Annotated in this window: 84 protein-coding genes (1 of these 84 cut by a window edge); 47 read left to right on the forward strand and 37 right to left on the reverse strand. The window is 71.3% G+C overall.

Annotation, left to right across the window (positions count from 1 at the left end; all coding sequences use genetic code 11):
- The 4 genes in view from ABKA17_RS36025 to ABKA17_RS36040 are tightly spaced (at most 40 nt apart) and all read left to right on the forward strand, a layout consistent with a single transcriptional unit that may run on beyond the window.
- A protein-coding gene (locus tag ABKA17_RS36025; RefSeq protein WP_353696556.1) for a TIGR03619 family F420-dependent LLM class oxidoreductase crosses the window boundary here: on the forward strand, positions 1-712 show its 3' portion. The gene continues 146 nt to the left of window position 1, outside the view; the window shows 712 of its 858 coding nt (coding positions 147-858); the start codon falls outside the window, past its left edge; its stop codon occupies positions 710-712.
- Positions 709-1,404 (forward strand): HAD-IA family hydrolase, encoded by a 696-nt coding sequence (locus tag ABKA17_RS36030; protein WP_353696557.1) that lies wholly within the window; start codon positions 709-711, stop codon positions 1,402-1,404. The genes ABKA17_RS36025 and ABKA17_RS36030 overlap by 4 nt, the downstream gene beginning before the upstream one ends.
- Positions 1,401-2,426, forward strand: a complete 1,026-nt coding sequence (locus ABKA17_RS36035) for an ROK family protein (protein ID WP_353696558.1) — start codon at positions 1,401-1,403, stop codon at positions 2,424-2,426. Before ABKA17_RS36030 ends, ABKA17_RS36035 begins: the two co-directional genes overlap by 4 nt.
- Before the next feature lie 40 nt (positions 2,427-2,466).
- The gene (locus ABKA17_RS36040) at positions 2,467-3,591 is read left to right on the forward strand and encodes an alcohol dehydrogenase catalytic domain-containing protein (RefSeq protein WP_353696559.1); all 1,125 of its coding nucleotides are present in this window, start codon (positions 2,467-2,469) and stop codon (positions 3,589-3,591) included.
- 236 nt (positions 3,592-3,827) lie between these two features.
- Here the strand turns inward: ABKA17_RS36040 and ABKA17_RS36045 are convergent, their stop codons facing one another.
- From ABKA17_RS36045 to ABKA17_RS36055, 3 genes are all read right to left on the reverse strand, one after another.
- On the reverse strand, positions 3,828-4,274 hold the full coding sequence (locus tag ABKA17_RS36045) for an HflX-like GTP-binding protein (protein ID WP_353696560.1): 447 nt from the start codon (positions 4,272-4,274) through the stop codon (positions 3,828-3,830).
- A 129-nt stretch (positions 4,275-4,403) separates the two neighbouring features.
- Positions 4,404-4,892: a hypothetical protein gene (locus tag ABKA17_RS36050; RefSeq protein WP_353696561.1), complete on the reverse strand. Its 489-nt coding sequence runs from the start codon at positions 4,890-4,892 to the stop codon at positions 4,404-4,406.
- 99 nt (positions 4,893-4,991) lie between these two features.
- Positions 4,992-5,198 carry a hypothetical protein gene (locus ABKA17_RS36055; protein WP_353696562.1) on the reverse strand — a complete coding sequence of 69 codons (207 nt, stop codon included), beginning with the start codon at positions 5,196-5,198 and terminating at the stop codon, positions 4,992-4,994.
- Positions 5,199-5,368: 170 nt separating this feature from the next.
- Here ABKA17_RS36055 and ABKA17_RS36060 point away from each other — a divergent pair, with 170 nt between their 5' ends.
- The 10 genes from ABKA17_RS36060 (at position 5,369) to ABKA17_RS36105 (ending at position 14,987) form a co-directional block, all read left to right on the forward strand.
- On the forward strand, positions 5,369-6,061 hold the full coding sequence (locus ABKA17_RS36060; protein WP_353696563.1) for a histidine phosphatase family protein: 693 nt from the start codon (positions 5,369-5,371) through the stop codon (positions 6,059-6,061).
- Positions 6,062-6,129: 68 nt separating this feature from the next.
- Positions 6,130-6,918, forward strand: a complete 789-nt coding sequence (locus ABKA17_RS36065; RefSeq protein ID WP_353696564.1) for a maleylpyruvate isomerase N-terminal domain-containing protein — start codon at positions 6,130-6,132, stop codon at positions 6,916-6,918.
- A 159-nt stretch (positions 6,919-7,077) separates the two neighbouring features.
- The gene (locus ABKA17_RS36070; protein ID WP_353696565.1) at positions 7,078-7,866 is read left to right on the forward strand and encodes a GntR family transcriptional regulator; all 789 of its coding nucleotides are present in this window, start codon (positions 7,078-7,080) and stop codon (positions 7,864-7,866) included.
- Between the two features lie 42 nt (positions 7,867-7,908).
- Positions 7,909-8,136: a 4Fe-4S dicluster domain-containing protein gene (locus ABKA17_RS36075; RefSeq protein WP_030790138.1), complete on the forward strand. Its 228-nt coding sequence runs from the start codon at positions 7,909-7,911 to the stop codon at positions 8,134-8,136.
- Between the two features lie 14 nt (positions 8,137-8,150).
- On the forward strand, positions 8,151-9,494 hold the full coding sequence (locus ABKA17_RS36080) for an ABC transporter substrate-binding protein (protein ID WP_353696566.1): 1,344 nt from the start codon (positions 8,151-8,153) through the stop codon (positions 9,492-9,494).
- Entirely contained in the window at positions 9,491-10,372 is an 882-nt protein-coding gene (locus ABKA17_RS36085) for an ABC transporter permease (protein WP_353696567.1), read from the forward strand. Before ABKA17_RS36080 ends, ABKA17_RS36085 begins: the two co-directional genes overlap by 4 nt.
- Positions 10,356-11,147 (forward strand): ABC transporter ATP-binding protein, encoded by a 792-nt coding sequence (locus ABKA17_RS36090; protein WP_353696568.1) that lies wholly within the window; start codon positions 10,356-10,358, stop codon positions 11,145-11,147. Before ABKA17_RS36085 ends, ABKA17_RS36090 begins: the two co-directional genes overlap by 17 nt.
- 10 nt (positions 11,148-11,157) lie before the next feature.
- The gene (locus ABKA17_RS36095) at positions 11,158-13,914 is read left to right on the forward strand and encodes a fumarate reductase/succinate dehydrogenase flavoprotein subunit (protein ID WP_502994483.1); all 2,757 of its coding nucleotides are present in this window, start codon (positions 11,158-11,160) and stop codon (positions 13,912-13,914) included.
- Positions 13,915-13,969: 55 nt separating this feature from the next.
- Complete coding sequence (locus tag ABKA17_RS36100; protein WP_353696570.1) at positions 13,970-14,518, forward strand: hypothetical protein; 549 nt, start codon at positions 13,970-13,972, stop codon at positions 14,516-14,518.
- Between the two features lie 97 nt (positions 14,519-14,615).
- Positions 14,616-14,987, forward strand: a complete 372-nt coding sequence (locus tag ABKA17_RS36105; protein ID WP_353696571.1) for an antibiotic biosynthesis monooxygenase family protein — start codon at positions 14,616-14,618, stop codon at positions 14,985-14,987.
- A 74-nt stretch (positions 14,988-15,061) separates the two neighbouring features.
- Here the strand turns inward: ABKA17_RS36105 and ABKA17_RS36110 are convergent, their stop codons facing one another.
- From ABKA17_RS36110 to ABKA17_RS36130, 5 genes are all read right to left on the reverse strand, one after another.
- Positions 15,062-18,124, reverse strand: coding sequence for a family 78 glycoside hydrolase catalytic domain (locus ABKA17_RS36110; protein ID WP_353696645.1), 3,063 nt, complete (start codon positions 18,122-18,124; stop codon positions 15,062-15,064).
- A gap of 98 nt (positions 18,125-18,222) precedes the next feature.
- The gene (locus ABKA17_RS36115) at positions 18,223-21,420 is read right to left on the reverse strand and encodes a family 78 glycoside hydrolase catalytic domain (protein WP_353696572.1); all 3,198 of its coding nucleotides are present in this window, start codon (positions 21,418-21,420) and stop codon (positions 18,223-18,225) included.
- A gap of 85 nt (positions 21,421-21,505) precedes the next feature.
- Complete coding sequence (locus ABKA17_RS36120; RefSeq protein ID WP_353696573.1) at positions 21,506-22,771, reverse strand: ABC transporter substrate-binding protein; 1,266 nt, start codon at positions 22,769-22,771, stop codon at positions 21,506-21,508.
- A gap of 31 nt (positions 22,772-22,802) precedes the next feature.
- A complete protein-coding gene (locus ABKA17_RS36125; RefSeq protein ID WP_353696574.1) occupies positions 22,803-23,624 on the reverse strand; it encodes a carbohydrate ABC transporter permease in 822 nt (273 codons plus the stop codon).
- Entirely contained in the window at positions 23,621-24,463 is an 843-nt protein-coding gene (locus ABKA17_RS36130; protein ID WP_353696575.1) for a carbohydrate ABC transporter permease, read from the reverse strand. The genes ABKA17_RS36125 and ABKA17_RS36130 overlap by 4 nt, the downstream gene beginning before the upstream one ends.
- A gap of 343 nt (positions 24,464-24,806) precedes the next feature.
- On the opposite strand from ABKA17_RS36130, the gene ABKA17_RS36135 reads away from it, so the two are divergent.
- Positions 24,807-25,847: a LacI family DNA-binding transcriptional regulator gene (locus ABKA17_RS36135; RefSeq protein ID WP_353696576.1), complete on the forward strand. Its 1,041-nt coding sequence runs from the start codon at positions 24,807-24,809 to the stop codon at positions 25,845-25,847.
- Positions 25,848-25,886: 39 nt separating this feature from the next.
- Here ABKA17_RS36135 and ABKA17_RS36140 read toward each other — a convergent pair whose 3' ends face one another.
- The 6 genes from ABKA17_RS36140 to ABKA17_RS36165 form a co-directional block, all read right to left on the reverse strand.
- Positions 25,887-26,858, reverse strand: a complete 972-nt coding sequence (locus tag ABKA17_RS36140) for an NAD-dependent epimerase/dehydratase family protein (RefSeq protein ID WP_353696577.1) — start codon at positions 26,856-26,858, stop codon at positions 25,887-25,889.
- Between the two features lie 35 nt (positions 26,859-26,893).
- Positions 26,894-27,100: a hypothetical protein gene (locus ABKA17_RS36145; protein ID WP_353696578.1), complete on the reverse strand. Its 207-nt coding sequence runs from the start codon at positions 27,098-27,100 to the stop codon at positions 26,894-26,896.
- A gap of 62 nt (positions 27,101-27,162) precedes the next feature.
- A complete protein-coding gene (locus ABKA17_RS36150) occupies positions 27,163-27,801 on the reverse strand; it encodes a dihydrofolate reductase family protein (protein WP_353696579.1) in 639 nt (212 codons plus the stop codon).
- Positions 27,802-27,909: 108 nt separating this feature from the next.
- The gene (locus ABKA17_RS36155) at positions 27,910-28,410 is read right to left on the reverse strand and encodes an NUDIX domain-containing protein (protein ID WP_353696580.1); all 501 of its coding nucleotides are present in this window, start codon (positions 28,408-28,410) and stop codon (positions 27,910-27,912) included.
- Between the two features lie 146 nt (positions 28,411-28,556).
- Complete coding sequence (locus ABKA17_RS36160) at positions 28,557-28,787, reverse strand: hypothetical protein (protein ID WP_353696581.1); 231 nt, start codon at positions 28,785-28,787, stop codon at positions 28,557-28,559.
- A 91-nt stretch (positions 28,788-28,878) separates the two neighbouring features.
- Positions 28,879-29,718, reverse strand: coding sequence for an IclR family transcriptional regulator (locus ABKA17_RS36165; protein WP_353696582.1), 840 nt, complete (start codon positions 29,716-29,718; stop codon positions 28,879-28,881).
- Positions 29,719-29,839: 121 nt separating this feature from the next.
- Here ABKA17_RS36165 and ABKA17_RS36170 point away from each other — a divergent pair, with 121 nt between their 5' ends.
- The 4 genes from ABKA17_RS36170 (at position 29,840) to ABKA17_RS36185 (ending at position 34,150) form a co-directional block, all read left to right on the forward strand.
- A complete protein-coding gene (locus ABKA17_RS36170) occupies positions 29,840-30,307 on the forward strand; it encodes a YqfO family protein (RefSeq protein WP_353696583.1) in 468 nt (155 codons plus the stop codon).
- 53 nt (positions 30,308-30,360) lie between these two features.
- Complete coding sequence (locus ABKA17_RS36175) at positions 30,361-31,134, forward strand: cyclase family protein (protein WP_353696584.1); 774 nt, start codon at positions 30,361-30,363, stop codon at positions 31,132-31,134.
- A 97-nt stretch (positions 31,135-31,231) separates the two neighbouring features.
- Positions 31,232-32,041, forward strand: a complete 810-nt coding sequence (locus tag ABKA17_RS36180) for an IclR family transcriptional regulator (protein WP_353696585.1) — start codon at positions 31,232-31,234, stop codon at positions 32,039-32,041.
- A 90-nt stretch (positions 32,042-32,131) separates the two neighbouring features.
- Positions 32,132-34,150: an SMI1/KNR4 family protein gene (locus ABKA17_RS36185; protein ID WP_353696586.1), complete on the forward strand. Its 2,019-nt coding sequence runs from the start codon at positions 32,132-32,134 to the stop codon at positions 34,148-34,150.
- Positions 34,151-34,217: 67 nt separating this feature from the next.
- On the opposite strand, the gene ABKA17_RS36190 is transcribed toward ABKA17_RS36185, so the two are convergent.
- Positions 34,218-34,856 carry a hypothetical protein gene (locus ABKA17_RS36190; protein ID WP_353696587.1) on the reverse strand — a complete coding sequence of 213 codons (639 nt, stop codon included), beginning with the start codon at positions 34,854-34,856 and terminating at the stop codon, positions 34,218-34,220.
- A 240-nt stretch (positions 34,857-35,096) separates the two neighbouring features.
- Between ABKA17_RS36190 and ABKA17_RS36195 the strand changes: the two genes are divergently transcribed.
- Positions 35,097-36,257, forward strand: coding sequence for a sensor histidine kinase (locus ABKA17_RS36195; RefSeq protein ID WP_353696588.1), 1,161 nt, complete (start codon positions 35,097-35,099; stop codon positions 36,255-36,257).
- A 1-nt stretch (position 36,258) separates the two neighbouring features.
- Positions 36,259-36,915: a response regulator gene (locus ABKA17_RS36200; RefSeq protein WP_353696589.1), complete on the forward strand. Its 657-nt coding sequence runs from the start codon at positions 36,259-36,261 to the stop codon at positions 36,913-36,915.
- A gap of 10 nt (positions 36,916-36,925) precedes the next feature.
- On the opposite strand, the gene ABKA17_RS36205 is transcribed toward ABKA17_RS36200, so the two are convergent.
- Positions 36,926-38,107, reverse strand: a complete 1,182-nt coding sequence (locus tag ABKA17_RS36205) for an acyltransferase family protein (RefSeq protein WP_353696590.1) — start codon at positions 38,105-38,107, stop codon at positions 36,926-36,928.
- A 354-nt stretch (positions 38,108-38,461) separates the two neighbouring features.
- On the opposite strand from ABKA17_RS36205, the gene ABKA17_RS36210 reads away from it, so the two are divergent.
- Positions 38,462-42,202, forward strand: a complete 3,741-nt coding sequence (locus ABKA17_RS36210) for an nSTAND1 domain-containing NTPase (protein ID WP_353696591.1) — start codon at positions 38,462-38,464, stop codon at positions 42,200-42,202.
- Here the strand turns inward: ABKA17_RS36210 and ABKA17_RS36215 are convergent.
- A complete protein-coding gene (locus tag ABKA17_RS36215) occupies positions 42,192-42,647 on the reverse strand; it encodes a nuclear transport factor 2 family protein (protein WP_353696592.1) in 456 nt (151 codons plus the stop codon). The two genes, ABKA17_RS36210 and ABKA17_RS36215, sit on opposite strands and share 11 nt — an antisense overlap.
- Before the next feature lie 212 nt (positions 42,648-42,859).
- Between ABKA17_RS36215 and sigJ the strand changes: the two genes are divergently transcribed.
- Positions 42,860-43,741 carry an RNA polymerase sigma factor SigJ gene (sigJ, locus tag ABKA17_RS36220; RefSeq protein ID WP_353696646.1) on the forward strand — a complete coding sequence of 294 codons (882 nt, stop codon included), beginning with the start codon at positions 42,860-42,862 and terminating at the stop codon, positions 43,739-43,741.
- Here the strand turns inward: sigJ and ABKA17_RS36225 are convergent.
- On the reverse strand, positions 43,704-45,179 hold the full coding sequence (locus ABKA17_RS36225) for a GH1 family beta-glucosidase (RefSeq protein WP_353696593.1): 1,476 nt from the start codon (positions 45,177-45,179) through the stop codon (positions 43,704-43,706). The two genes, sigJ and ABKA17_RS36225, sit on opposite strands and share 38 nt — an antisense overlap.
- A 120-nt stretch (positions 45,180-45,299) precedes the next feature.
- On the opposite strand from ABKA17_RS36225, the gene ABKA17_RS36230 reads away from it, so the two are divergent.
- Positions 45,300-46,841 carry a glycoside hydrolase family 43 protein gene (locus ABKA17_RS36230; protein ID WP_353696594.1) on the forward strand — a complete coding sequence of 514 codons (1,542 nt, stop codon included), beginning with the start codon at positions 45,300-45,302 and terminating at the stop codon, positions 46,839-46,841.
- Here ABKA17_RS36230 and ABKA17_RS36235 read toward each other — a convergent pair.
- The 3 genes from ABKA17_RS36235 to ABKA17_RS36245 all read right to left on the reverse strand — a co-directional run bounded on the left by ABKA17_RS36235 (position 46,832) and on the right by ABKA17_RS36245 (position 49,755).
- Positions 46,832-47,803, reverse strand: a complete 972-nt coding sequence (locus tag ABKA17_RS36235; RefSeq protein ID WP_353696595.1) for an aldo/keto reductase — start codon at positions 47,801-47,803, stop codon at positions 46,832-46,834. The two genes, ABKA17_RS36230 and ABKA17_RS36235, sit on opposite strands and share 10 nt — an antisense overlap.
- A 125-nt stretch (positions 47,804-47,928) precedes the next feature.
- A complete protein-coding gene (locus ABKA17_RS36240) occupies positions 47,929-48,924 on the reverse strand; it encodes a LacI family DNA-binding transcriptional regulator (RefSeq protein WP_353696647.1) in 996 nt (331 codons plus the stop codon).
- A 129-nt stretch (positions 48,925-49,053) separates the two neighbouring features.
- A complete protein-coding gene (locus tag ABKA17_RS36245) occupies positions 49,054-49,755 on the reverse strand; it encodes a restriction endonuclease (RefSeq protein ID WP_353696596.1) in 702 nt (233 codons plus the stop codon).
- A gap of 289 nt (positions 49,756-50,044) precedes the next feature.
- Here ABKA17_RS36245 and ABKA17_RS36250 point away from each other — a divergent pair, with 289 nt between their 5' ends.
- Positions 50,045-51,226 carry an FAD-dependent monooxygenase gene (locus tag ABKA17_RS36250; RefSeq protein ID WP_353696597.1) on the forward strand — a complete coding sequence of 394 codons (1,182 nt, stop codon included), beginning with the start codon at positions 50,045-50,047 and terminating at the stop codon, positions 51,224-51,226.
- The gene (locus ABKA17_RS36255) at positions 51,226-52,764 is read left to right on the forward strand and encodes a hypothetical protein (RefSeq protein WP_353696598.1); all 1,539 of its coding nucleotides are present in this window, start codon (positions 51,226-51,228) and stop codon (positions 52,762-52,764) included. The genes ABKA17_RS36250 and ABKA17_RS36255 overlap by 1 nt, the downstream gene beginning before the upstream one ends.
- 55 nt (positions 52,765-52,819) lie before the next feature.
- On the opposite strand, the gene ABKA17_RS36260 is transcribed toward ABKA17_RS36255, so the two are convergent.
- On the reverse strand, positions 52,820-53,569 hold the full coding sequence (locus ABKA17_RS36260) for a class I SAM-dependent methyltransferase (RefSeq protein ID WP_353696599.1): 750 nt from the start codon (positions 53,567-53,569) through the stop codon (positions 52,820-52,822).
- 163 nt (positions 53,570-53,732) lie between these two features.
- On the opposite strand from ABKA17_RS36260, the gene ABKA17_RS36265 reads away from it, so the two are divergent.
- Complete coding sequence (locus ABKA17_RS36265) at positions 53,733-55,784, forward strand: DUF4139 domain-containing protein (protein ID WP_353696600.1); 2,052 nt, start codon at positions 53,733-53,735, stop codon at positions 55,782-55,784.
- A 5-nt stretch (positions 55,785-55,789) separates the two neighbouring features.
- Positions 55,790-57,349 carry a mucoidy inhibitor MuiA family protein gene (locus tag ABKA17_RS36270; RefSeq protein WP_353696601.1) on the forward strand — a complete coding sequence of 520 codons (1,560 nt, stop codon included), beginning with the start codon at positions 55,790-55,792 and terminating at the stop codon, positions 57,347-57,349.
- Between the two features lie 448 nt (positions 57,350-57,797).
- Here the strand turns inward: ABKA17_RS36270 and ABKA17_RS36275 are convergent, their stop codons facing one another.
- Positions 57,798-58,421, reverse strand: coding sequence for a TetR/AcrR family transcriptional regulator (locus tag ABKA17_RS36275; protein WP_353696602.1), 624 nt, complete (start codon positions 58,419-58,421; stop codon positions 57,798-57,800).
- A gap of 168 nt (positions 58,422-58,589) precedes the next feature.
- Between ABKA17_RS36275 and ABKA17_RS36280 the strand changes: the two genes are divergently transcribed.
- From ABKA17_RS36280 to ABKA17_RS36310, 7 genes are all read left to right on the forward strand, one after another.
- Positions 58,590-59,405, forward strand: coding sequence for an oxidoreductase (locus ABKA17_RS36280; protein WP_353696603.1), 816 nt, complete (start codon positions 58,590-58,592; stop codon positions 59,403-59,405).
- A 34-nt stretch (positions 59,406-59,439) separates the two neighbouring features.
- Complete coding sequence (locus tag ABKA17_RS36285; protein WP_353696604.1) at positions 59,440-60,312, forward strand: alpha/beta fold hydrolase; 873 nt, start codon at positions 59,440-59,442, stop codon at positions 60,310-60,312.
- A 263-nt stretch (positions 60,313-60,575) separates the two neighbouring features.
- Complete coding sequence (locus ABKA17_RS36290) at positions 60,576-62,252, forward strand: NAD(P)/FAD-dependent oxidoreductase (protein WP_353696605.1); 1,677 nt, start codon at positions 60,576-60,578, stop codon at positions 62,250-62,252.
- An 11-nt stretch (positions 62,253-62,263) separates the two neighbouring features.
- Positions 62,264-63,712 carry an ATP-binding protein gene (locus ABKA17_RS36295; protein ID WP_502994491.1) on the forward strand — a complete coding sequence of 483 codons (1,449 nt, stop codon included), beginning with the start codon at positions 62,264-62,266 and terminating at the stop codon, positions 63,710-63,712.
- Between the two features lie 524 nt (positions 63,713-64,236).
- Entirely contained in the window at positions 64,237-65,232 is a 996-nt protein-coding gene (locus ABKA17_RS36300) for an NAD(P)/FAD-dependent oxidoreductase (RefSeq protein ID WP_353696648.1), read from the forward strand.
- A 61-nt stretch (positions 65,233-65,293) separates the two neighbouring features.
- Entirely contained in the window at positions 65,294-66,301 is a 1,008-nt protein-coding gene (locus ABKA17_RS36305; protein ID WP_353696607.1) for an NAD(P)H-binding protein, read from the forward strand.
- 83 nt (positions 66,302-66,384) lie between these two features.
- Entirely contained in the window at positions 66,385-68,016 is a 1,632-nt protein-coding gene (locus tag ABKA17_RS36310; protein ID WP_353696608.1) for an MFS transporter, read from the forward strand.
- A gap of 246 nt (positions 68,017-68,262) precedes the next feature.
- Here ABKA17_RS36310 and ABKA17_RS36315 read toward each other — a convergent pair whose 3' ends face one another.
- Positions 68,263-69,228, reverse strand: a complete 966-nt coding sequence (locus ABKA17_RS36315; protein WP_353696609.1) for a YihY/virulence factor BrkB family protein — start codon at positions 69,226-69,228, stop codon at positions 68,263-68,265.
- 125 nt (positions 69,229-69,353) lie between these two features.
- On the opposite strand from ABKA17_RS36315, the gene ABKA17_RS36320 reads away from it, so the two are divergent.
- Positions 69,354-69,734 (forward strand): hypothetical protein, encoded by a 381-nt coding sequence (locus ABKA17_RS36320; RefSeq protein WP_353696610.1) that lies wholly within the window; start codon positions 69,354-69,356, stop codon positions 69,732-69,734.
- 192 nt (positions 69,735-69,926) lie between these two features.
- A complete protein-coding gene (locus ABKA17_RS36325; RefSeq protein ID WP_502994492.1) occupies positions 69,927-70,574 on the forward strand; it encodes a hypothetical protein in 648 nt (215 codons plus the stop codon).
- A gap of 32 nt (positions 70,575-70,606) precedes the next feature.
- Here ABKA17_RS36325 and ABKA17_RS36330 read toward each other — a convergent pair whose 3' ends face one another.
- Together ABKA17_RS36330 and ABKA17_RS36335 are read right to left on the reverse strand one after the other, a co-directional pair.
- Complete coding sequence (locus ABKA17_RS36330; RefSeq protein ID WP_502994493.1) at positions 70,607-71,362, reverse strand: helix-turn-helix domain-containing protein; 756 nt, start codon at positions 71,360-71,362, stop codon at positions 70,607-70,609.
- Between the two features lie 107 nt (positions 71,363-71,469).
- Positions 71,470-72,279 carry an alpha/beta fold hydrolase gene (locus ABKA17_RS36335; protein WP_353696613.1) on the reverse strand — a complete coding sequence of 270 codons (810 nt, stop codon included), beginning with the start codon at positions 72,277-72,279 and terminating at the stop codon, positions 71,470-71,472.
- Positions 72,280-72,443: 164 nt separating this feature from the next.
- On the opposite strand from ABKA17_RS36335, the gene ABKA17_RS36340 reads away from it, so the two are divergent.
- The 4 genes from ABKA17_RS36340 to ABKA17_RS36355 all read left to right on the forward strand — a co-directional run bounded on the left by ABKA17_RS36340 (position 72,444) and on the right by ABKA17_RS36355 (position 78,161).
- Positions 72,444-75,455 carry a glycosyl hydrolase gene (locus tag ABKA17_RS36340; RefSeq protein ID WP_353696614.1) on the forward strand — a complete coding sequence of 1,004 codons (3,012 nt, stop codon included), beginning with the start codon at positions 72,444-72,446 and terminating at the stop codon, positions 75,453-75,455.
- A gap of 109 nt (positions 75,456-75,564) precedes the next feature.
- Positions 75,565-76,560 (forward strand): HEAT repeat domain-containing protein, encoded by a 996-nt coding sequence (locus ABKA17_RS36345; protein ID WP_353696615.1) that lies wholly within the window; start codon positions 75,565-75,567, stop codon positions 76,558-76,560.
- A gap of 59 nt (positions 76,561-76,619) precedes the next feature.
- On the forward strand, positions 76,620-77,384 hold the full coding sequence (locus ABKA17_RS36350) for a class I SAM-dependent methyltransferase (RefSeq protein ID WP_353696616.1): 765 nt from the start codon (positions 76,620-76,622) through the stop codon (positions 77,382-77,384).
- A 75-nt stretch (positions 77,385-77,459) separates the two neighbouring features.
- The gene (locus ABKA17_RS36355) at positions 77,460-78,161 is read left to right on the forward strand and encodes a 2-phosphosulfolactate phosphatase (RefSeq protein ID WP_353696617.1); all 702 of its coding nucleotides are present in this window, start codon (positions 77,460-77,462) and stop codon (positions 78,159-78,161) included.
- A gap of 80 nt (positions 78,162-78,241) precedes the next feature.
- Here ABKA17_RS36355 and ABKA17_RS36360 read toward each other — a convergent pair whose 3' ends face one another.
- Positions 78,242-79,741, reverse strand: coding sequence for a long-chain-fatty-acid--CoA ligase (locus tag ABKA17_RS36360; RefSeq protein WP_353696618.1), 1,500 nt, complete (start codon positions 79,739-79,741; stop codon positions 78,242-78,244).
- Positions 79,742-79,891: 150 nt separating this feature from the next.
- Between ABKA17_RS36360 and ABKA17_RS36365 the strand changes: the two genes are divergently transcribed.
- Together ABKA17_RS36365 and ABKA17_RS36370 are read left to right on the forward strand one after the other, a co-directional pair.
- On the forward strand, positions 79,892-81,097 hold the full coding sequence (locus tag ABKA17_RS36365; RefSeq protein ID WP_353696619.1) for a PucR family transcriptional regulator: 1,206 nt from the start codon (positions 79,892-79,894) through the stop codon (positions 81,095-81,097).
- A gap of 200 nt (positions 81,098-81,297) precedes the next feature.
- The gene (locus ABKA17_RS36370; protein ID WP_353696620.1) at positions 81,298-81,891 is read left to right on the forward strand and encodes a flavodoxin family protein; all 594 of its coding nucleotides are present in this window, start codon (positions 81,298-81,300) and stop codon (positions 81,889-81,891) included.
- Between the two features lie 39 nt (positions 81,892-81,930).
- Here the strand turns inward: ABKA17_RS36370 and ABKA17_RS36375 are convergent, their stop codons facing one another.
- From ABKA17_RS36375 to ABKA17_RS36395, 5 genes are all read right to left on the reverse strand, one after another.
- Entirely contained in the window at positions 81,931-82,671 is a 741-nt protein-coding gene (locus ABKA17_RS36375) for a VOC family protein (RefSeq protein WP_353696621.1), read from the reverse strand.
- A 107-nt stretch (positions 82,672-82,778) separates the two neighbouring features.
- Positions 82,779-83,888 carry a beta propeller repeat protein gene (locus tag ABKA17_RS36380; protein WP_353696622.1) on the reverse strand — a complete coding sequence of 370 codons (1,110 nt, stop codon included), beginning with the start codon at positions 83,886-83,888 and terminating at the stop codon, positions 82,779-82,781.
- A 3-nt stretch (positions 83,889-83,891) separates the two neighbouring features.
- Positions 83,892-84,944 carry a beta propeller repeat protein gene (locus ABKA17_RS36385; RefSeq protein WP_353696623.1) on the reverse strand — a complete coding sequence of 351 codons (1,053 nt, stop codon included), beginning with the start codon at positions 84,942-84,944 and terminating at the stop codon, positions 83,892-83,894.
- A 92-nt stretch (positions 84,945-85,036) separates the two neighbouring features.
- Entirely contained in the window at positions 85,037-86,026 is a 990-nt protein-coding gene (locus ABKA17_RS36390; RefSeq protein WP_502994494.1) for an endonuclease/exonuclease/phosphatase family protein, read from the reverse strand.
- A 131-nt stretch (positions 86,027-86,157) separates the two neighbouring features.
- On the reverse strand, positions 86,158-86,829 hold the full coding sequence (locus tag ABKA17_RS36395) for a M15 family metallopeptidase (protein ID WP_353696625.1): 672 nt from the start codon (positions 86,827-86,829) through the stop codon (positions 86,158-86,160).
- Positions 86,830-86,916: 87 nt separating this feature from the next.
- On the opposite strand from ABKA17_RS36395, the gene ABKA17_RS36400 reads away from it, so the two are divergent.
- Positions 86,917-87,612 carry a response regulator transcription factor gene (locus ABKA17_RS36400; RefSeq protein WP_353696626.1) on the forward strand — a complete coding sequence of 232 codons (696 nt, stop codon included), beginning with the start codon at positions 86,917-86,919 and terminating at the stop codon, positions 87,610-87,612.
- A complete protein-coding gene (locus ABKA17_RS36405; RefSeq protein ID WP_353696627.1) occupies positions 87,605-88,723 on the forward strand; it encodes a sensor histidine kinase in 1,119 nt (372 codons plus the stop codon). Before ABKA17_RS36400 ends, ABKA17_RS36405 begins: the two co-directional genes overlap by 8 nt.
- Positions 88,724-88,766: 43 nt before the next feature.
- On the opposite strand, the gene ABKA17_RS36410 is transcribed toward ABKA17_RS36405, so the two are convergent.
- The 3 genes from ABKA17_RS36410 to ABKA17_RS36420 all read right to left on the reverse strand — a co-directional run bounded on the left by ABKA17_RS36410 (position 88,767) and on the right by ABKA17_RS36420 (position 91,388).
- Positions 88,767-89,876 (reverse strand): NAD(P)/FAD-dependent oxidoreductase, encoded by a 1,110-nt coding sequence (locus ABKA17_RS36410; protein ID WP_353696628.1) that lies wholly within the window; start codon positions 89,874-89,876, stop codon positions 88,767-88,769.
- The gene (locus ABKA17_RS36415; RefSeq protein WP_353696629.1) at positions 89,873-91,033 is read right to left on the reverse strand and encodes a hypothetical protein; all 1,161 of its coding nucleotides are present in this window, start codon (positions 91,031-91,033) and stop codon (positions 89,873-89,875) included. The genes ABKA17_RS36410 and ABKA17_RS36415 overlap by 4 nt, the downstream gene beginning before the upstream one ends.
- Before the next feature lie 151 nt (positions 91,034-91,184).
- Positions 91,185-91,388: a cold-shock protein gene (locus ABKA17_RS36420; protein WP_037751662.1), complete on the reverse strand. Its 204-nt coding sequence runs from the start codon at positions 91,386-91,388 to the stop codon at positions 91,185-91,187.
- Positions 91,389-91,790: 402 nt separating this feature from the next.
- Here ABKA17_RS36420 and ABKA17_RS36425 point away from each other — a divergent pair, with 402 nt between their 5' ends.
- Together ABKA17_RS36425 and ABKA17_RS36430 are read left to right on the forward strand one after the other, a co-directional pair.
- A complete protein-coding gene (locus tag ABKA17_RS36425) occupies positions 91,791-93,215 on the forward strand; it encodes a DEAD/DEAH box helicase (RefSeq protein WP_353696630.1) in 1,425 nt (474 codons plus the stop codon).
- Positions 93,216-93,396: 181 nt separating this feature from the next.
- Entirely contained in the window at positions 93,397-95,022 is a 1,626-nt protein-coding gene (locus ABKA17_RS36430) for a phosphodiester glycosidase family protein (protein WP_353696631.1), read from the forward strand.
- Positions 95,023-95,064: 42 nt separating this feature from the next.
- Here the strand turns inward: ABKA17_RS36430 and ABKA17_RS36435 are convergent, their stop codons facing one another.
- Both ABKA17_RS36435 and ABKA17_RS36440 read right to left on the reverse strand, forming a co-directional pair.
- Positions 95,065-96,126, reverse strand: a complete 1,062-nt coding sequence (locus ABKA17_RS36435) for a PucR family transcriptional regulator (RefSeq protein WP_353696632.1) — start codon at positions 96,124-96,126, stop codon at positions 95,065-95,067.
- Positions 96,127-96,203: 77 nt separating this feature from the next.
- On the reverse strand, positions 96,204-96,794 hold the full coding sequence (locus ABKA17_RS36440) for a hypothetical protein (RefSeq protein WP_353696633.1): 591 nt from the start codon (positions 96,792-96,794) through the stop codon (positions 96,204-96,206).
- Positions 96,795-96,903 lie beyond the last annotated feature (109 nt).

Consider the following 96,903-nt stretch of genomic DNA (forward strand, 5'->3'; position numbering starts at 1 on the left):
CTCCCCCGCCCCCTTCCACGAGAGCCTCGCCACCCTCTCCTGGCTGGCCGGGCAGACCCGGACCGTCCGCCTCGGCGCGGGCGTCCTCATCGCCTCCCACCGCCATCCGATCGCACTCGCCCGGGCCACCGCCACCATCGACCGGCTCAGCGGCGGCCGCCTCGTCGTAGGCGTAGGCGTCGGCTGGGCCCCGCGCGCCTTCGACGTCCTGGGCGTGGACTTCCGCCGGCGCGGGGCCCTCACCGACCAGACCCTGGACGTCCTGGTCGAGGCATGGACGTCGGACACCGTCACCCACCGCGGCCACCGGGTGCACACGGCGCCGAGGCCCGTACAGGATCCGCACCCGCCGCTGTGGATCGGCGGCAACGGACCGCCCGCCCTGAAACGCGTCAACCGCGTCGGTACCGCCTGGCACCCGTTGCACCCCAGTCGGCAACTGTGCGCCCGGGCCGCCGGATTCCTCGCGGATGGCAAGCAGTTCGCCCCGAGGATCTTCTTCCTGCCCACCACCACCCCCGCCGACCCTGACTCCCGGCCCCTCGGCTACGGCACACCCGACCAGATCCGCGCCGACATCGCCTTCCTCCGCGACCTCGGCGCCGACCACGTGATCCTCGACACCGACCCCGGCGACCAGCGTCTGCGCAGGCACTGGAAGGAAGACCTCGACCTGATCCGGTTCGCCGCCGACACCCTGGAGATCGGATGACCTCGCCCCACGCCGTGACGGCCCGCGCGCTGCTCTTCGACATGGACGGCACCCTGGTCGACTCCGCCGTCTCCATCGACCGCGTCTGGCGGGACTTCGCCGCCCGCCACCGCCTCGACCCGGCGACCGTGCTCGCCGCGCTGCCCGGCCGCACCGCGCACGACATCGTCGCCGGGCTCCTGCCCACGGCCGACTCGGCAGGCGTCACCGCCGAAGTCGCCTGGATCCGGGAGCGCGAGGAGGCCACCGCCGACACGGTCACCGAGATCCCCGGCGCCCGCCGGCTGCTCAGCTCCCTGCCCGAGCGCACCTGGGCCGTCGTCACCTCCGCCTCCCGCACCATGACCGAACGCCGCCTGGCCGCCGCCGGACTGCCCCTGCCCGCCGTCGCCGTCTGCGCCGACGACGTCCGGGCCGGCAAACCCGACCCCGAGGGCTTCCGTGCCGCGGCCCGTCTCCTGGACGTGGACATCGCCGACTGCCTCCTCTTCGAGGACTCCGCTCCCGGTCTGCTCGCCGCCCGCCGCTCCGGCGGAACGCCCGTCGCCGTCGCCGCCCCCGCCGACGAACCGGCCTCGTACCGGGTCGACGACCTGACCGCCGTCACCGCCCACGTCCGGGACGGCCGTATCCGCCTGGACATCCGGCAGCCCCTGGCACCCGCCGAACCGGCAGAGGAGATACGGCTGTGAGCACACCGGCCGCCCCGACCGCCGCGGCACGGGACCGCGACGACCAGGTACGTACCGAGGTCGCCGTCGACCTCGGAGGAACCTGGCTGCGGATCAGGAACGGCTCCGGGGAAACCGTGCGGCTCCCCGCACCCAGCGTCCTCAACCAGCCCGGCGAAGATCCCGCGGCGCTCCTGGAGCAGCTGATCGAGACGCTGGCCGACGCGGCACCGGCGCACGCGCGCGTGGCGATGTCGTGCGGTGCCGCCATGGACGAGGAGCAGGGCGTGCTGCACGGCTCGGGCCCGCTCTGGGGCGGTGGCCCGGACCGGCCCGTCCCGCTCCGGGCCCTGCTCACCGCCCGGCGCCCGGACGTCCGTTGGCACCTGTTCAACGATGTCACGGCCGGACTCGCGAGCTTCGTCGAGCGGTTCGCCCTGCCTCACCATCGCCGGGTCGTGTACGTCACCGTGAGCAGCGGCATCGCCCTGCGCACCGCCGACCTCGACGAACGTTCCGTCCCGGTCGACGCCCACGGCATACAAGGCGAGGTCGGGCACCTCCGGGCCGTCTCCACCGCACCCGACGCCGTCCGCGCACTGGACTGCCCGTGCGGCGGCACCGGCCACGTCGCCGCCGTGTCCGCCGGACCCGCGCTGCCGCACGTCGCGGCGGCGCTCGGCATCGCACACCCCGAGCGCATCCGCGACGAACTCCCCGACCGGCTACGGTCCGGGGACCCGGCCGCCCACCGCCTGCTCAGCACCGTCGTCGAACCCGTCGCGGAGATCGTGCGCACCGTGCGCTGCCTCGATCCCCGTATCGACCTCATCGGCATCGGCGGCGGCTACGCCGAGGGCCTCGGCGACCCCTACCGCGCCGAACTGGTGCGCCAGGTCAGCGAGGTACGCAGCTACGCCGACCGCGACACCGGCCCCGACCGGGCCGCGCCGTGGCTTCGGCTGTGCCGCCCCGGCGAGGTGGACCCGATGGCGGGCGCCGTCGCGCTCTCCCACGGTCGACTGACCGTCACCAAACGCTGAGACCATTCCCGTTCGACCGTCACCATCCAGGAAGGCCCTCATGCCGGCCACGGCCACCCACCGCGCGATCGTCCGCCACGGCACCACCTGCCGTATCGAGGAGGTCCCCACCCCGAATCCCGGCGAGGGCGAACTCCTGCTCGCACCCGAGCATGTGAGCCTGTGCGGCACCGACATCCAGATCCTGCGCGGGGACCGCGACGACCCCTCACCCGTCGTGGGGCACGAGGGTGCCGCCCAGGTCGTCGCCGCCGGACCCGGCACCGACGGTTTCGCCCCCGGCGACCGGGTGATCGTCAACCCGACCCACCCCGGCGACCCGTCCTTCCTCCTCGGCCACAACGTGCCGGGCCTCTTCCAGCAACGCGTCCTCATCGGCGCCTCGGCGGTCCGCGGCGGCCTGGTCTCCCACCTCCCCGAAGACCTCCCCGCCGCCCGCGCCACCCTCGTCGAACCGTACGCCGTCGTCCGCTACGCCCTGTCCTGCCTGGCGGCCTCGGCCCCTGACACCCTCGTCGTCCACGGCGACGGGCTGACCGGCAATCTCGCCGCGCTTCTCGCGCCCCACTTCCTGTTCCCCACGGTCCGTGTCGTCGTGGTCCACCGCACCGAGGCCGGCCTCAAGTGGACCCAGGCCCATGTCCCGCACGCGGTGAGCGTCCTCGCCGACGACCCCCTCGACCGGCATGTCTCCGGCGCCGCCGCGCTCCTCGTCACCACCCATCGCGGCGGAACCGTCCCGGCCGTCGAAGCCGCCGTCACCGCCCTCGGCGAGCGCCTGGTGGCCGTCCACCCCCTCGGCGGCGTCCCGCCCCGCGCCACCACGCCCCTGCTGCCGGGCGTCGACCTCGACGGCGTCCGCCGTGCGGGCACCGGCGGGCCCTGGCCCCCGGCCACCACCACCTTCACCCGCCCCGGCCTGCGCCTCACCTTCAGCGGCAACCGAGGCGTCACCAACCCCCAACTCCTCGCCGCCGCCGAAGCCTTGCGCGCAGACAGCAGCGTCGATCCGCTCCTCACCCACGTCATGGACCTGGAGCCCGGCGTCCGCCACCTCAACCGGATCATCGGCGACCGCACCCGCACCGTCGACGGCGAACTCGTCGTCCGCCTGGTCATCGACCTCGGCAACGGCCCCTCGCCCCGGCCCACCCAACTGCCGTAGCCCCACGCCACGATGCGTGGAACACCGCCGCACGGGGCCCCGGCCGGAGGGACCGATTCACCTGGCCGGGGTGGGATGGTTCTGACACGAGCGGAACACAACAGGAACCCGCTGTCGTTCAGCCCGGGGGCTCACGACCTGTCGCAGCGAACGCTCTCGCCGAACGCTGGTACCAACTCGCCCAGGAGCGCAGCACCTTCGAAACCACGGTCGACTTCTGAACCGACTCCGTGCAGTCACTGCTCGGGGAACAGAGATCTGTCCGCTTCGGGCGCGCTGTGCGAGTGGTCAGCCAAGGGTGAGATCTCGGAGAGACTGACGGCAGGGCGGCCGAGCGTCTTCGTCAACACACGCTGTTGACGCTCCGTCAGGGCAGCGACGAAGACCACTACGTCAGCGGCGGCCCCTTCACAAGCCGCGGCCACTTCACGGACCTTCCCGTAGCTCAGCAGCGTCCGCGAAGAGTACGGCAAGGCCATCTTCTTGACCCCGCCGTCAGAGACACCGCGCCTCTGCACGATCCGCCCGACCACCCGAGCACCGTGCGATGTCAGTTCCGCGACCGCCGAGTCCATGAGCGCGACGAAGTTCTTCTCCTTCGCGGAGAAGTAGCCGACGACCATGACCTTCGCCCCCGCGACCCGCACAGGTGAAGTCCGGCGCTCGCCGGACTCCGTTCCCACGCGGCGAGCTGGGCGCCGGTCGCGCCTTCGGGGTTGATGCATGCCCCACAGGCTAGGCGCCCCGCCCCCTACGGCGACACGCGTTATCTCATCGGCCGAAACCAAAGAACAAGGGGAACGGGACCCCGGTCACGGGCCGGAGCTGGATACGGCACTCGGATTGGTCGTGTCGAAGCAGACCCAGTTCGTACCGGGGTCGACGTAGAACGCACCGGAGTACGTCCCGCCGGTTACCGCGCGGTCGAAGGACTCGCTCCGTACCCACCGGGCGCCCTTGGGCATGAACTGCACGAGTTCTTCCGGCAGTCCACTCGGCGTCGCGGGGAGGAACTCCCGCTGCGGCGCCCCCGTGAGGGCGGCGCCGCCACCCGCTCTCAGCTGGGCGAAGCCCACCACACGAACATCGGTGGGACCCGGAACGGACGCCCTGGAATCGGTACCCAGCGTGACGCCGACCCAATGCGCGTTGGAGAGCGGGCCAAGCACGGCGAACCGCCGTTCCAGCGGCTCCGAGTCCGTGCGGATCTTGTTTCCATCCGTGCTTTTCGCAGTCGACGTACACGCCGCGAGCACCGTCGCCGCGCCCAGCACGAGCACGCTGCGACGTCCCAGATCCACGAAACTGCGCATAAGACCCGTTCCCCCCCGCGGCCCCTTACCCAAGGCCCTGATCGTATCTACCGCCTCGAGACCTCCACCCCTTGCTTCAGAAGTGGATCACCTGCGAGCCCGACGTTCTGCGGCCGCGTGCCACCAACCCGGCGGAGAGGGGGCGGCGGCTTGGGCGGTCGGCTGGTCGGGGTGCAGTCCGTGGCGTCGCAGAGCGTCGGCGTGGACACGGACGTCGAACCAGCCGTGCCAGTGACCGTCGGAACCGACACCGCAGGCGAGGCCCCAACGGACCTCATCGTCATCGAAGGGCATCCAGTCGATGCCGCGATCACGCAGTCAAGCGCGAACGGCCGCCATGGGCGCGAGGCAGCCCGGCAGGTTCTCGTAGGCGGTGACAGTGAGCCAGTCGGCGCTCGGCGTGGTCATGTGTCCATCATGCCCGGCACCGATGCGGTGTTGCGAGCGGAGGCGACACTAAGACAATGAACAGCACCGGTCGAGCATCTGAGCCTGGCCGCACCAGCGTCGGCGTACGCGTTTGGTGTCTGCGCCATGGCGAGTCCCAGAACATCACCGCCCACGTCGCTGGGGCAGTGCCGGCGGCACCACTGACGCAGCACGGACGCGGCCAAGCCGTCGCGGCAGCCCAAGTCCTCGCGGGCGAGCCGATCGCCAGGATCTACACCAGCACGGCTTTGCGGACACGCCAGACCGCGGAGCTGCTCACCGCCACACCGGCTGCCGGCGTCTCAGTGTTGCCGGGCCTGGTCGAAATGGGCATCGGCCGACACGAGGGGTCAACCGACCCCGCCGTCCGGAAACAGACAGCCGAAGTGCTGCGCGCCTGGGTTGTCGAGCGGGATCTGGGCCGACGTGTCGCGGACGGCGAAACGGGATACGACGTCGTTGCCCGCACTACAGCGGCCCTCCAGCAGATCGTCGGCGCCCACCCCGGCGAGACCGTCGCGGTCGTCGGCCATGTCGCCGCCCTCACCGTCACCCTCAGCCGACTCTGCGCCCTCGGCGCCCGAGTCTGGGGGACACCCCTGCCGCACGCCCACCCCTTCCTCGTGGAATGGAACGGCCATGCCTGGCACTGCCCGGCATGGCCTGGCGCAGTAGATGGGCCCACAACCACGCCCGATGGGTGTTCGCTGTCAACACCCGCCCCCTGACCTCGACATCACTCCCCGAGCCATGAAATCGCTGTCCACCGACCGGGAGGCAGTGATAGACAACCGCGGTGGATAGCACCCTGGAGTTCGCCGACCTGCTGCTGACGATCGACGAACGCGCGACAGCCGTCCGTGCCGCGATCGCCACCGCGCCCAGCCTCGACATACAGGTTCCGACCTGCCCCGAATGGACACTCTTCGAGCTGGTGCAGCATCTGGGGCAGGGGCGCCGTTTCTGGGCCGCCACCGTCGCCGCGGGGCCGGCCGGCGCTCCCCCGGACAACGCCATCGCCGAGCGCGCCGCGGCGGCACCCGGCGAACGTGAGGCGCTGCTGGCCTGGTCGGCCGCCTCCACCCGGCAGCTCGTGGACGCGTTGCGGGAAGCCGGCCCGGATCGCGGCTGCTGGACCTGGTGGGGTGCCTCGCAGCCACCGCAGACCTGTGGCGCCGTGGCCCGCCACCAGCTCCAGGAGGTCGCGGTGCACACGTATGACGTCCAGAACACCCTCGGCGCACCGCAGCCACTGCCGATCGAGACGGCACTCGACGGGGTCGACGAATTCCTGTCCACCTGCGTCGCCACGACCAGCCCCTGGCCGCACCAGCCCGCCACCCTCGGCTTCCATGCCGCCGAAGGGCGCTCCTTGCGTCTCACCCTCGACAACGACGGCGCACGCTTCGCCCGCCTCCCCGCCACTGCCGTCGGAGAACACCTCGACGCATTCGGCGTCTCCATCCACGGCACGGCGAGTGACCTGGTGCTGTTCATCCACGACCGCATCCCGGCCGACTCCCTGCGCATCGTCGGAGACACAGAGCCCATCGACCTCCTCCGCGCCTGGGACCCGGAGGAGTAACACGTTCGGCCACCAACCCGCTTCCGGTGGCGGCGGACCGTGGCACATCTCTCCTCCCACCTACCAAAAGGCCAGGTCAGCGGGATATCTAATGGGGTGTCAGGTGGCGCAACACTTCTGCAACACCACTATCCCTACCGGATAAGTATGGTTCGGGCCATGCCGCCCACCGATCGCATCCGAGACCACGCCGGCCAGGGCGCGCCCACCGTCGCCGCCCAGCGCACGCGGCGTCGGTTGCGCGCGGACCGGGCACGTCAGCTCGCCGACCTCCTGCGCCACCAGCTTCTGACCGGGGGTTTCCCGGCGGGCACCCTGCCGCACGAGTCGAGCCTCGCCACGGACTACCGGGCTTCCCGGAATACCGTCCGCGAGGCCCTCGACCTCCTGCGCGCCGAGGGTCTGGTGGATCGCCTCCCCGGCGTCGGGACAGTGGTCGTCGCCCAGAAGTACCCCCACGGGCTCGACCGGCTGATGGGCCTCGCGGAGACCCTGCGTGAACACGGCCGCGTCACCAACGAGGTCCGCACCATGGGCCCCGCCCCCGCGCCCGCCCCCGTCGCCGAGCGCCTCCGTGTCCCACCCGGCGCCGACGTGCTCTACATCGAACGGCTCCGTCGCCTGGGCGGGCTGCCGCTCTCCCTGGACCTCACCTACATCCCCCTCGACATCGGTACCGCACTCCTCGGCGCCGACCTGGAGAACACCGACGTCTTCCGCCTCCTGGAAGCCATCACCGGCCAGGGACTCGGCCACGCCGAGATCACCCTGGAGGCGGTGAGCGCGGACGCCCACTCCGCCACCGTCCTGGAGGCCCCCCGCGGCGCGGCCGTCCTGATGCTGGAACGGCTCACCCACCTCGCCGACGGCCGCCCGGTCGACCTGGAGTTCATCCGCTTCCGCGGCGACCGCATCACGATGAGCGGCCTGCTGCACCGCTCCCTGTAGACGCCCCCCGCTTCACACAGCATCACCTTTCTGGAGACAGCCATGCCCTTGGTGCCCCAGCGGGCCGACGTGCCCGTGACCATCGACGAGTCGAAGTGCATCGACGGATGCACGCTCTGCGTGGACATGTGCCCGCTGGACTCGCTCGCCATCGACGAGTCCAACGGCAAGGCGTACATGCATGTCGACGAGTGCTGGTACTGCGGCCCGTGCGCGGCCCGCTGTCCCACCGGAGCCGTCACGGTCAACATGCCCTATCTGCTCCGCTGAGAGGCCCAACTCCCATGAAACGCACGGCAGTCGCACTCGCCGCGTCCGCTCTTCTGCTCCCCCTGTCCGCCTGCGGCGGCAGCGCCGAGGCGGGCAGCGGTTCGACGGTGACCGTCACCGTCGGATACCAGTCCAAGACCATCAACACGGTCACGGCCGGCACCCTGCTGCGCTCCCTCGGTTACTTCGAGAAGCAGCTCAACGCCCTCCACGACGGGAAGACGTACAAGGTCGACTGGCAGGACTACGCCACCGGCGCGCCCATCACCGCGCAGATGACCGCCGGGAAGATCGACATCGGTTCGATGGGCGACTTCCCGCTGCTCATCAACGCGGCCCGCGGCAAGCAGCTGGGCAAGCCCACCCACCTGGTCTCGGTCACCGGCTACAACCTCAAGGGCGGCCTCAACACGGTCGTGGTCCCTCCGGCGTCCAAGCTCGGATCCCTCAAGGACCTCAAGGGCAAGAAGGTCTCCACGAGCGTCGGCTCCGCCGCCGACGGCACGCTCGTACGGGCTCTTCAGCGGGCCGGCATCGACCCGGACAAGGGCATCGAGAAGCTGAACCAGCAGCCCGCGGTGGGCGCCTCGGCCCTCTCGGCAGGCAGCGCGGACGCCCTGTCGCAGTTCGTCGCCTGGCCGGGCCTGCTCGCCTACCAGGGCAAGGCGAAGGCGCTCTACGACGGTGCCGAGCTGAATCTGCCCACCTTCCACGGCGTCACCGCCCGCGAGGACTTCGCGACGCAGCGCCCGGCCGTACTGGAAGCCTTCCTGAAGGCCCAGGCGGAGGCGACCGACTACCTCAACGCCCAGCCGGTGGCGGCCGCCGAGAAGGTCGCGAAGGCCACCGGACTGCCCGCCGAGGTCGTCTACCTCTACAACGGCGCCCACGGCATCTCCACCTTCGACCCGGCCGTCAAGCCGCAGCTCGTCTCCGCGCTCAAGCAGGACGTGTCGGTCCTGAAGGCGGCCAAGCTGACCGGCGACATCGACGTGGACTCCTTCGTCGACGACAGCTACGTCAAGAAGGCCCTCGGCGCCGGCTACGCCAAGCAGCTCGCCGCCACCCCGCCGGCCGCCGCGAGCGAGGTCTGGCCCAAGGGCGAGACGAAGACGCGCAGCTTCACCTCCCCCGCCCTACTCCTCGCCTACGTCGCCCAGCACAAGGACGGCATCCGCGCCGCCTACGTCCCCGACGCCACCACCGGCACCCTCTGGTTCGCCGACAAGGCCGTGTGGGTGGCGGACGGCAAGGAGCTGCTGCCCTTCGTCGCCCCGGACACCGCGCGGGCCTACGTGGCCGGTCACGTCGGCGCCCGGGTGATCACGTACGCGGACGCGCTGGGACGGGCCTCGTGAGCCGGTACCCCGGGCGGATCGGCCGGCTCGTGCTGCGAGCCGGTTCGCTGGCCGCCGCTCTCGGCCTGTGGCAGCTGCTGACCACCTACGACGTGAACCTGTGGGTGCGTTTCGCGCAGTTCCCGACGGTCACCGACGTGGCCCGGACCTTCGCCGACCGGCTCGCCGGCGCCGACTACTGGACCGACCTCACCGACAGCCTGACCCGGATCGTGACCGGCTTCCTGCTCGCCGCCGTCCTGGGCGTCGCCACCGGCGTGCTCGTGGCACGCTCGCGGCTCGCCGAGGACCTGCTCGGCCCGGTCCTCGAGGTCGTACGGCCCATCCCGGCCATCGCCATGGTCCCCGTCGCGATCCTCCTGTTCCCCTCCAACGAACAGGGCATCGTCTTCATCACCTTCACCGCCGCGTTCTTCCCGGTGCTGGTCTCCACCCGGCACTCGGTGCGCGCGCTGACCCCGGTGTGGGAGGAGGCGGTGCGCACCATGGGCGGCGGCCGGTCGCGGATCCTCGGCTCGGTGGTCCTGCCGGGCGCGCTGCCGGGCATCTTCGGCGGCCTGTCGGTCGGCATCGGCGTGTCCTGGATCTGTGTGATCTCCGCCGAGATGATCTCCGGCCAGTACGGCGTCGGCTACCGCACCTGGCAGGACTACACGATCGTCAACTACCCGGGCGTCTTCGTCGGCATGGTCACCATCGGCCTGCTCGGCTGGCTGACGTCCACCGCCGTCGAGCTCGTCGGCCGCCGCCTGACCCGCTGGCTGCCCCGCACCTCGTACACCCCCGCCGCCCGGCCTCGACCCGCACGGAACCCGGCGACGACGTCCACCACCGAACCCGCCAAGGCCGCGGAGGCACGCGATGAGCACCTCGTCTGACACCCGGCCCGCCGAGGCGAGGACCACGCCGGCGACCTCGCGCGGCACCCGCCTCACCCTGCGCGGTGCCACCCTCGGACGGCCGGACGCCCCGGCCGTGGCCGACGTCGACCTGGACGTCCACGCCGGGGAGATCCTCACCGTCGTCGGCCCCTCCGGCTGCGGCAAGTCGACGCTGCTGCGCACCTTCGCCGGTCTGCTGCCCACGCTGGGCGGGGCGGTGGAACAGGACGGCCGACCGCTGACCGGACCGGGCGCGGACCGGGCGCTGGTCTTCCAGGAAGACGCCCTGCTGCCCTGGCGCACCCTGCGTGCCAACATCGAACTGCCCCTCGCCATCCAAGGCGTGCCGCGCGCCCGGCGCAGGGAGCAGGCCCAGGCCTGGCTGGAGCGGGTCGGACTCGCCGACCGGGCACGGCAGTTGCCGCACCGCGTCTCCGGCGGACAGCGCCAGCGCGCCCAGCTCGCCCGCGCCCTGGCCGGCCGACCACGCGCCGTGCTCATGGACGAACCCTTCGGCGCGCTCGACGCCCAGACCCGCGCCGGCATGCAGGACCTGCTGGTGGACGTGTTGCACGGCACCGGCGCGACCGTCGTCTTCGTCACCCACGACGTCGACGAAGCCCTGTTCCTCGGCGACCGCGTGGCCCTCCTCGGCTCCGGCCGGCTCATCGCCGTACGCCAGGTGCCGCGTCCGCGCGAGCGCTCGACGCACGACGACCCGGCCCATGTGGCGCTGCGGCGCGACATCCTCACTTCGCTCGGTACCACCTGAAAGGCCCTCGGTGACCACCTCCGTGAACACCCCGCTGGAGATCCCCGCCCTCACCGACGCCGAGGAACTCACCTGTGACGTCCTCGTCATCGGCGGTGGCACCGCCGGCACCATGGCGGCGCTGACCGCCGCCGAGCACGGCGCCGACGTCCTGCTGCTGGAGAAGGCACACGTCCGCCACTCCGGCGCACTCGCGATGGGCATGGACGGTGTCAACAACGCCGTCATCCCCGGCCGCGCCGAGCCCGACGACTACGTCGCCGAGATCACCCGCGCCAACGACGGCATCGTCGACCAGTCCACCGTCCGCCAGACCGCCACCCGCGGCTTCGCCATGGTGCAGCGCCTGGAGTCGTACGGCGTGAAGTTCGAGAAGGACGAGCACGGCGAGTACGCGGTCCGCCAGGTCCACCGCTCCGGCTCCTATGTGCTGCCGATGCCGGAGGGCAAGGACGTCAAGAAGGTGCTGTACCGGCAGCTTCGGCGCCGTGAGATGCGGGAGCGGATCCGCATCGAGAACCGCGTGATGCCGGTGCGGGTGCTCACCGCCGAGGGGCGGGCCGTGGGGGCGGTCGGCTTCAACACCCGTACGGGCGCGTTCGTCACGGTCCGCGCGGGCGCGGTGATCCTTGCGACCGGCGCCTGCGGCCGCCTCGGCCTGCCCGCCTCCGGCTACCTCTACGGCACGTACGAGAACCCGACCAACGCGGGCGACGGCTACGCGATGGCGTACCACGCGGGCGCCGAGCTGACCGGCATCGAGTGCTTCCAGATCAACCCGCTGATCAAGGACTACAACGGCCCCGCGTGCGCCTACGTCGCCAACCCCTTCGGCGGCTACCAGGTCAACCGGCACGGCGAGCGCTTCGTCGACTCCGACTACTGGTCGGGGCAGATGATGGCCGAGTTCGCGGCGGAGGTGGCCGGCGACCGGGGGCCGGTGTACCTGAAGCTAAGCCATCTCCCGGAGGAGTCGATCGACGCCCTGGAGTCGATCCTGCACACCACCGAGCGCCCCACCCGCGGCACCTTCCACGAGGGCCGCGGCCATGACTACCGCACCCACGACATCGAGATGCACATCTCCGAGATCGGCCTGTGCGGCGGCCATTCGGCCTCGGGGGTACGGGTGGACGACCACGCCCGTACGACCGTCCCCCGGCTGTACGCCGCCGGAGACCTGGCCTGCGTCCCCCACAACTACATGATCGGGGCGTTCGTCTTCGGTGACCTCGCGGGCGCGGACGCGGCCCAACACAAGCCCTACGAGGGCGAGTTGCCCCTCGATCAGATCGAGGACGCCCACGAGCTGATCTACCGCCCACTGCGCAACCCCGACGGCCCGCCGCAGCCCCAGGTCGAGTACAAGCTGCGCCGCTTCGTGAACGACTATGTGGCCCCGCCCAAGTCGGGCGCCCGGCTCTCCCTGGCCCTGGAGTCGTTCGAGCGGACGCGCGCCGACATCGCCGAGATGGGCGCCCAGACACCGCATGAGCTGATGCGCTGCGCCGAGGTCAGTTTCATCCGCGACTGCGCGGAGATGGCCGCGCGGTCCTCGCTGGCCCGCACCGAGTCCCGCTGGGGTCTCTACCACGAACGTCTCGACCACCCGCAACGCGACGACGCGTCCTGGTTCCACCATCTCGACCTGCGCAAGTCCCCTACGGGGGCCATGGAGTTCACGGCCCGTCCCGTGAGCCCCTACCTCGTTCCGGTCGAGGGTTTCGCGCCCGTCGGGGGCGCCTCCCGTCACCTGGGCGAGGTCCACGCGGAACAGGTGGCGACCGCGGGCGCCCGTGAAACGGCGCCGGTGGCGTTGCGCCAGGAGTCCACCGAGACCGGCACGGCCGTCCCGGTCGGCGCCAAGGTGGACACTCCGGCCACACCTCGGCTGCTGGAGCTCCTCTCCCTCACCGAGGAGGAGCTGCCCGAACTGGCCGTCCTCAGCCCGTACTTGGCCGACCCCGACCCCACCGTGCGCCGTACGGCCGTCACGGTCCTGACGGAGTCCGTGCCCTCAGGGACGGGACCGGCGCTGGCCACGGCGCTGGCCGACCCCGACGCCGGGGTCCGCACCGCCGCGGCCGCCTCGCTGCGGGAACTGGTCGAGACACTGCCGCCCGAACCGGCCCTGCGCGACGGCCTCGCCGCCGCCCTGTCGGAGGCGGACCCCGTGGTCCGCGCCGCCGCGCTGGACGTCCTGCGCGCCCTGCGCCTGGGTGACGTGGAGCTGTTCGCGGCGTCGCTCTCTGACCCGGACATCGCCGTCCGTATCGAGGCCGTACGGGCGCTCGTGTCGGTCGACGCCGCCGAGGAAGTGGCTCGTGCGGCCGCCGTCGATCCCTCCCGCGAGGTCCGGGTCACCATCGCCAAGGGCCTGGCCGCCGCGGGCCTGGACTCGGGCGTCGTCCTCTCGGCCCTCGCTGAGCTCGTGACCGACTCCGACGCGCTGGTCCGTGGGGCCGCCTTCGAGGCGCTGGGCACGGCGGGCTGCCCGCCCACCCTGGCCGCCCGCGCCGAGGCGGCCCTCGCCGACCCGGCCTGGCAGGTACGAGCCGGCGCCGCCACCGCCCTGTCCGCCGCGGATCCCGGCCTCGCCGTCCCCGCGCTCGCCAAGGCCGTCGCCGATCCCAACGCCGACGTCCGCAAGGCCGCCGTACGGGCCCTGACCCGCCATCGCACCCTCACCGAGGCCCAGGTGGCCCTGGCCGCCGCGACGACGGACTCGGACGCGGACGTCAGGGCCTACGCGGCACGGGCACTGTGACCACGCCTGTGCCTGGGTCCGGGGTGTGTCAGTGGCGCCGGTTATGTTGCCGGGTATGACTACTGGTTGGATCGACTGCGGCGTCATCACGTGGCTGGGGGCAGGACGGTACTGGGAGGACGAGACCGTCCTCGTCTACTTCAAGGGGACCGGCCTGGCCGCGATGATCGAAGGGCTCGCCGCGCAGAACCGGCCGCCGTTGGCCTACGGCGACGACCCGGCACCGGGCGACTGGGGTGTGATGGTGCACCACATGTTCAACCGCGACGACTACGACCTGATCGACTACCGCGAGCTGTGCCCCCAAGGCGCCGAGCTGGTGGTGTTCGTGCCCAACCCCTCTGTCGCCAAGGCCCACAGACCCAAGGCGTACCACTACAAGGACGGCCGGGCGGCGTCCTGCGTCGACTACGAGGATCCCGACTACGTCGGACAGTACTGGCCCAACAAGTTGGCCCCGCTGATCACGGCGGCCGAGCTGGACCACGAGAGCGAGACGTACGAGGAGCAGCTGACCCAGCTGATCTGTGAGCACCTGGGGCTGCCCGCACTGGATCGCGACGCGATGACGGTGGACCACGACCTGCTGGCCAATTACCTCTAGGAGTTCCTGACGCCTTTGGTCAAGACTCGGATCCCTTATGGATCCCGTTCGGGAAAGACACCGGATCGTCGGTCGCACGCTGTCCTACAGTGACGACATGAGCGATCAAGCCGATGCACCTGTCACTCCCGTCGAGGCCTTTGAACCCCCTTACTACGTAGCGGTCTTCACCTCGCTGCGCACCCAGGACCAGAACGGCTACAGCGAGACCGCCACCCGCATGGAAGAGCTGGTGAAGGAGGTCCCCGGGTACCTGGGGATGGACGAGGCACACACCCCTGGCGGACTGTCGATCACCGTCGGGTACTTCCGCGACGCCGACGCCCTCGCGCAGTGGCGGAGCAACGCCGAGCACCGTGTGGCGCAGAAGCGCGGCCAGGCCGACTGGTACGAGCGCTACTCGCTGCATGTGGCGAAGGTCGAGCGGAGTCAGGGGTTCGTGCGAGCGCGGAACCCGGCGGCGGGCTGACCGACGCAGGCGTCATGGCCGACTCCCCCGCCAACCACGCCGGCGCGTGTGCCGCCGGCGTGGTCGGCCCGAGGTCAGCGGAGTGTGCTGGTCAGGGTGTAACGGCCGGACGGCAGCAGGTAGGTGGCCACTGCGTCGGTGTGGCCGAGGAAGCGGACTCCTTCGCTGCGTGCGAGTGGAGTGCGCCCTTCACGAACGGTGTCCGCGGCGACGGCCGGCAGGCGAAGGGTCGCCTCGCTGTTGGCGGGGACGACGGCGTCGTACGTGAGGGTCCGGCCGCCGTCCTTGGTCCTCCACTCGCTGGTGATCTCGCCGTACGGTGACTCGTGTGTGCCTGCCACGTGTGTGATCCTGCCCGTGGGATCGATGTGCGGTTGCAGGACGAAGCGCTTGAAGCCGGGGCTGTCCGGGTCCCGGGCGATGCCCGCCATGTAGGCGTACATCCACTCCATGATCGCGCCGTAGGCGTAGTGGTTGAAGGAGTTCATGCTGACCGGGCCGAAGCCGTCGTCCTCGGAGTAGGAGTTCCAGCGTTCCCAGACGGTCGTGGCACCGTTCTTGACCGAGAACAGCCAGGAGGGCATGGCATCCTGGTGGAGCAGTTCGTACGCCAGGTCCGCGCGGCCCGCGTCGGTGAGGACGGGGGCGAGGACGTTGACGCCGAGGAAGCCGACGGACAGCGTGTTCTCGGCGTACCCGACCCGACTGCTGGTGGGGTGGGCCGCCTTGTAGGCCGCGTCGTTGCCGATGTTGTCCGCCAACAGGCCGACCAGGGCCCGGCGTTGGGCCTCGGTTTCGTGGAAGCCCAGTTTGAGGACCCACAGCAGGGCGGTCTGCGTGTTGTCCTCGGTCTTCTGGTTCGGGTCGGCGCCCGGTTCGATCGGGGACGCCGGGCCGAGACCGGACCTGAGGGTGAGCGTTCCGCCCTCCGTGCTCAGGTACTTGGTGACGAAGGCCCGCTTGATGCGGCCGAACAGCACGTCGTAGGACTTCTCCTCGGCGCCCCGGCCGACGGCGCGGGCCATCCGTGCCATCAGATGGGCGGCGTACGCGTAGTAGACGTCGCTCATGAGCTGAGCGCTGGTCTTCTGCGGGGCGAGCCAGTCGCCGGTGATGGAGCCCTGTCCGGCGTAGGTGTCGCCGGTCTGCTCGTGGATCCAGTCCAGGTAGCGGGTCATGGCGGGCCAGTTGTCCTCGATGACGGCACGGTCGCCGGTCATCTGCCAGAGGGTCCACGGGAGGATGACTCCGCAGTCGGCCCAACCGCTGCCGCCTGCGGGAAAGTTGTAGCGTCCGCCGGGTGCCAGGCCGGTGAACTGGGCTTTGTCCATGCCGTAGATGGCCTGCGAGTCGACGACCGTGTCCTGGAAGTGGCTCAGGAAGGGGCCCGCGTCCGTGTTGTAGAGGCCGGTGGCGGCGAAGACCTGGGTGTCGCCGGTCCAGCCCAGGCGTTCGTCGCGTTGCGGGCAGTCGGTGGGGACCCAGAGGTAGTTTCCGCGCTGGCCCCAGCGGATGTTGCTGATCAGCCGGTTGACGGAGGTGTCATTGGTGGTGAGGGTGCCGATGTCGTGGATCGCGGAGGTGGCGACCCTGCCGGTCAGGCCGCTGATCGTGACGGTGTCGGTCGCCGTGACGGACACATAGCGGAAGCCGTAGAAGGTCAGGGAGTCCTGGTGGGTCTCCCCGTGGCGGTCGCCCTTGAGGATGTAGGTGCTTGTCGCCTTGGCGGTGCGGAGGTTGGCCAGGTAGAGCGACCCTTCCGGGCCGTCGGCGCCGGTGCTGTCGTCGTTGAGTATCTCGCCGAACCTGAGCGCGACCTGCGCTCCGGCCGGTCCGCGCAGCCGGTATCGGGGCACGCCGACCATGTTCTGGCCCAGGTCGAAGAGGGCCGTCTCGCCCGCGGCGAGGGTGACCGACGCGGCGGCGGCCCGAGCGGGATCGGTGACGGTCCGGTCGGGGTCGATGACCACGCGGCCTCGGCCGTTGGGGCTGTTCTCCTGTCCCGTCACCCCTGTGATCACGGTGATCGACTGCGGACGACGGTCCCAGCGGGGCATCAGACGTGCGGTCTCGGCCGGATAGGCGAGCAGTTTCACGTCCGGGTGTCGGGCCTCGAAGGGAACGTGTGCCACGTCCGACCAGGTGGAGGCGTCGAAGCCGGCCGTCGTCCAGCCCGGCAGTTCCTTGCGGGCGTCGTAGGTCTGGCCGTCGTAGATGTCGTCGGCGCGGTACGGGCCGGTGTCGGTGGCCTTCCAGGCGGCGTCCGGCTCGGTGACGACGGACTGCGAGGTGCCGTCGGCGTACCGGATCAGCAGCTTGGCCTTGAGCGCCAGGGCGTTGCCGTCCTCGGAGTAGTAGGTGCTGCCCTCCGAGATACGGCCGTTGTACCAGCCGTTGCCCAGGACGCAGGCCACGGTGACGATGGGCTCCCGCTCGACCAGGTCCGTCACGTCGTAGGTCGTGTAGTTGACGCGGGCGTCGTAGTTCGTCCAGCCAGGGGGCAGCAGTTCGATCGTGGTGCCGCCGTCCTGCGGGACGCCGAGGTGATGCCCGTTGACGTAGGTGTCGTGCACGCCCAGGGCGGAGACGTACAGTCGCGCCTCACGGACCCGGCGCCCCCTGCTCAGCCGTGTTTCGGTCCGCAGCATGGGCGCGCCCGGGGAGTTGGGGGCCTTGCCCTTCATTCCGATCCACTGGGCGCCCTCCCACCCCGTGACCCCGTCGGTGCTCAGCAGGCCGGTCTCGAAGAAGGCCGGAGGCGCGGTACCGACCGTGCGGCCCTCGGCGTCCCAGACGGTGACGGTCCAGTGGTAGCGGGTGGAGGGCTTGAGTGCGGTGCCGTCGTAGCGGACGGACACCGAGTCGGAGGCGTCGATCCGGCCGCTGTTCCAGACGTCGGCGCGCCGGCCGGTCAGTCTGTCGGGCGCGGTCGCCACGAGGATGCGGTAGGCGCCTTGGCTCCGTCCGCGTGCGGCCGAGCGCATGCGCCAGCCGAAGCAGGGGCGCGGGGCGTCCACACCGAGGGGGTCGGTGCGGTGTTCCACGGTCAGTCCGTGGACCGCGCCACCGTCCGTGCGGGGCGACGGCGCCGCGTGCGCCACGGTGCCGTCGCCCAGGACGCCGGCCACTACCGGCACCGCGCCCGCGGTCGCCGCAAGGACGCTGCGCCGACGGACACGGGCCCGGCCGTCCGCCGCGTATGAGCTCGCTTCTGCTGTGTGGGGTACCTCATGGGTCACGCCGCCGTCCCTTCGACCACTGACGCGTCACGCGCGCTGAACTCGTACGTCCCCGGCGACACCCGGTACACGGCCCGGTCGCCCTCGAAGCCCTGGAACACCGCGCCGCCGAGGGACTTCGGCCGTGTGCGGTCGCCGGCCGGTACGCGCACCTCGGCCGTGGTGTTCGGCGGCACCTCGACCTCGAGGCGGAAGGTGCCGTCGCGGCGGGTCCACTTCGAGGTGACCTCGCCGTACGGGGTCCGGTAGCTGCCCTCGACGTGTGTGAGGTCGCCGACCGGGCGTGGGTCGATGACCAGTTCGCGGTAGCCGGCGGAACCGCGCGCCTGCCGGATGCCGGCCAGACCACCGTGGAACCACTCCTCGATCTGGAGCAGGATCATGTGGTTCTTGGAGGCGCGGACGTCCCAGTTCTCGGGGATGGTGGTGAGGCCCCCGGGGTTGGCCGTGGTGGGCGCCATGAAGAAGCCGTAGCTCGGCCGGGTGTCCTCCTGGAGTACGTCCCACAGCACGTCGTCGCGGCCACCGTCCATCAGCGCCCGTACGGTCGGGGCGAGTCCGATGGTGCCCGCGCTGAAGTGCGGCCCGCCGCCGAACGGCCGGTAGGCGTCGACCAGTTCCACCAGCGCGTCGAGCACCCTCGCGCGCTCGCCCTCGGGCACCAGTCCCTCGTCGAGCGCGAGCGCCTGCGCGGCCTGCGTCGCGCCGGCGGTGCCCTGTTCGCCGAGGCCGGTGTAGCGGCCGAGTGAGCTGTTGTAGAAGGCGTCGTTGAAGGCCTTCTTGATGTTGGAGGCGAGGTGGCGGTACTCGCTCGCGTCGCTGTCACGTCCGAGCAGTGCGGCCATCCGGGCCATGCGGTCGGCGGTCTGGTAGTAGCCCCAGGTGCCGGTGATACGGCCGGAGGTGTTCTCGGCGGCGATCCAGTCCGCCAGTGCCGCGTCGACCAGGTAGGCGTCCGTCCCCGTGCCCGCCTTGCGGGTCCTGATGTAGTTCAGGAACGCCTGCATCCGCGGATAGTGGCGGGCCATCGTCTGGGTGTCGCCGTACGTCTCGTACAGCAGCCATGGCGTCAGGACGATGCCGTCGCCCCAGTTGATCTCGTCGCCGAAGCGGCCGGTGTAACCCCAGTCGTACACCGGGGCCTTGAGCGCGACGTTGCCGATGTTGTCGCCCGCTCTGGACTGGCCCTCCGCCAGATGGCGCTGCATGGTGCGCAGGTAGGCGTCGTAGCCGAAGGTGCGGTGCAGCGAGCTGAAGGGCTGGAGGTAGTCGGCCGGGTAGGCCAGTTTCTCGCGGCCCGGGCAGTCCGTGAACGTGGACATCGTGTTGCTCATGATCGAGTAGCGGGCCATCCGGTGGATCCGGTTGATCCGCTCGTCGGAGGTGCGCACATCGCCCGCCGCCGGGACGTCCGCGTGCAGTTGAAGGCCGGTGAGGGTGTTCTCGGTGGGTGTGTAGTGCGACGGCAGGCCGGTCACCTGGACCCATTGCATGCCGAAGTAGTGGAACCGCGGTTGCCAGCTCTCGCCGTCCGCGTCCCCGTAGGTCGTGTAGGTGGCGAAGAGGTCGGTGCCGCGGGCCGCGCCGCCGCCCATGAGGGACGCCTGGTCGACGGTGCCGTCGGCGTTCAGGGACTCGGCCGGCTGGAGCTTGACCGTCGTGCCGGCGGGCAGGGTGCCGTCGAGCTCGAGCCGCGGCCAGCCGGCGAAGCTCTGACCGAAGTCGAAGACCCAGACGCCTGGTCGGGGCTGGGAGATCCGGGTCGGTCGCAGCTTGTCGACGATCTTCACCGGTTCGCCCACGCGCCAGACGAGGTCGGTGGTGAGGTTCGGGGGCGGGGCGATGCCGGCGCGGGTCCAGCCGACGGGCGTGCCGTCGCGGCGCTTGGCGCTGTCGCCGAGGTCCGCTCCGGGTGCGGTCCAGCCGGGCTGTTCGCGGCGCGCGTCGTAGTCGGAGCCGGAATACCAGTTGGCGAGGGTCGTCGGGCCGAGTGCGGCCTTCCACGAGCGGTCGCTGACGACGGTCTCGGTCGTGCCGTCCGCCCTGGTCAGCTCCAGCCGGGCGATCAGGCGAGGTGTCACGGCGGCGCCCGCGCTGGGGTCGGTGCTCGCCAGCGGGTTGCCCGAGCCGGTGACGGCCGCGCCGGCGGCGTGCCCGGCCTTGAGAGGCGGCTCGAAGGTGATGCCCGTGCCGTCCGCCCCGGCCGTACCGATGGCGGTGATGGTGCGGGACTCCAGCCGCTCGCCGCCGTCGCCGGTGTCGATGTCGATCGCGCCGCCGACGTGGTAGCCGGCCACACCGTTCACCTTGACGTTCGTGGCGCCCGCCAGGGCCGCGGCGACCAGGGCGCCGCTGCCCTTGAACTGGCTCTGCCACCAGCTGTACGGGGCGCTGCGGCCAGTCACCGGGTTGGTGACGGAACGCGTGACCAGGGCGGTGCCGTGGCCGAGTTCGACGCCGAGGGTGTTGGCGCCCGGGCGGATCAGGTGGGTGACGTCGTGGACGCGGTACTCCGTGGAGAGCTGGTAGTTGGAGTTGCCCGGTGCGAGTACCTCGTCGGTGACGGGTCGGCCGTTGAGCACGGCGTGGTGCAGGCCGACGCCGGACACGTAGAGCCGCGCCCTGCTGATGTGCGCGGGGGCCTTGAAGGAGCGGGCGAGGATCGGCAGGGGCTGGTCGAGGCTCCGGCCCGGGTACTCGATCCACCGGGCGTCGCCCCAGTCGGACCGCTTGAGCAGGCCCATCTCCCAGCTCGCCGGGCGGCTCCAGGGCGTCGCCCTGCCGTCGGTGCCCCAGACCCGCACCTGCCAGACGACCTCCTGCCGCGAGGTGAGCGTCGGACCGCCCCACGCGATGTCGTTCTGGGCATCCGAACGGACCTTGCCGGAATCCCACAGGTACCGGCCCGCACGCAGGTCCCGCGCACCGCGCGCGGCGCGGATCCGGTACGCGGCCTGCCGCCACCCGGCGCGCACTCCGGCCGCCCGGAAGCCGAGTCGGGGTGCGGGGTCGTCGACGCCGAGCAGGGTTCCCGTACGGCCGTCGACGGTCAGGTCGGTGATGTGCGGTTCGTGCGGGCCGGTGGCCTCGGCGGGCAGCGCGGGGACGATCGGCAGCGTCAATCCCACCCCGGTCGCCACCATGCCGCCGACGACCTGTCTGCGGCTCGGTACACCGTGCCGGTCCATGGACATGCGGAACTCCCTCGATTGATACGTTTCAAACAGAGGCTGTACTGATTGCCCGTCGGCCGGCGTGACACCGGCCGACGGGCGTCGGTCAGGATCCGGCCCGGTAGTCGGCGTCCATCGCCTTCAGCACCTTGTCCGGCGTGGACTGCCCGCTGAAGATCTCCTGGAGGCCGCTGAGCATGGTCTGCTGCACCTTGGCGTTGGGCCACAGCTGGTCCATGAACGGCACGGTCCGGTTCGAGGTGATGAACTGCGACAGTTCGGCGAGCGAGGCGTCGGGCCGGTAGCCGGTGTCGGGCAGGGAGGGCAGGCCGCCCTGCTTCTTGACGAACAGGTTCATGCCCTCGGGCGACATCACGAAGTTCACGAACTTCAGCGCCAGATCCTCGTTCTTCGCCTTGGCGTTGACGCCGTATCCGGCGCCCGCCGCGGCGGGGATGAGTGTCTCGGAGGGCGTGTCGGTGGCGGGCAGCGCCTTGAGCGTGAAGGTGCCCTGGGGGTTCTTGCCCTTGAGGAGGGCGATGACCCAGTTGCCCTGGATGATGCCCAGGGTCTTGCCGGTGGCGGCGAGTTGCTGGCTGGCCTCGTAGTTGGTGCCCAGGGGGTTCTTCTGGAAGCAGCCGGTCTTCTCCATCGTCAGGTACTTGTCGAGAGCGCTCTTCCACGCCGAATCGGCGAAGTCGGTCTGCCCGGCCTGCATCTTCTGGTCGAAGTCACGGTCCGGTCCGTAGACGGTGGTGGCGACCAGGGCGTACTGCACGAGCTGGGTCACCCAGTTGTCCTGGTTACCCAGCGCGAAGGCGGGCGTCCCCTTGGCCTTGGCGTCCCGGCAGAACGCCAGCAGCTTCGTCCAGGTGTCCGGTGGGGTGAGCCCCGCCTTGGCCATGGCCTGTTCGTTGTAGACGGCGCCGATGCCGTTCTGCCCGAAGATCGCGTTGTACGTCTTTCCCTCGTACTGCGCCACGCTCTTGATCGCGTCCGGCATCTTCGCCGCCCACGGCTGGTCGGACAGGTCGCGCAGATAGCCCGGCTTCGCCAGGACGTGAGTGGCGGCGGGGTTGCCGTTGCCGGGCCACACCGACATGACATCCGGTGCGGTGCCGGAGGACAGCTGGGTGCGGATCTGCTGCTGGTACTGGTCGGCGCCGCTGGTGGCGTAGCGGACCTTGACGCCCGGGTTGGCCTTCTCGAACGCCTTGACGACGTCCTCGACGGAGCCCTGGTCGACCGAGGCGAGCGTGAGGGTCTTCGAACCCCCGCCGCCGGAACCGGCCTTGGTACCGCCACTGCATGCGGCCAGCACACAGGTGGCTGTCGCCGCGGCGACCACGGCGGTGGTGATGCGTGTCTTCATGATGTCTCCCTTGAGGAGAAGGCGACGGAGGTCATCCCTTCAGCCCGCCCGCGAAGCCGTTGATGATGCTGCGCTGGAGCAGGAAATAGACGACGAGCACGGGCAGGATGCTGATCACCAGAGCGGCGAAGATGAGGTTCCAGTCCGTGACGTACTGGCCGACGAAGCCGGCGATCGCGACCGGCATGGTCTGCTGCGCGCTGCCGCTGAGGTACAGCAGCGGGGTGAAGAAGTCGTTCCAGACGGCGACCGCGTTGAGCACGAGCGCGGTCACGGTGATCGGTTTGAGCATGGGCAGGACGACGTACCGGAAGCTCTTCAGCGGGGTGCAGCCGTCGATCAGGGCGGCGTCCTCGAAGTCGCGGGGCAGGGCGCGCAGGAAGCCGACGTAGAGGAAGACCGTGAACGGCACCTGGAGGCCGGAGTAGAACAGGACCAGGGCCCAGGGGGTGCCGAGGAGGCCGAGGTCGCGCATGGTCTGGTACAGCGGCAGCGAGGCGAGCTGGAAGGGCAGTACCAGGCCGAGGAGGACGAGCAGGTACGTCGCCCTCGACCAGCGGGCCGTGATGCGGGCCAGCGGGTAGGCCGCGAGCGAGGAGACGGCCAGCACGACGGCGACGCTGCACACCGTCACCAGCACGCTGTTGACCAACGCCCCGCCGAGCGAGCCCTGTTGCCAGGCCTGTGTGAAGTTCTCCAAGGTCGGCGAGGACGTCGGGCGAAGCGGCGAGGAGGTGTCCGAGGCGGGTCGCACGGCCAGGTTGACCAGGACGTACACGGGGAAGCCGATGACCAGGGCGGCGGCGATCATCGCCAGTTCGAGGCCCAGGGTGCGGGGGCGGTAGCGGGTCACGACGCGGCCCTCTCGTTGCGGGACAGGGCCAGGTACTGGCCGGTCGAGGCGACGGCCACGATGATCGTGAGGACCACTGCGAGGGCGATGCTGTAGCCGAACTCGCCGAGGGTGAAGGCGTCCTTGTAGATGAGCGTGGAGATGGTGTCGGTCGCGTGACCGGGGCCGCCGCCGGTCAGCGCGTAGACCTGGTCGAAGAGTTTGATGCCGCCGATGATCGAGAGCATCAGGTTGATGGTGAACGCCGGGGCCAGCAGCGGCCGGGTCACCGACCAGAAGCGCCGCGCCGGGCCGGCCCCGTCGATCGACGCGGCCTCGTGGATCTCGCGGGGCACGGACTGGAGCCCGGCCAGGAAGATGACCATCGAGTAGCCCGCGTACTGCCACACGGTCACCCCGACCACGGCCCACAGGGCGAGATCGGGATCGCCGAGCCAGTCCTGCTCCGAGCCGCCCAGGCCCACCGCTCCGAAGAGGCTGTTGACCGCGCCGTCCGGTCCGAGCAGGTTGCGCCACAGGTAGGCGGTCACGATCGGAGTGATCACGGCCGGGGCGAAGAGGAGCACCCGCAGCAGGTTCCGGGACTTGATGGCCGTGTTGACGCCGAGGGCCAGCAGGAGTCCCAGGGCGTTCTGGACGACGGTGATCGACACGGCGATCAGCAGGGTGTGCCAGACGGCCTGCCGGGCGTCGGCGTCGCCGATCATGTCGGCGAAGTTCCCCAGTCCCACGAACGAGAAGTCGGGATCCAGGCCGTCCCAGTCGGTGAAGGCGTAGTACACACCGCGCACGCTCGGCACCAGGACGACGAAGGCGAAGAGCAGTAGCGCCGGTGCCATGAACCACCACGGTGGGGTGGTGCGCGCTGGGCGGGCGTGGACGACCTTCACGTGCGGACCTGCTTCCTTGAAGCGACTTTGAAACGATTCACTCACTCATCGATCGGGGAGCTGCCGGTTTCTGCTGTCTGGAGGGGTGGCCCGGGTGGGGCGGAGTCGTGGGTAACGTTTCCCAAAGGGTGGGCCAGACCTTAGAGAGCGTGATGCGTGACGTCAAGATGCCGCGCACGCTGCGAGATTGTTACGACGGTGCGCACCGGTCCGCGTGACCGGGCACGGACCGAACAGCGGCCGGACCCGTACACTCTGCGGCAACGTTTCCCATGACGCCGGAGGAAGCCGCATGGAGCCGCCCGCATCGCCCCGCCGCGTCACCATCGTCGACGTGGCCCGGCACGCCCAGGTGTCCACCACCGCCGTGTCCAAGGTGCTGCGCAACGCCTACGGGGCCAGTCCCGAGATGCGGGAGAAGGTCCGGCGCGCGATCGACGAGCTGGGCTACCGTCCTCTCGCCGCCGCCCGGGGGCTGCGCGGCCAGACGTACACCATCGGCGTGATGCTGCCCGACATCCGCAACCCGTTCTTCCCCGAGATCCTCGACGGTGTCACCGCCCGGCTCGCCGACACCGACTACCAGGTGCTGCTGGGACCGGGCTGCAACGGGGAGAAGGAGGAGGCCCGGGTCACCGAGGCGATGGTCGACCGCGGCATGGACGGCCTCGTCCTCGTCGCCCCCGTCTCACCGCACTCCCATCTGGAGCAGGTCGCCTCCGCCGTACCGACCGTGGTGGTGGGCAGGCACGGCAACTCACCGACGTACGACACCGTCACGGACGACGACATGGCCGGAGCGGCCCTGGTCGTCGGGCACCTCGCCGGGCTCGGACATCGCCGGATCGCCCACATCGAGCATCACGAGACCGACCCGACGCGCATCCAGGAGATGCCCAACGCCCAACGCGCCGAAGGGTATCGGCGCGCCATGCGGGAGCACGGCCTCGCCGAGGAGATCGACGTCGTCTCCACCAGCTACACCGCGGAGGGCGGCTACCGGGGCGCGCTGGAACTCCTCGGCCGTTCCAGCCGGCCCACCGCGGTCTTCGCGGGTGCGGACATCGTCGCGATGGGGGTGCTGGAGGCGGTCACCGAGGCCGGCCTCGCCGTTCCCGGCTCCCTCTCGGTCGCCGGGTACGACAACACGACCTTCGCCGCGCTCGGCCCGATCTCGCTCACCAGCGTCGACCAGGCGGGACGCGCGATGGGCGACAACGCAGCACGTCTGCTCCTGGAGCGCATCACAGACCGCCGGAAACCGTCCGTCCAGATCAAGCTCTCCCCCACCCTGGTGCCACGCCGGACCACGGCCGCACCGGCGGGCCGGTGAGCGGGCTTCACTGAGCCGGGGCCGCACCCTGGACTTCCCTCACACGACGAGCGGGCGGGCCACCTTCAGCCTGTCGTGTTCGATCAGCCAGCGGACGGATTCGAGCACGGCCTCCTCCGGCTCGTAGCGCGGGGCGTAGTCGATCAGGGCCCTGGCCTTCTCGATGGAGAGACAGTGGCTGCGGTACAGGTGCTCCCAGCTCTGCTCGGCATGCTCCGGCGTGGCGCCCTGGCGGAACGTCTCCCACGTCACCGACTCCAGCGACGCGGTCTGCCCGAACCAGCCGGCCGCGACACGGGCGAACCCGCGCACGTTCAGCGCGGTGGGGGCCACGACGTTGAAGTCCTCGCCCGCCGCCGCGTCCCGGTGCTCGATCGCCCGTTCAAACGCCTGCGCCACGTCGTCGGCGTGCACGTGGTGCATCAGCTCGACGCCGATGCCCGGGATCCGCACCGGCTGCCCGGCGGAGAGCGCGTACCAGACGGCGGGGTCGAGGTTGCCCAGCGGGTTGATCGGCTCCCAGCCGGGACCGACGATGTGCCCCGGGTGCAGGGACGTCGTGACCAGACCCCCGGAAGCGGTCTCCTCCTTGAGCATCCGCGCGATGCGGTCCTTCTGGATGCCGTACTCCCCCACCGGCGGGGTCCCCGTGGTCTCCGACATCGGCAGCTTGTCGCTGGGGCCGTAGCGCCACAGGGTGCCGCAGTGCAGCAGGTGCCCGGTCCCGCCCCGCAGCCGCGCGACCAGCGCCGCGGCCGACTCCAGGGTGAAACAGACCAGGTCGACGACGGCGTCCGGATTCAGACCGGCCACCCGATCGCCGAAGGTGCCCTCACCGTCCTCCCGCTCCCGGTCGGCGACGACCTGACGCACCTGCTGCCATTCGGGAGAATCGGCGTACGCGGTGCGGGTGCCGCGGCTGATGTTGATCACCTCGTGACCGGCCCGGACCAGCCGGGGCACCAGGAAGGTGCCGATGTGCCCGCTGCCGCCGATGACGACGATTCGCATACCTGTCCCATCACGTTCGGACGATGTGGTGACGCCTAGGCTCGACCGACCTCGCCGCCGCTGTCTGCGGAGCGAGCGCGTCTACGGCGGCGCAGTGGTGCCGTCACCCACATCACCAGGCCGATGAGGGTGAGGACCAGCGCCCCGCCGATCACGACGGGAACGGCCGCGACGGCAGCGAAGATCAGCAGTAGCTCCGGCCACGTCGGCTCCTCGCCCATCGTGCTCCCACCCTGCGCCATGAAGGTCATGACGTCCGCGGAGATCGATCAGTTCCGGGCCCGGGGCCGTCCGCTCCGGCGCTTCAGCGGCGGACCAGCTTCGCATGGGTGACGTTCGGTGAGCCGATCAGTTCGGTCACCCGGTAGCCGTCGATCCCGTCGCCCAGGTTGTCCAGCAGCCGCTCCCCGCGCCCGATGAGCAACGGCGCGATCACCAGGTGGAGTTCGTCGATCAGCCCGGCCCGCAGATACTGCTGGATGATCGCCGCGCCACCGCCGATCCGGACGTCCTTGCCCTTCGCGGCGTCGAACGCGCGCTGGAGGACCGTCTCCAGCGGTTCGTCGGTGAAGTGGAAGGTGGTGCCGCCGGACATCTCCAGCGCCGGGCGCAGGTGGTGGGTGTGCACGAAGACGTCGTGGTGGTAGGGCGGGTTGTCGCCCCACCAACCCTGCCAGGACTCGTCCTCCCACGGCCCGCGCTGCGGCCCGAACATGTTCCGCCCCATGATCGTGGCGCCGATGTTCTGGTCGCCGCGGACGAAGTGGTCGACATCGATTCCGGTCTTCCCCGCGGCCGCGTCCTCCGACGCGGAGATGAACCAGCTGTGCAGGTCGTCGCCCCAGCCGACGCCGTCACCGAACGGTGCGTCCAGTCGCTGGTTCGGGCCGGCCACAAAGCCGTCGAGGGAGATCGTCACATTGTGCACGCGGACCTTGGGCATGGTCTTCACCTCTTGTGTCGGTGTCGTTCTCTCACCTCTGCGTCGTTCCGACAGTGCCTGAATCGACATACCCGCGCACATTTTTCCGACGGCCCCTGAGGTCGACTCTCAGTCCCACCCTCCGAGGGACACCTGTGGCCCACCGAAGAGGTAGGACTTGAGAGCGCGAGCCGACGTCCTGACGAAGTTGTCGGGTACGGCGTCGGCGTCCACCCACCTGACCTGGGCGTGCTTGCGCGGTTCACGGTTCACGGGTTCGCCGGTCCATTCGCGGGCGGCGAAGACGACGGTGAGGAAGCCGCCCGGAGCTTCGACGCCCCGGGCGCCGTGGATGATGTGGGCGACCTCCAGTGCCTCGGGCGACACGGTCAGACCGGTCTCCTCGTACAGCTCGCGCACCGCGGTCGCGGTGATGGGCTCGCCGGGTTCGCTCTTGCCGACGGGCAGGTCCCACATGCCCTGACCGAACTTGGCGTGCCGGCCGCGTTGGAGGAGGACGACGCGGTGGGTGGCCTGGTCGTGGACGATGACGGCGGCGACCAGCACGGTCATGGACGCGACGGCGGGCGGCAGGACTTGGGGCTGGTCGTCGGTTGTCGGCTGAGCCACGGCGGGTGCCCTTCTTCGGCCGGAGGGAGCAAGGACACCGAGTATGGCGGCCGCACGCTCGGAACGCAGACGGGCGGACGGGCACCGACAGGATCCGGTGGCCGTCCGCCCGTGGTCGGGTCAGACGCCTGGCCTCGGCTGTGGCGTCACCAGTTGTAGACGATGTCGCCGTTGCTGTTGACCATCTTGAACGTTCCGTCGCCCTGGTCGATCACACACCCGAAACCACCGTCCCCGGTCTCTCCGCAGAAGGTGTCGGCGCTGGCCGGTCCCGCCGCGGCGATCCCGCCGCCCACGAGGAGGCCGGCGGCGGCGAGGGCGCAGGCGAGCCTACTGGCCCGCCGACGTCCGGATGTGCGTGTGATGTTCCGCTTCATCACTAACTCCCTGTTGCCGATGGAATGTCCGTCTCAGGGAGTTCGGAGCGGCCACCCGACCGGCTTGCCCTCGGAGTTGAGGGGCCGCCTGTCACGCCCCGCGCAAGGCCTCCTCCAGGCGACGGCCCCAGCGCAGCGCCACGGTCACGATCTCGCTCGTGGCGGGTTCCAGGCGGCGGCGCGGTCCGACGACTTGTACGGCGGCGACGACTTCGTCCGTGAAGTCGCGGACCGGTACGGCGACCGAGTACAGGCCGGGCTCGGCCTCCTCGTCGACGATCGAGTAACCGCGCTGCCGGGTCAGCGCCAGCCTGTCCAGGAAGTCGTCGAGGCCGGTGGGTGTGCGGGGACCGTGGCGGACGAAGTCGGTGCGGGAGAAGACCGCCGCCACCTCGTCGTCGTCGGCGTCCATCAGCAGGGCCTGGCCGCAGTCGCTGCAGTACGCCGGGTAGGGGCGGCCGATCCAGGAACCGAGCTGCCGGCTGCCGGGCGGCACCCGTTCGGCGATGGTCACGGTCGTGTCGCCGACCAGCACACCGAGGTAGCAGCTCTCACCGGTCTGCGCCGCCATGCCTTCCAGAGCCGTGAGCCCGTCGGTGCGCAGACGGTGCGCCGTGAGTTCCCGTGCTGTGGCGTAGAGCCGCCAGTGCGGTGCCACGGCGCCCGAGGCCTCGTCGCGTACGACGAAGTCCTCCGCGCCCATGGCGGTGAGTGCACGGGACAGCTGGCTGCGGTCGCGGCCCATCCGCCGGGCCAGCTCGGACACGGATGCGGCGGAACCCTGGCGCCCGCTCTCGGCCGCGCCCCGGGTGAGCGCCGACAGGACGTCCAGGCCCTTCGCCACGCTCGAGTCCACGTGCCCCTCGTACTCCTCCGTCGCCCCGGCGCGTCCGCGCACCGGGAGGTCACCGCTGTGCTCGTCCGTCCGCACTGTACCGGCGCCCTCCCCCAAGATCCCGAGCTGTGCATCATTCACATCTTGCCATGCATTTAATGCACGCCTAGCATGCCTGTGCAACAGCTGCCACCGAACGCCCGAGGGAAGTACACGCATGGCCACGACGACGCCGCCGCAAGCCGCCGAACGAGACCGGGAAGCCGCAGACCCGTCCGTACGGCGCCGCGCGGTGCGCAGGGTCAAGGCCTACTGGCCGGTCGCGGAGGCGACCCTGGCCGCCTGCGCGCAAGGCGATCTCGAAGCGCTGCGCTCCGACGAGTCCTTCGCCTCGCTACTGCGCGTACTGGAGGCCTCACCCGAGCTCGGGGACTTCGGCGTGTACGGCGACGTCTTCGAGGTGACCCTCGGCGCGGAGGGGTTCACCGTCCGCCCCGGAGCCCGCCCCACCCTCGGCGCGATCGGCGAGCGGTCCCTCTCCCCCACCGTCGCCGTGACCACGTACGTCCACGCGGTGACGGACGAGGATCTGGCGCGCGTGCTGGCCCGCCTCACCGCGGCCCACCCTTGGGAGATCCCCGTGATCGAGCTCTCCGCCCCGCTGGAACTCGTCTCCCGAGCCTGACCCGGCCCCCGCGAACCATTCCCGAGCACGCTCACCGAGAGGACCCGGCGCCCATGACACCGGACACCGCCACCAGCACCGAACCGCCCCTGTGGGCCCTGCACCGGGAGCTGACGACGAAGACGGTCCGCACGGACCTCACCCATGCCTTCCACCCCGGCCAGCCACACTTCCCGGCCTTCCCGGACGAGCGGCGCGAGATGCCCTTCGACATGTCCCGCGGCGACGGCTTCAACGTGCACCTGTACACGATCGTCGGCCAGTGGGGCACCCATGTCGACCCGCCCGTGCACTTCGTGGCCGGCGCCCGGGCCCTGGACGAGATACCCGTCGAGGAGATGATCCTGCCGCTGGTCGTGCTCGACATCAGCGACCGGGTCTCCGTCGACCCCGACGCCGTACCGACCCTGGACGACGTGGCGGCCTGGGAGGCGCGCCACGGCCGTGTCCCGGCGGGCTCCTTCGTGGCCCTGCGGACCGGCTGGAGCCACCGCTGGCCCGACCCGGCCGCCATGGCCAACAAGGACGAGGCGGGCGTGAGTCATTACCCGGGGTGGTCCGCCGACGTACTGCGCTATCTCTTCGAGGAGGCCGGCGTCACCGCGATCGGCCACGAGCAGACCGACACCGACCCCGGACTCGCCACCTCCGCCGGCGACTTCAGCCTGGAGCGCTACGTGCTGGCGCGCGACCGCTGGCAGATCGAGCTGATGGCCGACCTCCACCTCGTGCCCGAGGCCGGGGCCCTGATCGTCGCCACCTGGCCCAAGCCACAGGGCGGTTCGGGCTTCCCCGCCCGGGTGTTCGCCCTGCACCAGGCGGTCTGAGCGGGGTTCGAACCGCGTGACACGAAGAGCTCCGGACACGACGGCCGACCGCGGCGGCCGCCGGAGCTCTTGGGTGAGCGCTGGCTATAGTGCGCGGGTGACGACGAACGAGCCCGCGCCCAGACCGACGGCGAAGGCGACGGCCTCGTCGCTGCGCATGGCACTGCGGATCGTCAACACCGTGCTGGACCGTGAGACGTCGGGCCGGGCCGGATTCAACGTCAGCAGGCTCGCCGATGAGGTCGGCATCGAGCGCAGCAAGGCCTCCCGTACCACTCAGGACCTGTGCGACAGGGGCTTCCTCGAGCGCCGGGAGGACTCGACGCTACGCGCCGGCACCGCCTTCTTCGCCGTGGCGGGGTCCCTGCATCCCGGTCTGGTCCGCCGCAGCCGCCCGATCCTGCGCCGCCTCGCCGTCGAACACGGCGCGGGCGCGCGACTCTCCGTCCTCGACGGCGTCCAAGTCAGGCTCGTGCGCGCGGAGTCCGCCTCGGGCATGGCACCCGACCGGCTCGGTCCGGCGAGTCTGGCCACCCCGTGCTGGTGCACCGGCGCGGGCCGGGCCCTCCTGCTCGACCACACCCCCGAGGACATCTCCACCCTTCTCGACGACTACGAACTCATCGGGGTCGGCGGTCCCCACGCTGCCCGTTCCGTGGCGGAACTGGTCGCCGCCAACGAACGTGACCGCCAGGGCGGCGTCATCACGGCGCAGGGCGAGTTCGAACACGGCGTCGTCGAGTACGCCGTTCCTGTGCGTGACGCCGACGGACGTATCCGGGCCGCCGTGTCGGTCGTGGGCAGACAGCACGATCTGCTGCCGCAAGAACGGGCGATCAGAACAGACCTCAGGGCGGCGGCCGCCGCGTTGGCGGAGTCCATCGACGGTGGTGACGGGGCACCGTAGGGTCCGACCGCTCACGGCCGTACCGCACAAGGGAGTTGGGCCGCGGCAGGTGGCGGGGCATTGTCAGTGCTGGGTGGCAGCATCGAATGCATGACGGACACCACGGGATTCGACTGGCGGTCCTTCCTGCTCACGTGGAGTGGCGAGTGGGCGGATTCGCTGCGGGACGACGAGACGCGGGACCAGAGCGACGAGGCCGCCCGGCAGGCACGCTGGCTGGGGTTCGCGCCTGCCCCGGCGGAGCGGATCGCGGCCATGGAGGAGCGGCTCGGCCGCCGGATGCCTCCGTCGTACCGGGAGTTCCTCGCGGTCAGCGACGGATGGCGGCACGCGGGCGGGTTCGTGTGGCTGCTGGCGGGGTGCGAGGAGGTGCACTGGCACAACAACGAGTCGGAGCTCGCGGACCTCTTCGAGGAGTACCTGGACGAGGACTCCGACCCCGAGGAACGGCGGGAGGCCGACCTCTGGCGGCGCGGGCTTCAGCTCGAGGTCGAGTCGGATGCCACCCATGTGCTCCTGGACCCCGAGGATGTGGATGAGGAGGGTGAGTGGGCCGTCTACACATGGGCGAGCTGGCGGGCCGCGCCACCCGAGCGGCACGCGAACTTCCGCGAGTTCATGCGGGACATGTACCGGGAGTTCCACAGCCTCCGCGCCCACCGAAGCGGTACGCATCAGGTGTTCGCCAACGACACGACGCGACAGCTGGACGCCCTGATGGACAACGCCCGGCTGGAGACGCTGCGCGGCGACTGGAAACGGGCCGTGAAGGCACTGGACGAGGCCAGGTCGTACGGCAGGCCGCGAGCCGCCGGGCTGGGCGATCAGATTCGGCGCCTGCTCGGACAGACCTACATGGTGTACTTCGACGGCCTGGTGACGGACCCCCGGTACGCACCCGAGTTGCTGCCACCGCTGGTCGCCGAGCACGCGGCGCACTCGTACCGGGACGACTCCACGCTGAAGTTCCATCTGGTCGGCGCCGACGCGAACGTGATGGCACTGGCCTACGCGACGCTGGACCAGGTGCGCGACGGCACGTACCGGTACACGCCGACCGGACCGTTCGGGGACGCGGTCGAGCGGGCCCGGGAGCTGGCTCGGTGGGGGGACACCGACGGCGCGTGGCGGCAACTGATGGCCGCCCTGCCCCTGTGGGAGCCCCTCGGACCTGACCACCTCGCACCCCTGGGGTGGGTCGCCGACCCGGTGCTCGGGCCGCTGCTGACCATCGAGCGGGGACGCGAGATGCTGTCCGCCCCGAAGGGAGGACAGAGCGGGGACGCGCCGACGCCGACGGCCGAACTCGACCTGAGCGAGCTGGCGTGGCTCGCCGAGCCGGACCCGGGCAACAACCGCACGTCCTACCGCTTCGTCCTGGTGGAGGGCGTGGAGCCGGAGGAGTTGCCCGCACGCCTCACGGACCCGGACGGGACCGGGGACGGGCATGGGGATGGGCATGGGGATGGAGACGCGGGCGGCGACGGGAACGGGGACGCCGCCGTGCTGAACCCGCCCATGACCCTCTGGGAGGCGCACCGCAGAACGCGGGGCAACCAGCGGGAGTTCTCCTCCTACGACGACAGGGCTCTCATGGCGGTCGGCCGGGCCGGTCCCGGCTGGAGCTTCGCCTTCGACGGCGAACCCGCCCTGTTCGATCAGCGGCGGTTCATCTCGCCGGCCGAGGGTGCCAGTGCGGGCACGCGCGCGGTGGTCGTGTGGAGCGGCCTGCGGGCAGGGCACGGGAGGCGGTCCTTCCATCTGTCGGTGGCGCGAGACGGCGCCGAGCAGTACGCGTTCACCTACGCGGACGGAGAGGTCCGGCGGAGCGGGGAGATACCGCGAGCGCTGGACCCGAGCCGGTTCTTCGGCTCCCCCGAGGACATGGCCTCAGCGGAGCGGTCGCTGCTGGAGGCGGTGGCCGTGGAGTTCGGTGTGTCGCTGCCGCGTCATGCCCTGGTGAACGGGCGGCTGCACACCTTCACCACCCGCTCCTGGACGCGTCCGCCGAGGGACGGTGAGACGTACTCGGTGATCCGATTGGGGTGGGGGGACGCGCGCCCGGCGGACGGCCGGCAGTCGGGTGCGGACGAGCCTGGAAGCAGGTAGGGGCCCGCCGGGCGACGCAGGTTCCTCATGTTCCCCATGCGAGGGGGCGGTCGAGACCCACGAAGGCTCAGGCGGACACCCGGTTCGGGATCACGGTGTGATCGACGCTCCGGGCCAGCCGCCACAGCGCGACGGAGAGCCACAGCAGGATGACGCCGACCACGATGTGCAGGGCGCTGGTGAGCACGGAGTCGGGGAGACCGGTCAGGAACGCGAAGAGGGGCAGAACGACGGCGTAGCCCCACGACGGGGTCCTCGGGAACACCCGGGCGCGGATCAACGCGGCCCCGAACAGAGCGCATCCCACGGCGAAGACGGCCGCGGAGCCGAGGAAGACGGGGAGGGTGGGGCCGGTCAGGGTTTCCTCGACGACGTCGTCCGCGAAGTAGAACAGCACCAGGTTCGAGGCGAAGGCGGCACCGCCGAACAGGCCGAGTCCGATGAGGTTGACGGTGCGGGCGAGGTCTCCGAAGCGGCCGGTGGCCGTGCTCTGCCGCAGTTGCAGTCCGGTGAGCAGCGGCAGGGCGAAGGCGGGTGCGAGGGCGAGGGCGACGCTGGTCGCGGAGGTCTCGCCGGTGAACGTCTCGACCAGCGCTGGCAGGGCGATCAGCAGGCCGGCCAGCGCCCCGCACAGGGCGTCGGCGCGGAACGTCGATGAGGCGACAGATGGTGAGGTGATGCGTGATGAGCTGACGGGTGAGGACATCGGGCCACTCCGGTTTACTCGGGCTCGGACAGTCGGGTCAGGGCCGTCACCGTAGGGAGCGGCTGAGCGGCGGCGGGAGGTGCAGAACGGGGGTACCGGGGGCCGGAAGTCACCATCTGCCGTGCGCTGTACGGCCGTTCGGCATGTGCCGTTCGGCCTGGCCTCGGCCGGAGTTCCCCGCCGGTGTCCCCTCGGACGCGGTGTTCGGCCTAGCCTGACGGAGTGGGCGAGGGGGTGTGCATGGCGACGTATGTGCCCGTGCGGTGGGTGCCGCCTCTGTTGTACGGCGCCGTACTGGTCGGCGGCCTTTACTACACGGCTGCCGATCTGGACGGCGGTCCCGGGCCCGCGGTGTGGCGCACCGTCGGCTTTGTCGCCGCGATCGGAGCGCTGTTCGCCCTGGAAAGGGGCGCCGGCGCCCTCGGCACGCGCCGCCGGGCCGCGGGACGGATGCCGATTCTGCTGGCGCGCTGCGCGCTGATCGGCGTGGTGGTGCTCCTCGACGCCTCGGGGCTGTCCCCTGTGCTGGTCGTGCTGCTGCCGTTCACCGCCTACTTCGCCTTCGGCCGCACGACCGCGCTGGTGCTGGGCGCGCTCTGCCTGGCCGGGCCGCTCGCCGCGTACGTGCTGGCCGTGCCCGGCTGGTATCGCGACCCGGAGCACGTGTCCGACCTGCTGATGCTCTGCGTCGGACTGGTACTGGCGCTCGCCATGGCCGCCGTGGCCGTCGGGGAACAGCACGCGCGGCTCGCCCTGGAGGGGTACGCGGCGCGGGTCGCCGAGCTGTCCGCTGCCACCGAGCGGAATCGGCTGGCCCGGGACATCCACGACAGCCTCGGGCACCATCTCACGGCGATGTCCGTGCAGTTGGAGATGGCCTCGGAGTTCCGGGCCCTGGACCCCGACGCGGCCCAGCGGGCTCTGAACGAGGCGCGCCGGTCGGTGCGGCTCGCGCTGGGCGACGTACGGCAGTCGGTCCGTGCGCTGCGGAGTGAGACGCCGCCGCACCCCACGCTCGCTGCCGCGCTCGCCGACCTGGCGCACGGCGGTGCGGTGGCGCCGCGGGTGAGCGTCGAGGTGAGCGGGGATCAGGACGGCTACGGCACGGCCGAACTGACCACCTTGTACCGGGCCGCGCAGGAAGGTGTGACCAACGCGCGTCGGCATGCGCGGGCTACGCGGGTCTCGGTCGTGCTCCGGCTGGCCGAGGACGCCGCACGGCTCGTGGTCGCCGACGACGGCCGAGGCTTCACACCGGCCGAGGCCACCGCCGGGGTCGGGTTGCTCGGGATGAGGGAGCGCGTGCAACTCGTGGCGGGGAGTGTCGACATCGACAGCGATCCCGGTGCCGGTACGCGGCTGACCGTGACCGTTCCGCGCGGCACGGCAGGGGAGGCGTGACATGGACCTCCAGGAGCCCAGGCCGCCGCTGCGTGTGCTGGTGGTGGACGACCAGACGCTCATCCGGGACGGTATCGCCTCCCTGCTCTCCATCCGGCCGGGCATCACGGTGATCGGCACGGCCGTGGACGGCCGGGACGCCGTGGCGAAGACCGTGGAACTGGGCCCGGACGTGGTCCTCATGGACGTCCGGATGCCGCGGATGGACGGCGTCGAAGCGGTGGCCGTCCTGCGCGAGCGGGCCCCCGAGTGCCGGGTGGTGATGCTGACGACGTTCGACGACGAGGAGTACGTCGTGCGGGCGCTGCGGGCCGGCGCCCACGGTTACCTGCTCAAGGATCTCCCGGCCGAGGAGCTCGCCCACGCGGTCCGCCTGGCACACGCGGGCGTCACCCAGCTCGACTCGTCCGTCGCCCGCCACCTCACCACCTCCCTGCCCTCCCCCGGCACGGCTCAGCCGCCGGCTGTCCCCCTGAGCCCACGCGAGACGGACATCCTGCGGCTCGTGGCGCAGGGCCACACCAACCGGGAGATCGCCGCCCACCTCTATCTCAGCGAGGGCACGGTCAAGAACCACGTCTCCCGCATCCTCACCCGGCTCGCCCTGCGCGATCGCACCCAGGCGGCGCTGCGCGCCCGGGACCTCGGACTGTTGTGAGGGCCCTCCCTCAGCGAGCCCCGCTCCCCAGACGGCGGGCCAGTCCGCGACCGCAGGCCTGGCCCGGCACTTCGACGTAACGGTGGGTCAGCAGGCACAGGGGCAACAGCACGGCGAAGAAGGCCAGTTCGAGCACGAGACTGTCCTGCCGCCGCCTGCCGATCGTGCCGTCGATCACCGCCAGCAGTACGGGATGCACCAAGTAGACCGAGTAGCTGATCGTCCCCAACGCGGCCAGGAGCCGCGGTGTGCGCCGGTGGCGCGCGGCCAGTCCGGCGGCGAAGGTGAGCACGGCCAGCAGGAACGCGACGATCCAGCCGCGCCGTGCGAAGTGGTCGCCGTCGCCGTACCGGTACGCGCTCCCCACGGCACAGGCGATCACCACGACGGCGGCGCCGGCCGCATGCCGCCAGGTGACCCGACCGTTCTCGGCACGGTGGACAGCGGAGCCGAGGAACATCACGGCGAGGATCACCAGGCCCTCCCACATCGGGACCGTACCGTTGAACAGGACCAGGGCCAGCGCCGGCACCCCGCCCAACACGCCGCCGAACCAACGCAGTACGGGTGGCGTCGCGCTCGCACAGCAGATGGCAACCCCCATGGTGAACGCGGCGAACGCGATCAGCGGCCCGGTGCCGAACCGGCCGGACAGGGCAGAGGCCGGCAGCACCACCCCGGCCGTCACACTCGCGGCGGCGAGCAGGGCCAGGATGACCGCGATGGCCGCGGAACGCTGGTGAAGGCGGACCGTGAAGAGAGCGACGCACAGCAGATAGAAGGACATCTCGTAGCTGAGCGTCCACAGCACGAGGAGGAGATTGGGTGTCCCCAGTAGCTCCTGGAGCATCGTGACGTGAGCGACAGCCACGGAGACGGCGCTCCGCTCACCGAAGTCACGTAGGTGCGCGATGCCCAGCAGGTGGGCGGCGAGGAGCGCGGTGACGGCAGCCGCCCACAGGGGGTACACACGGAAGATCCGCCCGATCCAGAACGTCCGGACGCAGCCCCGCCGTTCCAGGGACGCGGGGATGATGTAGCCGCTCACCAGGAAGAACACCATGATGCCGTAGCGGCTGGTGTCGAACTGCGGCATCAGCTCCCGCCGGAAGTCCGCCATGAAGGTATAGGACGAGTGGTCGAACACCACGACGAGTGCGGCGATGCCGCGCAGCGCGTCCAGCCAACCCAAGCGCGACGGGCCTGCTTTCGCGACGGCGGCTCGTAATCGTGAGGGGCTGGGGAGTGGGTGGGCCGGCGAAGCGGGGGCCTGGGGTGGGGATTCCATGCGTGGACGGAGTCCTGTTCGGTGAGGTCGTCGCTGGGTCTGTCGTGACGCTTGCGGGCCCCGCCCGACGGCGGTCGCCCCACGGCCGCAGGGAGGCCCCGCACCGCTCTGATCACCGAGTTCAGCGGCTGGGGCATTGTTCGGCACCACTGCTTCGGCGGCCGAACAACGAACCGGGTCCGCGAGCCGTATAGGTGTCCGAGAGATGTATGGGTTGGCTGCCCGCTTCGTGGTGGGGCGGTCGGAGGGGGTGAAGGTGTGGCGGGGCGTCGTGAGGTGCCGGTGGATCCGGCGGCGGGTCCGGTGCAGCGGTTCGCGTTCGAGTTACGCGCGCTGCGGGCGGCGGCGGACGGGATCACCTACCGGGCGCTGGCCCAACGGGCGGGCTACTCGGTGACCACGCTGTCGCAGGCCGCGGCGGGCGAGCAGCTGCCGACGCTGCCGGTGGCCCTGGCCTACGCGGGGGCGTGCGGTGGAGACCTGGAGCAGTGGGAGGCCCGGTGGAAGGAGGCGGTGGAGGAATCCGCCGTTGACGGCTCCGGGGACGAGGACGGATCGCTCACGCCGTACCGGGGTCTGGCCCGGTTCGAGACGGGCGGCAGCGGTCTGTTCTTCGGCCGGGAACGGCTCACCGCCGACCTGGTCGACCTGCTGGGGCGTCGCCGGTTCGCCGCGGTCTTCGGCCCCTCCGGCAGCGGCAAGTCCTCGCTGCTCCGGGCCGGGTTGATACCCGCCCTCCGCAGCAGCCGGGAGCCGGGCCCGCGCCCGGCCGCGATCCGGATCCTGACTCCCGGCGAACACCCTGCCCGCGACCACGCGCCCCTCCTCACACCCGTGGCGTCCCCCGAGGACGGCGTCGGGGCGGACACGTTCGTGATCGTCGACCAGTTCGAGGAGGTGTTCACCCTCTGCCACGACACGGCCGAACGCGCCCGCTTCATCGATCTGTTGCTCACAGCCCAGCAGGCCGAGAGTCGCCTGCGGGTGCTGTTGGCGGTCCGCGGTGACTTCTACGGCCGCTGCGCCGAGCACCGCGACCTGGCCGACGCGCTGCGCGATGCCAACCTCCTGGTGGGAGCGATGAGCCGGGCGGAACTGCGCGACGCCGTCGTCAAGCCGGCCACGGCCGCCGGACTGACCGTCGAACGCGCCCTGACCGCGCGGCTGATCGAGGAAGTCGCTGAGGAGCCGGGCGGACTGCCGCTGCTGTCCCACGCCTTGCTGGAGACCTGGCGCCGCCGCCGCGGCAAGACACTGACCATGGCGGGGTACGAGGCCGTCGGCGGTCTGAACGGCGCCATCACCAAGACCGCCGAGGAGGTCTACGGCCGGTTCAGCGAGACCCAGGCGGCCGCCGCCCGCCGGGTGCTGCCGCGCCTGGTCGCCCCCGGCGACGGCACCCCCGACACCCGCCGCCCTCTCGAGCGCGCACGACTGCCCGGCTCCGGCCGGGACGACACCGCCCAGGTGGTGGAGGCACTCGCGCGAGCCCGGCTGCTCACCCTGGACGGCGACAAGGTCGAGTTGGCCCACGAGGCCCTGCTCACGGCCTGGCCCCGGCTGCGCGCATGGATCGAGGAGGACCGCGAACGCCTGCGCGTGCACCGCGACCTCTCCGAAGCGGCCCAGACCTGGCGGGAACTCGGCCGCGAGACGGGCGCCTTGTACCGGGGCAGCCGGCTCGCGGCCGCCCAGGAACACTTCGGCAGCGCGACCCACGAGGACCTGACCGACGTGGAGCGCGCCTTCCTCGACGCCGGCCGCGGCCATGAGCGGAGGGGCCGTCGCCGTTACCGGCTGGTGCTCACCGCGGTCACCGCTGCCCTGTGCCTCGCCCTCGTCGCCGCCGTTCTCGCCATGGGGCAGTGGCGCAGCGCGGTCACCGCCCAGCATCTGGCCCAGTCGCGGCAACTGGCCGCCCAGTCCGGTGCGTTGCTGGACTCCGAACCCGACCTCGCCGCACTGCTCGCCGTCCATGCCTACCGCACCAGTCCGACCCGCGAGGCCACCGCCGCCCTGTACGCCGCCGCGGCGCTACCGCGGCCCCAGCGACTGGTCGACGGCACCGACCCCGTGGATTCCCTCGCCGTCAGCCCGGACGGACACACCCTCGCCACCCACAGCTCGGACGGCGGGATTCGGATCTGGAGTCTGCCCTCGGGCCGGCTGCGACACACGTTCACCGGCCCCGGCGTCAGCGACATCGCGGCGTTCAGCCCCGACGGACGTACCCTCGCCGTCGCCACCGCCGCGGGCAGCGGCGCGACGGTGGGCCTGTGGGATCCGGTCACCGGCCGGAACCTGAGGACCTTCGCCGTCCCGGACGGTTCGGTGCGCGGGCTGGCCTTCAGCCCTGACGGTCGTGCGCTGGCCGCCGCCTCGCCGATGGCAGTGCGGGTGTGGGACGTGGGCACCGGCCGCACGCGACACCGCTTCACCGGCCATCCCGACCCGCAGGCGGTCGCCTTCGGCCCCGACGGACGTACCGTCGCCGCGGTGAGCCGCGACGGGCTGACGCGGGTGTGGGACGTGGCCACCGGCCGCGTCCGGACCACCCACGACAGCCACATCACGGCCTACGCGGTGCGGTTCAGCCCTGACGGCCGGACCTACGCGGCCGTCCGCACCGACGGTGTGGTGCAGCTGCGGGACGTGGCCACCGGCGCCCTCCGGCGCACCATCAGGGACGGCCCCGTCGGAGCGAACGAGGTGGCCTTCTCCCTCGACGGACGGACCCTCGCCGTACCGGGCCTCGGGGACTCCGTGCGGCTGTGGGACACCGCCTCCGGAACAGCACTGGCCACCGTGACCGCCGGTCACCGTGGCCAGGGGGCCGTGAAGGTGGCTCTCAGCGCGGACGGCCGCGCCCTGGTGACCAGCACCAACCGCGACCCCGCCGTCCACGTCCACCGGCTGTCCGCCGACCACCCGCAGAGCTCCCTGCGCGGGCCTGCCGGCACGTATGTGGCGCAGCTGGCCTTCAGTCCGGACGGACGCAGCATGGCCACGGTTCGCCAAGGGCCGCCCGGCCGTGGGTCGGTGCAGCTCTGGGACGCCGGGACCGGCGATCGGGAGGCCACCCAGGCGCTCGACACCGGCTCGCCGCCCCGGGGCGGGCAGCTTCCCGTCGCGGTGTCGCGCCTCGGGGCCGTGGGGTTCGGTCCGGACGGTCGCGCTCTGGCTGCCAGGGCCGTCGGGCACGGGGTGATCGAGGTCCGGGATGTCGCCACGGGCCGCCTGCGCGACAGCCGTGCCCTCGGCGCCGGCCACGAGGCGGTCTTCAGTCCCGACGGGACCCGGCTCGCTTTCGTCGGCGAGAGGGGATCGGTGCGGATCTGGCATCTCTCGACCGGCGCGGTGCGCACCGTCCACACCGGAGAGGGCCAGTCCGTCAGGGCGCTGGCGTTCACCCCCGACGGCCGCACACTTGCCGTCGTGGACATCGAGACCGACGGCGAGCAGGTCACGCTCCTCGACGTCGCGACCGGCCGCACGCTGCGCACCATCAAGCCCGGCGCCCGCAGCCCGCTGTCCCTCGCGTTCAGCCCGGACGGACACACCCTGGCCACCGCGAGCAGCGGTGGCGGAGTCGTCAAGACGTGGGACGCGCGCACCGGTCGCCTCCGGAGCAGCTTCGGAGCCGGTGGTGAGGTGGCGTCGCTGGCCTTCAGCCCCGACGGACGCACCCTGGCGGCGAGCAGCGTACGAGGCGTTCAGCTGTGGGACCTCGCCACCAGCCGGATCAGGACCACCCTGCCGACCCGTTCCCTCGCGACAGTGGCGTTCAGCCCGGACGGACGGACCCTGGCCGTCGCCACGGACGGTTCCGTCGGCCTGTGGAACGTCGACCTGCCCGACCCGGCCCGCGCGATCCGCCACATCTGCGAGTCCGTCGACGCCCGTCTCACCCCTGAGGAACGATCCCGCTACCTGCACGACCCATCCGCCGGGACCGGCTGCCCCTCGGCTACGGGACAGAACCGGGCCTTCAGCGAGTGACCTCGCCCTGCGGCAACGCGGAGCCCGTCAGGGGACTGTCGTCGAGGTACCGGATCTCGTAGACGCGTTCGGTGAACTTCCAGCCGTCGGGGGTGCGCTGGTAAAGGTCGTGGTAGATGGCGTAGTTCAGCGCACAGCGGCCGTCACGGCCGCGGCCGACCTCGGACATGTACGCGCGCCCGGACGCCGTGTCGCCGTCGAGCCGGATCATGCCCGGGTGGGTGTTCTGCACGAGGAACTCCACGAACTCCGGTACCCGTCGGCCCCAGGCACGGATCTGTTCCCGGCCGGACATCTCGGCGGGGATGTCGGGCATCCGCCACACGCCGTCCGGTGTGAACAGCGACGCGACCCGGTCGTAGTCACGCATCATCACCGCGTCGGTGAACTCACCGCGCAGCGCCTCGATCTCGATCCGGTCCGCGATCACCTGAAAGTCGCTCATCCTTGCCTCCCTGTCACCCCGCCGGGGGATGCTGTGCCGGTGTCAGCGGTACGACGACGCAGCTCCCACAAATGTCAGGCGAGCCGCCCGCCTCACATTCCGAGGCGCTGTCTCGTCGATCCGGTGAGTGCAGATCCGGACGCTGCAAGGCGGCACCGCAGGGCAAGGGGAGAACCGTGACCAACGAAGACGATCAGAGCCTGGACGCGATCATGAGCGAACGGCGTCGGCTGATCAATCTCGCCTACCGGCTGCTGGGTTCCCTGGCCGAGGCCGAGGACGCCGTGCAGGAGACCTACGTCCGCTGGTACGCCATGTCCCGCGAGCAGCAGGATGCCATCGAGTCCCCCGGTGCCTGGCTGACGAGGGTCGCGGGCCGTATCTGCCTGGACGTGCTCGGCTCGGCGCGGGCCCGGCGCGAGCGTTATGTGGGCGAGTGGGTTCCCGAGCCGCTGCCCGGAGCCACCCAGTGGCTGACCGGTCCGGCGGGCGGCGCGACGGCCGACCCCGCCGACCGGGTGACCCTCGACGAGTCGGTCGACATGGCCTTTCTCGTCGTACTCGAATCGATGACGCCGGCCGAACGCGTCTCGTTCATCCTGCACGACGTCTTCCGCTACTCGTTCGCCGAGGTCGCCGGGATCGTCGGCCGCACCCCCGCGGCCTGTCGTCAGCTGGCCTCCTCCGCTCGGCGCCGCATCAGCGCCTCCCGGACGCCCACGACCCCGGTGGCCCACCAGGCCGCCGTCGTCAGGGACTTCAAGCAGGCCTGGCAGGCGGGGGACATCGGCGCCCTGATGGGTCTTCTCGACCCCGATGCCACGGTCATCGCGGACGGCGGCGGCCTCACGCGGGCCTCACTGCACCCCATCGAGGGCGGGGAGCGGATCGCGCACTACCTCACCGACCTGTTCGCCAAGGCAGCCGGCACCCCGACCGTCCTGGAGTCCGTGGTCAACGGGCGGCCCGGTCTGGTCGCTCAGCGGGACGGCAGCACCGTGGCGGTGTACGCGTTCGACATCGCGGGCGATCGGATCACCCGGATCTGGGCCGTGCTCAACCCCGAGAAGCTCCGAGCTTGGGCGGGGCGCTGACGGGCGCCGTCGGCGGGAGGGTGCGGGTGAGCGCGAGTTCCCGGAACCACAGGGCACTGTCCTTCAAAGTCCGGCGCTGGGTCTCGTAGTCGACGTGCACGATGCCGAAGCGCTTGGAGTAGCCGTAGCCCCATTCGAAGTTGTCCATCAGCGACCACACGAAGTAGCCGCGCAGGTCGACGCCGGCGGTCAGGGCCCGGTGCGCGGCGGCGAGGTGGCGGTGGAGGTAGTCGACGCGCTCGGGGTCGTGGACGGCGTGGGTGTCGTCGGGGCGGGTGGTGAGGTGGTCGTCGAAGGCCGCGCCGTTCTCGGTGATGACCAACGGCTGCTCCGGGTAGCGGGTGTGCAGGTCCAGGAGGAGTTCCTCCAGGCCGTCCGGGTCGATGTTCCAGCCCATGGCGGTGTGCGGGCCCGGTTGCGGGAGGAACTCGACCTGGGGTGAGCCGGGCCAGGCGGAGCCGCCCATGTCCTTGTGCCCGTCGTTGTTCTGACGGGTGCTCGTGCCGTCCCACAGGCGGACGGCGGTGGTGGCGTAGTAGTTGACGCCGAGCAGGTCCAGGGGCTGGTAGATGTCGGTGAGGTCGCCGTCCTGGACGAACGCCCAGTCGGTGACGGACGCCGTGTCGTTGAGCAGGTCCTTCGGGTAGTGGCCCCGGAGCAGGGGTTCGGTGAAGGCGCGGTTGGCCAGCGCGTCGATGCGTCGTACGGCTTCGGCGGCGCCGTCGCCGTGTCCCCTCAGGACGTGGAAGTTGAGGGTGATCGAGTACTGCGGGGAGTTGGTGGTGACCGCCCTGAGCTGCTGAACGGCCAGGCCGTGCGCGAGGTTGAGGTGGTGGACCGCGGTCAGCGCCGCGGCTCCGTCGGTGCGGCCGGGGGCGTGGGCTCCGGAGCCGTAGCCAAGGTAGGCGGAGCACCACGGTTCGTTCAGGGTGGTCCAGATCGCGACACGGTCGCCGAGAGCCTCGCCGACGATGCGGGCGTAGTCGGCGAAGGCGAGTGCGGTGGCACGGTTCGTCCAGCCGCCCTGGTCTTCGAGTGCCTGGGGCAGGTCCCAGTGGTAGAGGGTCGCGACGGGGGTGATGCCGCGGGCCAGCAGGCCGTCGACGAGTCGGCTGTAGAAGTCCAGGCCCTTGGGGTTGGCAGGGCCACGGCCGGTGGGCTGGATGCGCGGCCAGGACAGGGAGAAGCGGTAGGCGCGCAGGCCGAGGGAGGCCATGAGGTCGAGGTCGTCGTCCAGGCGGTGGTAGTGGTCTGCGGCCACGTCACCGGTGTCGGCGTTCCAGGTCTTGCCCGGGGTGTGGGAGAAGGTGTCCCAGATGGAGGGACCTCGTCCGTCCTCGGTGGCGGCGCCTTCGATCTGGTAGGCGGCCGTCGCGGAACCGAGGAGGAAGTCGGCGGGGAACGACAGGGGCGTGTGGGCGTTTCCGGGGATCGGCATGAACACCGATGTTAACGTTAACACGCTGTCATGGCTTGCCCTGTGCCGAATTTTGTCGCCGCCCCACCCCACATGACGTCACCTCGCCTCGCCCGCCTCGTCCCCCCTCGGAGTGCACCCGTGCCGACCTTCGCCAATCCCGTCCTCGCCGGACACCACCCGGACCCGTCGATCTGCCGGGTCGGGGAGGACTACTACCTGGTCACCTCGTCGTTCGCGTACTACCCCGGGCTCCCGGTGCTCCACAGCCGCGATCTGGTGACCTGGCGGCCGGTGGGCCATGTGGTGCACCGCCCCTCCCAGGTGTCGTTGACCGGGCTTGACGTCTCTGACGGACTGTGGGCCGCCACCATCCGCCACCACGAGGGCACCTTCTACGTGGTCGTGACCCTGGCGAAGGGCCGCCAGGGCAGCGTCACGCTCCTCTGCACCGCCGACGACCCGGCCGGCCCGTGGTCGGACCCGGTCACGCTGGAGGCCGAGGGCATCGACCCGTCGCTGTTCTTCGACGACGACGGCCGCTGCTGGTTCACCGCCTGCCGGGACGCCGCCGAACCGGCCGTGACGGGCCCCGGCGAGCTGTGGATGCGTGAACTCGACCTCGGGACAATGGCGTTGACGGGCCCGACGCACATCCTCTGGTACGGCGCGATGCGCGGCGCCTGGGTGGAGGCACCGCACGTGTACAAGCGGGACGGCGTGTACCACCTGCTCGCCGCGGAGGGCGGCACCGAACACCATCACGCCGTGACCGCGGCCCGCGCCGAGACCGTCACCGGCCCCTACACCACCGACCCGAGGAGCCCGCTGCTCACCCACCGCCATCGCGGGGCGGCCGAACCCGTCCACAACGTCGGCCATGTCGACCTCGTCGACACCCCCGCCGGCGAGACCTGGGCCGTCGCCCTGGGCATACGACCGGTCGACGGCACCCACACCCTGGGCCGTGAGACGTTCCTGGTCCCCGTCGAATGGACACCGAGAGGGCCCGTCTTCGCTCCGGACACCGGTCGGGTGAGGCTGACGGAACGGGTACCGGCGGGAATCACGGGCCGGGGCCGGCACCAGGACGACACCGTCCGGGACGACTTCACCACGCCCCGACCGGCACCGGAATGGGCCGGCCTGCGCGGCCCGGTGGACGACCTGGTCGCACCTCACCCCGGGGGCGGCCTGACCATCCGCCTCTCCCCCGAGCCCCTCACCTCGACCGGCACCCCCGCGTTCATCGCCCGCCGCCAGCAGCACGTTCGGATGCGCGCGAGCACCCGGCTGCGCTTCAGAGCCACCGAGCCGACCCAGGAGGCGGGACTGACCGTCTTCCAGAACCAGCGGCAGCACGCCACCCTCGCGCTCACGGTCGACGCCGCCGGCACCCCGCAGGTCGTCCTCACCGCACGCGAGGCAGGCGCCGCGACTCGCCTCGCGGCGGTACCCATCACAGACGTCGACGTCGTCCTCGCGGTCGACAGCGACGAGTCCGCCTACACCTTCCACGTCCAGGACGGCGCCACCTGGACGACACTGGGCAGCATCGAGCGGCCCTTCTTCAGCACGGAACGCGCCGGCGGATTCGTCGGCGTCCACCTCGGCCTGTACGGCACGGGCAACGCCGGTGAGGCGCACGTGAGTTGGTTCGAGTACAGCCCGGCTCAGCCGTAGAAGTTCTTCTGCCAGCGGTGCCGGGCCAGCAGCGCCAGCTCCTCGGCGGTCAGCGGCCCGGCGTCGCCGACCGCCGCGTTGCGTTCCACGTTCGCCAGGGAGCGCATCCCGACGATGACCGTGGAGACCGCCTGCCCGGCGAGCGCGAACCGCAGTGCGGTGGAGGGAAGTTCGCCGGCGTCGATGTGCAGGTCGGCCAGGATCGCCTCCACCCGCTCCTCGACCTGCGCGGGCCGGTCGTCCCTGAAGTACCAGTTGCGCCAGTCGCCTTCGGGGAAGGTGACGCCCGCACGGATCGCGCCCGTCAAGGCGCCTTCGTCGAGGGCGACACGGACGATCACGCCGACGCCGTACTCCTCACAGGCGGGCAACAGGGCGTCGGTCGGGGCCTGTTCGAAGATGTTGTAGATGACCTGGACCGTGTCGATCACGCCGGTGCGCAGCACCTTCAGGACGTTGTCGGGTTGGTGGTCCTTCACCGAGATGCCGAAGGCCCTGATCCTGCCCTCTTGTTTGAGGGCGTCGATGGTCTCCAGCCAGTCACCGCGTCCGGTCCACTCGTCCTCCCAGGTGTGCAGCTGGAGCAGGTCGACGTGGTCGCGGCCCAGTTCACGCAGGCTGGTCTCCAGGCTCGCGCGAAGGTGGGAGCCGGGGAATGCCTCCATCGGGTCGACTCCGCTGGGCGCCAACGAGACCGGTACCTTCGGCCCGACCTTGGTCGCCACGTGCACGCCGTCGCCGCCGCCCGGGAGTTCCCTGAGCGCACGGCCCACGATGTGCTCGCTGCGGTCGTAGGCCCGCGCGGTGTCGATGAAGGTGACGCCGAGGTCGACGGCACGGTGCAGGGCACGTACGCCGGAGTCGTCGTCGGCGCCGACCCAGGCGCCCTGGCCCAGTCCCCAGGCGCCGTAGCCGATCTCGGAGACGGTCAGCCCGGTGCGGCCAAGTTCCCGATAGCGCATGTGCTGTTCAGACTCCCTGGATGAGGTGCCGGGTGCCGGCTGTCCGCGTCCCGACCTGCCCGTACGACGCTACCGACGGTGGGTGCACGGGCGACACCTGGCCAGGACAGCGAAACTTTCGATCTTCACAGGGCCGTACGGGGCTCCGCGGTGCTGCGTCGCACGACGAGCTCCGGCGTGAGCTTCTCCTGGGCCGCTCGCTCGCCGCCCAGCATCCGTACCAGCAGTTCGATGGCGCTCCTGCCGAGGTGGTCGAAGTCCTGCCGGACCGTGGTCAGGGCGGGTACGAGGTATCCGGCGCCCTTCATGTCGTCGAACCCGACGAGCGACACGTCCGCGGGCACCCGCACGCCCCGCTCCGCGAATGCCGCCAGAACTCCCATGGCCATCTGGTCGTTGCCCGCGAAGACCGCGGTCGGCAGGCCGGACTCGTCCGAGCAGAGCGCGTGGGCCAGCCGGAAGCCGCTCTCCGCGGTGAAGTCCCCTTCCAGCATGGCCCCTTCTCCTCCCCCGGCGGCGAGTTCGTCCCGCCAGCCCGCGACCCGGGCCTGTGCGTCGAAGGTGCGCAGGGCGCCGGTCAGATGGGCGATACGCCGGTGTCCCAGGTCGAGCAGGTGCCGTACGGCCAGCCGGGAGCCACGTTCCTGGTCGACCTCGACGCAGCCCAGATCGAGGTTGGGTACCCCGCCCGACATCACCACGGCCACCGGCACGTCCAGGACGAGGCTGGTCAGCGCGTCGACGGCGACCGGCCGGTCGGCGACGACCGCGATGGCCTCCACGGACTGGTCGGTGAGCCGCCGCAGCGTCTCCACCAGGTCGCCGGTGCCGCTCTCACCCTGCCTGCTGGCCAGGCTCACCCAGTAGCCGGCCTGTTTGGCGGCCGCCTCCACGCCGCTGAGGATGCGCGGCAGCTCGAACAGCTCCGACCCGGCGATCACCACACCGATCGTCGACGAGCGGCGGCTCTTGAGGGCCCTGGCCACGCTGTTGCGGCGGTAGCCCAGCTTCTGGATGGCGGCCTCGACGCGGGTGCGGGTCTCCGGTCGTACCGACGGATGGTCGTTGATGACCCGGGAGACGGTGATGTGCGAGACGCCGGCCTCGCGTGCCACGTCCATCATCCCTGGTGGCCGGTTCATGTCCCTCGCCCTCTGCCCTCGACGCCGGCGCGCGGCCTTGCGCTCACCGCCGATACTGTCACGCGCGATCCGGTCGACCACGCGCTCGAGGCCTCCCGCCGAGCTACGTCACTTCCCGTACGCCTGTTTCCAGCGGGCTCGGTGACGGGCGTCGCCCTGGCCTCGGCCGTTGACCTCGATCAGGGACAGCAGGGAGGCCCCGTTGTTCCACAGTCCGAGGTGATCGCGGTGCACGGCGAGGATGTGATGGTGCAGCGCGAACTCCTCGGAGGGGCGGCTGAACCGTGTGGTCGTGACGAACACGGCCAGATCGGCGCCGAAATGCACCCTCGCGCCCAGCAGATCACGCAGTTCACGGCTCGCGATCGCGCTGGTCGGCGCGTAGCGCTTGCACTGGATCACCACGCTGCGGCCGTCCGGGAGACGGCCGACGACATCGGCTCCGTTGTCGTTGGCGCCACCCACGCGCCGCACCTCGGTGCATCCGTCGCGTCGGCACAGCCCTGCCACCAGCTCCTCGAACTCGGTGCCGGTCATCGCGTCCACCTCGGCGAGTGTCCGGTGGCCGGCCTTCACCGCTTCCTCCTGCCGCCACTGGCGATCCCGCCCGCGCACCAGCCGGTCCGTACGCCACCACCACCGTCCCGCCGCCGCGAGGCCGCCGAGCACCACAGCCGCTGTCACATACGGCCACACCACCGACCAGAAGACGACGAGCAGCAGCAGGAGCAGACCCCCACCGATCGCCACCGACTTCAGCCGCGCCGCCCGCCGCCTGCGCGCGGCGGCGCCCCGTCCACGCCCCGTCACGTCGAAGCCCTCCCCCACCGGTCCGTGTACCCGCAGTGTGAGCCGCACCCGGGGGGACGAAAAGGGCGGGAGTCGGTCATGGCCGGATCGGATGGCCGGGGCGTCGACGATCGCGAATGGCCAGGACGTCGCTCCCATATGGTCTGATCCCACACATTGACAGGCGCGTGTCGACATGCTGTGATCAGGCGCTGCTCAGCCGGACCTGCGCCCCGTCGCATACCGCTCGGGCACCGGACCGCCCGCCACGAGGCCGGGGGCGGCGCACCCGAACCCAGAGTGAGGACCCATGCCGCAGCGCGCTGCGACCATCGTCGGCGGCGGCATCGGCGGGCTCGCGGCCGCCATCGCCCTGCATCGTCGGGGCTGGCGCGTCGAAGTACTGGAGCGGGCCCAGGAGTTCACCGAGATCGGGGCGGGCATCTCCCTGTGGCCCAACGCGCTGCACGCGCTCGAATCCCTTGGCCTGTCCGACACGATACGGGCACTCGGTGCCGTGGAGGCCGCCGGCGGCGTACGCGACGGCCGGGGCCGTTGGCTGTCCCGGACCGACAACGCGGAGCTGGCACGCCGCTTCGGTCACCCCTTGCTGGTCCTGCACCGCGCGGACCTGTTGCGGGCGCTCACCGAGGCGCTGCCCGCCGACAGTCTGCGGCCGGGCAGCGAGGTGTCCGCGGTCCACGACGACGGCCACCGTGTGGTCGTCGAGCACCGTGGCGGCGAGTCCCGGGCCGACCTCGTGGTCGGCGCCGACGGGCTGCGCAGTGCGGTCCGCCGGGCCCTGTGGCCCGACGCGGCGGGCCCCCGCTATGCCGGATACACGGCGTGGCGCATGGTCACCGAGCCCCTCGCCGAGCCGCCCGCCGAGGGCGCGGCGACCTGGGGTCGTGGGGAGAGGTTCGGCTACACGGCGCTGCCGGGCGGCCGCATGTACTGCTTCGCGACCGCGTCGCTGCCGGCCGGAACGGCCTTCGACTCGGCCGAGTACACCGAACTGCTGCGCCGCTTCGGCTCCTGGCCGGACCCCGTCCCCGCCCTGCTGGCCGCCGTCCCCGCGGACGCGGTGCTCCGCCACGACCTGTACGACCTGCCGCCGCTGCCCACCTTCGTCCGTGGACGGGTCACGCTGCTGGGCGACGCGGCGCACGCCATGACCCCCAATCTGGGCCAGGGCGCGTGCCAGGCGCTGGAGGACGCGGTCACCCTCGCCCACTGTCTCGACAGCACCCCGGACGTCACCGCCGCGCTCCGCTCGTACGACCTGCTGCGCCGCCCGCGGACCCAGGCCGTCACACGCCGCTCCGCCCGGCTCGGCGCGGTCGGCCAGCTGGCGTGGCCGCCGGCGGTGTGGCTGCGCGACACCGCCGCCCGCCTGACGCCTACGCGGGCGACGCTGCGTTCCATGACGCCGGTGCTCGGCTGGACCGCCCCCGGCGCCGGACCGACCGTGACGCGAAGCGGGACCCGCTGATGCCGGACTGGACCTATCACCCACTTCGCCAGGCGGCCGCCGCCGTCCTCGGCCGCCGCCGTTCGCAGCGAACCGCGCTGGGGCTGCTGGCCCGGATCGGCTCCCGACCCGCCGGCGCGCGCCTGATCGCCCGGGGGTTCGGCCACCGCCATCCGCCCCAGCGGCTCGCCGGTGACATCGCCGGCGTACCCGTGACGGTCCGCCTCGGCATCTCCGTCCCGCCCTCGCTGGCCCGCGAGACCGTACGCGCCATGCCCCCGCTCGGGGCCGGTGTGGTCGAGGTGGCGCCCGTGTCGGCGGCCGACGTCCAGGCCGTACGGGAGGCCGCGGCCGGCCGCTCGATCCCGTTGGTCGTCCGGACCCGCGACCACGAGGTCATGGCCGCCCTCACACTCCATGTCGACGGGTTCACCGACGGCGCCGACAAGCACCTGGTCCGCGTGTCCGAACCGTCGGTCACCGCCGCGGCCGCCGCGCTCGAGGAGCCCGGCACCGTCGTGCTCGCCCGGCCCGGGGTACTCGTCGAGGCCGGACCGGGCTGGTTCGCCCGGGTCACCGAGGCGGCCACCCCGACCGTGCCCGCGCCAGGGCTACGGGATGTCGGCCGCGATCCCCGCCGCTGGCCCGCCTGGTGGTGGGCGCTGCTCGTCGGACTCGGGATGACGGGAGCGGGACTCGGCGCCGCCGCGATCACGCTCGGGCCGGTACTGCTCTGGTACGACCGTGACTACCTCGGCATGACGCTGCACGACCTGCACCACGCCAACCACCACCTCGTGCACTTCCTCCAGCACGACCGGATCACCATGGCCGGCACGATGGTGGCGATCGGCGCCCTCTACACCGGCCTCGCCGTGGGCGGGATCAGGCGCGGCTGGGCCTGGGCCCGCGAGGTGTATCTGCTCTCTGGGGCGATCGGCTTCCCCACCCTGTTCTACTTCCTGGCCACCGGTTTCGTGGAACCCCTGCACACGGCGACGGCCCTGGTGCTCTTCCCGATGTTCCTGGCCGGGGTCCGCCGGACTCCGCACGCACCGCGGTGGCGTCTGGCGCCCGAGGGGCCCGAGCGAGAACGCCGTCGGGCGCTGGTGGGCCAACTGCTGCTGATCGTCACGGGAGCCGGCCTGTTCGTCGGCGGAGCGGTGATCTCGGTGGTCGGCCTGACCGGGGTCTTCGTGCCGAGCGACCTGACCTTCCTGGGCACCAGCGCCCAGGCACTGGAAGCCGTCAACCCCCGGCTCGTACCGTTCATCGCCCACGACAGGGCGGGGTTCGGCGGCGCCCTGATGTCCGCGGCGGTGGCGATCGTGCTGCTCAGCGCGTGGGGCTGGCGGCGGGGCGAGGCCTGGGTGTTCTGGACCCTGGGCGCGGCGGCGTCCGCCGGATTCCTGCCGGCCGTCGTGGTCCACGGACTCATCCACTACACGGACTTCACCCATCTCGCACCGGTCTACATCGGCATCGCCCTGACCGGCACCGGCCTGCTGCTGGCGCGACCGTACCTCTGTGCCAAGGCGCCCGCGCGGCCGGAGGACTGACCGGCGGCGTCCCGATAGTCGGGCCGCGTGCAAGGCTTCGGACGGGCCAGTGCGGTCAGGCGGCTCGGAGCCGGAAGTGCAGCAGACCGGTGCCGTCGGCGGGGGCCGGCCCGCCGTCCGCATCGGTGACCGCGCTCACGGCCAGACCGGCACTCGCGGCCAGCTTCTCGAACCGCTCCCGGGTGTACCAGTGCAGGACCCACGGGCGGTCCTCGACGGTGCTGTCGGAGCCGTGGTGCCGCTCATAGCGCAGGAGCGTCGTCTGGGTCCGGGCGGTCTCGTCGCGTTCCTCGGCGACGACGGACACCCTCAGCTCGGCGCCATCGGATGCCGTGGCCGTACGCACCCGGCCGATCTGGTCGGCCGGGGTCGGTTCAGGGGTGAACAGGGGCACCAGGGCGGTGCCGCCGTCGACCAGATGGGCGCGGATGCCGTTCAGGGCGGCGAGGGCGACGTTGTCCTCGGGGAGCAGATTGAAGGTGGGCCCGGCGAGGAAGATCGCCCGGTAGCGGCGGGGCAGGCGCAAAGCCTCCATCCGCTGGTGGAACACGGTGACTTCGAGGCCCTCTTCCGCTGCCTGGCGCCGGAGCCTGTTGAGCATGTCGGCGGAGGAGTCGACACCGTCGACGTCCAGGCCGCGCCTGCGCAGTTCGAGCAGCGGCTCACCATCGCCGCACCCCAACTCCAGTGCGGGCAAGCCGACTTGCTCAAGAAAGGCCGCGTAGGGCTCGGGGTCCTGGGAGTAGGACTTCAGCGGTCCGTACAGTTCCGCGACGATGCCCGTGTAAAAGTCAGCTGCGTCCACGCGCGTCACCCTACGCAGCTTGATCCGCGCGCTCACTCGAATATCGAGCGCGTGCCACAGCGGCGGAATCCACGCATGCCCTCATTGCATCACCAGGGCCCGAACGACCCCACGCCACGGGCGTTAGGCTTCGCCGGGCACGGACATGACGGGGGCTGAGCATATGAAGTCCGAAGAGACACCGCGATGGGCGACGACCCTTGACGGGGTCGTGGTGTACGCACAGGGTGCGCTGTGCACGCGGGTGGCGCGGGGCACGGTGCCGCCGGACGGGCGGGTGCTGTTGACGGGGTTGCCCCGCTCTGTGGACCGCGGCTCCGTGCGGGCCCGCGTCGTGGGCGACTCAGGTGCGCGTGTCACCGAGGTGCGGGTCGACATGGGTGCCGAACCGTCCGGCACGGGGCCCACGGGCGACCTGCGGCAGGAAGTGGAGCGGCTGGGCGAGGCGTGTGGAGCGGCCCGTGGGCGGCGCGACCGGATCCTCGACCGGATCAGGGAGATCACCGATCTGCACCCCGTCCCCCCGGCCCGCAAGCGTGAGGACCCGCACCGCCGCACTCCCGCCGAGGCCTGGCTGACGCTCGCGGACTTCGTCGACGAACGGCTGACGGCCCTGCACGACCGCCTCACCGCCCAGGAGGAGGAGCTGCGCCGCCTCGATCACGACCACGCCGTCGCCACGGACCGCTGGCGCCGCGCCTCCACCGACGCGCCCTCAGGACAGGTGCACACCACGGTGGGTGCGGCCGTCACCCTCGACGGCAGCGGTGAGGTACGGCTGGAGCTCGAGTACGCGGTCCCCGGCGCCGTATGGGTCCCCGCCTACCGTCTGACCTACCGTCAGGGCGACGGCAGCGGCACCCTCGTGCTGCGCGCCTCGGTCGCCCAGCGCAGCGGCGAGGACTGGGCCGGCGTGCGTATCGCGCTGGCCACCGCCGACCTCAAGCGGCAGACGGAGTCGCCGCGGCTGCGCTCGCTGCGGATCGGACGGCGTCAGCCCGCCCCCGAACCGGCCGGCTGGCGGGAGCCCCCGGCCGGCCTCGCCGACCTCTTCACCGCCTACGACTCGACGGGCCCGCGCCCGGACGTACCCGCCGCGCATGAGGCCGTGGCCGTCGGCGCTCCGCCCAGGCCCGCCGCCGACGCGGGCCCGGTTCCCCCGCCCGCTCCGCTGCCTCCGGCGCCGCCGGTCTACGGCGCTGCGCCGACGGCACCCGCACCCCCCGGCAGCCTCCAGGCGATGCCCCCGCAGGCGAACCGGATGCGGTCCAGCCCGCCCGCGTTCGCCGGCGCGCCCCCGGTGGCGCCCGCCGCGATGCCGTCGGCACCCTCGGGGGCGTTCCCCCCGCCGTCGGCCCCGCCCGCGCAGCTGACCGGTCCTCCGCAGCCCAGCGGCGCCGAACTCGACTACGCCGCTCTCGTCCTGAGCGGTCCCGACCAGCCCGCCGGCCGCCGGGGCCGGCTGTTCCCCGCCACCTCCTACGACCCGGTCGCGGTCGAACACCGGCGCCGGGCCGAAGCGGTGGCCGCACTGCCGTTGCCCGGCCACGCCGTGCGCCCTCGTGAGTCGGCGGGCTCCTTCGACCACCGCTACGACGCCGTCGCCCGCGCCGACATCCCCTCGGACGGCACCTGGCACACCGTCACCGTCACAACGATCCCGGTCGGACTGCAGACCGAGTACGTGTGCGTGCCGTCGGTGGAGCAGCGGGTGTACCAGACTCTGATCCTGTCCAACGCCACCGACCAGGCCCTGCTCGCCGGGCCTGTGGAGGTCGGCGTCGACGACGACTTCGTACTGACCGCCGCCCTGCCGACCCTCGCCCCGGGCGGGGTCCGCCGGATGGGACTCGGGCCGGCGGAGGACATCGAGGTCGTCCGGCGCACGAGCCTCCAGGAGTCGACGGCGGGGCTGCGCAACAACGTCACCGTGCTCGACCACGGTGTCCATGTGGAGCTGGCCAACCGGCTCGCCAGGCCCGTCACGGTCGAGGTGCGCGAACAGGTGCCGGTGACCGCCGAAGCCGACGTCCGCATCGAGGAACGGGCCGACTGGACGGCTCCCCAGGAGGGCGAAGGGCCCGATCAGCTCGCCCCGGGCACGCGCGTGTGGCGTGTCGACCTGCCCGCCGGCGCCACCGCCGTCCGTGACGGCGGCTATGAGATCCGTATCCCGGCCGCGAAGGCCCTCGTCGGCGGAAACCGCAGGAGCTGACCACCATGCCCACGGACCTCGAGCCGATCCCGCTGCCCGTCACCGCCGTCACCTGCCTCGAAGACCGCGCCCAGATCGAACGCTCCGCCACGCTCGACCTGCGGGCCGGCGTTCAGCGCCTGCGCCTGGGCCCGATCAGCGCCCTGGCGGTCGACCGCACCCTCCACGCCGAACTGACCACCGACCATCCGGCGACCGTCCTCGACGCCCGGATCGTCCGCACCTGGACTCCGCGCGGACCGCTGCCCGACGCCGACGACTCGGCGCTGCGCCTGCGCGTGCACGCGATCGAAGAGGAACGGTCCGCGCTGGAACAGCGACGTGACCGACTGCGCGCCCGGCTGGACCTGCTCGGCCGCCTCGCCACCGACCTGCTACGCGAGATCGGCGAAGGCACCGGACACGGAGAGACCGACACCGCACGGTGGAGTGCCGAACTGGACCGGGTGGACGAGGAACGCGACACCCACGCCGAGCAACTACGCGCCGCGGACGCCCAGTTGAAGGCGCTCACCACCGAACTCCAGGAAGCCGAACGCGCCATCGAGCTCGCCGAGCGGCGCCCCACCGAGTTGGTCGCTCACGTCGAACTGACCGTCGAGGCCGACGTGGCCGGCCCGGTCCGCCTGCGGCTCGGTCACGTCACCGCCTGTGCGCTGTGGCGCCCCGCGTACCGCGCCGTGCTCGACGGGGACTCGCTCACCCTGGAGACCGACGCGATGGTCTGGCAACTCACCGGCGAGGACTGGTCGGACGTACGCCTGACGCTGTCGACGGCCCGCTCGGCGTCGTCGAGCGAACCGCCGCGGCTCGGGGAGGACCGGCTGACGCTCACGGACCGCTCCCCCGCGGAGCGACGCACGGTCGCCGTCGAACTGCGCGAGGAGGAGATCGCGGAGCTCGGCCCGGCATCCGTGCTCGGCCTGCCGGGCGTGGACGACGGCGGCCGTACGCGGGTCCTGCACTCCCCCGCGCCCGTCTCCGTCCCCTCGGACGGCCACGCCCACCGGGTGCCGCTCTCCGTGGCCACCACGACCGCGCGCAGCGAGTACACCTGCTCCCCGGAGCTGTCCCCGCTCGTCACCCACCTGGTGCGCTGCGACAACCCGACCGGTCACGCACTCCTGGCGGGCCCGGTGGACCTCGTCGGCGCCGGCGGGTTCGGCGGCCGCGGCACCCTCGACTTCACCGCTCCCGGCGCGCCGCTCCGGCTCGCCTTCGGCAGTCACGACGACTACCGGGTGCTGCGCGAGGTCGAGGAGCACCGCGACACCACGACGATGACCCAGCGCACCACCGTCACCCGCACCGTGCGCCTGCACCTGTCCCGCTTCTCCGCACCCGGGGAACAGGACGAGCAGGTGGTGGCACTTCGGGAACGGATCCCGGTCTCCGAGGTCTCGGCAGTGGAGGTGAAGCTGCGCAAGGAGGCCTGCTCCCCCGCCCCCACCGCGGTCGACGCCGAGGGCATCGCCCGCTGGGACATCCCCCTGCCCCCGAACGGCCGCCGCACGGTCACCCTCGTCTACGAACTCTCGGCGAGCGGCAAGGTCAGCGGACTGTGAGTCCTTGGAGGACGCACGAGCGGACTGTGGCCGGTCGCGCAGCACGGTGACTGTCTCTTGCAGATGGACCGGTAATGCAAACTTCACGGGTTTCGGAGGTACGTGTCCGCCTGGTGCTCAGCATGATCGGCCATGGCCTTCGACGGGGAGCCCGTCAATGTGAGGCCGGTGCTCCTGCTCACCGGCATCGTCGGATGCGTGGCCGGCTTGAAGCTGGCGCACTGATGGGGCTCCCGGATCGCCGGATCCGCACCCGCCCGAGTCGGCGGAGCGGCGGCCGAAGCACCCCCGTCTGTCAGTGCAGCAACTCGACTGGATGCGGGCGCAGTTCTTCGCCAACCGCCCAGACGACCTCCCGGCGGCGCGAAACCTACCGGCCGCGCTTTCACGGCGCCTCAGTGGGCCGGCCGCATCACATTCCTGTGCGACGAGGCCGGCCGTGTCCTTCTCAGTGGTTGCGCGGGCGAGGCAGCAAGGCGAACGCGCTCTCCGCGATCGAGGTCAGGCGGTCGGGGCTGTGGCCGTACGCGCCCACGACATCGCTCCCGCGGATGACGGTCAGCAGAAGGAACGCGAGGTCGTCGGGATCCGCGTCGGGGTCGATGTCGCCGTTGCGCTGCGCCGCTCGCACACAGTCGGCCACCGCCGTCGCGACAACGGAGAAGCACTCCTTGGCCAGGCGTTTCACCTCGGGATCGGAGGCGCCGATCTCCAGGGCCATCTTGGCGGCGAAGCAGGCCGCCTCCGTCCGGTCGGAGGCGGGGGGTACGTCGGGGGCGAGTGGCACTCCGTGGACGGCGCGGAGCAGGTAGGCGTGCAGTCGTTCCATGGCACCCTCGTCCGGTCCGGCGAGCATCTTCGGCGGGCCCTGCCCCAGCCGGGCGAAGTAGCCCGTCATCGCCTCCAGCAGCACGCCGTGCTTGCCGTCGAACGCGGCATAGAGGCTGCCGCGACCCAGGCCGGTGGCGGCGCTGATGTCGTCGACGCTCGTGCCGTTGTAGCCCGAGGAGCGGAACTGCCGCTCGGCAGCATGGAGGACGTGGTCGCGGTCAAAGCTTCGTGGTCTCGCCATACAAAGACGGTAAAGCCGACCCACCCTTCTTGACAAGTCAGTACAGAACTGCCTAGGTTTTCGACTGTTCAGTACACAACCCTCCTGAGCTCACGGGACCGGCTTGGTCCGGGCTTGCAGGACCGCCGGCGGACCGTGTCGGTCATGGCCACGACTGAAGGAACCACCATGCAGACAGCTTCCCCAGTGGCCCTCGTGACGGGCGCCTCCTCCGGGATCGGGCGGGCGGCAGCGCTCGCCCTCGTGGGTGCCGGATTCGCGGTGGTCGGCACGAGCCGCAACGCGGCGAACACCGAGCCGCTCGCCGGGGTGACGTTCCTCGATCTCGACGTGGCCGACGACGACTCGGTCCACTCCCTGGTCGGGGAGGTGATCGAGCGGTTCGGCCGGATCGACGTCCTGGTCAACAACGCAGGCGTCGGCTTGGTCGGCGCCGGCGAGGAGAGCTCGATCAACCAGGCCACGGAGGTCTTCGACATCAACGTCTTCGGTCTGATGCGGATGACAAACGCGGTGCTGCCCCACATGCGCGCCCAGGGCAGCGGCCGCGTGGTCAACGTCGCCTCGATGCAAGGCCGGGTCCCAGGACCCTTCATGGCCGTCTACGCCGCCACCAAGCATGCGGTCGAGGGCTACTCCGAGTCCGTCGACCACGAGCTTCGCGAGCACGGCGTGCGGATGCTGCTGGTCGAGCCGGCCTACACAAGTACGAGTTTCGAGGCGAGCAGCATGGCACCCGACTCGCCCCTGTCGGTCTACGCCGCACAGCGGAAGATCGCCCGAGAGGTGCTGGCCACGGCCCTGCGCACCGCCGACCACCCGGACGTCGTCGCGAAGGTGATCGTCGCGGCCGCCACCGATTCCAAGCCCAAGCTCCGGTACCCCGCGGGCCCGATGGCCAGACGCGTCAGCCTCCTGCGCCGGATCGTGCCCTCGCGCGCCTTCGACGGACAGATCCGCAAGCTCAACCGACTGGCCGCCTGACCCCGCAGTACACCCGGCGCCCGAGGAGACGCACATGTCCAGAGCCAGAGACACCGAAGCCGGCATGAAGTTCGAGCACGTCACGTTCGACCTGCCACACGGCACCTTTCACGCGCTGCAAGGTGGTGATCCCGATGGTCGGCCGACGCTCGTCCTGCACGGCTTCCCGGACCATCCACCGACCGCGAAGCCCTTCCTCGCCGAGCTCGGCCGCCGCGGACGTCACGTCGTCGCACCCTGGCTTCGAGGTTACGCGCCGTCCCCGACCGCGGGGCCGTTCGACTTCGCGTCCCTCACCGGCGACGTACTCGCGCTGATCGACCGCTGGTCTCCGGGGCGGGCCGTGGAGTTGGTCGGCCACGACTGGGGCGCCCTGCTCACCTACGATGCCGCCGTCACCGCGCCCGAGCGGATCGAACGCGCGGTCACGCTCGCAGTCCCCCACCCCCTCACGTTGCTGAGTCGGCCGCGTCTCGCTCAGCTACGCCGGATCTGGTACATGGGGCTCTTCCAACTGCCGGGAAGCGGCTGGATAGCCTCCGCCCGCGATCTCGCCTTCATCGACCGCCTCTGGCGTCAGTGGTCGCCCGACCTCTCGCTCGATCCAGCTCTCCAGGCGGAGCTGCACGAGGACCTGCGGGCGAGCATGCCCGCGCCCATCAAGTACTACCGGGAGATGCTGCGACCCGGCATGCTCAGGGCGTCGCGCCGCCTGTCTCAGCCGATCACGGTGCCCCTGTTGCAGCTCTTCGGTGCCGACGACGGCTGCTTCCTCCCCCCGCAGGTCGACGACCGACATCGGTTCGCCGCCCCGCACGCGATGGAGGTCGTCCCCGACGTCGGTCACTTCCTGCACATCGAGGCCCCCGAGGCGATCGCGGAACGGATCGCGGCATGGGCCGAGTAGCGGATCACTCGAGCCTCGCGGCGAGACCACCGGGACGGTCGGCGCGGGGCGGACCGGCAGGCCGAGATCGACCGGCTGACGACCTTCGGGGCGCGGCAGTCCTGGACCACACGGGTGGACCCGAAGGGCAACGCACTCCGCGTGCTCGGCTCGCGGCGGAGCTGTCCGGAGCGAAGCAGAGCGACGAACCTACGACGCCTCAAAGGCGGCACGGCACCGAGCCGGCGCCGACCGGTCATCCAATCACTCAGGGTGGGAGACGTATGGCACAGGCCGCCGAAACAGCGCGGACCGTCATCATGACCGTGGACGACGATCCCGGGGTGTCCCGTGCCGTCGCCCGTGACCTGCGGCGGCGCTACGGCGAGTCGTACCGGATCGTGCGCGCCGAGTCCGGCGAGTCCGCGCTGGAGGCGCTGCGGGAGCTGAAGCTGCGCGGCGACCTCGTGGCGGTGATCCTGGCCGACTACCGCATGCCGCAGATGAACGGCATCGAGTTCCTCGAACAGGCCCTGGACATCTACCCGGGCGCCCGCCGCGTGCTCCTGACCGCGTACGCGGACACCAACGCGGCGATCGACGCGATCAACGTCGTCGACCTCGACCACTACCTCCTCAAGCCCTGGGACCCACCGGAGGAGAAGCTCTACCCGGTCCTCGACGACCTGCTGGAGGCCTGGCGGTGCAGTGACTTCCGGCCGGTGCCGAGCACCAAAGTCGTCGGTCACCGCTGGTCGGCCCGCTCGTCGGACGTACGGGAGTTCCTGGCCCGCAACCAGGTGCCCTACCGCTGGTACTCCACCGAGGAACCCGAGGGGCGGCGGCTGCTGACCGCCGCGGGACAGGACGGGCAGCGGCTGCCGGTGGTGATCACGGCTGACGGTACGGCGCTCGTCGAGCCGGAGGTACCCGAACTGGCCGCCCATGTGGGTCTCGCCACAACCCCGACTGCCGACTTCTACGACCTCGTCGTGATCGGCGGCGGCCCGGCCGGACTCGGTGCCGCGGTGTACGGGGCCTCGGAGGGCCTGCGTACGGTGCTGGTGGAGCGGTCGGCGACCGGCGGGCAGGCCGGGCAGAGTTCGCGGATCGAGAACTACCTGGGCTTCCCGGACGGGGTGTCCGGCGGCCAGCTCACCGACCGGGCGCGACGGCAGGCCACCAAGTTCGGCGCCGAGATCCTTACCGCGCGGGAGGTGACCGGTCTGGAGAGCAGCGGGGCGGCGCGGCTCGTACGGTTCGCGGACGGGTCACAGATCGCGGCGCACAGCGTGATCCTGGCGACCGGTGTGTCCTACCGGCAGCTGGAGACGCCGGGTGCCGACGAGTTGTCGGGCCGCGGTGTGTTCTACGGGTCCGCGCTCACCGAGGCCGCCGGCTGCCAGGGCCACGACGTGTACATCGTCGGCGGCGCCAACTCGGCCGGGCAGGCGGCGATGTACCTGGCCAGGGGCGCCAAGTCGGTCACGCTGCTGGTGCGTGGAGCGGACCTCACCGCGTCGATGTCTCACTACCTGATCCAGCAGATCGCCGACTCGCCGAACATCTCGGTGCGGGCCCGCACGGTCGTCGAGGCCGCGCACGGCGACAACCAGCTGGAACAGCTGACGTTGCGTGACACGACGAGCGGGCAGACCGAACGGGTCGACGCGAAGTGGCTGTTCGTGTTCATCGGCGCGGCCCCGCTGACCGACTGGCTGGAGGGGACGGTGCTGCGGGACGAGCGAGGGTTCATCCTCGCCGGGCCCGATCTGACCGCCGACGGGCGGCCACCGGCCGACTGGGGGCTGGACCGGCCTCCGTACCACCTGGAGACCAACATCCCCGGCGTGTTCGTCGCCGGGGACGCGCGCGCGGAGTCCGCCAAACGCGTCGCGTCCGCCGTCGGAGAGGGAGCCATGGCCGTGATGCTCGTCCACCGGTATCTGGAGCAGTCGTGAGCGGGCGGTTGATGCCGTGCAGCGCGGCGGAGATCAGCTCGCTGTTCCTCTTCGAGAAGCTGAACTCCGATCAGCTCGGCAGGCTGTGCAGCGAGGGACGGGTCGAACTGTTCGACCCCGGGCCTGTTTTCGCCGAAGGTGACCCGGCGACCGACCTCTACGTGATGATCGAGGGCACGCTCGTCATGTCGCGCCGGGTGGGCAGCGACGACATCGAGGTGAGCCGCACGTCCCAGCCAGGGGTGTACGCGGGGGCCGTGATGGCGTACCTCTGGGACGGGAAACCGCAGCGGTACATGAACTCGCTGCGGGTGTCGGAGCCGACGCGGTTCTTCGTCCTGCCCGCCGAATCGTTCGCGAACGTCATCCACGAGTGGTTCCCGATGGCGGTCCATCTCCTGGAGGGGCTCACCCTCGGTTCACAGACCTTTCAGCGGGCCGTCGGGCAGCGCGAACGGCTGCTGGCGCTGGGGTCGCTGTCCGCGGGTCTCACCCATGAGCTCAACAACCCGGCCACGGCCGCCGTACGGGCTACCTCCTCGCTCAGGGACCGGGTCGCGCACATGCGCTACAAACTCGGCGCCATCGCCTCGGGCGACTATCACCACGACGTCCTGAAGGCCCTGGTCGACCTCCAGGAGCGTACGGCCGAGCGGGTCTCCAACGCGCCGGCGCTGAGCCCGCTCGAAGCGTCCGACCGGGAGGACGAACTCGCCGACTGGCTCGACGACCACGGCATCCAGGACGGCTGGCAGATCGCGCCGACCTTCGTGCAGGGCGGTCTCGACGTCGACTGGCTGGAGCAGATCGCGGCGGCATGCGACCAGGAGGAGATCCTGCAGAGTGCCATCGGGTGGCTCACCTACACGGTCGAGACCGAGCTGTTGATGTCCGAGATCGAGGACTCCACCACCCGTATCTCGCACCTGGTCGACGCCGCCAAGCAGTACTCGCAGCTGGACCGCGCGCCCTACCAGGTCGCCGATGTCCACGAACTCCTCGACAGCACGCTGCTGATGCTGTCGGGCAAGATCGGTCCACAGGTCAAGGTCGTGAAGGAGTACGACCGTTCGGTGCCGAGGATTCCGGCCTACCCGGCCGAACTGAACCAGGTGTGGACCAACCTGATCGACAACGCGGTCTCCGCCATCAACAGCGCAGGCGGCGAAGGGACGTTGACCGTACGCACCGCTCTGGTGCACGACCGGCTGCTGGTGGAGTTCCGCGACACGGGCCCGGGAGTGCCGGCCGAGATCCGCGGCCGGATCTTCGACCCGTTCTTCACCACCAAGCCGGTGGGCGAGGGCACCGGGCTGGGGCTCGACATCTCCTGGCGGATCGTCGTCAACAAGCACCACGGTGACCTGAAAGTCGAGTCCGTACCCGGCGACACCCGCTTCCAGGTACTGCTCCCCCTCACCGCCACCGACCCCGTCACCGTCCCCGACCCGGCCCAGTAGCCCTCCTGACCAAGGACGCCGGAGTCGACCCCGGCGTCCCGCCCAGCGGGGCCGGCTACACGCCACCGGCGACTGCCGGGACACCGGCCATCCGGTAATCCGCAGGTACGAGCCCGGCGAGGCCTGGCTCTGGAACTTCGAGACGTCCGAGCTGTACGACTCCGGCCCGGCGATTCATCCGTGCCGCTGACGGCTGTGTCCTGCCCGCAGTCGGTCACTTCCTGCACATCGAGACCCCCGAGGCGATCTCGGAACGGATCGCGAGCGAGGGACAACCTGCCGTTCTTGACACCTCAGTACAGAACCGTCTAGGTTTCTTACTGTTCAGTCCATAACGGTTCTGAGCTCACCGAACAGGCTGCGTGCACGCCCGCCCATCCCAAGGAAACCGGGGCCGGGCTCTCCACAACAGCCCAAGACGGTCGCCGACCACAGCCTCGGCTTTCTGAACAGCTGACCCCCTCCAACCACCCAGAACTCGAAGGAATGACCGAACCATGACTGACAAGGAAAAGCAGGAAGCCATGGAGGCCACGGCTGCGACGACTCCTCCGTACGAGAGCGACGCACTGGCCGAGGAGACCGTCGACGCGGTGGTGATCGGCGGGGGCGCCGCCGGGCTGAACGGTGCACTGATCCTCGCCCGCTCCCGCCGCTCGGTCGTCGTGATCGACAGCGGCTCCCCGCGCAACGCACCCGCCGAGGCCGTGCACGGCCTCCTCGCCCTGGACGGCACCCCGCCCTCCGAGATCCTTCGACGGGGCCGGGAGCAGGTGCGCCAGTACGGCGGACGCGTCACCCACGGTCAGGTGGTCTCGGCCGAGCCCGCCGCCCCGTCGACGGACGGGGACCTGCGGTTCACCGTCACCCTGGCCGACGGCCGTCACATCAACGCCCGCCGCATCCTGGTGGCCACCGGCCTGAAGGATGTGCTGCCGGAGGTGCCCGGGCTCGCCGAGCACTGGGGACACAGCGTGGTGCACTGCCCGTACTGCCACGGCTACGAGGTGCGCGACGAGCCCATCGGCATCCTCGCCACCGGCCCCGCCTCCATCGGCCACGCGTATCTGTTCCGCCAGCTGACCGAGGACCTGACCTACTTCACCCACGGCACCGACCTGGACGAGGACAGCCGCGCCCGTTTCGCCGCCCGCGGCATCCGCGTCATCGACACCCCGGTCGCCGAGGTCGTCGACGACGAGGACGGTGCCCTCGCCGGGGTGCGCCTGGCCGACGGCCAGGTCGTGGCCCGCCGCGTCCTCGCGGTCGCCGCGCCGATGCAGGCCCGCACCCAGGGCCTGGAAGGCCTGGGCCTGCCGGTGCAGGACCTGCCGAACATGGGCCGCGGTTTCGCCTCCGGCAAGTCCGGCGTCACCGAGGTGCCGGGCGTGTGGGTGGCCGGCAACGTCACCGACCTGGTCGCCCAGGTCGGGGCCTCCGCAGCAGCCGGCGCACTCGCCGGCGCCGACATCAACAGGATGCTGGCCATCGCGGACACCGACGCGGCCCTCCAGGCCTGAGATCTCAGCCCGTCACCCACTCGCCTCACCTTCATCGGTGAGGAAACCGAAGGACACAACAATGTCGGAGCGCAATCCCATTCTGATCACCGGCGCCGGCGGCCAAGTCGGTGGTGTGAGCAGGGTGATGATCGACATGCTGCTCGAACAGGGCCACCCGGTGCGTGCGTTCGTGCGGCGGGACGACGAACGCGCGCAGTCGCTGCGCGAGGCCGGGGCAGAGGTCTTCGTCGGCGACCTGCTCAAACTCGCGGACGTGGCCGCCGCGTTGAAGGGTGTCCGGCGCATCTACTTCAGCATGACCCCGCAGCCGTACTACGCCGATGCCCTCACCGTGATGGCCGCGGCGGCGCGAGCCCAGGGCGACATCGAGGCCTTCGTGCACCTGTCCAACTATGAGCAGTCGTACATGACGCTCGAGAAGATGACCACGCCCGATGAGGAGCGGCGTTCCTGGCTCGGCGGACTGGTCACGGACTGGTCACCGCAGCAGCGGGCGCACTGGGTCTGCGAGCAGGTGCTGGACTGGTCCGGCCTCCCGACCGTCAACGTGCGCGCGACCCTGTTCGCCGAGAACCCCCATCTGACCTGGATGCAACTGGGCCCGCTGAGCAACGGTGAACTGCGCCTGCCCTTCGGCGACCAGCGGCTCGCGCCCATCGCCGTGCACGACCTGGCAGAGGTGTGCGTGAAGATCCTGGTCGACCCCGCACCGCACATCTCGAAGTCCTACGAGCTCACCGGCCCGGAGCTGAAGGACATGCACGGGTTCGCTGAGGACTACGCGGCCGCGCTGGAACGCCAGGTCGTCTACATCCCCGAGGAAGTGGAGGCCTGGAACGAGGCCTTCCTTGACGAGACCCTCCTCCAGGAGTCCCTGGGCGACCCGGCTGTGGCCCGGCATGTGGCGGCGCACCTCAGGATCCAGACCAGGCTGATCGCCGGCGGACGGTACGACGTCCTCTCCGACCAACTGGAAACCCTGCTCGGACGCCCGCCGCGGACCATGCGGTGGTCGCTGCATAACAACGCCCGCCTGCGCGAACTGGCGATTGCCCCGAGCCACTGAGCGCTACGGAGCAAAACCTGCCCCCCGACCGATGGGCGACCAAGAAATTCCGCTCGTCCGCCCCGTCCCTTCAGGAGCTACTGATGCCCTTCCTTGCAAATACCCCGGTGGAAAAGATGCCCGGGCCGTACGCGCGGCGCTGGTGGGCGCTGCTCGTCCTGTGTCTGAGCCTGCTGATCACGGTGATGGCGAACACGTCGCTGATCGTCGCCGCCCCCGACATGACCACCGACCTGGGCCTGAGCAGCAGTGATCTGCAGTGGGTCGTCGACAGCTACACCGTTCCGTACGCGGCGCTGATGCTGGTGCTGGGCGCGATCGGCGACAAGTACAGCCGGCGCGGCGCGCTGGTCACCGGTCTGCTGATCTTCGCCGCCGGTTCGGTGATGGGGAGCATGGTCGACGAGACCTCGCTGGTCATCGTGGCCCGCGCGATCATGGGTATCGGTGCCGCGGTCGTGATGCCGGCCACGCTGTCCCTCGTGGTCGCGACCTTCCCCCGGAGCGAGCGGGCCAAGGCCATCACCGCCTGGGCCGCGACCTCCGGGGTGGCGGTGGCCGTCGGCCCGCTCGTCTCCGGCTGGCTGCTCGAGGACCACGCCTGGGGCTCGACCTTCCTGATCAACGTGCCGATCGCCCTCCTCGCCGTGTTCGGCGCGCTCGCCCTGGTACCGCCGTCCAAGGCGGAGGGCATGGGCCGGATCGACTACGTCGGTGGCCTGCTGTCGATCGTCACCGTCGGCTCCCTGATCTACGCCGCCATCGAGGGCCCGCACTCCGGCTGGGGCGTCGGCCCCGTCACCGCCGCCGTGGTCGCCGGTGTCGGTCTGGTCGCCTTCGTCGCCTGGGAGCTGCGGCACCCGCACCCGATGCTGGACGTCAGGAAGTTCGCGCTGCGGCCCTTCAGCGGTTCGATGCTCGCGGTGATGTTCTTCTTCTTCGGTATGTTCGCCGTGCTCTACTACTCGACGCAGTTCCTGCAGTTCGTCCTCGGATACGACGCCCTGGACACGGGCCTACGGCTGCTGCCGCTGGGCGGTGCGGTGTTCCTCGGGTCCGCGGTGACCGGGATACTCACCCCGAAGCTGGGGGTGAAGCCGATGGTCGTGACCGGCCTGGTCATCGGCACGGCGGGCATGTTCCTGCTCACTCAGATCGACAAGGGATCGACGTACGGGGACTTCCTGACGCCGCTGATGATGCTGGGCCTCGCTCTCGGACTGGCCATCTCCCCGGCGACCGACACGATCATGGGCTCCTTCCCCGAGTCCGAGCTGGGCGTCGGCGGAGGTGTCAACGACACCGCGCTGGAGCTGGGCGGGGCGCTGGGCATCGCGGTGCTGGGCTCGCTGCTGGGCACGGCCTACCGGGACGAGCTGACCGACCTGGTGGGCAACCGGCTCCCGGGCGAGGCGATGGAGATCGCCAAGGACTCGGTCGGCGCCGGCCTGGCCGTCGCGGAGCGGGTCGCGCAGGATCCCTCCGCCGGGCCCCAGCACGCCCAGGCCGCCGTGGACGCCGTCCACCAGGCCTTCGCCCACGGAGTCGCCCAGACCAGCCTCATCGGCGGGATCATCATGGCCGCCGGAACACTGATCGTCTTCGCCATCCTGCCGAGCCGACGCAGGTTCGCGAAGCAGAGCGCCGAGCCGGGGGCCGGGACGACGGCGAGCGAGGCGGCGACTGCGCGGGAGCACACCGGAGCCACCCGCTAGATCGCCGGCCCCAGCCACGCGGATCCTCTCTTCTGCCGGCACACCTCACCGTCCTCGGCCTCCGGGCCGCCCCGAAGGAGAGCCCCGGGGCGGCCCGGAGGCCAAGGGCCGTGAGGTGACAGCGGCTGTGGGTGCCCCTTCCGGGGGAGGTCCAAGCGTAGAAGTCGTCGAGCAGCGCGTCAGTTTCCGGCCTCGCGAAGACGGGCGCAGGGACGGATCCTCGGGCAGGGGTCCCATCGGACGGTGTCACGGCCCCGGTCCGGGATCCGGGTGGACGGCCGATTCGATGCCGGCGCGGGCCGCTTCCAGTTGGGCGGCGAAGGCGATGCCCAGGAAGAGCGCGACGGCGGTGAGGTTGGCCCACAGCAGCAGGGCGATGAACGCGGTGAGCGGCCCGTACACCCCTCCGAAGGCACCGCTTCCCTCGACGTACAGGGCGAGCAGCCAGGTGGCCGACACCCACAGCAGGAGGTGTACGGCCGAGCCGAACGCCAGCCAGGTGTAACCGGGTTGGCGACGGCGCGGGGACCAGCGGAAAATCACGGCAGAGGCCATCCAGGCCAGCAGGAACCCCACGGGAATGTCGAGCACGCCCCACCACCGCGCCGTGCCCCCTGCCCAGCCGGCCGTCTCCGCCACCGCGTCACCGACCGCCCGCCCGGCGACCAGCACGACGAATCCCAGTACCAGAGGCAGTCCGGCGGCGAACGCGAGTGCCATGGCCCGCGCGTACTTGCGCGGGAAGGGCCGGTCCCGCTCGATGCCGTAGATACGGTTCGCGCCGCGCTCGATCTGGCCCATCGCCGAGGCGAGGTTCAACAGGGCGAAGCCGGTACCGAGCCACAGGGCGAGGGTGCTCCACACATCACCGTCCGCGGTGCGGCGCGCCCCGTCGAAGGCGTCCTCGACGATCTCGGCGCTGGCACCGGGCACGATACGGCCGAGCGTGAGCTCGATGACCCGGCCCAGGCTCTCCGTGTGCACGGACGTGGCCAGCCCGACGAGCGCCACGGTGCACGGAAGCAGGCCCAGGACCACCTGGAAGGCGAGCGCCCGCGCGTTGCTGAAGCCGTCGGCGTACCGGAACCGGGCGAAGGAGTCGGCAAGCAGCCGCAGCCCGCCGTAGTGGCGCAACGCGGTGAACGCCTCGTCTCCGGAGAGCTCCTCCCCGATCATGTCCCGGGTCTGTGGGACATGGACAGCGCTACCCATGGCGTGAACGCTCCTTGTCGTACGGCTGTTGCTTCCTGTCCGGTTGCCCCGCAATCCCCCGGTCCCACCTCCTATGGGGTGGAGCACGACGGCTGCCGGCGAAAGCGAGATGCGATCCTGCACGCATGAACCCTCTCGGCGACGCGAAGCTGCGCAGTTGGACGCTGCGATTCATGACCCTCCTCGCGGCCGACGCCCAGGATCAGCTCGCCTGGCTGGGCGAGCGTGAGCTGGATGCGGAGTCCGTCGTCGAAGAGGCGGAGCTTGTCTGCCGCGTCTGCGAAGGTCTCGCGGAGCGCGGTGTCTTCGAGTCGGGTGAGCTGCCCGATCTGCGGGCCATCGGCCGTCGCCTCGGCGAGATCGACGCCGCCGGCCGCACCGGTCTCTGGGCCGACGCCCTGGGCACGGACCCCGCGTGGGACGAGATACGAGCACTCGCCCGTCAGTTCCTCCTCACGACTCTGGGCGACTGGCGTCAGCCGCTCCCCCGCCCAGTGGCTCCGTAGCCGGGCGACGCGCGACGGGCGGCGGACGGCGGGCGACCACTGAGCGCGTCCAGGTACGCGATCGTTCGCAGCGGCCGACGGAAATCCGGTCGACGGACAGGTCCGGAGTCGTCATGATCCACACTCGTGACGACTTCCCAGCAGCTCCTGGTCCTGGCCGCAGCCCGCAACAACGCGCAGTGGTGCGCGGCCATGAGCCGATCGCACGGCCTGGCGGGCGAGTTCGGGGCCCAGGCCTGGACCGTCTCGTCTCGCACGCCTCCCTACTACCCGGACGCGGTGACGCTCGTGCCGGACGCCGATCCGGCTGCGCTGGCGGTCACGATCGACACCGATGCCCCCGGCGCCTCCGTCAAGGACAGCTTCGCCGACCTCGACCTGACGGAGGCCGGCTTCCACGTGCTGTTCGAGGCACAGTGGATCCACCGCCCGGCGACCACGCCGGCCCCCGCGTCGGATCTCGCCTGGGACGTGGTGGGCGACCCGGACACCCTGCGTGCCTGGGCGCTCGCCTGGGACGACGGGAACGGCGACGCCGACCTCTTCCGGCCCGAACTGCTCGACGACCCGGCCACGTTCGTCCTCGCCGGACGCTCCGCCGACGGCCGGATCGTCGCCGGGGCGGTCGCGAACCGCAGCGACCACGTGGTCGGCATCTCCAATGTCTTCGCACCGCACGGCGGACCTGACGCGGCCTGGCCCGTCGTACTGGACGCGCTGCACGGACTGTTCCCCGACCTGCCGGTGGTCGGCTACGAGCAGGGTGACGACCTGGCGGCAGCCGTCCGCCACGGATTCGAGCCTCTCGGTCCGCTGCGGATCTGGCTGCACGGCCGGTAACCCGAAGCGCGCCCCAAGGGCACCAGCCCTGCCTACGACGTCGGCCACGCCACGTCGTCGATCGCGAGCCAGGGTGCGGCGGCCACGGCGACGGGCGTCACCCCCGTGAACGCCCTGACCTCGCGGTGCAGATGGGACTGGTCGACGTAACCGCTCGCCACAGCCACCGCGGCGGCGCCGCCGCCCGCGGCCAGAAGGTGGGCGGCGTGGTCGAAGCGCACCAGCCGGGCGGCGTATTTGGGGGTGAGGCCGACCTGGGCCCGGAAGCGGGACCACAGGCGCTTACGGCTCCAACTCAGCTGGTCGGCCAGGTCGTCGACCCGCACCCGCCCCCGGTCGGCGCGTATCCGCGACCAGGCCACGGCCACTTCCGGATCGAGCGACGGGGCGGCGCTCAGCCATCGTTCCAGGGCATCCCGTGCGATCGTGAACCGTTCGTCCCAAGAGGCGGCCGCGCGCAGCCGGTCCTCGATCCTTCCGGCCGCGCGGCCCAGGACGTCGTCCAAGGCGACCACCGCGCCGCTGAGTTCGGTCGGCGCGCGGAGCACCGCGGCCGCCACGAGCGGTGACAGCCGGATCTGGAGACACGCGATTCCCCCGGCCGCCCGACCGCTGACACGGAGAGCGCCCGGGGCCAGTCCCACGACGACGCTGCCGTACGCGCGCCGGTCGGGGCCGTCGTAGGCGAGGCGGTCCCCTACGCTCAGGTCCACGATCAGCGTGACCGCGGGGTGCGCGACCATGGTGATGTCCGCGGCCGCCGGGGCATGTTGCCGGAATCCGGCCATGCTGATGCCCGGCAGTCGGCAGGGCTGCCGCGGCACTGCGATCTCCACCGCCGACCAGTCGGGCGGTGACTCGTTCGGCCACACGAGACCAGGCTAGGCGATCGGCGTCAGCGGACCGTGACCGCGAAGCGAAGGAGCAACTCGCCTGTCGTCTCCGGTGCTTCGAGCATGGGGAGGTGCCCGACCTCCGCCAGCTGCTCGACCCGCGCGCCCCGCACCTTGCCGTAGTCGTGCGCCGACGAGGGATCCCAGCGTGGGTCGGCGGCCCCGAAGATCACCAGGAGCGGGAGGCCGAGTGCGGTGAGGCGGTCGGGCAGGCTCCGGTCGGCGATGTACGCGGTGTTCGCGCGCAGCACCGCTCTCAGCGTGCGGTAGCCGATGCCCCGGACGTCGGCGATCAGTTCGTCGGGGAGGCTCACCGGGCGGTGGCAGGTGGCCGCCATCCCTTGGCGGAGCATCGCGTCCGAGCGGATCGGCCACAGGAGCGGGCCGAGCGGTGGGGCGGTCAGGACCCGGAGGAGGGCGGGTTGCGGGAGGAGCGCATCGAGGCTCGGGCCGCTGCTGATCAGGGCCAGCGACGTCACCAGGTCGGGGCGCTGTGCGGCGAGGGCGGTGGCGATGTAGCCGCCGCTGGAGTGTCCGGCCACGGTGACCTGGCGCAGGCCGAGTTCATCGAGCGCGGCGGCCAGGCGGGCCGCCTGCTCGGGTACGTCGTACGACGTGGCGGGAGGGGACTGGCCGTGGCCCGGGAGGTCGACCCGGATGACGCGGTGCCGGTGGGCGAGGGAGGGCACCACCGGACTCCAGAAGCGGTTCGAGGCCCCCGACCCATGGATGAGCAACAACGGCGGCGCCTGCTGCGGGCCGTCGTGGACCACGTGCATCCCGTGCCCCTGGTTGACGTTGTGCGTAGTCATGTACGGCACGGTGGCCGAGCTGTCGGCCGTGCGTCTTGTACGAATGTCGCGCTGCGGCAGTCGCGGAAAACTTCGTGCGCCGATCTTGACCCTCCAGGCGGTCCAGGCTTAACGTTCCGGCGTTTACAGGTGATTGAAACGTTTCACTTCTCGAGGGGCGAACCATGCAGAAGCACAACCCGCAGCGTGCCGGGATATCCCGGCGCGCGGTGCTGGCCGCCTCCCTGGCAGCAGGCACTGCCACCGTGCTGACCGCGACCACCGCGACGAGCGCCGCCGCCGCGCCCCTGACCGGTGGTCAGCCGCTGCCGGGCGGCTGGTTCGCCGCTCCCCCGCGCTCCGTGCGCCCCAAGTTCCGCTGGTGGTGGCCCGACGGACTCGTCGACCCGACGGAGATCGCCCGCGAGATCGACCAGATCGCCGACGCCGGGTTCGGCGGGGCCGAGATCGCCGCCGTTCATCACAGCATCAAGGACAAGTCCGTCCTCGACACCGCGCACTTCGGCTGGGGCAGCACCCCCTGGCGGGAGGGCGTCGAGGCCGCCCTGCGCCAGGCCGCCCGCCGCGGTCTGACCGTCGACCTCACCCTCGGCCCCAGCTGGCCCGTCGCCGTCCCCGGCGTCACCCCCGACGACGAGGCGGCCGCCCAGGAACTCGCCTACGGACGCGCCTCCGTCGCCGCGGGCACCACCTATCAGGGCCCCGTACCCGAGCCCGTACGCCCGGCCGCCGACGCGGTCACCCGGCGCACTCTGCTCGCCGTCCAGGCGGCCCGTGTCGAACCCGCCAACGCCACCCGCAAGGAGACCGGTCTCGACCTCGCGAGCGTCCAGGACCTGACCGCCACCGTCGAGGACGGCCGGCTCACCTGGACGGCTCCCGCCGAGGGCGACTGGCTGCTGATCTCCTACTGGCAGCGCGGCACCGCCCAGCAGCCCGAGTCGGGCCCGCACTCCGCCCCGGCCGCCTACGTCGTCGACCACTTCAGCCCGGCCGGCACCGCGGCCGTCACCGGCTTCTGGGACCGCTCCGTCCTGACCGGCACCGTGCGCCGACTTCTCAAGGCCGCGGGCGGCGCCTTCTTCGAGGACTCCGTCGAGTTGGAGACCGACGCTCTCGTGTGGACCTCGGCCCTGCCCGACGCCTTCGAGAAACGCACCGGCCGCCCGCTGCTGCCGTATCTGCCGGCGCTCGTCCTGGACAAGAGCAACCAGGTCTTCGCCTTCGAGGCACAGATCACCCGGCAGATCCGGCACGACTTCTGGGAGACCGTCTCCCACCTGTTCAACACCCACCACATCACCGCCCTGCGGGACTGGGCGCACTCCCTCGGCATGGAACTGCGGTCCCAGCCCTACGGCCTTCAGACCGACGCCATCGCCTCGGCGGCCATCCTCGACATCCCCGAGGGAGAGTCGCTCGGGTTCAAGAACCTGGACGACTACCGCTGTCTGGCGGGCGGCCGGGACATGGCCGGGCACACCGTGCTGTCCTGCGAGTCGGGCGCCTACAACGGCTCGGCGTACAGCACCACCTGGGACCGGTTCCTGCGCACCATGGGCGGCGCCTACGCCGCCGGCGTCAACCAGACGGTGGTGCACGGGTTCTCGTACGCGACCGCCCCGGGCGTCGGCTGGCCCGGCTTCGCCGCCTTCAGCCCGTACAACGGCGCACCCGGCTACGGCGAGTCGTGGGGCCCCAGACAGCCCACCTGGCGGCACCTGCCGGACATCGCCGGCTACCTCGGCCGCGTCCACCAGGTACTCCAGACCGGCACGGCGCGAGCCGACGTCGCCGTCTTCCGGCAGACCGGCTACACCGCCACCGGAATCGGCGCCTCCTGGTTCACCGCGACCGGCGTCCCGCTCGGCTGGACCCACCAGTTCCTCAGCGGCCCCCTGCTCGACCTGCCCAGCGCCCGCGTCAAGGACGGCCGCCTGGCGCCCGACGGCCCCGCCTACAAGGCCCTGTTCGTCGAAGGCGACTTCTTCTACGGCTCCACCCCGACCCTGGCCCTCGCCGACGTCCGCAAGCTGTTGAACCTGGCCCGGGCAGGACTGCCCATGGTCCTGTTCGGCGCCTTCGACCAAGCCCTGACCCCCGGCGTGCCCGGCCAGGACGAGACGGGCCGACTGCGCGAGGTTCTCGCGAGCCTGCTCGCCCTGCCGCAGGTCAAGGCCGTCACCGACAAGACTGCCGTCGGCGACGCCCTCGCCGCCCTCGGGATCACCCCCGACACCCGCTACGCGGCCCCCTCCACCCTCCTCAACGCCCACCGCGTCATCGGCGACACCGACCTGTACTACCTGTGCAACGGCAAGCACGCCGAGACGGTCAAACCTCCGGTCGCGACCATCGACCACGACATCACCCTGCGCCACACCCGGCGCGGCACCACCGTCCCCTACCTGCTCGACCCCTGGACGGGAGAGGCGACCCGGGTCGGCCGCTACACCGAGGACGGCGACGGCATCACCCTGCACGTCACCCTCGAACCCGGACAGGCCACCGTCGTCGCCCTGGGCAGGCCGGGCCTCTTCGCCGACCGCAACGGTCATCGTCGGCACGCCGTGGACAGCGACGCCGACCGTGTGGTGTTCACCGACCGCGGCCTGGCCGTACGCGCCGCGCGGGCCGGCACCTACACCACCCGCCTCTCCCGGGGCCGCACCGCCACCACCGCCCTGCCCGCGGTGCCCGGCCCGATGGCCCTGGACCGCTGGCAGCTCGACGTCGAGGACTGGTACCCCGGCACGGAGGCGACCGACACCGACATCGTCCGGCGCACCCTCACGCTCGACGCCCTGCTGCCCTGGTCCCAGATCCCCGAACTGGCCGACTCCGCGGGCATCGGCCGCTACCGCACCACCGTGCCCCTGCCCGCCGACTGGACCTCCTCCCACGGCGCCTACCTCGAACTGGGCACGGTCAGCGACACGTTCCGGGTCTCGGTCAACGGCACCCGGCTGCCCCCGGCCGACCGCCTCCGCCCGGTCGTCGACCTCGGCGAACATCTGCGCCCCGGCACCAACGTGATCGAGGTGGAGGTGGCGACCCCGCTCATCAACCGCCTCCGCGTCAGCCGGCCCGCGGTCTTCGGCACGGCCTCCCGCCAGGCATACGGCCTCTCCGGCCCCGTCCGCCTGGTGCCCTACGCCCAGGCTCTGGTGAGGTGACGACAACTCCGCACACGCGGCCCCGAACGAACGGCCCCCTGGCGGTGTCAGTGCGAGGTGATAGGCAGGGGGCGGGCGTCGAGCCGGTGACACCGCAGGGGGAAGTGGGATGACAGAGGAACTCGTACTCGATCACGAACGGGTACGCGCGCACGGATTCGAGCCGTACGAAGGCACAGGGCTCGACGTGCGCGCGGTCCTTGCGCGGATGCCGCGGGCCGTCAAGGACGGGTTCCGTTTCGGCGAGGTTCCGTGGCGCCGTTTCGGGCATGCCTACGGCACCGGTGACGATGTGCCCGAGCTGCTGTCCGTGCTGCGCTCGGACGACGCCGAGGCGGCCGGAGACGCGCTCAGGCGCCTGTTCGGCAGCATCGTCCACCAGGGCACGGTCGGCTCCGTCGCCCCGCTGACCGTGCCGTTCCTCCTGCGCATGGCCGCTGACCCGACCTCGCACCACCGCGCCGGTATGTGCCACCTGGTCGCGGCGGCGGCTCGCAACGAACACTGGGGCTTCGGCACCCGCGAGACGTTCCTGCGCGTGGCCGCGCCGGGCTGGCTCTACGACTGCGGCGGCTTCGCGATGAACTGGTCCGTCGAGGCGTCCCGCACGGCCGTCGCCGCCGACGCCGACCTGCTCCTCGCGCTCCTGCACGACCCGGACCCCGAGGTCCGCTCCGCGGCCTGCTACGCCCTGTCCACGTCCTCCGGCGGCGCGGACCGCATCACCGACGCCCTGCGCGCCCGCCTGGCCGTCGAGCAGGCCGCCCAGGTCCGCGCCGCCCTCGTCCTGGCCGCCGCCGAACTCGCCCACCAGCACGCCGACCATCGGGCCGCCGCGTGGGCCCATGACCTGTGGTCCGACGCCGCGCAGCCCGCGGACGTCCGCGTGCCCGCCGCGCTCGCCTGGCTCTGCCTCGTCGACACCCCCGTCCCGGACGAGCTGCGCACCACGCTCGACGCCCTCGTCACCGCCGACCTCACCGACGTCCTCAGCGAAGTCCCGTGGATCGCGCACGTCGACGACGACAGAGGTCTCGCCCGCACCCCCGAACAGATGCTGGACAACGCACCACCGGGCGTAGCCGACGTAGATCCCTGGGTCTGATTTGGCAGCCCGCTCGTAATTCCGTTGCCGCGACGCCAGCGCCTTCGGTCGAATGCCCCATGACTCATGACGGCCCGACAGACCATGTGGAGCGGAACCGGCGCTTCTGGGACGACGAGGCGGCCGCGTGGCACGGGCCGCTCGCCCGTGATCACTGGGCGCGGGAGGAACCGTCCTGGGGGCTGTGGAGCACCCCCGAATCGCAGGTCCGCGTCCTTCCCGACGGCATCGACGGAATGCGCGTCATCGAGCTGGGCTGCGGTACCGGCTACGTCTCCGCCTGGCTGGCCAGAGCAGGTGCCCACCCGGTGGGGATCGACCTCTCGGAGAAGCAACTCGCCACCGCACGCGCGATGCAGACGGAGTTCGGCCTCGACTTCCCCCTTGTCCTGGGCAACGCCGAGAAGGTGCCCTACGAGGACGCGACGTTCGACTTAGCGATCAGCGAGTACGGCGCCTCGCTGTGGTGCGACCCCCACCAGTGGATTCCGGAGGCGGCCCGGCTTCTCCTGCCCGGCGGCCGGCTGGTGTTCATGCGCTACTCACCGCTGTTCGCGCTGTGCGCACCGCCCGAGGGACCGGCGTCCACCACCCTGTCCCGCCCTCAGTTCGGCCTGACGCAACTGCACTCGGGCAACAACGTGCAGTTCGTGCTGCCGCACGGTGAGATGCTCCGTCTGCTGCGGTCCTGCGGCTTCGTCGTCGAGGACCTGATCGAGATCCAGGCTCCCCCGACCGGGCCACGGGACTACCCGGAAGTCGCCGCCGACTGGGCGCGGCAATGGCCCAGCGAGGAGATCTGGAAAGCTCGGTTGGCCGGCTGACGGCAGCGCACCGGTCTGCGTGATGCGCATCACTCTCCGTCTGTCCGGGCTCCGGCGTACGCGATCATCAGCGGAATGGACGCTCGATTTCTTGGTATCCCCGATCTGGCCGAAGTCCCGTCCGTGGCGGTCGTGGTGGACGTCATGCGCGCTTACACCGTGGCGGCCTGGGCCTTCGCCCAGGGGGCGGAGAAGATCGTTCTTGCCGAGTCGCTGGACGACGCCCTGGCGCTCAAGGCCCGCCATCCGGATTGGGTGACGCTCAAGGACGGTCCGCCCGAGCCCGGGTTCGACGCCGTCAACTCCCCGGGCCTGCTGCGGTCCGTCGACCTCGGCGGCCGGACGGTGGTGCAGAAGACGACGGCCGGTACCGTCGGGGCCCTTGCCGTGAAGGACGCGTCGTTGGTGCTGTGCGCCGGCTTCGTGGTGGCGGAGGCGACGGCTCGGCTGCTGCGGACCCGCGGGAGGGACGGCGTCACGTTCGTCGTCACCGGCGAGGACGGGCGGGCCGACGAGGACCTGGCGTGCGCTCAGTACATCGCCCGGCGAACGGTCGAGGCAGAGGCGGACGCCGGGGAGTTCCTCCGCCGGGCCGCCGCCTCACGCGCCGCCACCGAGCTGGCGACGGGGGTGCGTGAGGGCGTCCATCCCGATGACGTCGCGCTCTGCCTGGAACTCGACCGGTTCCCCTTCGCCATGGTGGCGACCTCGGAGGGCTCCCTCATGGTCCTGCGTCCGTACGCCGTGCCCGACCTCGCCGACGACGCCGTGATCTGATCGTCGGCGAGTTCCGATTCCAGGCGGGTTGACGGCGGTTCGGAGAGGACCCCGTACAGAAGTCGGCCTGCCGGCAGCCGTCAGGCCCTCGGTTGAGCCGTCGGTGCGCTGATCTCCCGCTTGAGGATCTTGCCGCTCGGTCCCGTCGGCAGCGAGTCCATCAGCCACACGGCCCGCGGGTACTTGTACGCGGCCACCCGCTCCTTGACGTGCTGCTGGAGCTCCTCCGGCGTGGCCTGGGCCCCCGGGCGCAGTACCACCGCGGCCGCGATCTCCTCGCCGAGTTCCTGGTGCGGCACGCCCACGACCGCGGCGAGGCCGACGGCCGGGTGCTCGTGGAGGACCTCCTCGATCTCGCGCGGGTACACGTTGTAGCCACCGCGGATGATCATGTCCTTCTTCCGGTCCACGATGTAGAGGTAGCCGTCCTCGTCCCGCCGGCCCAGGTCACCGGTGCGCAGCCAGCCGTCGGGGATGGCGATCGCCGTCTCCTCGGGGCGGTTCCAGTAGCCCTTCATGACGTTGGGACCGCGCACGGCCAGCTCGCCGATCTCACCGTCGCCCACGTCCTGGCCCTTGTCGTCCAGCAGCCGGACCTCCACGTCCTGGATCGGCGTACCGATGGAACCGGCCTTGCGGGGGCGGTCGACGTGGTTGAACGTCACCACCGGACTGGTCTCGGACATGCCGAAGCCCTCCAGCACCGCGCAGCCGAAGCGCTTCTCGAAGGCGTGCAGGACCTCCACCGGCAGGGACGCACCGCCGGAGATGCACATGCGCAGCGTCGAGACGTCCGCGTCGGTCGGGTGCTGGAGCAGGGCCGCGTACATGGTCGGTACGCCCTCGAACACTGTCGCCCGGTCTCGGGCGATGGCGTCCAGGACGGCCCGCGGCTCGAAGCGCGGGACGAGGGTGAGGGAGGCGCCGCTGCGGACGGCCACGCTCATCGTGCAGATCTGGCCGAAGATGTGGAACAGCGGCAGACACCCCACGACCACGTCGTCCGACGTCATCCGCGCGACCCGGGTCTCCATGACCTCGGTGTTGTGCCGCAGTCCGGCGTGGGTGAGGGCCGCGCCCTTGGGCTTGCCGGTGGTGCCGGAGGTGTACAGCAGGACCGCGACGTCGTCAGGGGCCGTGGGCGCCACCTCGGTCAGCGGCTCGTGCCCGGCCAGCCGCGCGGCGAAGGACGACGTCTCGACCGCGATGTGCCGCACTCCGGCGGTGGCCGCTCCCTGCCCGCCCTCGCCCGGGGCCTGGTGCCATTCGAAGAGCAGCACGGCTCCGGAGTCGGTGAGGTGGTACGCGGTCTCCCGCTCCTTCAGCAGCGGGTTCAGCGGCACCACGATCGCTCCGGCGCGCAGTGCGCCGTAGTAGAGAACGACGAACTCGGGGACGTTGGGCAGCATCAGCGCCACGCGGTCACCGGGCGCCACGCCTTCGGCCCGCAGCAACGCGGCCGCCTGGGCGCTGCGTTCGTCCAGTTCCGCGTAGGACACGCTGACCGGCCCCAGCCGCAGCGCGGGACGCTGCGGCTGCCGGGCCGCCGTCTCCGTCAGGAACGTCGCCAAATTCGCCATGGGGCCGCCTCCACGAACTCACCGTTGAAATCCGTTGTTCACGTTGGCGACATCGTGCGTCGATCCGCGGCCACGTCCTATGGGCGATCCGACACCATCACACGCCCCCAACTGTTCCCACGAACAAAACACCCCCGTTAAGCTGCGGCAATGGACCTCTCAGATGTGATCGCGGTGATCCACGGCCGGTTCCCCGAGGTGGGTGAGCGGATCGCGGAACGCATTCGTGCCGAGGTCCCCGTGTACGCGGACGAGTCGCTCATCCCGTTCGACTCCCTGCGCACGTCCTGCACGGCCAACGTGGATCTGCTGCTGAGACATCTGCTCGGTCACATCGGCCCGGATCCCGACCCCGCCCGGCAGACCGGCCGGACCCGCGCCGAGCAGGGCATGCCGCTGCCGGACATCCTGCACGCGTACCGGGTCGGCTTCGAGTCCGTGTGGTCCGAGATCCTCACCGAGGCCCGCGCGCATCCGGCCGTGCCCGACATCCAACTGGTGGACCGTTCGGCGGACCTCTGGCACCTGTTCGGTCTGTACGCGGAGGCCGTGGCGCTCGCGCACCGGGAAACCACCGCCGAGCTGGCCGTGCAGCTCGGCGCCCGCCGCTCGGCACTGGTCGAGGCGCTGTTCTCCGGCGTGATCGCCGACCGCATCACCCTGTGGGAGGCGGCTCGGGAACTGGGCCTGCCGGAACGCGGGCCCTACGCCGTCGTGGCGGCGGCCGCGGACTCTCCCGGCGTGGAGCCGCTGCCCGGTGCGGAGACCTCGCTGCGGCAGGCCCATCTGGCCTCCGCCTGGCGGCTGTTGCCGGATCAGCAGATCGGGGTCATCGCTCTCGCCGCACCGAAGGCGGAGGCCACCGCCCTGCGCGTCCTGCGCCGGGCCGGTGCCAGGGTGGGCGTCAGCCCGTCCTTCGTCTCCCTGCGCGACACGCCCCAGGCCCTGCGCTTCGCCCGCCTGGCGCTCGCGGGTCTGCCGGGCGACGCCCCGGGCGTGGCCCGCTTCGACGACAATCCGCTGGCCATGCTCGTCGCCGCGGCCCCCGCGGAGGCCGCGCACCTGATGAACGTGGTCCTCAAACCCGTGCTGGACCTCCCGGGACTGGAACGCACCCGCCTTCTGGACACGCTGGAGAACTGGTTCGCCGCCGGCGGCTCCGCGACGACCGCGGCGGAGCGGCTCTACGTCCATCCCAACACCGTCCGCTACCGGCTGCGCCGCGTCGAGGAGTTGACCGGCCGCTCGCTCTCGGACCCCCATACCGTGGCAGATCTCGGAGCCGCGCTGCTGGCCGCCCGAAGCGCCACGGCGGCGCGCACCCCCGACACCCATCTGGCGACGCCGACCGACTGACCTCGCACAGCGGACACCGCGCGTCTCGTCGTAGATCCGACGCGCCCCGAGCACGTCGTCCATTCTCGCTCACGCCGTCGACGCGGCGGCGCTATCGACAGGGTTGCGCTAACCAAAAGTTAGTGCTTTCATCGGGTTACCTTCGGTGAGCTGCTCTTTTCTGCTGCTCTCTGCTCTCGCCATCCCAGAGGAGTGCCTGCATGACCAGCCCTGTCGTCTCCATCGCCTACCACTCGGGCTACGGCCACACCACGGTCCTCGCCGAGGCCGTCCGCGCCGGGGCCGCCGAAGCCGGGGCCGAGGTGCATCTGATCAACGTCGCCGACATCACCGACGAGCAGTGGGCGACCCTCGACGCCTCGGACGCGATCGTGTTCGGCTCCCCCACCTACATGGGCACCGCGTCCGGCGCCTTCCACGTCTTCGCCGAGGCGACCTCGCAGCGGTGGGCCACCCGGGACTGGCAGGACAAGCTGGCCGCAGGCTTCACCAACTCCGCCTCCAAGAGCGGCGACAAGCTCCACACCCTCCAGTTCTTCCAGCTCTTCGCCGCCCAGCACGGCATGCACTGGGTCAACCTCGGCCTGCTCCCCGGCTGGAACAGCAGCACCGCCTCCGAGAACGACCTCAACCGCCTCGGCTTCTTCGCCGGCGCCGCGGCCCAGACCGATGTCGACGCCGCCGCGGACGGCGTCCACAAGGCCGATGTGGCCACCGCCGAGCACCTGGGGCGCCGGGTGACCGAGACGGCGACGCGGTTCGCCCGGGGGCGTACGGCCGCGACTGCCGCGTAGCCGCCTTCAGGGCCGGGGAACCGGCAGCGCCGCGCCGTCTCAGGCCGTCGCCAGGACGCAGAACTCGTGGCCCTCCGGATCGGTGAGGCACGTCCACGCCACGTCGCCCTGGCCCACGTCCAGGTCGGCGGCGCCGAGCCTCCGCAGCCGGGCCACCTCCGCCGCCTTGTCGTCACCGGGGTACGGCAGCAGGTCGAGATGGATCCGGTCCGGCACGGTCTTCGGGTCGGGCGTGCGGAGGAACTCGAGATAGGGACCCACGCCCTTCGCGGAGCGCAACGTCGCGTGGTCGTCGGCCACTTCGTGCAGGGTCCAGTCCATCGCCGCGTCCCAGAACCGGGCCATGGCACGCGGATCCACGCAGTCGACGACCACCGCGGCGACGGGCCCGGTGTCGCGGTAGACCTCCCGGGGTTCCAGCACACAGAACTCGTTGCCCTCGGGGTCGGCGAGGACCGTCCACGGCACGTCACCCTGGCCGACGTCGACCGGCGTCGCGCCGAGCCCCTTCAGCCGCTCGACCAACTCCCGCTGGTGGGCCGCGGAGGTGGTGGCGAGGTCGAGGTGCGTACGGTTCTTCGTCGCCGTCTTGGGTTCCGGAACGGGCACGACGTCGATGCCCACGACCACCGGATCCGGCCAGACGAGACCGCCGGCCGGTCCGACGTAGGTGGTCACGCCGGGGCTGTAGGCGCTCCAGCCGAGCGCCTCCGCCCAGAACCGGCCGACCGCCGCGGCGTCCAGAGCCTTCATGATCACGTGAGCTGGTCGCAGAGCCATGCCGGGGATCCTATGCATCCGCTCCGCGACGACACCCCCTTCCCGGACATCCCCTTCTTGAAGGTCCCCTTCTTGAAGGTCCCGTTCTTGGAGATCTCTTCCTCGTCTCAGCCGAAGCGCAGGATCCGCGGGGCGAAGGTGTTCTCGGGGCCGGTGGCACGGCCGACCGACCACACCGTCTCCGTGCCCGGCACCGGCGCCAGCCGCAGGGTGCGGGAGTCTCCCTCCCCGGCCACCGCCGGTTCGCTGTACTCGGCGAACGACTGCCCGTTCCAGGCGAGGAAGTCCGGGCCGGGGACGAGCGGCGGGGAACTGCCCGGCGGGCCCCACTTCTGCGAGTTGGCCACCGACACCCAGCCCAGCTCGCCGGAGGAGTCCGGCGCCAGTGAGGTGATGCCGCCGAAGTCGGCGGGAACGGTCACCCGGTTCCACGTCTGCCCGTCCCAGCGGACCAGCAGGGGCGGGATCGGCCGGCCGGGCGGACCGCCGACGAAGCCGGCCGTGCCACCCGCCCACACCTCGGTCGGGGACACCGCGAGCACGCTGCCCACGGCCGACCGCGGGAACCCGTCCACGATCGTCTGCTGCCACGCCTGGCCGTCCCAATGGGACACGGCCGCACCGGAGTTGGTCTCGCCCGCGGCCCAGACGTCGTCGGCCCCGAGGAGGTGCAGCCCGTACACGCCTCCCGGCGGCGCCGGCACCTCCTGCCAGCCTCGCCCGTCGCGGCGCAACAGTATCTGCGCGCCGTCCCGCGAACCGATCAGCCAGGTCTCGCCGCCGCCGGTGACGACCCGGGTCAGCAGGACTCCGCGTGGTGGCCGACTCTCGGACCAGGTCAGCCCGTCGAAGCGGAGCAGGCGGGCGCCTCCCGCCGCGTCGCGGCCGACCGCCCAGACCGAGGCCGGTGAACTCGCCGCCACGGACAGCAGTTCCCCCTGCCAGGCGATCCCGGGCAGACTCTGCCGCTGCCACGCGGTTCCGTCCCAGCGCAGCACCAGCGGGAAGCCGGGCGCCTCACGACCGACGGCGTCGGCACCCACCGCCCAGGCCCGGTCCGGCCCTGTCGCCGCCCCCTCGTTCAGCGTGGCCTGGGGGCGTACCTGTGCCGGAACCGGGACGTGCCGCCAGGACAGGGTGTCGGCCGCGGCCGAGCCCAGGGCGGCCACGACCGCCAGGGCGACGGCGAGGACCGCGACGAGAAGTCTGCGTGCCATGGGTCAGCCTCCCAGCCGCTCGCTCATCAGGTTCGGTCTCGAGCCGTAGATCTCGACGGTCCCGAACGACAGCAACGAGGATCCGGCCCTCGCCAGTGCGCGCGGCTTGACGTCGATCGCGTTCGTGCGCTCCGGGCCGTACGAGAAGGTCGTACGGACGCCGGACACGCGCGCGTACTTCGACTGGAACGCGCGGTCGCTGCGCACCGGCAGCCACAGCGCGCCGTCCGGGCCGCGCACCATGGCCTCGGTGTAGGTGTCGCCGAGCGGTGGGTAAGTGGTGCGCCAGGCACGGCCGTTGAAGGCCATCAGGTAGGTGCGGGACACGCCGTCGGCGTACTGGCTGCCGCCGATCGTGACCCGGCCGGACGGTTCGAGCAGGACCGTGTGCACGTTGCTGTTCTCCGGCAGGGGCACATTCGCGTCCCGCCAGGCCGTGCCGTCCCAGCGCAGGACGGTGGTTCCGGTGTCGGTGTCCGCCCAGGCCCACGCGTCGGTGGCGGTGCGCGCGGTGATCCCCATCAGATACCGCACACCGTCCGGGGTGGACTGCGCGGTCCAGGTGGCACCGTCGTAGTGCAGCACCTTCAGCCCGGTGTCGTCCTCTCCGACCACCCACGCGGCACCGGGTACGGCGGTGAAGTCCTGGTAGGTCCACAGGGTCTGCGGCAGCGGGACGGCAGTCCACCCTCCCGGGGACCGACGCAGGATCTCCCCGACGCCCACCCGGTTCTGGAAGATCCACACCTCTTCGCCGACGAACTGCACCTTGCCGAGCCACCCCAGCTCACCGGCGCCGGGGAAGCTCGTGTCCCGGCTCCACGCCGTACCGTCCCACCGGTACAGCATCGGCCGCAGACCGTCGGCGGCGTGTTCGTACCCGGTGGCCCACGCCTCGCCCGGTCCGCGGGCCGCGAGATCGGTCACGGTCACCGGCGAGGCCGCCGCCGGGGGCACCGCCAGCGCGGACCAGCCCGGCGTCACAGCCGCCGCCGGCGACACCACCGCGGCACACGCGATCACAAGGCAGACGACGAGCGCACGGAACCCCTTCACGGGACCTCCCCTGAACGCGAAGGCCGCTCACCATAAGGGCGTTCGCCTCAACTGTGAACACACGGCACACCGCCGTTGCGCCGTCCCGCCGTTCACCAGCTGATCCCGGCCGCCACCGGGAGATGGTCGCTGCCGGTGGCCGGCAGCACCCACGAGCTGTCCGGCTCCACGCCGCGGACCAGGATCTGGTCGATCCGGGCCACCGGGAACTTCGCCGGCCAGGTGAAGCCGAAGCCGTCCCCTGCGATGTCCTGGGCCGAGCGCAGCTGCGAGGTGAGGGAGGCGAACGCGCGGTCGCCCGTGGTGCCGTTCAGATCGCCGAGCAGCACCACCCGCTCGTTCCGCTCGGCGGCGAGGGCCTTGGCGAGCTCCTGTGCACCGCCGTCCCGCTGTGCCGTCCAGAAGCCGTTCCTGGGCATCACCCGCACGGATCCGAGGTGCGCCACGTACACCGCGAGCGGCCCCTGGTCCGTGGCCACCGTGGTGCGCAGGCCCCGGGGTGTGGCTGCCCGCTCCTCGGGCGACAGGTGCTCGGCCAGCCGCCCGACCATGCCCCGCATCGCGACATCGACGGTCCGGGTGTCCGACAGCGGCAGCTTGCTCCACAGCCCGACCGTGCCGCGCACCACGTGGTGCGGGTACGTTTTCGCCAGCGCCTTCTCGTACTCGCCCAGCGCCTGCGGGGTGATCTCCTCCAGCGCCAGCACATCCGCCCCGGAGGCGGTCAGCTCGCGGGCGGTGCCGGTCGGGTCGGGATTGTCGGCGCCGACGTTGTGACTGCCGACCGTGAGATCGCCGCCGGCCTGGGACTTGTCGTCGAGCAGCCCGCCGAAGAGGTTCAGCCACACCGTGACCGGCAGCAGCAGCGCCACCACCGCCGAGGCGGAACGGCGCCACAACGCGCCGACCAGCAGCACCGGGACGAACAGGCCGAACCACGGCAGGAAGGTCTCCACCAGGCTGCCGAGGCCCCCGGTGTTCGTGATCTTCGCGTGGAGCAGCATGAGCAGGCCGAGGAACAGCGCCAGCGCGACGAGCACCGGTCCGCGTTTCCAGGGCTCAGGCCGGGAGGCGAGGCGGATCGCTCGGTGGAGGACCGTGCGCCAGGTCGCGGAGTCGCTGACGCGGAGGGTGGGGCTGCCTTCCGCTGTCTCCGGCTGTCCGGTCCTCGCCGTCTCCACCTGCGTCAACGTCTGTCCTCGCTCGCTACCGGTCACTGTCGCATCCTGGGGTCCTGGGTGGGGTCGTCGTACATCCGCGGGCAGTCGTCGCGGATCGCCTCGGGGCGCAGTTCGTAGTGCCAGGGTTCGTTGCCGTAGATCTGGCACAGTCCGTACGTGGCGCCGTGGTCGGAAAGCCATGCCGTCGCGTCGGACGGCCCGATGTCGACCGCGTCCCCCGACACATGGGGAGACGTCGCCGCGGTGGCCACCCAGCGGGCGGCCTCCTCTTCGGATCCGTACTTGTCGACCGCGTCGCGCAGCAGCTGATTCTGGTAGTCCGGGGAGCGCCAGCCGCTGTTGACGGAGAACTCGACTCCGTCGTCCGCGGCGTCCGTCGCAGCCCGGCGGAGAGCCTTCAGCAGCTCCGGATCCAGCTTGGCGACAGCCGGAATCCGGTCGTCGAAGACCGTCACGTCATCGGGCACGACCCCGTCCGCCTCGCCCACCACACCGCCGCGCTCACCGTGCAGCGAATGCGAGGGCGCCCGGTCCGGGAAGGAGGAGACGGCCGAGAACGACGGGGCGGACGAGGAGCCCGAAGGCTTCAGTAACTGATAGCCGAGGGCCGCCGTGATCGCCGCGAGAAAGCCTAAGAGTACGACGATCGCGGGCCGGTGGATCCGACGGACCGGTGCACGTGGTGACGGTGGAGTTCGCATCATGCCGCCAGTCAAGGCAGCACGGTGTTGCGGGCACGTATGCGGATTTCGATACGTCGGCGATATGTGCCGACTCGTAGCATCGATGACATGCGCGTGCTGATCGTCGAGGACGAACCCTTCATGGCGGAAGCCATTCGCGACGGCCTACGTCTGGAAGCGATCGCGTCCGACATCGCGGGCGACGGCGACACCGCTCTGGAACTGCTCAGCGTCAACACCTACGACATCGCCGTCCTCGACCGCGACGTCCCAGGACCCTCCGGTGACGCGATCGCGCAACGCATCGTCGCCTCCGGGAGCGGTATGCCGATCCTCATGCTCACCGCCGCCGACCGTCTCGACGACAAGGCCTCCGGGTTCGCGCTCGGCGCCGACGACTACCTGACGAAGCCCTTCGAACTCCGCGAACTCGCCCTCAGGCTCAGGGCGCTCAACCGCAGGCGCGCCCACAGCAGGCCTCCCGTGCGGGAGATCGCGGGGCTGCGGCTCGACCCGTTCCGCAGAGAGGTCTACCGCGACGAGCACTACATCGCGCTGACCCGGAAGCAGTTCGCGGTCCTCGAAGTCCTCGTCGCCGCCGAAGGCGGTGTCGTCAGCGCCGAGGAGCTCCTGGAGCGCGCGTGGGACGAGAACGCCGATCCGTTCACCAACGCGGTGCGGATCACGGTCTCGGCGCTGCGCAAGCGTCTCGGCGAGCCTTGGATCATCGCCACCGTGCCGGGCGTCGGCTACCGCATCGACGCCCAGCCGGAGGCCGGGAGCGCGGGAGGCGGGCGTGGCTAGGGCGCCCGGACTGAGCGTCCGCGTCAAGCTCACCCTCAGCTACGCCGGGTTCCTCATGCTGGCCGGGGCCCTGCTGCTGGCGGCGGTGTGGTTGTTCCTGCTGCGGTACGTCCCCGACCGCGCGATGCTCTACAACCCCGATGACCGGCCTTCGGGCGGTGTCTTCCCCATCCGGTCCGTCCTGCTGAGCACGTTCGCGCCCAGGGCGGCGGCGGTCCTGGCGTTCCTGCTGGTGTTCGGTCTCGTGGGCGGCTGGATCCTCGCCGGCCGGATGCTCGCCCCGCTGACCCGCATCACGGACGCCACCCGCATGGCGACGAACGGCTCGCTCTCCCACCGGGTTCGACTACCGGGCCGCAACGACGAGTTCGGCGAACTCGCCGACGCCTTCGACGCGATGCTCGCCCGGCTCGAGGCACACGTCGCCGAGCAGCGGAGATTCGCGGCCAACGCCTCTCATGAGCTGCGCACCCCGCTGGCGATCTCGAAGACGCTTCTCGACGTGGCCCGCGGCGATCCGAACCGCGTCACCGGCGAACTCGTCGACCGCCTCCACGCCGTCAACACCCGGGCGATCGACCTCACCGAGGCGCTGCTGCTGCTCAGCCGCGCCGACCAGCGGTCCTTCACCCCGGAGCCCGTGGATCTGTCGCTCCTGGCGGAAGAAGCCACCGAGACGCTCCTGCCCCTCGCGGAGAAGCACGGCGTCACGATCGAGACCTGCGGCGACGTCAGTCCCACGACCGGATCGCCGGCACTCCTGCTCCAGCTGACCACGAACCTCGTGCACAACGCGATCGTCCACAACCTGTCCGACCGGGGCACCGTGTGGGTCAGTACGGGGGTACGTCCCGGAAGCGTGCTGCTCACCGTCGAGAACACCGGTGAGATGCTCACGCCCCAGCTGGCCTCGAAACTCACCGAGCCGTTCCAGCGGGGCACCGAGCGCATCCACACCGACCACGACGGCGTCGGTCTCGGCCTCGCCATCGTCAAATCCATCACCCACGCCCACGACGGAACGCTCACCCTGACCCCGCGCCCCGCCGGCGGGATGCGCATCACCGTGGAACTGCCGGCGATCGATGCGCCGCCGCCACAGCAGACGTAGAGAGGGACGGGCGCGATTCTGTGACGCACGACCGCGGGGCCAGTCACACAGGGAACCGCTCCGGACGGAAGTCCGCCAGCAGCTCGTCCCTCTTCCCGCCGAGGATCTCCGCGGCGAGCAGTCGGCCGATGACCGGCCCGAGCGTGATGCCGCTGTGGGTGACGGCCTCGTAGTAGCCCGGGACGGACGGCACCGCACCCACGGAGGGGAATCCGTCGGCCGGGATGGGCCGGTGGGCCACCCGTGTCCCCGCGATGCGGGCGTCGCCGAGCTCGGGAACCACGAGTCGCGCCGACCGGTGGAGCGACCGCGCGAGTTCCGCCGGCTCTGCGCCCGTGTCGATGAGCGCGTCGACCTCGCGGCTGTGGAGGACCACCGAAGCGTCTCCGTCGGGGCGGATCTCGATGTGGGGCGCGTGCATGGCCCGCCGAACCGGTACCTGCTCGCAGTCGAGCCGCGTGACGACGCCGGGCTCCTCGCGCATCGGCAGGCGCCGTTCGACGAGCCCGGCGACGTGCGCGGCATCGGGGCCCGCCGCGTTCACGACGGCGTCCACGTCGAGACGGCTCCCGTCGGACAGAGCAACCGTCCGCACGCTCCCGTCGGCGTCCGTGCCGATCTCGCGGACCGTCGTGCCGGACCGGAGCTCGGCGCCGGCTGCGACAGCCTGGCCGACCAGACGGCCGACGAGATGACGTCCGTGCACCCAGGCCTCGTCGGGGTAGAACACGACGGGAGCCTCGTCGGGGACGGCGAGAGCGGGTTCGAGTCGGCGGCGTACCTCGGCACCCGTGGACACCTTGACCCGATAGTCCCAGCCGGCCAGCAGTTCGGCGGTCCTGAGGAGCTGCGCCTCCACCGCGGGTTCGTCCGCCCAGCGCAGATGACCGCTGGGGTACCACCACGAGTCCGGCCCGATGGCCCCGGCCAGCTCGCGGTGAGCCGCCATGCCCGCGACGTTCAGCTCGAAGTAGGACTCGCGCACCGTCTTGTTGCTGGCGTTGACCCACGAGAACGACCAGTTGGTGACCCCCTCACCCGGCCGACCCGCGTCGATCAGGACCACCTCGGCCCCCTGCCGCGCCAGGTTCCAGCCCACACTGGCTCCGAGGATGCCCACACCGATGACGGCAACACGTCCAGACCGCTTCACCGGCCCCCTCCTCCGCGCGGCTGGTAGCGCCGCCACTCGCGTCCGCCGTCGTCGGAGATCCACAGCCCTTCGCCCTTGACCAGTTCGTACGTCGATGTCGTCGCGTCCGCGATGCCGTAGAGCGTGGTGCCGTCGGCGGTGAACGACGTGAAGGGGACGGGTGTCTTCAGCTTGCGGAAGGTGGTGTTGCCCTTGTCGGCGGCGAGCCAGTGGGGGCCGCCTTCCTCACCCACGAGGAGGCGTCCGTCCGCGAGCAGCTCCAGGTTCAGCAGGTACGAGCCGCTCTCGAGGTCCTTCCAGGGGATGCCGCCCGCGAGCATCGTCCGCCAGTGGGCGCCGGAGTCGGTCGTCACCCAGAGGCCTCGTAGGGTCTCCCCTCGGATGAGCGACAGTGCCGCGGTGTCGCCGCGCGCGGTGAGGACGCCTCCGACGTATGGCTTCGGGACGGCCACGGAGCCGAGGGTGCGGCCGTCGCGTTGGCGTACGACGCGGTTGGGCTCCTCCGACAGGGGCTGGTCGAGGCTCCACACCGTGCCGCGCTCGTCGACGGCGAGGCCGGCCGCGTTGTCCGGCACTCCGGCCGGGGGCGCCACGGTGCGGGTGGCGGGGCGGTACACGAGGGTCGGCTCCGACTCGGCGAGCAGGACGTCTCCGGGGCGGGTGCGCAACGGGGTGTCGGTGACGACGAGCTTGTGGCGCTCGCCGTGCAGATCGAGGCCGTAGGCTCCCTCGGCCCCCTCCCCCGACGGGACCCGTACGAAGCCCCCTCGTACCCCCTTGAACGCGACCCGCGGCGCCTCCGCGTCCGCGTGTTCCGCGTGCTCGGCGACCGTACGGCCCTGGGGATCGATGATGCGCCAGGCGGTCGCGGCCGGCCCTTCGTCGTCCTCGACGTTGCCGGCCTCGTAGGTCAGGAGCAGCGAGCCGTCGGAGGCGCGGACCACACCGATCGGTGCGCCGGCCGCCTCGATGACGTCGGCGGGGCGGGGATGAGGATCCTCGATGACGCGTCTGTACTTCGTCTCGCGGTCCTCGGCGCCCTTGGCGCCCTTGGCGTCAACACCGCCCGGGGCACAGCCGGTCAGTGCCACCACCGCACCCGTCACGGCCACGATGGCGACCGTCCTGCGCCTCACACCTTCACTCAGCCACGCCATTGCCACATCCTCACACGCGGCGACCCTCCGGACGGGAACACGCGGCGCACGTTCACCGACGCGAAAAAGGCCCGCCGGTCACCACGGCGTACTCGACGCTGCGGTGACCGACAGGCCTTCACTCCTGCCTCAGGGGCTGAGGAGGCCGCGATCAGGCGGGGGTGATGTTCTCCGCCTGGGGGCCCTTCTGGCCCTGCGTGATGTCGAAGGTGACAGCCTGGCCTTCCTGGAGCTCACGGAAGCCGGAGGCGTTGATGTTGGAGTAGTGGGCGAAGACGTCGGGGCCGCCGCCGTCCTGGGCGATGAAGCCGAAGCCCTTTTCGGCGTTGAACCACTTGACGGTTCCGCTGGCCATGCTGGTACCTCTCAGTCGATGTCAGGCACCGCACCGCGCGGTCCTGGAGGTGATCGCCCTGGTCCGGCACTTGCACAGCAAAGCGCCCGCGCCAAAGCGCGGGCAGGTACTACGAACCACGACAGCTGGAAGTGACGCTACACGGGGAAACGGCCCACCACCAGAGAGCAACAACAGTGATCCACACCGGACTCCGAGAGGACTGACGCCGTTCGGGTGCCCAGTCGCGGGCAAAACATGCCCAAAGCATCGGAGAGCGTCCGCAGGGGGTCGATCGCGGGACCAGCGGGCCTCCGGACACCCACTGGTAAAATGAGGTCACGCTTCGACCTCGCCGGGGCCCGTGCCAAGGGGTACGGGCCCTGAACCGTTCCGGGGCGACAGATCAGGAAGGTTCCCCCCATGAACGCGAAGCCGTCGGCCTCCGGACATCCCCGTGCCGGTGCACCCCAGCGGGCGACAGGACCACAGGGCGAACTCTCGACGCCGCAGACCGGCTCCCCTGGCCTTCCGCCCGCCGCGTCCTTCGACGCGCTCGGGCTGCCGCCGGAGCTGACGAAGACCATGGTCGGTCTCGGGGTGACGGAGCCCTTCCCGATCCAGGCGGCCACCTTGCCCAACGCGCTGGCCGGCCGTGACGTCCTCGGCCGCGCGCGGACCGGCTCCGGCAAGACGCTGGCCTTCGGACTGGCGCTTCTCGTCCGGATCGCGGGCGTGCGAGCGGAGTCGAAGCGGCCGCTCGCGCTGGTCCTGGTGCCGACCCGGGAACTCGCGCAGCAGGTGAACGACGCGCTGGCGCCGTACGCGCAGACCTTGAAGGTCCGACTGGCGACCGTGGTCGGCGGGCTGTCCATCAACCGGCAGCAGGCGGCCCTGCGGACCGGCGTGGACGTCCTCATCGCGACGCCGGGGCGGCTGGCCGACCTGGTGTCACGGCGGGACTGCCTTCTGAACCAGGTGCGGATCACGGTGCTGGACGAGGCGGACCAGATGTGTGATCTGGGGTTCCTGCCGCAGGTCACGGAAATCCTGGACCAGGTGCCCTCCGACGGGCAGCGGCTGCTGTTCTCGGCCACGCTCGACCGCAACGTCGACCAGCTGGTGCGGGACTACCTGCACGACCCGGTCCTCGCGTCGCTCGACCCGGCGGCGGGCTCGGTCACCACGATGGACCACCATGTGCTGAACATCCACGCCGCCGACAAGTACGCGACCGCGACCGAGATCGCCGCGCGGGACGGCCGGGTCCTGATGTTCCTGGACACCAAGGCCGGCGTGGACCAGTTCACCCGTCATCTGCGGGCCAGCGGTGTCCGGGCCGCCGCCCTGCACAGCGGGAAGTCGCAGCCTCAGCGCACGCACACGCTCGGCCAGTTCAAGGACGGTGAGATCACCGTGCTGGTGGCCACCAACGTCGCCGCGCGGGGCATTCACATCGACACCCTCGATCTCGTCGTCAACGTCGACCCGCCGGCCGACGCCAAGGACTACCTCCACCGTGGTGGGCGCACGGCACGCGCCGGGGAGTCCGGGACCGTGGTCACCCTGGTCACCCCGAACCAGCGCCGCGACGTGAACCGGATGATGTCCGAAGCCGGGATCCGGCCGACGGTCACGCAAGTACGCTCCGGCGAGGCCCAGTTGACCGCCATCACCGGCGCGAAGCGCCCGCCGACCCCGACCGGGACGAAGGCGAACAGCGGCAACGCCCCCTTCCGCGGCCTCGGTTCCCGTGCGGGCCGCCCCGCGAAGGAGTCCCGCAAAGCCGCCGAGGCACGCAAGGCCGCGGAAGCCCGCGCGGCGGCCCGGGTACGCCGAGGCCGCTGACGCGCACAACACCCCCTGATAGACCGGGCGTTCGGCGCCCAAGAAGACTCGAAACGCTCCCCGGGCGACCTTCTCGGTCCTCCGGATATCAGCGAGGCTTTCCCTTCCGATGCCCGCTTCTTCACGCAACCGCCTTCGCGAGGAGGTGCGATGGCGGTCGTAGGTCAGGGGAGGTAAGTCTGTGATTGCCGAGACGCCCGCACGCACAGGACACGGGGGACGGCTCAGGGCCGCGCGGAGCTTCGCACTGGGGGCGGCGCTCGCCCTGATCGCGTTCGCACCGTCGGCGGCCGCGAGCGAGCGGGACGGCACCGGGGGCGGTGATCCGATCTCCTGGACCACCCAACACGTCGCCGCCGGCGTCGAGGTCCGCACCGGGGTACTGAAGGTCCCGGACGCCGACGGCACCTGGACGGTGACGGTCCAGGCGCCCGCGGTCAACCGCCTCACCGGAGCGGCCACTTGGGCCCTGCTCGGCGACCGGTCCTGGGCCGACGGCACCGCCGAGAAGCTGCGAGCGGCCGGGTTCGCACCGCGGTTGGAGCGGGTGACCTGGGATCCGTACGCGGACACGCCGCGCGGCACGATGGGGTGGCAGGTCAGGGTCGGACGGTACGGCACCCAGGCCGAGGCGCGCGCCCTCAACTCGGCGGTGTCCGGGGCGGGTTTCCGTACGTCCGTGGAGTGGACGGGCTACGACGGGCGGGAGCGGGCCGACGCGGAGCGCATCCATGTGGCCGTCGTCGATCCCGACCGGCTGAGGGGCACCATCGAGGTCAATGACGGCGACAATGTCGCCGATCGCGAGAAGACCTCCACGGTGGCCGCCCGGCTGGGGTCCCTGGTGGGTGTCAACGGCGGGTTCTTCGTCACGGCCGACGCGGACGGCGTACAGGGCACGAAGGCCGGTCTGTCGGTGGTGGACGGCGAGTTGCAGTCCATGGCGGTCGGCTCGCGCGCCGCGCTCGTCCTGGAAAACGGCGGGCGGCGCGTTCGGGTCGCGGATCTGTCCAGCCGCGTCACCGTTCGCGTCGGATCCGCCGTCCACGCGGTGGAGGGCATCAACCGGGTGCCGGGCAAGGTACGCAACTGCGGCCGTCCCGGGGCCGTGCCCACCGCGCTGCCCCGCCAGGACGTCACGTGTTCCCTCACCGACGATCTGGTGAAGTTCACCGACTCGTTCGGGGCGTCGCTGCCGACCGGCGCCGGTAGCCAGGTCGTCCTGGACAAGGCCGGTGTCGTCGTCTCCCGGGGTGAGCGGGGCGGCGCGGTGCCGTCCGACGGTCAGGTTCTGCAGGGCACCGGGGCAGCGGCCACCTGGCTGGCCGAGCACGCCGAGGTGGGCCGGCGACTGCACGTGAGCGAGGTCGTGCGGGACGCGTCCGGACGGCGGCTGGCACTGGGCCCCGGCGACAGCGTCGTCAGCGCGGCGCCCACCCTGGTCGAGAACGGCCGTATCCACATCGACGCCACCACCGAGGGCACCCTCGACCCGCTCGACCTGTCCTTCGGGTTCGCGTGGTCCAACGTCCGCCAGCCCCGCACCCTGGCCGGCATCGACCGGCACGGCAGGCTCCTGCTGGTGACCGTCGACGGCCGGCAGCCCGGCGTCAGCGAGGGCTTCACACTCGCCGAAGCCGCGCGGTTCATGCGGTCCCTGGGCGCCGTCCAGGCCCTCAACCTCGACGGTGGCGGCTCGACCGCGATGGCCGTCGACGGGACTCTGGTCAACGTGCCGTCGGACGCGGCCGGTGAGCGGGCCGTCGGCGACACCGTCCAGGTCATCCCCGCCGCGGGGCACAATTGACGCCGAACGACCACCGTGGCGCGTCGGCGAGGGCAGCGGCCGTCAGAAGGGCTTCGCCGGCCAGTCCAGCAGACGCGCCCCGATCACCGCGGTCTGGAGCGTGTAGCGGTGGACCGGGTCCGAGGGGTCGGCGCCGGTGAGCTTGTGGATGCGTTCCAGGCGGTACGTGAAGGCGCGGACGCTCAGCGCGAGTCTGCGTGCCGCCTCCGCGGCCACACAGCCGGAGTCGAAGTACGCGGTGAGGGTGTCGAGGAGCGGTTCGGCACCACCGCGGGCCTGGTGCAGCGGGCCGAGGACGCTGACCACCAGGTCGGCCATGGCCTGCCGGTCCCGGGTGAGGACGGGGTACACGAGAAGGTCGGCCGCGCGCAGCACCGGCTCCTCGAGTTCCAGCCGGTCGGCCAAGTCCAGGGTGTTGAGGGCCTCTTCGTACGACTGGGCGACGCCGGCCGCACCGGGCTGCGGGCGTCCGATCGCCACCCGGCCGCCCTCGGTCGCCACGAACGCCTGCTTGGCGAAGTAGGCGAGCAGGTCGTCCTGGTTGCCGGGCGCGACGCAGACGAGTCGGCCGTCCTTGGTGGTGAGCAGGATGCTCCGGTCGCCGAACCGGCCTATCAGGGCACGCTCCACCTCCCGCGGCACCGGGTCGCCCTCGTCGTAGGCGGCCTTGCCGCGTGCCACGGCGACGGCGTGCTCGTACGACAGCCGCAGTCCGTAGCGTTCGGCGCGCTGCGCCAACCGGCCCAGGTCGCTGCGGCCGTAGAGCAGGTCGTCGATGAACTCCCGGCGCGCGGCCTCCTCTTGGCGTACGGCGTGGCGCTGGGCGCGTTCGTAGCCCTCGACGAAGGCGTCCAGGGCCTGGGCGGCGGCGGCCAGGACGTCGTCGGCGGAGGCGCTGTTGCCGGTCGGCCAGTGCGCGCGGGTGGCGGCGAGATGGGCGCCGACCAGCGAACGCAGACCGAAGCCGGCCTCCGCGGCCTTCTCCCCCAGAGCCCGGCGCGAGTCGAGTTCGTCCCGGGTCAGGCGGCGGCCGGTGCCGGAGGCGTCCGCAAGGATGCGGGCGTACCCGTCGAGGTACTCCTCGGACACGTCCCGCCCTGCCATGTACGCCCCCGTACTCGCTCCGCCGTTGACGCCTTTCTAGCGCATGGGCCAGAAGACGGGCCGTGGCGGGGTCCGGGTCACGGCCGGGCTGCGACGAGCACCACGATCACATAGCCGATCATGCCGAGTACCTGGGCGAGGAACGGGGTCGCGGTGGGGAGGGCCGGCTTCGGGCCCCGGTCGTGGGCGAGGCAGGTCCGGGCCGCCCGGCTCACCCGCGGCCCGCCGCGTCCGTCGCGGGGCGTCTGCCGTTCCAGTGCCGCGCGCAGCTTGCGCCGACTCGCGGCGGTGGTGATACCGAGGCGTACGCCGTGCTGGTCGCGGACGAGGAGGACGCGCTGCTGTACACCGTTGTACCCGAACGCCGTCCAGAGCCGGACGGAGGCGATCCGATCCAGGTCGAGGGGGCGCGGCCCGGTGAGTGTGGAGGCCGTCAGCCGGGTCCTCGAGTACCGCGCCGGCTGACGTTCCAGGCAGAGCTCCGACAGGACCACCAGGGCGACGACGGCCACCACCATCGCCAGTGCCGCGGCAGTTTGCCCGAAGGTGACGCCGAGCACGAGGGGAAGTGCCAACAGCGCGCCCAACGCCGCCGTGGCCGCCCGGGCGCGACGGCGGACGACGGCAGCGGCGGGTGCGTCGACGGCGTCGTACGAGCTGGTGGTCATGGGGGCCCTCTCTCGGAGGTCCGACAAAGTGTTCCGTAGCTGCCGTCCCCTGCGCGGCAGCTGCGGCCCCAGGAAGTTCAGGGTCTCGGTGCCGGACACCTGCCGGTGT

Source organism: Streptomyces sp. RG80, from assembly GCF_040446465.1.
In the GTDB taxonomy this organism is placed as follows: Bacteria; Actinomycetota; Actinomycetes; order Streptomycetales; family Streptomycetaceae; genus Streptomyces.

Bases quoted from the DNA above. Each gene is read 5' to 3' on its own strand.
- ABKA17_RS36080 (WP_353696566.1), top strand. From the start codon at position 8,151: ATGAAACGCACGGCAGTCGCACTCGCCGCGTCCGCTCTTCTGCTCCCC.
- ABKA17_RS36235 (WP_353696595.1), bottom strand. From the start codon at position 47,803: ATGCGCTATCGGGAACTTGGCCGCACCGGGCTGACCGTCTCCGAGATC.
- ABKA17_RS36145 (WP_353696578.1), bottom strand. From the start codon at position 27,100: ATGGCGCAGGGTGGGAGCACGATGGGCGAGGAGCCGACGTGGCCGGAG.
- ABKA17_RS36370 (WP_353696620.1), top strand. From the start codon at position 81,298: ATGACCAGCCCTGTCGTCTCCATCGCCTACCACTCGGGCTACGGCCAC.
- ABKA17_RS36100 (WP_353696570.1), top strand. From the start codon at position 13,970: ATGACTACTGGTTGGATCGACTGCGGCGTCATCACGTGGCTGGGGGCA.
- ABKA17_RS36120 (WP_353696573.1), bottom strand. From the start codon at position 22,771: ATGAAGACACGCATCACCACCGCCGTGGTCGCCGCGGCGACAGCCACC.
- ABKA17_RS36270 (WP_353696601.1), top strand. From the start codon at position 55,790: ATGCCCACGGACCTCGAGCCGATCCCGCTGCCCGTCACCGCCGTCACC.
- ABKA17_RS36040 (WP_353696559.1), top strand. From the start codon at position 2,467: ATGCCGGCCACGGCCACCCACCGCGCGATCGTCCGCCACGGCACCACC.
- ABKA17_RS36200 (WP_353696589.1), top strand. From the start codon at position 36,259: ATGGACCTCCAGGAGCCCAGGCCGCCGCTGCGTGTGCTGGTGGTGGAC.
- ABKA17_RS36335 (WP_353696613.1), bottom strand. From the start codon at position 72,279: ATGACTACGCACAACGTCAACCAGGGGCACGGGATGCACGTGGTCCAC.
- ABKA17_RS36340 (WP_353696614.1), top strand. From the start codon at position 72,444: ATGCAGAAGCACAACCCGCAGCGTGCCGGGATATCCCGGCGCGCGGTG.
- ABKA17_RS36365 (WP_353696619.1), top strand. From the start codon at position 79,892: ATGGACCTCTCAGATGTGATCGCGGTGATCCACGGCCGGTTCCCCGAG.
- ABKA17_RS36300 (WP_353696648.1), top strand. From the start codon at position 64,237: ATGGAGGCCACGGCTGCGACGACTCCTCCGTACGAGAGCGACGCACTG.
- ABKA17_RS36105 (WP_353696571.1), top strand. From the start codon at position 14,616: ATGAGCGATCAAGCCGATGCACCTGTCACTCCCGTCGAGGCCTTTGAA.
- ABKA17_RS36320 (WP_353696610.1), top strand. From the start codon at position 69,354: ATGAACCCTCTCGGCGACGCGAAGCTGCGCAGTTGGACGCTGCGATTC.
- ABKA17_RS36375 (WP_353696621.1), bottom strand. From the start codon at position 82,671: ATGGCTCTGCGACCAGCTCACGTGATCATGAAGGCTCTGGACGCCGCG.
- ABKA17_RS36170 (WP_353696583.1), top strand. From the start codon at position 29,840: ATGGCCACGACGACGCCGCCGCAAGCCGCCGAACGAGACCGGGAAGCC.
- ABKA17_RS36275 (WP_353696602.1), bottom strand. From the start codon at position 58,421: ATGGCGAGACCACGAAGCTTTGACCGCGACCACGTCCTCCATGCTGCC.
- ABKA17_RS36130 (WP_353696575.1), bottom strand. From the start codon at position 24,463: ATGGCACCGGCGCTACTGCTCTTCGCCTTCGTCGTCCTGGTGCCGAGC.
- ABKA17_RS36350 (WP_353696616.1), top strand. From the start codon at position 76,620: ATGACTCATGACGGCCCGACAGACCATGTGGAGCGGAACCGGCGCTTC.
- ABKA17_RS36355 (WP_353696617.1), top strand. From the start codon at position 77,460: ATGGACGCTCGATTTCTTGGTATCCCCGATCTGGCCGAAGTCCCGTCC.
- ABKA17_RS36315 (WP_353696609.1), bottom strand. From the start codon at position 69,228: ATGGGTAGCGCTGTCCATGTCCCACAGACCCGGGACATGATCGGGGAG.
- ABKA17_RS36360 (WP_353696618.1), bottom strand. From the start codon at position 79,741: ATGGCGAATTTGGCGACGTTCCTGACGGAGACGGCGGCCCGGCAGCCG.
- ABKA17_RS36115 (WP_353696572.1), bottom strand. From the start codon at position 21,420: ATGTCCATGGACCGGCACGGTGTACCGAGCCGCAGACAGGTCGTCGGC.
- ABKA17_RS36290 (WP_353696605.1), top strand. From the start codon at position 60,576: ATGGCACAGGCCGCCGAAACAGCGCGGACCGTCATCATGACCGTGGAC.
- ABKA17_RS36310 (WP_353696608.1), top strand. From the start codon at position 66,385: ATGCCCTTCCTTGCAAATACCCCGGTGGAAAAGATGCCCGGGCCGTAC.
- ABKA17_RS36090 (WP_353696568.1), top strand. From the start codon at position 10,356: ATGAGCACCTCGTCTGACACCCGGCCCGCCGAGGCGAGGACCACGCCG.
- ABKA17_RS36225 (WP_353696593.1), bottom strand. From the start codon at position 45,179: ATGCCGATCCCCGGAAACGCCCACACGCCCCTGTCGTTCCCCGCCGAC.
- ABKA17_RS36185 (WP_353696586.1), top strand. From the start codon at position 32,132: ATGACGGACACCACGGGATTCGACTGGCGGTCCTTCCTGCTCACGTGG.
- ABKA17_RS36160 (WP_353696581.1), bottom strand. From the start codon at position 28,787: ATGAAGCGGAACATCACACGCACATCCGGACGTCGGCGGGCCAGTAGG.
- ABKA17_RS36295 (WP_502994491.1), top strand. From the start codon at position 62,264: ATGCCGTGCAGCGCGGCGGAGATCAGCTCGCTGTTCCTCTTCGAGAAG.
- ABKA17_RS36345 (WP_353696615.1), top strand. From the start codon at position 75,565: ATGACAGAGGAACTCGTACTCGATCACGAACGGGTACGCGCGCACGGA.
- ABKA17_RS36425 (WP_353696630.1), top strand. From the start codon at position 91,791: ATGAACGCGAAGCCGTCGGCCTCCGGACATCCCCGTGCCGGTGCACCC.
- ABKA17_RS36150 (WP_353696579.1), bottom strand. From the start codon at position 27,801: ATGCCCAAGGTCCGCGTGCACAATGTGACGATCTCCCTCGACGGCTTT.
- ABKA17_RS36435 (WP_353696632.1), bottom strand. From the start codon at position 96,126: ATGGCAGGGCGGGACGTGTCCGAGGAGTACCTCGACGGGTACGCCCGC.
- ABKA17_RS36395 (WP_353696625.1), bottom strand. From the start codon at position 86,829: ATGATGCGAACTCCACCGTCACCACGTGCACCGGTCCGTCGGATCCAC.
- ABKA17_RS36055 (WP_353696562.1), bottom strand. From the start codon at position 5,198: ATGCCCTTCGATGACGATGAGGTCCGTTGGGGCCTCGCCTGCGGTGTC.
- ABKA17_RS36140 (WP_353696577.1), bottom strand. From the start codon at position 26,858: ATGCGAATCGTCGTCATCGGCGGCAGCGGGCACATCGGCACCTTCCTG.
- ABKA17_RS36240 (WP_353696647.1), bottom strand. From the start codon at position 48,924: ATGGACGTGGCACGCGAGGCCGGCGTCTCGCACATCACCGTCTCCCGG.
- ABKA17_RS36255 (WP_353696598.1), top strand. From the start codon at position 51,226: ATGCCGGACTGGACCTATCACCCACTTCGCCAGGCGGCCGCCGCCGTC.
- ABKA17_RS36400 (WP_353696626.1), top strand. From the start codon at position 86,917: ATGCGCGTGCTGATCGTCGAGGACGAACCCTTCATGGCGGAAGCCATT.
- ABKA17_RS36030 (WP_353696557.1), top strand. From the start codon at position 709: ATGACCTCGCCCCACGCCGTGACGGCCCGCGCGCTGCTCTTCGACATG.
- ABKA17_RS36325 (WP_502994492.1), top strand. From the start codon at position 69,927: ATGAGCCGATCGCACGGCCTGGCGGGCGAGTTCGGGGCCCAGGCCTGG.
- ABKA17_RS36415 (WP_353696629.1), bottom strand. From the start codon at position 91,033: ATGGCGTGGCTGAGTGAAGGTGTGAGGCGCAGGACGGTCGCCATCGTG.
- ABKA17_RS36070 (WP_353696565.1), top strand. From the start codon at position 7,078: ATGCCGCCCACCGATCGCATCCGAGACCACGCCGGCCAGGGCGCGCCC.
- ABKA17_RS36215 (WP_353696592.1), bottom strand. From the start codon at position 42,647: ATGAGCGACTTTCAGGTGATCGCGGACCGGATCGAGATCGAGGCGCTG.
- ABKA17_RS36440 (WP_353696633.1), bottom strand. From the start codon at position 96,794: ATGACCACCAGCTCGTACGACGCCGTCGACGCACCCGCCGCTGCCGTC.
- ABKA17_RS36060 (WP_353696563.1), top strand. From the start codon at position 5,369: ATGAACAGCACCGGTCGAGCATCTGAGCCTGGCCGCACCAGCGTCGGC.
- ABKA17_RS36280 (WP_353696603.1), top strand. From the start codon at position 58,590: ATGCAGACAGCTTCCCCAGTGGCCCTCGTGACGGGCGCCTCCTCCGGG.
- ABKA17_RS36175 (WP_353696584.1), top strand. From the start codon at position 30,361: ATGACACCGGACACCGCCACCAGCACCGAACCGCCCCTGTGGGCCCTG.
- ABKA17_RS36330 (WP_502994493.1), bottom strand. From the start codon at position 71,362: ATGGCCGGATTCCGGCAACATGCCCCGGCGGCCGCGGACATCACCATG.
- ABKA17_RS36195 (WP_353696588.1), top strand. From the start codon at position 35,097: ATGGCGACGTATGTGCCCGTGCGGTGGGTGCCGCCTCTGTTGTACGGC.
- ABKA17_RS36250 (WP_353696597.1), top strand. From the start codon at position 50,045: ATGCCGCAGCGCGCTGCGACCATCGTCGGCGGCGGCATCGGCGGGCTC.
- ABKA17_RS36190 (WP_353696587.1), bottom strand. From the start codon at position 34,856: ATGTCCTCACCCGTCAGCTCATCACGCATCACCTCACCATCTGTCGCC.
- ABKA17_RS36380 (WP_353696622.1), bottom strand. From the start codon at position 83,888: ATGGCACGCAGACTTCTCGTCGCGGTCCTCGCCGTCGCCCTGGCGGTC.
- ABKA17_RS36305 (WP_353696607.1), top strand. From the start codon at position 65,294: ATGTCGGAGCGCAATCCCATTCTGATCACCGGCGCCGGCGGCCAAGTC.
- ABKA17_RS36285 (WP_353696604.1), top strand. From the start codon at position 59,440: ATGTCCAGAGCCAGAGACACCGAAGCCGGCATGAAGTTCGAGCACGTC.
- sigJ (WP_353696646.1), top strand. From the start codon at position 42,860: ATGAGCGAACGGCGTCGGCTGATCAATCTCGCCTACCGGCTGCTGGGT.
- ABKA17_RS36265 (WP_353696600.1), top strand. From the start codon at position 53,733: ATGAAGTCCGAAGAGACACCGCGATGGGCGACGACCCTTGACGGGGTC.
- ABKA17_RS36420 (WP_037751662.1), bottom strand. From the start codon at position 91,388: ATGGCCAGCGGAACCGTCAAGTGGTTCAACGCCGAAAAGGGCTTCGGC.
- ABKA17_RS36135 (WP_353696576.1), top strand. From the start codon at position 24,807: ATGGAGCCGCCCGCATCGCCCCGCCGCGTCACCATCGTCGACGTGGCC.
- ABKA17_RS36075 (WP_030790138.1), top strand. From the start codon at position 7,909: ATGCCCTTGGTGCCCCAGCGGGCCGACGTGCCCGTGACCATCGACGAG.